Below are 91,177 nucleotides of genomic sequence, written 5' to 3'. Positions count from 1 at the left end.
CTCGACCACAAGGCCCTCCCCGCACCCGAGTTCACCGGCACCCAAGGCGGACGAGGCCCCCGTACAGCGCAGGAGGAAATCCTCTGCGGCGTCTTCGCCGAAACCCTCGGCGCGGAACACATCGGCATCGACGACAACTTCTTCGACCTCGGCGGACACTCCCTCCTCGCCATGCGTCTCGTCAGTCGCATCCGTTCCGCCTTCGGTGGGGAACTCACCGTTCGCGACCTCTTCGAGGCGCCGACGGTCGCGGGTATCGCCGAACTCCTCGGTGCCGCGGACGACGGGCGTACGGCGCTGGTGCCGATGCCGCGGCCCGAGCGCGTACCGCTGTCCTTCGCCCAGCAGCGGCTGTGGTTCCTGCACCGGCTGGAGGGGCCGAGCGCGACCTACAACGTCCCGCTCCTGCTGCGACTGACCGGGGCGCTGGACATCGACGCGCTGCGCGCTGCGATCCACGACCTCACGGCCCGCCATGAATCGCTCCGGACCGTCTTCCCTGAGGCCGACGGCGCCCCCTACCAGCACATCCTCGAAGGCGACGCCGCCCGGCCGACGATCGAGGTCGTCCGTACGAACGGCGACGGCCTGGAGGCCGCCGTCAACAAGGCCGTCACCCATGCCTTCGACCTGACCAAGGACGTGCCGCTGCGTGCCTGGGTGTTCGGCACCGAGGAGAAGGAGAACGAGCACACGCTGGTGATCCTGGCGCACCACATCGTCAGCGATGGTCTGTCCATGGGCCCCCTGGCCCACGACCTCACGACCGCCTACGCGGCCCGCTGCGACGGCGCCGCGCCGCCGTGGGCGCCGCTGCCGGTCCAGTACGCCGACTACACCCTCTGGCAGCGCGAAGTCCTCGGCGACGAGAACGACGCCGACAGCGTCATCGCCGGACAGATCGCCTACTGGAAGCAGCAGCTCGCCGCACTGCCCGAGTGCCTCGAACTGCCCACCGACCACCCCCGACCCGCCACCGCGAGCCACCACGGCGACAGCGTCCCCGTCGCCTGGGACACCGAGCTCCACGAAGGCATCGCCCGCCTGGCGCGCGAGCACCGGGCCAGCGTCTTCATGGTCGTACAGGCGGCCCTGGCGACGCTGCTGACGCGGCTCGGTGCGGGTACCGACATCCCGATCGGGTCTCCGACCGCCGGGCGGGCGGACGAGGCGCTCGATGACCTGGTCGGGTTCTTCGTGAACACCCTGGTACTGCGCACCGACACCTCCGGCAACCCGACCTTCGCCGAACTCCTGGGCCGGGTAAGGGAAACGGACCTGGCGGCCTACGCCCGTCAGGACGTGCCCTTCGACCGGCTCGTCGAACTCGTCAACCCGGTGCGGTCCCTGGCCTACAACCCGCTCTTCCAGGTGGTGCTGGGATGGGAATCGGCGTCCGACGGGGAACTCGCCATGCGGGGGCTGTCGGTCGGCGGTGCGGGTGTCGACACCGGTGTGGCCAAGGTCGATCTGGCCGTCAACCTTCAGGAAGTCTTCGGTGCGGGGGGCGAGGCGGCCGGTCTGCGGGGTGTCGTCGAGTTCGCGACCGATCTCTTCGACCGGCGGACCGCCGAGACCCTCTCCGCGCGGCTGGAGCGTCTGCTGCGGGCCGCCGTGGCGGATGCCTCGCGCCCCCTCGCGGAGCTGGACGTCCTCTCCGGTGAGGAGCGTGAGCTGCTGCTCAACGGGTGGAACGACACCGGCCGCGAGGTCGCGGTGGCCACGCTGCCGGAGCTGTTCGAGGCGCAGGTGACGCGCACCCCGGACGCCCCGGCGCTGGAGCACCAGGGCGGCCGGCTCACCTACGCCGAACTGAACGCCCGCGCCAACCGGCTGGCCCGTCTCCTCATCGGCAGGGGCATCGGGCCCGAGCAGATCGTCGCGCTCGCCCTGCCCCGCTCCGCCGATCTCGTCATCGGCATCCTCGCCGTCCTCAAGACCGGCGCGGCCTACCTGCCCGTCGACCCCCACTACCCCACCGACCGCATCACCTACATCGTCGAGGACGCGCGGCCCACCGTCGTCCTGACCCACGACGCGCACCTCGCGCATCTTCCCGTCACCGCCGCCCCCGTGCTCACCCTCGGCTCGCTCACCGGCCACCAGGCCGACGGGTCCGCCGTGGAGCCGGACGGCAACCCGGGCGCAACCAATCCGGGTGACGCCGACCGCACCACCGCGCTGCTCCCGGGCCATCCCGCCTACCTCATCTACACCTCCGGTTCCACCGGCCGCCCCAAGGGCGTCGTCGTCTCCCATCGGGGCGTGGCGAATCTGTCGGAGCATCAGCGGGTCCGGCTGGGTGCCGGTCCGGGCGGCCGGGTCTCGCAGCTGGTGTCGCCGAGCTTCGATGTGTCGGTGGCCGAGCTGTGCATGGCGCTGCTGTCCGGGGCCTGTCTGGTGCTGCCGAACGGCTCGCCGGCCGGGGAGGAGCTGGCCGCGTTCCTGGCCGAGCGGCGGATCACGCATGCGCACATTCCGGCGTCGATCCTGTCGGGCATGCCCCGCCAGGAGCTGCCGTCGCTGGCGTCGCTCATGGTGGGCGCCGAGGCGTGCCCGCCGGACGTCGCGGCGTTCTGGTCGGCGGGGCGGCGCATGGTCAACGCCTACGGTCCGACCGAGGCCACGGTGGACACCAGCTTCGCGCTCTGCGGACCCGGGCAGGGACCGGGGCCGACGCCCATCGGCCGGCCGGTGTTCAACGTCCGGATGTACGTCCTGGACCCGGCGCTTCAGCCGGTGCCGACGGGCGTGCCCGGTGAGCTCTACATCACCGGTCCGGGGCTGGCCCGGGGCTATCTCGGCCGGGCCGCGCTGACCGCCGGGCGTTTCGTCGCCGATCCGTTCGGTGCCGGTGGCGGGCGGATGTACCGCACCGGTGACCTCGTACGGCGGCGCGCCGACGGGCAGGTGGAGTTCCTCGGCCGGGTCGACCATCAGGTCAAGGTGCGCGGCCACCGCATCGAACTGGGCGAGATCGAGAATGCGGTGGCCGCCCAGCCCGCGGTCGATCAGGTCGCGGTGATCGTGCGCGAGGACCGGCCCGGCGACCAGCGCATCGTCGCCTATGTCGTGCCCGCCGGGGCGGACGGCGCGGCGCCGGACGTGGCAGAGCTGCGCGCCCGGGTGGCCGGGCTGCTGCCGGAGTACATGGTGCCGTCCGCGTTCGTCGTCCTGGAGGCGCTGCCGCTGACGCCGAACAGCAAGCTGGACCGGGCGGCGCTGCCCGTTCCGCAGCTGCCCGGTGGCGCCGGTGGCAGGGGCCCGCGGACCGCGCACGAGGAGACGCTGTGCGGGATCTTCGCGGAGGTCCTCGGTGTGGAACGGGTCGGGATCGACGACAACTTCTTCGATCTGGGCGGCCATTCGCTGCTGGCGACCCGGCTGACCAGCCGGATCCGCGCGGAGTTCGGCGTCGAGCTCGGTGTGCGCGAGGTGTTCGGGGCGCCCACCGTCGCCGGTCTGGCCGGTCGGACGGACCCGGGCGCCGGGCACCAGGGCGAGGACGACGGGCTGGGCGTGCTGCTGCCGCTGCGTACGTCCGGGTCCGGCACCCCGCTGTTCTGCGCGCATCCGTCCGTCCCGCTGAGCTGGTGCTATGCCGGTCTGCTGGGCGAACTGGACGCGGACCAGCCGGTCTACGGCCTCCAGAGCCGGGGGCTGACCGGGGAGGGCGACCTGCCGGGGACCTTCGCGGAGATGGTCGAGGACTACGCCGCGCAGATCCGGCGGGTCCAGCCGGCCGGTCCGTACCGTCTGCTCGGGTACTCCCTGGGCGGCAATATCGTGCATGCGCTCGCCACCCGGCTCCAGGAGCTGGGCGAAGAGGTGGAGCTGCTCGTCGTCCTGGACGCGTACCCCGGAGGTGACGTCGAGGCGGTCGCGCTCGATGACGCCGAGGTGCTCGCCCGGTTCCATGCGGATCTGGGCGGGGACGGCGGTGCGGTACCGGACGCGGCGCGGCAGCGGGCGACGGTGATCGACTCGCTGCGGGCGGGGCTGCCCGGGACCTTCACCGAGGAGCAGCTCTCCCGGATCGTCGATGCGATGGTCAACGGTGTCGGCAACAACAGCCGCTATATGCCGGGGGTGTTCAAGGGCGAGATGGTGCTGTTCACCACGACGGTCGGGCGGACGGACCCCGGTGCGATGCCCGAGGCATGGCAGCGGGTCGTCGCCGGCGGCGTGGAGAACCACCGCATCGCCTGCCCGCACGACGATCTGCTGGAGGGCGAGCCGCTGCGTGCGGTGGGTGCCGTTCTGGCGGAGCGGATACGGGAACTGGACGCCCGGGGGCGGCTCCTGACGGGGCGTACCCCGGCCTGAGCCGCCCGGTAGCGGCCGGGGTCCGGGTGGCGGAGCAGCGCCTGCCGCCCGGGCTCCGGCGCCTGCCACCCGCACCCCGGCGCCCGCCGTGCGTGGCCGCGAGCATGCGGTCCGCCGCGCGGCTGACGCTGCCGATAACGAAAGAGAATTACGGCCTCGTACGGTCTGGCCCGTCACTGTTCGATGTGCTTCAGAGAGCGAGACGATGGCCGGGAAACGCCTTTCCGACATACCTGAGATACACCGCCGCCGACTGCTGGGACTGGGAGCGGCGGTGGCCGCCCCCGCGATGCTGGGTCTGGGCATGCCGCGTGCGGGCGCCGTGGTGCCCGACCGGGCCGCGCCCACGATGTCGCTGCTCTCCTCGAGCAGCGGCCTGGAAGACACCAGCATCACCGATCTGCTCAAGCAGTTGGCCACCGGGAAGCTCACCTCGGTCGAGCTCACCCGGTTCTATCTGGACCGCATCGACCGGCTGAATCTCCACGGGCCCGCGCTGCACGCCGTCCTGGAGACGAACCCGGACGCGCTGAAGCTGGCCGCGCAGCGCGACGACGAGCGCCGCAGGGGCAAGCTGCGCGGTCCGCTGCACGGCATTCCGCTGCTGATCAAGGACAACATCGGCACCGCGGACAAGATGCACAGCAGCAACGGCATGCACGGGCTGATGGGCGTCCGTCCGGCGCATGACGCCACCGCGGTGGCCCGGCTGCGCGCGGCCGGTGCCATCCCGCTGGGCAAGGCGAATCTGACGTCGCTGGTCAGCTCGTCGAGCGGCTACAGCCAGCGGGGCGGCCAGACCCGTAACCCGTACAAGCTGGACCGCTCGCCCAACGGCTCCAGTGCGGGCCCGGCGGCGGCCACCGCGGCCGGGCTGTGCGCGGGTGCCATCGGGACCGAGACGATCGGGTCCATCCTGGGCCCGTCGGGCGCCAACAGCGTGGTCGGTATCCGGCCCACGACCGGACTCACCAGCCGCACCGGGATGTTCCCCGGTGCCCGCAGCTTCGACACCATCGGCCCGATCTGCCGCACGGTGGCGGACGCCGCCCTGCTGCTCGGCGTGCTGACGGGTGTGGACCCCACCGACACGGCCACCGCGGCCAGCGCGGGCAAGTTCCACCACGACTACACCCCCTTCCTCAAGCCCGGCGGGCTCAAGGGCGCCCGGATCGGCATCGTCCGGGAGGTGTTCGCCGGCTACAGCGCGCACGCGGACGCCGTCGCGGAGGAGGCCATGGAGGTGCTGCGGAAGGCCGGCGCGGTGCTCGTCGACAACGCCAACATCCCCACCGCGCAGAAGATGATGTCGGATCTGGACGCCGCCTTCACCGTCCAGATCACCGAGATGAAGCACGACATCGAGTCCTACCTCGCCCGGACGCCGGGCGACCACCCGCGCAGCGTGGCCGAGCTCATCGCGTACAACAAGCAGCACGCAAGCACCGAGCTGGAGTACTTCGACCAGAACGTGCTCCAGACCATTGCCGATTACGCGGGCACCTCGGACGCGGACTACAAGAAGGCGGTGGCCACGGTGCGCCGGGTCGCCCGGGACGAGGGGATCGACGCGGCGCTGAAGAAGCACCGGGTGGAGGCCCTGATGATGCCGACCGGCGCGCCCACCTGGAAGATCGACCTGATCAACGGCGATCCGCAGATCATGGGCAGCGCGATCCCGGTGGGCTACGCCGGTTATGCGGCCATCAGCGTGCCGGCCGGGTTCGTGCACGGCCTGCCGGTCGGTATCACCTTCACCGGCACCGCCTGGAGCGAACCGACACTGATCCGCCTCGCGCACGGTTTCGAGCAGGCGCACCCGGTGCGTCATGCGCCGACGTTCGAAGCACCGGGTGTCGGCCTCTGAGTGACGGGTTGGGGGTGTCCCGTTGCTGCACGGGGACACCTCCAACTCCTGGCGGTTTGCACCGTCTAAGCTCGTTTCGACACTCCGGAACCCCGCGCTCCTCCGTCTGCGCGGGGTCGCACAGTCCTCAGGGAGGATCTTCATGTTGGGTCGGTCTCGGCAGCCGAACTCCGGTCGGGCCGCAGGTGAGGAGAGTCCCCTGTTCCCCGGCGTACGGCCCGAGGACCGGCCGCCGGTGCCGGTGCCCGGGTTTCCCCCGGTGGAGGCCGCGGTGACGCTGCGGGAGGTGCACAAGCGCTACGGGCGCGGGAACGGCGCGGTGCATGCGCTGCGCGGGGTGAGCATCGGTCTGCCGCGCGCCAGTTTCACCGCGGTGATGGGCCCGTCCGGGTCCGGCAAGAGCACGTTTCTGCAATGCGCCGCGGGGCTCGACCGGCCGACCTCGGGCTCGGTGCTGCTCGGTGCGACCGATCTGACGAAGCTGCGCGAGAGCAGGCTCAGCGATCTGCGGCTGGCCCGGCTGGGCTTCGTCTTCCAGCACTTCAACCTGCTGCCCGCGCTGAACGTCTATCAGAACGTCCGGCTGCCGCTGAAGCTGGCGGGCCGGCCGGTCGACCGGGACCGGATCGAGCAGATGCTCGCCCGGGTCGGACTGCCCGACCGGGCGCGGCACCGGCCGGGCGAGCTCTCCGGCGGCCAGCAGCAGCGGGTGGCCATCGCCCGCGCCCTGATCACCGAACCGGACGTGATCTTCGCCGACGAGCCCACCGGGGCGCTCGACACCGCCACGGCCGCCGCGGTCCTCACCCTGCTGCGGGAGGCGGTGGACAACCTGGGCGCGACCGTCGTCATGGTCACCCATGAACCCAGCGCCGCCGCCTGGGCGGACCGGGTGGTCTTCCTCGTCGACGGAGAGGTCTCCGACGAACTGATGCTGGGCGACCCGGAGGAGATCTCGGCCCGGATGCGGGTGCTGACCTCGGCCACCGACCGTCCCCAGTCGGCGACGCCCGGGATGCGGGGCCGGGGATGACCGTTCACCTCGCCTTCGCCCAGATCCGTTCCCGCCCTTCCGCCTTCCTCGGCACCTTCGTCGCGCTGCTCTTCGGCGCCGTGGTGATCATTTCGAGCGGCACGCTGCTGCTGGCCGCGGCGAGCGCGAAACAGCAGCCGGTGCGTTACCGCTCGGCGCCGGTGATCGTCGCCGCCGACCAGTTCGTGGACGGGCAGCAACTCCCGGACCGGGCCCGCCTCGGCACCCGTCTGGCCACCCGGCTGGCGGCGCTGCCGCAGGTGTCGGGCGCGGTCGCCGATTCGGTCTTCCCGGTCACCGTCCGCGCCGCGGGCCACCCGGCGACCACCCTGGACGGCCGGCCGGCCTCCTCGGCGCGGCTGGAGGCGACCGGGTCCGGCACCGTGACGCCGCGCCCCGGGCAGACCGTGCTGGACGCCCGGACGGCCAACTCGCTGGGGGTGACCCGGGGCGACACCGTGACCCTGACCGGCCCGGCCGGGACCGCCTCGTTCCGGCTCGCCGGCGTCGTCGGCACGCGCACTACGGGCGCCTGGTTCGACGACGCCCAGGCCGGGCGGCTGTCCGGCCATCCCGGCAAGGCCGATGCGATTGCGGTGTTCCCCGAGAAGGGGGTGGGCACCGCCCAACTCGCCCAGCGGGTAGGCGCGGTGGCCGGTGCCGCGAAGGTGTTCACCGGCCCCGCCCGCGCGGAGGTGGAGAACCCGGGCTTCGGCCAGGCCCAGGAGAACACCGTCGCCATGTTCGGTGCCATGGGCGGACTGAGCATCTACGTCTCGGTGTTCGTGGTGGCCAACACCATGTCCCTGTCGATCTCGCAGCGCCAGCGGGAGACCGCGCTGCTACGGGGTATCGGGGCGCGGCCGGGCCATATCCGGCGGATGGCCGCCGTCGAGGCCACGCTGGTGGCCGTGCTGGCGGTGGCGGCCGGCAGCGCGCCAGGCTATCTGCTGGCCCGGCTGATCTTCGACGCCATGCATACCCGGCATCTGCTGCCGCCGGGCACGGAGCTGGCGTTCAGCCCGCTGCCCATCGCCGCGGCCGCCGTCACCGGTCTGCTGGCCGCCGTGCCCGGCAGCCTGATCGCCTCCTACCGTGCCGCCCGCAGCCGTCCGGCCGAGGCGCTGAGCGAGTCGGTGCTGCCCCGCCGCGGCATCGGCCCCGTCCGGCTGCTGCTGGGGCTGGGGGCGCTGGCCGGCGGGGTGACGATGGCCGTCAAGGTGCTGGCCGCGGGCGGCGCGACGGCCGACAAGGCGGCGCCGTTCGTCCTGCTGGTGTTCCTGGTCTCGGTGTCCCTGCTCGGCCCGTTGCTCGCCCGTGCCGCCACCGAGGTCCTGGGCCTGCCGATGCGGCTCCTGGGCGCCACCGGGGAGTTGGCGACGTTCAACGGCCGGGCCAGGGCGCGGCGGCTGTCCTCGGCGATCGTGCCGGTGGCGCTGGTGGTGGCCTTCGGCGTGACCAAGATCGGCCAGCAGACGACGCTGACGCATGAGACCCGGGTACAGAGCGCGGCGGCGCTCACCGCGGACCGCGTCCTGGAGGCGCCGGGCGGGCTGCCCGGCCGGGTGGCCGACGAGGTCGCCGCGCTGCCGGGTGTGCGGGCCGCGACGGGGGTGACCGAGGTGGGGCTGCTGGCCGGGCCGGGCGGCGCCGGTGCGAAGCCCGGTGACGGCACCGTCTCGGGCCGCGCCTTCTCCGGCACCGGCGCGGCGCTGGCGCAGAACCTCGATCCGCATGTCCGCGCCGGTTCGCTGGCCGACGTCCGGTCCGGGGGCCCGGGGGGCGGCACGGTGGCGGTCGACCGGCGGCTCGCCGACCGGGCCGGGACCGGGGTGGGGCGGCGGATCACGCTGTGGCTCGGTGACGGCACCGTCGTACGGCCGGTGGTGGCGGCGACGTACGACCGGGGCACCGGTGTGGGCGAGGTGCTGCTGCCGCGGGCCACCGTCAGCGGCCATCTGACTCGTCAGCTCGACGACCGCGTCCTGGTCCGCGCGGACTCGGCACACGGGCTCGCTCGGGTCGACCGTGAGCTGCGGACCGTCGCCGGTGCCTGGCCGGGTGCCGCGGTGCGTTCCGAGGCGGCGGCCGCGCAGGCCCGCGATACGGGGGGCGAACCGTTCGCCTGGCTCCAGATCATGGCGTTGAGCATGATCGCCGGCTTCGCGGGCATCACCGCCGCCAACACCCTGGCGATGGTCACCTTCGAGCAGTTGCGGGAGGTCTCGATGCTGCGGCTGATCGGCACCGGTGTCCGTACGGTGTGCCGGATCGTCCGGCTGGAGGCGCTGACGGTGGCGCTGACCGGGCTGGGCGTCGGCATGACGATCGCGCTGGTCACCCTGACCCCGCTGGTCGCGGACAGTACCGGGGCCGCACTGCCGTATCTGCCACCGCAGTTGCTGCTCGTGGTGGCGGCGGCCACGGTCGCCATGAGCCTGCTGGCCACCGGGATCCCGCTGCGGCTGCTGCTGCGGGTGCGTCCGGTGGAGGGCGTCAGCCGGCGGTCCTGAGGCGGACGCGGTACAGGGCGCAGGGAATACGGCATACGGAACATACGGCCGGCCCGGCAGTTGCTGCCGGGCCGGCCGTATGCCGTGGTACGGGTCTCTGTGCTGCGGTGTGGGTCCGTGCGCTGCGGTGCGGGTCGTTCAGGCCACCGTGGCCCGCCCGCTTCGCGCGTCGTGCTCCACGCGGCCGAAGGCCCGGCACAGCCCCACCAGCAGCAGGGCGAACACCGCCATCCACAGGAGGCGTACGGGGACCCAGGCCAGGGTGTCGGGCGCGGTGTGCAGGCCGAAGAGCGGGCCGTCGAGCCCCAGGGCGAGCGCGGTCACCGAGATCATCGCCGTCTGGTGCCAGAGGAAGACCGTGATCACGGAGGTGTTCATCAGGGCCACCGCGGCCCAGGCGAACTGGCCGGGTGTGCCACGGAGTTGACGGTCCTGCGCGGGGCGGACCGCGGACCGGGGCTGTCCGACGAGACGGCGCAGCGGGCCGCACAGCAGGAGGGCCGCACCGCACTGGGCGAGGCCGAAGGTCACGGCGGCGAGCGAGAGCGGGTTGAGGTTCGACATGGCGGCGCCGTTGACGCCGACCATGCTCGCGGGGTAGCCGCCCCACACGATCAGTGCGGCGGTGGCCGCGACCCCGCCGCCGAGCAGGAGGGCCGCGGGCCGGCGGCGGGCGAAGCCGCCGGCCGCCCACACCGCGCCCAGGCAGTACGGCACCAGCCAGCCCGCGAGGACATTGACGTTGCGGACGGTCTCTATCCAGTCGGCGCCGCCGCCGGCGAAGTGCGCCGCGTCCAGCACGGCGACGACGGCGCAGGCCACCACGGCGATCCGCCCCGGCGCCCGCCGTACGAGCGGGGTCAGCGCGGTCAGTACGAGGAAGACCAGCAGGAACCACAGGGGCGAGAGCACCAGGTTGAACAGCGTGCTGATGGTCTCGTGGGCGACACCGGCGGCGGCGAGGCCGAGCACCACCAGGATCCACAAGGACAGCAGCGTGCCCACCGGCCGCAGCAGTCGGCGCATCCGCTTGGCCAGCCAGGGGCGGTAGTGCCCGGTGGGGTAGCTCCGGGCCGCGACCCGGCCGCCGACGAAGAAGAAGATGGCCAGCGGCTGGAGCACCCAGGACAGCGGTGTCAGCGCGGGCAGATGACCCAGCGGGCTCTCGTTCATCAGATGGCCGTCGGCGCGCAGCGTCACCGCGGTCACCAGCCAGTGGCCGAGCACCACGCCGAGGGTGGACAGGGCGCGCAGCACATCGATCGCCCGGTCGCGGCCGGCCGGGGTCGCCGCGTCGATGCGGAGCACCAGGGCGTGCAGCCGGCCCGCGACCCGGGGGCCGGCGGGCACGCCGCCGGATATCGGCGCCGTACGGGGTTCGGCGGGGGGCAGGAGGCGTACATCAGCCATGGGAGACCTCCGGGGCAACGGCCGCCGGCAGCCCACGACTTTCCCGAATACGAGCGCGCATCGACAGCCGTTCCTTTCCAGTTATTCACTCAACGGAAAAGAAGGCTAGGTTTTGCCACCCGGGAAATCGTCACACCCCAGCGCCAACTGTGCATGTAGCTCTCAGGTATGACCGGCTCCCCGGTAATCGGCACCAGGTACGACGGATCAGCCGCTGCGGCCCAGTACCACCGCCGAGATCTCGCCGGCTCCGTGGTGCACATGCCGCAGCGTCAGCCCGGCGGGGCCCGCCAGTTCGGCCCATTCCTGCCGGGTCCGTTCCCGGCCGCCGGTCATCGCCATCATCCACATGTCGCCCATACGGCGCGGGTCCGGGCCGGATTCGGCCAGCACCCTTTCCAGCAGAATGAGTTCGCTGCCCGGAACCATGCCGTCCGCACAACGCCGCAGAATCTCCGCGGCCTGGTCGTCGGCCCAGTCGTGCAGCACACTGCCCAGCAGATAGGTGCCGTATCCCCGGGGAATTCCCGCCCGCATATCGCCGGGCTCGGCCGAGAACCGGTCGCCATAGCGGCGCAGCATGTCCGGCGGGACGAGGGCGATCACTTCGGGCAGGTCGGTGAGCGTGACGCGGACTGCGGCATCGCCCTCCAGGAGGAGTTCGCTGAGCCCGCCGGTACCGCCCGCCAGATCGACGACGTCCTCGGCGCAGCGCTTCAGCAGGAAGGGCAGCAGGGAGCGGTACAGCTGCTGGGCGCGCATCCGCATGTGGTCATGGAACGTGACGAGCGCGCCGGGGTCGCCGCTCATACCGGCGAAGATGCTGGTGCCGTTGGCCAGGTCGTAGCTGGGCGCCCCGCCGCGTACCGTCTCGGCGAACGGGCCCCACGCCGTGAACAGTGCGTTGTCGGAGAACTCGGCGCGCAGGCTGCCGGGCTGGTCCGAGCGCAGCAGCGTGCCGGCCGGGGTGAGCCGGACCGTGCCCGCCGCGTCGACGCGGAAGATGCCCAGTGTTTCCGCGGCCCGCACCAGGCGCCCCAGGCGCTGCGCGTCGGTGCCGACGGCGGCGGCGATCCGCTCCACGGTGCTGCCGCCGGGCGGCACGCGATCGGCGACGCCGAGTACGGAGACGGCGTACAGCACCCGGCTCGGCGCGATGTCGAACATCTCGGTGAGCCGGCGGCGTTCCTCATCAAGCGTATTCACGCACTTCCCTTTCCGCTTCGGCGCGAGCCTTCTCGTATATCTGGCCCCAGGGACCGGCGGTCCCCTCGCCGAACAGACCGTGCCACACCGTGAGATAGGAAAGCCGCTCGGCGGCCGGAATCGCGGGGAAGGTCAGAAAGAGAATGTCCGTGACCACCATGGCCCGCACGGCGAGCACCGGGTGCGGACTGACCAGCGGCCGGAAGGTGTCGCTGTGAATTCCCTGCATCGGATGGCCGGGGAAGAACTCCCCCACCATCTTCCCGGCCGCGACGGCCTCCGCCTTCAGTTCCTGCTGGACCTCCAGGACCCGTTCGCGGCGCTCCTCGGCGGAGGCGTTCACCGGGACCATGACGAAGGCGTTGTACACGCTGTCGGGCGCGCTGCGGTCGCCGAGCCGCGCCAGGGCGGAACGGGCGGTGGCCGCCAGCCGCGCGGTGCCCCGCGGCCCGCTCACATCCACGGAACTGAGCGCGGTCCGGCCCATTTTCAAGGACTGTTCCATGAAAGGGCACACCGCGCCCTTGCGCCCGAGATCGGGATGCGTCCGGGTGAGAAACGACCGGAGCCAGTGCGCTGTTTCGTTAAGGATGTGCGTGTCACCCGGCCCGTCCGACTGCACGACCACGTCCGACGGATCGTCTTGGGTGAGATGCATACATCCCCACCTCTCTCTGTGCCCGGCGAATTCGCTACACCGGCGGGAAATCCCCGGCGTATCGATCTCGCGAATGAGAAATTAGCTGCCCGGCGATGCGGCAGGGCGAGGACCGGTGGCGGCCGGCGGGCGCCGCGTACCGGCCGGACGCGTCGGACCGCAGGAATCCGTGCTGACGTCACGCTTCGCCGGGTGGACGCTAGAGGGCGGCCTTATCGGGGGACTATCGCCCCTTTAGCGGGCGGGCCGCCGCACGGACCGGGCGGCGGCGGGCCTTCGTAGGATGGGCCGGTGATACAGGAAACCGAGAGCCCGCCGCGGCGGTCGCCCCGGCAAAGCGGCGGCGGACGGCCCTTTTCCGTGGCGGCGCTGCGGGCGCTGCGTCATGAGCTGTTCGCCTTCTCCACCCGCGCCCCGCGGCTTCTGCCCCGGGTGAAGAACCGCGTACTGCGGAAGCTGCCGATGGTGTTGGCCGTGTTCTTCGCAACGGACCTGGCGGTGCCCAACGCCCTGGCCGTCTCCGACCGGCTGGATCTGGTGTGGGCCGGCGCCGCGGCCCTGGCCTGCGCCCAGTCGCTGCCGGTGGTGCTGGCTCCGGTGTGGCCCGTGGCGGCCTGGTGGCTGTCGCTGACGGCGGTGCTGCCGTACGGGATCGGGCTGGCCGCGATGGGCTCGGCCGCCCCGGCCGGTGTGCCGTGGCCGTGGACCGAGACGGGGCTGATCGCGCATCTGACCGTCACGCTGCTCGTCGCCTGGCGGGCCCGGCCGCGGGTGTACCTGACCCAGTGGGCGCTGACGGTCCTGACCGGCGGGCTGTTGACGGTGCTGGCCTCTCCGGTGGCCGATGCCAACGATCTGCTGCTGCTCGCCCTGCTCTCCGCGTTCGGGCTGGCGGTCCTCGCGGTCATCCGCGGGCGCACCGAGGCCGAGGACCGGCTGCGGGAGCAGGAGGTGCTCACAGAGTTCGAACGGACCCGCCGGGCGCTGCTGGAGGAGCGCACCCGAATAGCCCGCGAGCTCCACGATGTCGTCGCGCACCATATGTCGGTGATCGCCGTGCAGGCGGAGGCGGCACCGTACCGGGTGGCGGATCCGCCCGAGGAACTCAGCGAGAGTTTCGCCAGCATCCGGGGGAACGCCCTGGCGGCCCTGACCGAGATGCGGCACATTCTGGGCATGCTGCGGTCGGACGACCAGCCCGCGGAGGGCCGGTTCACGCCGCAGCCCACGCTGGAGAACGTCGAGGAGCTGGTGGACAACGTGCGGGCCGCCGGTCTGCACGTCGAGTCCACGGTCGAGGGCACCGCGCGGCCGCTGCCGCAGCGCGTGGAGCTGTCGGCGTTCCGGATCATCCAGGAGGCGCTGAGCAACGCCCTGCGCCATGCCCCCGGGTGCCGGGTCGACTTCCAGCTATCCTACGAACGGACCGGCATCCGCATCCGCGTGGCCAACAGCCCGGCGACCGGGGCGCGGCCGCAGGCGGGCAGGGGGCACGGTGTGCTGGGCATGCGGGAGCGGGCTTCCACACTGGGCGGCACCCTGCGGGCCGGGCCGCGCGAAGACGGCTGGTACGAAGTGACGGCGTGGCTGCCCACGAACGACGGGGAGGGGATATGACGATCCGCGTCCTGGTCGCCGACGACCAGACCATGATCCGGGAGAGCTTCGGCATCCTGCTCAACGCCCAGCCGGACATCGATGTGGTGGGCGAGGCGGTCAACGGCGAGGACGCCGTCCGTCAGGTCGGGGAGCTCGCTGTGGACATCGTGCTGATGGATGTGCGGATGCCGGTGCTCAACGGTCTGGAGGCCACCCTCCGGATCACCGAGGCCACCCCCGACGTCAAGATCATCATTCTCACGACCTTCGATTCGGACGAGTACGTCTACGAGGCGCTGCGCGTGGGCGCGAGCGGCTTCCTCCTCAAGGACTCGTCGGCCCATCAGCTCGCGGATGCGGTACGGACCGTCGCCCGGGGCGGCGCGCTGCTCGCCCCGACGGTCACCAAGCGGCTGATCGAGGAGTTCTCCCGGATGCACACGCCCCGGCTGCGCAGCGAGCGGGTCGCGGACCTCAGCGAGCGGGAGACCGAGGTGCTGCGCCTGATAGCCCAGGGCCTGTCCAACGCGGAACTGGCCGACCGGCTGGTCATCGCGGAACAGACGGTCAAGACCCATGTCAGCCGCATTCTGGTGAAGCTCGGTCTGCGCGACCGTACCCAGGCGGCCGTCTTCGCCTACGAGGCGGGCCTGGTCGTCGCGGGGCAGTGAGCCCCGCCGGCCCCGCCCGTCCCGGGAGCGGCCCGCGGAATGCAGCCGATACGCAGGCGATAAGCGCGGTTCCTAGCATCGCCGGACCGATGTTGTTGGGATCGTCCCGGGAAGGCGTCATATGCTCATTACTGGTCTTTCAACGGGGCCGGGACGCACCGGCTCCCTCCTGGCGTCCCGATGACCGCGGCGATCCACGTCGAGGACCTGGTCAAGGAGTTCGGCTCGACCCGGGCCGTCGACGGCGTGACGATGCAGGTTCCGGCCGGCAGCGTGCTCGGTCTCCTCGGCCCCAACGGGGCGGGCAAGACCACCATCGTGCGGATGCTGGCCACGCTGGCCCGCCCGGACGGCGGGCGGGCGCGGGTCGCGGGGTTCGACATCGTGACCGAGGCCCACCAGGTCCGTGGCCGTATCGGTCTGACCGGGCAGTACGCGTCGGTGGACGAGACCATCCCGGGCTGGGACAACCTCTATCTGATCGGCCGTCTTTACCGGCTGCCGCCGCGGCGGGCCAAGGCCCTGGCCGATGAGCTGCTCGAACGGTTCCGGCTGAGCAAGGCGGCCAAGAAGCTGCCGCGCGACTACTCGGGCGGTATGCGGCGCCGGCTCGATCTGGCCGCCAGCCTGGTCGGCGATCCCGAGGTGCTCTATCTGGACGAGCCCACCACGGGTCTCGACCCGCGCAGCCGGCTCGAACTGTGGGACATGGTGCGGTCGTTGGTCGCCCGGGGGACGACGGTGCTGCTCACCACGCAGTACATGGAGGAGGCCGAGGCCCTCGCCGAGAACATCGTGGTGATCGACCACGGCCGGGTGATCGCCGAGGGGACCCCCGCCGAACTGCGCGGCAGGACCGGCGGTCAGGTGCTGCGCATCAGGCCGGACCGGGGCGCCGACCTCGCCGAGATCGCGCGGCAGCTGAGCGGCACCGGCGGCCGCAGCGCCGTCACGGACCCGGACGAGGGGCTGATCACCCTGCCGGTCAGCGGCCAGGAGGAACTGACGGCCGCGCTCCACGCGCTCACCGCCTGCGGAGTGCCGGTCGACGGCATCGACACCCACACCCCCAGCCTCGACGAGGTGTTCCTCAGCCTCACCTCGGGCGACCCGGCCGACGACACACGGAGAACGGCATGACCGCCGCACTGCTCGCCCCGTCCGACCCCGAAGCCCCGCCCCGTCGGCCGTCCAGGTCCCGGGTCGGCGTACGGGACGCCGTGGGCCAGTCGCTGGCCATCGCCCGGCGCAATCTGACCCAGTTCAAGAGCGATCCCTCGCAGCTGCTCGACGCCACCGTCATGCCGATGGTGTTCACGCTGGTCTTCGTGTACGTCTTCGGCGGGGCGATCGGCAAGGGCCAGGCGGATTACCGGCAGTATCTGATCCCCGGCATCATGGTGCAGACCGTCAGCTTCGCCGCGCAGGTCACGGGCATCGCGCTCAACCTGGACTTCAGCAAGGGCGTCATGGACCGCTTCCGGTCCATGCCCATCGCGCGCTCCGCGGTGCTCTCCGGCCGGATCATGGCGGATGTGTGCCGGCTGACCCTCGGTCAGGGCGTCATCCTGGCCTTCGCCTTCCTGATCGGATTCCGGGTCCGCACCGATGTCCCGTCCGTGTTCGCCGCGGTGGGCCTGCTGGTGCTCTACGGGGTGGCCCTGTCGACGATCGCCGCGTATGTCGGTCTGGCCATCCGCAGCCCGCAGGCGGTGCAGTCGGTGGGCTTTCTCTGGATGATTCCGCTCCAGTTCGGCAGCTCGATGTTCGCGCCGCCGTCGACCATGCCGGGCTGGCTCCAGGCATTTGTGGAGGTCAATCCGACCACGCTGGTGGTCGATGCCTGTCGCGGGCTGCTGGATGGCGGTCCGGTGGCGGGAAATGTGTCCGGATCGCTGTTCTGGATCGGCGGTCTGCTGCTGGTGTTCGTTCCGCTGGCGGTACGCCAGTACGGACGCCGCACTCTGTGAGCGCAGGGTCCGGGTAATCGCGGGATACGGCCCGGGCCTCGAAAGGCCCGGGCCGTAAAAGATCCGTGGCGCTGGAGATCCGGCCGTAAAGATGGCCCGCTACCCGGCCGCGCCGTCCCTTTCCTCCTTGACCATCTGGATGGCCTTTTCGATCGCCCTCAGCTCATCGGGCTTAAGGGAGGAGAAACGGAAGGCCAGCGCCTCCAGACGGCGGTCCGTGCCGGTGACGGGCCGGGCACCGGGGGGAACGAGGCGGTCGGGCGGCACCGCGAAGAAGCATGCGAGCATCTCCCGCGTCTTGTCCGTGATATTGGGTGCTTCGCCCCGCAGAATATTGTGCACATGGCCGTGCGAGATGGTGGCACTGCCATTCGCTTCACGAATAAGCTGGGTGAGCTTTCTGACGGAGGGCACATTCCCCCGGCCGTACTTTTCTTCCAGAAGGCCCCGGACGGTACTGGCGAGCCAGACTCCGGAAGCGTCATCCGACGCCGTGTTCATGCTCGGCGACCTCCCGTCAAGCCTCTGCATGTCATGGCAGTGTACATGCCAGATAAAGAAACGCGGGACGGCCCGATACTTCTGGAAATTCATCACGGACTCGTCCCTTATCGGTACGGACCAACATATGCGGCGCCGAAAGCCCTGAGAGAGTTCCGGCGCCGCACGGCGCGAAGTACGGGATAGGGACAAGCTCAACCCGAGGCGAGATGCGGGAAGTTGAGGAGGGCGGGGAATGCGTCTAATGGGACGGCGAGGCCGTCAGCATGTCCAGTGCGGCGCTTCCGCCCGGACCGACGAGCACCTGCCCGCGCGGGCCGGCGGCGAACTCCCGACGGCGGGGCGACTCGGCGACGGACAGGCGGCCGCGGAAGGCAGGGTGGAGGGCCTCGCGCTGCTCCGCCGCGGTTCCCTCCTCGGCCGCCACCTCCCGCGCATGGAGCCGCAGCAGATCGCGGAAGCCGTAGCGCGGCTGCCCCGTGGCGTCGAAGCCCACCGACTGGAGGAGATGGGCGTCGACCAGGCACTCCAGCAGGCCCTCGGCCCGGCCGGTGTCGATGGCCAGCAGGGCCGCACCGGCCCAGCCCGTGAAGTCCGGGGCGTCCAGGAGGGCGAGTCTGCGGTACAGCAGGGCGGCGTCCGCGGGCAGCGCGCGGTAGCTCAGCGCAAAGCTCGACCGGACCTGCGATTCGCCCGAGCTGAGCTCGTCGAGCCGCAGTTCCTCGTTGGCCAGCCGGGAGACCAGATAGGCGATCGGCCAATGGGGTTTGGCGGCCAGCCGGACCGCGGCGGTCCGCACCGTCAGCGGCAGCAGGTCGCACAGCTCGACGAGCCGTTCGGCGTCCGCCCGCGCGGTGTTCACCCGGTCCGCGCCGACGAACCGCGCCAGCAGTTCCGTCGCCTCCGCGCGGTGCAGCACGTCCAGATGGACACGGACCGCACCGTGCCGGACCACCAACTGCTCCAGCAGGCTGCGGCTGGTCAGCAGCACACAGCTGCGCGAGCTGCCCGGTACGAGGTCGCGTACCTGCTCGAAGGAGCGGACGTTGTCCAGCACGATCAGCACCCGGCGGCCGGCGAGCACGCTGCGGTACAGCGCCGCGCGTTCATGCGTCCCGGCGGGGATCTCCGCCTCGGGAACGCCCAGGGAGCGCAGGAACCAGCCGAGGACGACATCGGCGGTGGCGGGCTCATGGGCTTCGTCGTAGCCCCACATATCGGCGAAGAGCAGTCCGTCGGGGAACTCCTCGGCGGCCCGGTGGGCCCAGTGGACGGCCAGGCCGGTCTTACCGACGCCGGCGCCACCGGTGATCAGGGCCATGGCCGGCTGCCGGTCCTCGTCGTGGAGCAGGGTGTCCAGGTCGGCCAGCGACTCCTCGCGGCCGACGAAGGCGGGGATGTCGGCGGGGAGTTCCAGCGGAGCGGTCCGCGGTGTCTTGGGCTGCGGCGGCGGGACGGCGGCCACCGGGGCCATCAGCGACGGGTCGTCCCGCAGGATGGCCTCGTGCAACTCCCGCATGTCCGGGCCGGGTTCGAGACCGAGACCGTCGATGAACTGCGCCCGTCCCTCCCGGAAGGTCTCCAGCGCCTCCGCCCGGCGCCCGACGCGGTACTGGGCCAGCATCAGGGCACAGCGGGAGCGTTCGCGCAGCGGATGGTCCCGGACCACGGAAAGCAGCCCGGGTATCAGGTCATTGTGGTGGCCGAGGTCCAACTGGGCGGCGACGTAACCGTCGTAGCCGGCGAGCCGGAGTTCCTCCAGGCGCTCCATCTCGTCCTCGACGAGCGTGCCGGCGACCCCGGAGAGCGCGGGCCCGCGCCAGAGCGCCAGCGCCTGTTCGTAGCGCGCCGCCGCATCGGCCGTCCGCTGTTCCTTCGCCGCCTCCTGGGCGTGCAGCATGAGGCGTTCGAACTCGACCGCGTCCACAAAGTGGTTTTCGAGGGCGAGCAGATAGCCGGGGTGCGCCGTGACGATGACATCGTCGTCGCAGCCTTCGTCCTTGAATCTTTTGCGCAGTGCGGCGATGCAGATCGCCACCTGGGTGCGCGCCGTGGCGGGCGGTCGCCCGTTCCACACCGTCTCCACCAGGGTGTCCACCGAAACAATGCGCCCCGGGTTGAGCAGCAGCAGTGCGAGAATGGTGCGCTGCCGGGCACCGCCGATGGCTATCCGCTGGTTCTCCCTGGTCACTTCCAAAGAACCAAGGATGTGAAATCTGAGCTGGTCCCCCACAATTTCCCCCTGCACTGAAAGACCGTGTCTCAACAATGAATGGGGATTCACCGGGCCGGGCGGGTGTGTGCCTGACGGTGTGACGAGCGACAGCTGAAAAAGCGGTCCCCCGACCCCCAGCCGTGTCCGCCGGTTCCCGCCGGCCGGCACGGCACTCGTGCTACGGGGTGCACGCCGCCGCCGTGCTGGGCGCACCTGGCGCCGCACCGGCAAACGGCGTTGGAGCGTGAACGTCTCACCTGGTCAGGGCGGAAGTTCACGGGATCCCTCCGGACCACCCCACGGGTCCGTCGGCCGTCGAGCCGGGTTACTCGGGCCGGATCATCCGGCAAACCCGCGGCTCACCTCACGGGAAAGCGTTCTTGGTCTTCATCGTCCATTCGAATTCAGCATGGATCGCACGGCATCTTCCGTTGGCACCGTCGTGCACTCGGCGGGTAAAAAGGGTTCCCCCCCTACCCCCCGAGTCGTTCGCGATGACGTGGGCAACGCTATGGGAACGGTTGTTTCGCGTCAAGTTTGATGGACAGTCAAGTGGACAATTCAGGGGCCCGCTCACCGGGCGCAATCCTGGCGTCACGATCCGGCGAATCGGGAATGAGAACTACCGCAACCGGGCGCTCCCGACCAGGGGTTCGGCATCTTTATCCGCTCCTTACGGAACGCCCTTACGGAACGTCCTTACGGAGGCTTTTCCCGCCCCGTTCACCGAACGGCAAGAGGGCGCCTTCTCCGCACCGTTCCGGTTCGCAGGGGTCGAACCGGACCGGCGCGCGAGGAAGGCGCCCTCCGTCGCTGCTCGCCACGCGACCGCGGGCGAACAACGGCTAGTCGAGCACGTAGCCGTCACCGTCCCGGTGTTCCCTAGAGCGGCGCAGGTCGGTCAGGACGAAGGTGCGCTGAAGCCAGCGGTCCTGCCCGTCGTAGCGGGGGCGGAAGGGCGTACGGCCGTGCACGGTCACGCGGTTGTCCACGATCGCCAGGTTGCCGGGGACCAGTCGGACGGTCTGCGCGGTCCGGTCGAACAGCTCCTGGAGTTCGGCCATGGCCTCCTTGGCCCGCACGGTGGTGGGCTCGGTGGCCGAAAGATCCACGCAGATGTCGGGGTCCTCGACGGCCCCGTAGAGCACCGCATGCGGCTCGGTCCCCACCCCGTCCAGGCCGAACGACGGCGGCGCGGCGGTGATGAACTCCTTGCTGAACAGGGCCTGTCGGGACTCCTCGGTCAGCAGCGGCAGCACCTCCCGTATGCACGCGGTGCGCAGCCCCGCCACGTTTTCGTGGTCGGCGCGCAGGCACAGCAGCATCACGAAGTCCGGGCGGTGCGGGTGGAAGGCGTTCTCGGTGTGGAAGGTCAGCAGCACCGATCCGGCGTTGCTCTGGTAGTCCTCCTGTCCGGGCACCGGCACGACGTCCTGCACGATCGCGCCGGTCTTCTCCGGGCGGTAGGCGGCGGGGTCCCCCAGACCGCTTGCGACCATGGCCAGCACGGCCGCGGACACGGTGGCGTCGCGCTGGACGGAACCGGGCTTGTCCGGGGTCGGCGGCAGCGTCGCGTGGCCGACCGGCAGGCCGCGGACCAGCATCGAGCCCGTGGGCCCGGAGTCCTTGCGGAATTCCCGCAGTCCGGCGACGAGTTCGGCCGGCAGGTCGGACCAGGCCCGGCGGGCGCGGGCCAGCCAGTCGGGGTCGTCCACCAGGGCGGCCGGTGCGGCCAGTTCGGCGGCCACCCGCTCGGTCAGCAGCGAGTCGTCGGTGCCCACCGTCAGGATCAGCGGCTGGGCGCCGGTCTGAAGTGTGCTCTCCATGCCCGTCAGCCCATCGCCTCGACGACACTGCGCGGACGCATGTCGGTCCAGTGTTCGGTGATGTAGGCGAGGCTCTCCTCGTGCCCCGCCTCCTCGTTGGCCACCCGCCAGCCGGCCGGGACCTGGCTGAAGGACGGCCACAGGGAGTACTGGTCCTCGTCGTTGACCAGGACCAGGTAGCGGCCTTCGGGGTTCTCGAACGGGTTGGTCATCGCATGTCTCTTTCTGCTGTACGTGTTGGGCCGGTGCAAAGGATGCGGAGCCGGCGGACCGTCAGGCCGTTTCGGCGACCGCGGATCCGTCCGCATCGAGTGCCGCGGATCCGTAGAGGTGACGGACCCAGTTGGACTGGTAGACCGTGTCCAGATAGCGCTCCCCCAGGTCGGGGGCGATGGCCACGGCCGTGATCCCGCCGGTGTCGGGGGCGTGCTCGGCGAACCACTGCGCGGCGCCGGCGACGACGGTCCCGGTGGAGCCGCCGAAGAGGAATCCGTGGCCGACCAGCCGGTGGCAGGTCCGTACGGTGTCGATCTCCGGGACCTGGACCACATCGTCGACGAACGACTCGTCCAGCAGCGGCGGGCGCACCCCGGCCCCCAGGCCGGGGATCATCCGGGGCACCGCCGGTCCGCCGAAGGTGACCGAACCGACGCTGTCGACCGCGACGATGCGCACCGCGGGCCGGTGCTCCTTGAACCACCGCGCGCACCCCATCAGCGTTCCGGTGGTGCCGGCCCCGATGAAGAGCACGTCCAGTTCGGGGAAGCGCCGCGCGATATGCGGTGCGGTCAGCCGGTGGTGTGCCCGCCAGTTGTTGGTGTTGAGGTACTGGTTGAGCCAGACATAGCGTTTGTCGCCCGCGCACAGGCGCTGGACGTGGGCGAGCCGTGCGCCGAGGAAGCCGCCCTCGGGGTCGGGTTCGGTGATCGTGTGGACCTCGGCGCCGAGCGCTTCCATCATCTGACGGGTGGCCAGGTTGCAGCGGTTGTCGGTGATGCAGACGAACCGGTAGCCCTTGCTCGCCGCGATCGTGGCGAGCGCGACCCCGAGGTTGCCCGACGAGGATTCCACCAGCACCGAGTCGCTGGTGAGCAGGCCCGACCGCTCGGCCGCCTCGACCATTTCCAGGGCGGCCTTCTGCTTGACGGAACCGGCGAAGTTGAACCCCTCGCACTTGAGGTAGAGGGGCATCCCGATCGAGGACCGCAGATCCACGTAGAGATCGTCCTCGTTGAATTCATGCGGAGCCGAGATGATCGGCACAGGACCTCCCGCATTCGCGCTGGTGGAGGATGCGGACCGCTCAGCCGTATCGACGCATCTCATGGAAGAAGTCCTCGACGACCGGGAGTTCCCCGGCGGCGAGCACGGTGTCGTAGACGTGCTTGCCGACCGCGAGGTCGAGCACCCCGAGGCCGAACGGCGAGAAGATCACCGGGCGGTCGGCGGCGGGGGTGAGACGTTCGGTGAGCACGTCGTCGAGGGTGCCGTCGACGAAGTCCCGGTTGCCGACCTGCTGTTCGGCCAGGTGCAGCGAGGTGTTGGCCTTCAGGCAGTGCTCGACGTCGTCGACGATGTTGGTCGCCGAGAGCACCACCTCGGGTGCGAGGTCGCGCAGGGACACATGCAGCACCAGGGGGTTGTGCGCGAACAGCCCGGGGTCGGTGACGTGCGGGGTGCCGGCGGTCGTCGCGAAGACCAGCAGATCGCTGTTGCGGATCAGGTCCTCGGCGCTGTCGTGCACGGTGATCCGCCCGGCGCCGTCCGACGCCCCCTTGAGGTAGCCGGCGAACCCGCCGGCGTACTCGGCGGACAGGTCGAACACGCCCGTCTCGTCGAAGGACCAGCCGGTGCCCGCGAGGTACTGGTGCACATAGCGGGCGATCAGCCCGACGCCGAAGAAGCCGATCCGCCGCGGGCGTTCACGGTGTGCGGAGAGCCGGTCGGCGGCCAGCGCAGCGGAGGCCGCGGTGCGGGTGGCGCTGATGATGGAGCTTTCCAGGCACGCCAGCGGGTAGCCGGTGCGGGGGTCGTTGAGGATGAGGACGGCGGAGGCCCGCGGCATGCCCTCGGTGATGTTCGACGGGAAGCTGGAGATCCACTTCAGCCCGTCCACCTGTACCTCGCCGCCGATCGACGCCGGCAGGGCGATGATGCGGGAGTCCGGGCGGTCCGGGAAACGCAGGAAGTAGGACGGCGGGTTGACGGTGTCGCCCGCGCCGTGGGTGCGGTAGGCGGCTTCGATCAGGTCGACGACCTCACGGTGCCGGCCGTCGAGGGCGCGGTGCACCTGGCCGCCGGAGATCACGGCGAACGAGGGCGCCGGGGCGGAAGGGGACATCAGGACTCCACAGGTCAAAGGTCAGGAACGGACGTGCCCGGCGAGCCGGACCGGGTTGCCGAGGATCGCCACGATGTCGCGGGCGCCCTCGTACGGCTCACGGCTGTGCGCCATGCGGAGGTTGTCGACGAGGAGGACGTCGCCGTCCTGCCACGGTTCGCCCACGGTGGCGGCGCGGTAGGCCGCGTTGAGGGTCTCGACGGTCTCCTCGGTGAGCGCGGTGCCGTCGCCGTACGCGGTGTTGAAGGGCAGGCCCTCGGGGCCGTACACGTCGACGAGGTAGTCGCGGACCATCGGGTCGAGGGTCCGCTCGTTGAGGAAGGCGACCTGGTTGAACCAGACCGGTGCGCCGGTGCGCGGGTGCTCGACGACGGCGGAGCGGCGCTGGCTGGTGCGCAGCCGGCCGTCCGGCAGCCATTCGTGCTCCAGGCCCGCCGCCGCACAGTACGCGTCGACCGCGGCCGGGTCGTCGGTGCCGAACGCCTCCGTCCAGGACACACCGATGTCGTGGTACATACGGGTCAGCAGCCAGCCGTCGCGGGCGAAGGGGGCCACCAGACCGTCGGGCAGCGCCTTGAGCACCTCCTGCGAGTCGGCCACCGCGGTGCGGCCGCCCGTGGCGGGGGCGGTCAGGCAGCCGAAGAGCAGCAGACTCGGCACCTCGGTGGCGTAACTCAGCTCGTGGTGCATGCACATGGGCTCGTCCGCGGGCCATTCGGAGGAGGAGTAGACGCCCTCCGCGTACGACCTGCGGGGGGCGAACCGCTCCCGTTCGGTCATCGGCGTCACGCCGAGCGCCCGCGCCACCGCCGCCACCTCGTCCGGCGAGCCGACGCCGAGGCCGCGCAGCAGCACCGCGCCGTGTTCGGCGATCAGGTCCGCGGCGGCGTCGCGGTGGGCCTCGGCCCGGTCGGCCGGGGTGCCTTCTCCTGGGGTGACCCGCAGGACGGGCAGGCCGGCGGGAGCGGAACCGGGGGCGTCGGCCGCGCCGTTCCCGGCCGCTACGGGGGCGGCGGGCAGGGTCTGGGAAGTCATCGTCTCTGTCTCTCTCCGTGAGGTGCTCGCGAGCGGGCGGGCGGCCGCGGTGTCAGCCGGTGTGGCCGGTTTCGCGGGCTTCCCGCTCGGGCCGCTCGGCCGCCTTCCGGTCCAGCAGCGCGGCCACGTCGGCGACGGTCGGGGTGTCGGTCAGTTCCTTGACCGTCACCGCCCGGTCCAGGGCGATGGCCAGCCGGATCGCGGTCAGTGAGGTGCCGCCGAGCTCGACGAAGCGCGAGCCGCGGCCGATGCGCTCCAGCGGCACCTTGAGCAGACCGGCCCAGAGGGCGGCGACCCGGCGTTCGGCGGCGGTCGCCGGGGGCTGGAACTCGTCGCGGCCGGCCGCCCGTTCCGCCTCGGCCGCCATCCGGACCAGGGCCTTCTTGTCGATCTTGCCGTTGGCGGTGAGGGGCAGCTCGGGGCGGCGGTGCAGATGCTGCGGCACCATGTAGCCGGGCAGCACGCCGGCCAGCGCCGCCCGCACCACCTCGGGTCCCACGTCCGCGCCGCCGGTGTAGTAGCCGACCAGATAGGGGCGTTCGGCGCTGCCCGCGGTCACCACCGCGCCGTCGCGGACGCCGGGCACCTGGAGCAGGCGGTTCTCGATCTCGCCGATCTCGATCCGGAAGCCGTTGATCTTGACCTGGGAGTCGCGGCGGCCGAGGAATTCCAGCGTCCCGCCGGGCAGCCAGCGGCCGAAGTCACCGGAGCGGTAGAGCCGCTCGCCCGGCCGGTGCGGATCGAGGCCGAACGCCGCCTTGGTGCGGGCCTCGTCGTTGATGTAGCCACGGCCGACGCAGACGCCGGAGAAGACGATCTCGCCGGGCACGCCCAGCGGCACCGGGGAGAGCCGCTCGTCGACCACGTACACCCGCACATTGCGGATCGCCTTGCCGAGCGGTACCGAGCGGTGGCCGGGAACCCGGTCCATCACCTCGTGGTTGGTGTCGTCGGACGTCTCGGTGAGCCCGTAGGCGTTGGCCAGGAGCACCCCCGGGAAGGTGCGGAACCAGCGCTCGACGAGCTCCTTCTTGAGGGCTTCGCCGGTGACGGAGACACAGCGCAGCCGGGGCAGCGCCCGCGGGCTCTCCTCCAGGGCCGACAGCACCACCTCCAGGTAGGAGGGGACCAGTTGGACGACCTGGACGCCCCCGTCGGACAGGGTGTCGAGGAATCTGCCGACGTCCAGGACGACGTCCTGCGGGACCAGGCGGGTGGTGCCGCCGACCAGCAGGGCGGAGACCAGCTGCCACAGGGAGATGTCGAAGCACTGGGGGGCCGTCTGGGCGATGACCTCGCCCTCGCCGACGCCGAGGTCCTCGATCTTGGCCAGGAGGTGGTTGAGGAAGCCGTTGTGCTCGCACATCGCCCCCTTCGGCTCGCCGGTGGAGCCGGAGGTGAAATAGATGTAGGCGAGCTGGTCGGCGGCGACCGGGAGACCGAGGTCGTCCTCGGGACCGTCCTGGGCCAGCAGGACGTCGAGGTGGGACAGTTCGACGCCGTCGCGGCCAGCGAGCGCCTGCGCCAGGTGGGGCACCCCGCGTTCGGCGAGCACCCACCGGCTGCCGCTGCGGGTCAGCACATTGGCGATCCGGTCGGCGGGGAAGTGCGGTTCGAGCGGCAGATAGCAGCCGCCCGCCTTGAACACCGCGATCACGGCGGCCAGCCACTCCAGGGTGCGCTCGGTGACCACGGCGACGACGTCCTCGTCGCGCAGCCCCCGGCGGTGCAGCGACCAGGCGATCTTGTTGGCCCGTCGGTTCAGTTCCTGATACGTCCAGGAGCGGTCCCCCAGCACGGCGGCGACCGCGTCGGGGTGGCGGCGCACCCGCTCCTCGAACAGCTCGTGGAAGCGGCGGTCCGGGAGGGGGCGGACCGGCCCGGCGAAATCCTCCAGCTGGACGGTGAGTTCCTCCGGCGACAGCAGGCTGTGCAGATGGTGCGGTGCGTCCGGGTCCTCGGTCAGCGCGCGCAGGGCCGTGAGCACATAGCCGGCGACCCGCTCGGCGCTCACCTGGTCCTGTGCGCCGACGCCCGCCCACGCCCGGAGGGCCTCGGCCCGGCCCGCCTCGGTGGCCACCTGCGCGATCACCTCGCGCCAGGTGCCCTCGCCGGCCGGCGACTCGTGGAAACCGGCGACCGTCCCCGCCACGATGACCTGTGCGGCGAGCCGGACGGTCGCGGCGTCGACCCGGCACTGTGCGGCCACCCGCTCGATGCCGTCGGCGACCTCCTGCGGCTCGGCCGGGAGGTACCCGGCCCTCGCGTCGTCGCCCTGACTTCCTGCGCTGCCCACCACGAGCGTTGCACCCCACACCGGATGTCCGTCGGATCGTGAAATCGGCGGCCGGCTTTCGGCGGCCGATTTCACCTTGTGGAAGGCAAGCTAGGCGGCCTCTATATCGATGGATTATCGAGCTTCTTTGCCCGGCCCGATACCTGGCGTCCCCTCAGGGCGCCGCGTCCCCGGTCCCGCGGAGCGGGTCGAGCAGCATCTCGGCGGCGCGGAAGGCCAGTTCCAGGGACTGACGGTGGTTCAACCGCGGATCGCAGGCGGTTTCGTAGCGCCGGTGGAGGTCGCCGACCAGGACGTCGTCGCCGCCGACGCACTCGGTGACATCGTCACCGGTGAGCTCGACATGCAGGCCCCCGGCGTGGGTGCCCAGCGCGCGGTGCACCTCGAAGAAGCCGCGGACCTCGTCCAGGATGTCGTCGAAGCGGCGGGTCTTGTGGCCGCTGGGGGCCACGAAGGTGTTGCCGTGCATCGGGTCGCAGACCCAGGCGACCACCGCGCCGTCGGCCGTGACCTTCTCGACCAGGCCGGGCAGCCGGTCGCGGATCCGCCCGGCGCCCATCCTGGTCACGAAGGTCAGCCGGCCCGGTTCGTTGCGGGGGTTGAGCCGGGCGGCATAGGCGAGCGCCTCGTCGGCGGTGGCGTCGGGGCCGAGCTTCACGGCGATCGGGTTGCGGATACGGGAGAAGTGGTCGATGTGTGCGCCGTCGAGGCCGCGGGTCCGCTCGCCGATCCACAGGAGGTGGCCGCTGCCGGCGTACGCCTGCCCGGTCCGCGCGTCGGTGCGGGTCAGCGCCCTTTCGTAGTCGAGCAGCAGGCCCTCGTGGCTGACGAAGAACTCCACGGCGTGCAGCTGCTGGGAGGTGACCCCGCAGGCTTCCATGAAGCGCAGCGAGCGGTCGATGTCGTCGGCCAGTTCCTCGTAGCGGCGGCCGGCCGGCGAGTCGGTGATGAAGGCCCGGTTCCAGTCGCGTGCGTGGTGCAGGCCCGCGTAGCCGCCGGTGGAGAAGGCGCGTACGAGGTTGAGGGTCGCCGCCGAGGCTTCGTACATGCGCAGCAGCCGCCGGGGGTCGGGGCGGCGGGCGGCCGCGGTGAAGGCCGGTGCATTGACCGCGTCGCCGCGGTAGACGGGCAGGGTGACCCCGTCGCGGGTCTCGGTCGGCCGGGAGCGCGGTTTGGCGTACTGCCCAGCCAGCCGGCCGATCTTGACGACGGGTACGGAGGCGCCGTACGTCAGCACCAGGGCCATCTGGAGCAGGGTGCGCAGCTTGCCGTTGATCGCGTCGGCGGTGACGCCGTCGAAGGTCTCGGCGCAGTCGCCGCCCTGGAGCACGAACGCCTCACCGCGGGCGACCGCGGCCAGCCGCTCGCGCAGCCGGTCGCTCTCCTCGGCGAAGACGAGTTCGGGGAGCCGTTCGAGCCTGCCGGTGGTCTCGCCCAGCAGATCCGGGTCGGGCCAGACGGGCTGTTGCGCGGCCGGAAGGGAATTGCCGTCAGCGCTGCTGCGGTATTCCGTCATCGGGAGGGGATTCATCGCGGCCTTTCGCCAGAGTCGAGTTCGGCGGCTCCATGCGTTCGGGGCACGGGGTCCGCGCAGCAAATTCCAACCGCGTCCGCCAAATGCGGTCAAGGCCCGGCGGAATGGTCTGCACGGCGCATCTCCAAGTGGTCTGGTCGCGGTCGGCCGCCCGGTGTTTTTCTTGCCGTCGCCGCCCGCCGTACTCGTGGTCGCGGCCGGAATGCATCCGAATGCCGTCCGAACCGCGGCGGACAGCGCGAAATGACCGGACAGCGCGGACAAGGAACCGAAGGAACCAGATGACACGAACGACACGGGGCCAGGACGGGACCACGGCGCGGGCGGGCGCGCCGGTGCGCGTACGTGTCACCGAATCGCCGCTGCCGTGGCACGACCCGCTCCGGCTCTACACCCGGCTGGTCGCCGGCCTCGGGCCGCAGGACGTCTTCCTCTTCGAGAGCCTGGCGGGGCCGGAGCGGGACCGCGGCGCGGCGGTGGTCGGCTGCGGACGGCTCGCCGAGGTGCGGGTGTTCGCCCGTCATATCGAGGTCGGCGGTGCGCCCACGCTGTGCGCCGCCCTGCTGGCAGCGGCCGGCGAGGCGGGGATGACGGCGGACCCGGAGGCGCCGGAGGGCGCGCCGGCCCGCCTCCGGTTCGGCGATTCCGCGCAGGTCTGGGACCTGATGCGGCGCTCCCAGCGGCTGTTCGACGTGACGACCGCCCGGCCGCAGGACTCGTTCGCCTTCGGCTTCCTGGCGGGCCTGGGCTACGAGGCGGCCTGGCACATGGACGAACTGCCGGACCGCACGGCCTCCTCCCGGGGTCCGGACATGACGTTCACGCTGTTCCGCCACACCGTCTGGTACGAGCCCGGGGCGGACGGCGCACGGCAGGTGACGGCCCATGCGGACGCGTTCCCCGCCGACCGCGTCGTGGACCTGGCCGACCTGGCGCGGGCGGCCGCCGAAGCCTCCTCGGAGGGCGACGTCCCCCCTCCCGCGGCGCCCGCGCCCCGTTCGGTACGGGACACCGTCGCCCGCGGCACGTTCCTGGACTGGGCCCGCCGGTGCCTGGAGCACATCGGGGTCGGGGACATCTACCAGATCCAGATCGGGCACCGCATCGACGTCGACACGGCGCTGACGCCCGTCGAGGTCTACCGGCGGCTGCGGTCCCGCAACCCGTCGCCGTACATGTATCTGGCGCCCCGCGCGGGCGAGATGCTCATCGGCGCCAGCCCCGAGCTGTTCTTCCGCACCGAGGGCGACGAGATCGTCATGCGGCCCATCGCCGGCACCACCCGGCAGGGGCCGACGCCGGAGGAGAACGAGCGCCGGGTCAAGGAGATGCTGGCCAGCACCAAGGAACAGGCCGAGCATGTGATGCTGATCGACCTGTGCCGCAACGACATCGGCCGGGTGTGCCGGCCGCGTTCCCTGGCGGTGCCGGACCTGATGACGGTGGAGGCGTACTCCCATGTCTTCCACATCGTCTCGACGGTCAGCGGACGGCTGGAACCAGAGGCCGATGTGTGGCAGGCGCTGTGCGCCACCTTCCCCGCGGGCACCATGACCGGCGCGCCCAAGCTGCGCGCCATGGAGATCATCGACGGCATCGAGCGGGAGCCGCGCGGGAGTTATGCGGGGGCGCTCGGTCTGATCGACGTCCGCGGCTGGAGCAGCCTCGCGCTGTGCATCCGCACGATCGTGCACGACGGCCGGACCTACTCCACCCAGAGTTCGGCGGGCATCGTCGCGGAGTCGGTGCCCGAGGCGGAGTGGGACGAGACCCTGGCGAAGATGGGCGCCGCCTACTGGGCGCTGACCGGTGAGGAACTGCTGTCATGAAGATTCTGCTGGTGGACGCGTACGACAGTTTCGTGCACATCATCGACCAGTACCTGCGCACCCTGGGCGCCACCACCGAGGTGGTGCGCTCGCACACGCGCAGTCCGCGGGAGCTGGCGGCCGGGCGGCCGGATGCGGTGGTGCTGGGGCCGGGCCCTGGGCACCCCGCCGCCTCCGGCCATGTCGAGCTGGTGCGCCGGTTCGCCGGGCGGGTGCCGGTGCTGGGGGTGTGCCTGGGCCACCAGGCCATCGCCCTGGCGTTCGGCGGCCGGGTGGAGGTCGCCGGCCATTTGATGCACGGGCGGACGAGCCCCGTACGCCACGACGGCCAGGGGCTCTTCCGCGGCCTGGGGAACAGCACGGTGGCCACGCGCTACCACTCGCTGATCGTCTCCCGGCCGCTGCCCGACGAGTTGGCGGAGACGGCGAGTGCGGAGGACGACGGCTATGTGATGGGGCTGCGGCACCGCACGCTGCCGGTGGAGGGCGTGCAGTTCCACCCGGAGAGCATCACGACCGAAGGCGGCCTGACGCTCTTCGAGAACTTCCTGTCCGCCGGGGCGCTTTCGTCCGGTGGGGCGCCTTCGTCCGGTGGGGCGCCTCAGGCGCAGCGCGCGGCGCCGGCCGCCGCGGGCCTTCGCGCATAGGCGGCGCCCAGTTCCCGGACCGCCTCCACGATGCCGGTGCGGGGCACCGCGGTGTAGCCCACCACCAGGGCGGGGGCAGCCCCTTCGGGGCGGGCGTGGTAGCGCCGGCCGCCGGGGACCAGCACCGAACGCTCCAGCGCCCGGCCGACGAGTGCGGCCTCGTCGACCCGGTGCGGCAGCCGTACGTACGCGTGCAGCCCGGCCGCCGAGCCGGTGATCCGGGCCCCGGGCAGGAAGCGGTGTACGGCCTGCTCCAGGCATTCGCGCCGTCTGCGGTAGTGGTCGCGGCGGGCGCGCAGATGACGGTCGAAGTGCCCGCTGCGCAGGAGTTCGGCGAAGGCGAGCTGGGTGAGGACGTCGGACCCCAGATCGCGGTGGGAGCGGGTCCGCTCCACCGCGGCGAGCAGCCCGGCCGGGAGGGCCAGCCAGCCGAAGCGCAGGCCGGGGGCGAGCGATTTGCTCGCCGTGCCGCCGTAGACGACGCGGTCGGGGGCGAGGCGCTGGAGGGCCAGGGGGCGGGCGCCCTGCTCCAGCCACAGGTCGCCGTCGTAGTCGTCCTCGATCACCCAGGCGCCGGTGTCGCGCGCCCAGCGGACCAGGGCCTCGCGGCGTGCCGGTGAGAGGGTGGCGCCGGTGGGGAACTGGTGGGCGGGGGTGACGAGGACGGCCCGTACCCCCGTCGCGGCGAGCGCCTCGACGTCGATGCCCTCGTCGTCCACGGGCACCGGTACGGGCCGGATGCCCACCTCCCCGACGAACTGCCGCTGGCGGTGGTGGCAGGGGTCCTCCATCGCGATCCGGTCGATACCGGCGCCGGACAGCACCGTGCACAGCAGCCCGAGCGCCTGCGCGAAGCCGGACACCACCATGACCTGTCCGGCGGTGGTCAGCACCCCGCGGGCCCGGCCGAGGTAGCGGGCCAGCTCCTCGCGCAGCCCGTCGGCGCCGGACAGCGGCGGGTAGCCGAGGTCGCCGGGGTCGACCGCCTGAAGGGCGCGCTGGTAGGAGGCGAGCCATTCGCGGTGCGGGAAGCCGGCGCCGCGGGGCAGCCCCGGGCGCAGGTCCCAGCGCGCGGGCGGCACCAGCCCGTCATCGAGCAGCGTCGGCAGGGCCGGAGCGGTCAGATGGTGCGCCACGCGGGTGCCGGAGCCCCGGACGGCCTCCAGATACCCCTCGGCGATCAGCCGGCCGTACGCCTCGACGACCACGCTGCGGGAGACCCCCACGTCCTCGGCGAGTTGCCGGCTGGACGGCAGCCGGGTGCCCGGATGCAGCACACCCGCGGAAATCTCCTCCCGTATTCGGCCCTCGATCTGCGCGGTGAGCGGTTCTTCGGATTCTCTCGACACCTCGATCAGCGCGTGCCAGGTCATTCTTCTTTTCCCCCGGGAAATTGGACTGGATTCACTGGAGACAATTGGTCTGGCCGAAGTTCCGCTGCGGCCCGCAGAATTATTGCGTGCCGCGCCCTGCAATGGGGCCGAGAAGAGGGGATGACGCGTGACCGTGACACATCGGGAAAAGTCATGGCCGGACATCTTCACGGCACTGCTGGCGGGAGACGATCTCCCGGCGGACGCCACGGCCTGGGCCATGGACCAGGTGATGCGGGGCCGGGCGACACCGGCTCAACTCGCCGGTCTGCTGGTGGCCCTGCGCGCCAAGGGCGAGACGGTGGCGGAGATCGAGGGGCTCGTACGGGCCATGTACGAGCACGCCGTGCCGCTCGACGTCCCGGGCCCGGCGCTCGACATCGTCGGCACCGGCGGCGACCGGTCCCACAGCGTCAACATCTCCACGATGTCGGCGATCGTCGCGGCGGGGGCGGGCGCCCGGGTTGTCAAGCACGGCAACCGTTCCGCGTCCTCCGCATCCGGTTCGGCCGATGTGCTCGAAGCGCTCGGGGTGGCCCTGGACCTGCCGGTGGCCGATGTCGCCGGGCTGGTCCGGGAGGTCGGCATCACCTTCTGCTTCGCCCCGCTCTTCCACCCGTCGGTACGTCATGCTGCCGCGCCCCGCAGGGAGTTGGGCATCCCGACGGTCTTCAACGCGCTCGGCCCGCTGACCAATCCGGCCCGCCCCACCGCGCAGGCGGTCGGTGTGGCGGACGCCAGGATGGCGCCGCTGCTCGCCGGTGTGCTGGCCCGGCGCGGCGTTTCGGCGCTGGTCTTCCGCGGCGACGACGGGCTGGACGAGCTGACGGTCACCACCACCTCCACGGTCTGGTCGGTGCGCGACGGACGGGTGCGTACGGAGGTGTTCGACCCGCGCGACCTCGGCATCCCGTATGCACCGCCGCAGGCGCTGCGCGGCGCCGACGCCGCCCACAACGCCGAGGTGGCGCGGGCGCTGCTGCGCGGCGAACGGGGGCCGGTGCGCGATGCGGTGCTGCTGTCCGCGGCCGCCGGGCTCGCGGCGCTCGACCTGTCGGACCGGCCGGTCACCGAGCGCCTCGCGGCCGCCATGGCGCGCGGTGCGCAGGCGATCGACACGGGAGCGGCGGCTGCGGTCCTGGAACGCTGGGCGGCCGTCTCCACCAAGCTCGCCGCGGCGGGCTGAGCCGGGCGCCGGGCGGTGCCGTTCAGCGCCGCCCCGCATTCCGCAGCGCGGTCAGCACCGTGCCGGGGCCGCCCTCTCCCGTCACCAGGGCCTCGCCCACCAGCACCGCATCGGCGCCGTGGGCGGCCAGGGCGGCCACGTCCTGCGGTCCGCGGATACCGGACTCCGCGATGCGCACCACGCCCGGCGGGATACGGGGCGCGAGCCGGGCGAAGGCGGTGCGGTCGACCTCCAGGGTCTTCAGATCGCGGGCGTTGAGGCCGATCACCGAGGCGTCGACCGCCAGGGCGCGCTCGATCTCGTCCTCGTCGTGCACCTCGGTCAGTACGGTGAGGCCCAACTCGCGGGCCAGTTCGGTCAGTTCGGCGAGCTGACGGTGACCGAGCGCGGCCACGATCAGCAGCACCAGGTCCGCGCCATGGGCACGGGCCTCCCACAGCTGATAGGGCGTCACCACGAAGTCCTTGCGCAGCACCGGAATCCGGATGGCGGCGCGTACGGCGTCGAGGTCGGCGAGCGAACCGTGAAACCGGCGCTGCTCGGTGAGCACGCTGACGGCCGCGGCCCCGGAACGCTCGTAGACGGCGGCCAGTTCCGCCGGATCGGGGATGGCGGCCAGCGGACCCTTGGACGGGCTGGCCCGCTTGACCTCGGCGATGACCTGGACGTCCGCGGCGGCACGCAGCACGGCGGCGGCGTCCAGCGCGGGCCGCGCCTCGGCGACGCGGTCGCGCAACGCGCTTTCGGGCAGGCGGCGTTGACGCTCCGCCAGGTCGTCGCGTACGCCGCCGATGATCTCGTCCAGTACGGTCATGGGGCCGGCTCCTTCGGGTGTACGAGCGGGGGAAGCGCCGCGCGCCGCAGGGGGGATGCCGCGGCGCGGGCACTTCCGGTTCGGGGGGGGTGACGGGCCGGGCGGCGGCCGTCAGACGGCGATCGGCACGACCCGGGGGTTCGCCAGTGCGCGGTAGTCCGCGGCGGCGAGGGCGACGGACAGGTCCAGGCGTGCGGCGTTGAAGTACAGCGTGGGGTGGTCGAAGAGCCCGGGGTCGGCCAGCACCGTGAGCTCGTCGTGGAACGAGAACGGAATGATGCTCCCGCTCACACAGCCCGACAGCCCCTCGGCCAGCACGCGGTCGGCGAGCCGGGCCCGTTTCCCGCCGTACTCGCCCGCGATCCGGTCCAGGTCCACCCGCCGGTCGCCGGGTATCACGGCGAGCACATGCCGGGCGCCGTCGGTGCCGCCGGTCACCGTGACGATCATGCACTTGGCCGCCGCCGCGAGGGCGTGCCCGCGCAGTGCGCTGGCCCGTACGGTCTGCCCCTCGGGTGCGTGCTCCAGCAGCTCGAAGCGGGCGCCGCCCGCCTCCAGCAGCCGCAACAGCCGCCCCGCGGCGGTATGTTCGCCTTCGGGCGCCTCCTCGGCGGGGGCCGCGCCGGCTCTGTGCGGCATGTCCGTTCTCCTTAGTCCGTTCCGAGGCGCCCGACGGATTCCGGCACGGGTCATCCCGGTCACCGTGACCTGCCGTGGTTGACGGAACTGACGCTAGGGGGCCCGTTTATCGCTGGATTATCGGGCGCTTAGAGGATCCGGCCCGCTGTCCCACCAGGTGAGACCGGGGCGGAGAGGAGTCGGCGGCGGGCCCGCGGTGCGGTCCGGACCCGTGGTGCCGCCCGAGCCCGTGCTTCCCGTCCGAGCCCGTGATTCAGTCGGCGAGGCGGTCGACGCGCAGCGCACCCGGCGCGATCAGATCCTCGGCCTGGACGCGGCGGAACAGCATGGCGACGAGAGATTCCCGGACGTTGACCACATGCAGGCGGGCGCCCGCGTCGCGGGCCTTGCGGCGCGCTCCCAGCAGGGCATTGAGCCCGCTGATGTCGCAGAAGGTGACCGCACGGAAGTCGACATCGATTCGCCGGGGCCGACGGGCCAGGCAGGTGTCCAGCGCCTCCCGCAGGCAGGGCGCGGTGACATAGTCGATCTCCCCCGAGACGACGAGGGTGGCCCGTCCGTCGGACCACCGGGGAACGGCCCGGAACCCGTCAAGCGTCACGGCCATGGGTCACCACCTCCTTGTTGATGGAGATAAACCCTGGACATAGCGGTGTCAAGGGCCACAAAGGGTGCATCTCACCCGGACGCCCCCTCCGCCCGTGTCCCGGATCCGCTCATGCCGTTGATCCCGTTCAAGAACGCGTCATCCCGAGAACGCGACATCCACTGCGGGGAGCCCCTCCATGAAGCATCGACGTGCCGCTGCCCGCCTCGTTCTGGCGGCGGGTGTCCTCGCGATCGACTGGGCCGCGGCGCCCGGCGCCTCGGCGACGTCGATCGTCGGGCTGGGCAACGCCACGTTCGACAATGTCTGCGCCAACCACGGGTCGGCCACCGCGTACGGCGTCGGCACCGGAGGGGGCGGCTTCCCCAACAGGAGGGCCTACCTCCCCGCCACCACACCCGCGAACCACTGCGGCGGCGGTCCGGGCCTCCCCCTCGCGAGCGACCCGTGCCTGCCCGAAATCCTCCACTTCCCGTCCAGCAAGGGCGAGGCGTTCGCCGTCTGCAAGGCCGTCGGGCAGAATCCGCTCGTCTAGAGCCCTGAAGGGACCCTGGGGCCTGACCGATGGGTCGGCAGGGGCCCGACGCCTAAAATGCGAAGGACAGGACTGCCCGCGCATACGGCAGTCCGAACAACGCGTGAGCAGGCGTGAGAAGGCTTGAGAAGGCGTTATGCCACCCAGCCGTACGGAGCCGAGCACACAGCCGTTCGGAACGCTGGGCGCCGACGCGGCGTCGGAGCGTGACGACGCACTGGTCAGCGCCGCCGTCAGGGCCGTCGAGGCGACCGGGGCGCATGCCGGGAGCGTGTTCCTGGTGTCGCGCGACCGCCGCTCGCTCGTGCTGAGCGCGGTCTGCGGAACGCCGCCCTCCCTGCTCGGCGGCTGGCAGCGCATCCCGGTCAGCAGCGACATCCCGGTGGCGGTGGCGTACCGGACCGGGCGCACGGTCCATCTGGCCGGGGCCGACGAGACCATGCGGCGCTTCCCGCAGCTCGCCATGGCGCTGCCGTACGCCTTCGGATCCGCATCCGTGCAGGTGAAGGCGGGAAACGTGGCCTTCGGGGCGATGGCCGTGGTGTGGGCCGCCGGTCCGGGGGAGGGCGATGGTCTGTCGAAGGCGCAGCGACGGCGGTTGCGCGCCACCGCCGACCGCCTCGGCGCCTCGCTCGCCGAGCTGGACGCACGCGGCGCCCTGGCCTTGAGCGATGCGGAGACCGTCCCGGTGGCGGTCCCCGCGCGGGCGGCTCCGGCCGTGCGGGTGGGACTGTTCGACTGGGACCTCGACACCGGGGCCCTCGTGGCGGACGACGAACTGTGCGCGATCTTCGGGATCGGCCCGGGCGAGTTCGACGGGCGGGCGGCCACCCTGGCCGCCAGGATCGACGACGCCGACCTCCCCGGCTTCCGGTCCGCCGCCCGGACCGCGGCGGCGGAGGGCCACGTCCTGGCGCTTTCGCTGCACCTGCGGGACGGCGGCGGGCACCGCGCCGTCGAGCTGTGGGGCCGCGTACCGCAGGCTCCCGACGACCGGCGGGCGCGGCCCCATCTGGTCGGCGCCGTCCTCGATTCGGGAACCGGTATGGCCGCCGTCGAGGCGATCGAGCGGCTCGCGGACGGCTTCTTCGCGCTCGCCCCGGACGGCCGGGTCACCTACGCCAACCACGGCCTGGAGAGCCTGCTGCGGGTCCGCCGGGACGACCTGCTGGGCCGGCGCCCCTGGGACGTCCTTCCCTGGCTGGCCGATCCCGCCTACGAGGACCGCTACCGGGCCGCCATGATCTCCCAGCAGCCGGTCTCCTTCCTCGCCCGCCGTCCGCCCGACCCCTGGCTGGTGTTCTCCCTCCACCCGGGCGCACAGGGCATGACGGGCTGGGTGGCGCGCCTGCGGGGACCGGTCCCGGCCGATGCCGGTCCCGGGGCGCCGGTCGCGGACGACGTGGCGGCCGGGCCGTCGCCGCCGCCCGGCGCCCCGCGCCTGGGCACGCTCTACCGCGTGCTCCAGCTCGGCAGCGCACTGACCGAGGCGGTCACCGCCCACGAGGTGTGCGAGGTCGTCGCCGAACAGCTGCTGCCCGCCGTCGGCGGCCGGCGGCTGGCCCTCTACGTGGTGACCGAAGGCCGCCTGTACCAGCTCTCCCAGCGCGGCTACCGGCAGGAGGTCCTCGACGTCCTCGACCGGTTCGAAGGCGCGCCGCTCCGCGCCGGCCTGCCCGTATCGGACGCGCTGCTCTCCGGGGCTCCGTTGTTCATCGAGTCGCGGCAGGCGTTCGCGCAGACCTACCCCGGCTTCCCGGTGAGCGAGTCCGGCTCGTGGGCGTTCCTGCCGCTCATCGCGTCCAACCGCCCGGTGGGGGCCTGCGTCCTCGGCTTCGACGAGGCCCACCGGTTCCGGGACGACGAGCGGGACCTGCTGACCGCGCTGGGCGGGCTGATCGCCCACGCACTGGAGCGCGCCAGGCTCTACGACGCCGAATTCGCCGTCGCCCACGGGCTCCAGGACGCCCTGCTGCCGCACCGGCTGCCCACCCTCCCCGACGTCCGCGTCGCGGGCCGCTATCTGCCGGGAACGCGCGGTATGGACATCGGCGGCGACTGGTACGACGTCATCCCCACCCGCGACGGTGTCGCGCTGGTCGTCGGCGACGTCGAGGGGCACAACGTCGCCGCCGCGGCCGTCATGGGCCAACTCCGCAGCGCCGTACGGGCCTTCGCCACCGCGGGCCAACAGCCCGGCGACGTGATCTCCAGCACCAACCGCCTGCTCCTGGACCTCGACCCCGGCCTCCTCGCCAGCTGCTGCTACGTCCGCCTCACTCCGGAGTCGGGCATCGCCCGCGTGGTCCTCGCGGGCCACTGCCCGCCGTTGCTGCGCCGGGCCGACGGGGACACGGCCGTCCTGGATCTGCCGCCCGGCCCCCTGCTCGGCGTGGCGGACACCGCCACCTACCCCGAATGTGATGTGCAGTTCCCGCCCGGCGCGATCCTGGCCCTGTACACGGACGGGCTGGTGGAACGGCGCGGCGCGGACATCACCACGGGCATCGACCGGCTCCGCGCCGCACTGGCCCATGTGCAGGCCGACTCCCTGGAGGAACTCGCCGACAGACTCCTCCTGGAGGCGCGCCACTCCCCCAAGCGCATGGACGACATCGCCCTGCTGCTCAGCCAGTCCGCTCCGGCGCGGACCCGTCGGAAGGCGGCTCGGCAGGAAAGAGGACGGGGCTGAGCAGATACGGCGCGCGGCCCGGCGCCGGCTCCCTGCCCAGGCGCGGTTGCAGGACCGCGACCAGTTCTCCGAGGAGTTCGGCGAGTTCGTCCGGGTTGAGCCAGAGCGTGCCCTGACGGTAGGAGACCAGGTCGGCGGTCGGGTTGGCGCCGTCGCGGTCGAGGTAGGCGTTGAACTCCGCGATGAGGACGGCCATGGCGGCGGCGAAGCCGCGGCGGTGGTCGTCCAGGGACATGGCCGCGGCGGCGTCACCGTCGATCGAGGGACGGTCCCGGCGCAGCCGGTACCGGCGCTCGACCACATTGCGTACGCGGTGCTCCGCGGCCACTTCGAGGAACCCGGCCTCCGCCAGCAGGGCGACGTGCCGGTAGACGGTCACCTTCGACGCCTCCGGCATCCGGGCGCACAGCTCGCCGGTGGTGAGCTCGCGCCCGCCGGACAGGGCGTGCACCACGCGCAGACGGACCGGATGGAGAAGCAGATCGGCGGTATCCACACCACCACTATTTCACGAGTGCTACCGTTATCGAAATTGAAATCATGAGCCACGAGGGATGGACGTCATGAGCAGCACGGGGGCGGATATGCGGCAGGCGACGGGGCGGACAGTGGCGGTGAACGGGCGCACCGTGCATGTGGAGGAGTCGGGCCGGGGCACCGACCGGGTCGTCTTCGAGGCCGGTCAGGGGCAGGGCCGGACGTGCTGGGACGCGGTGGCGCCGCTGCTGGCCGACCGGGCCCGCCTGGTGGCCTACGACCGCGCCGGATTCGGCCGCAGCGGCCGGACCGCACAGCAGGTGGGGATCGACGATATGGCCGCCGACCTGGTCGCGCTGGTCGAGGCGGTGGTTCCGGAGCCGGACGGGCTGGTGCTCGTCGCCCACAGCATGGGCGGGCTGGTCGCCCGCCGCGCGGCGGAACGGCTGGGGCCGCGGCTGCGGGGGCTGCTGCTGCTCGACCCGACGCCGGAGCGCGCGCCCGTCTACGACACGTTCGACCGGACCGCCGCGCGGGTCGACCAGGCGCTGGGGGTGACCCAGGCACTGGTGCGGTTCCGGCCGCTGGCCCGGATGGCCAGCGGGAACGTCCGTCGTGTGTTCCCGGCGGACACCTACGCCACCATGCTCGCCGAGGACTTCGTCCCGGCCGGTATCGCGCAGACGCGGAAGGAGCTCAAGGCCGTGGCCGCGGCCCTCCCCCGGCTCCGCGCCGAGCCGCCCGCCCTCCCGGCATGCCCGACGGTGCTGCTGTCGGCGTCCCGCCCCGCGAAGGGCCGGGAACAGCAGCACGCCGTCATCGCCGAGCATCAGCGGCGCTGGGTGGAGACGCTGCCGGACGGGCGGTTCGAGGAGGTCGACTCGGGTCACTTCGTCCAGGCCGAGCAGCCCGGACTCGTCGCGGACGCGATCGGGCACCTCCTCGACCGGACCGGTGGCGCCGCAGAACTCAGCGGGGAAGCGCGAAGTTCCGCTCGAAGGAGGCGGAGGCGGTTTCCTGCCGCCACTGGACGGCCGCCTTGGGGCTGGACGCGAGCAGGTGACGGCAGGCGGCACCCGGGGACCCGCTGCCGGGGAGCTGTCCGCGGCAGGCGGCGACCGGTCGGTAGCCGTCCCGTGTCGGGTTGCCCCGCCACAGGCTGCGGCCGGGGAGGAAGGCGTACTCCAGTGAGGCGCGGGCCAGGTCCTTCAGCTCGCCGTAGCCGAGGTGATACGTCCTGGAGGCGTACCGGTACTCGTGCGTGATGTCGATGCGGGAGATACCGGGGTCGTCGGTGGCCAGCACGATCGGCACGCCGTACGCGCGGTAGACCGTGAAGGGGTGCTCGGCGCCCTTGACGCCGAGTATCTGGGCGTTGCTGGTGAACGGGACCTCGACGGCCACCTCGCGGTCCGCCATGGTCCGTGCCAGCTGCCGCCAGTTGTCCTCGTGCACGAGGTCGACGCCGTGGCCGATGCGTTCGGCGTGGGCGACGTCGACGGCCTGGTTGATATGGAACTTCAGGTCTTCCGGTTTGGCCAGGCCCGGCCACAGCTCGCCGGCGTGCAGGGTGATGTGGGCCCGCGGGTAGGTGCGGTGCAGATAGGCCAGCATCCGCATCTGGAGGGTGTAGTTGCGCAGGGCGCTGTCCCCGTCCTCGGGCTGGACCAGGTTGACCGCGGTGAACCGCGGGTCCCGCTCGGCCAGGCGCATGCCCAGTTCCATCTGCGTGAAGACCCGTTCGGGGCTGCTGCCCCGGGAGACCTGGGAGTTCCAGCGCACGGTCAGGCGGCAGCCGGGGGCGGGACGGGAGGTGCCGCAGCGCGAGACCCTGCGGAACTCGGTGTCCGCCTCGTCCGCTTCCTTACGGGCCGTGGCCACCAGGCGGTCCAGCTTGCCGTCGGCCACCAGGGCCTTGTGCATACGCGCGAGGTCGCCGTCCCAACCGACCTGATCGGCAAGCTTCTTGGCTTCCTCGGAGGCGGGGGTGACCAGCGTCTCCAGGTAGAACTGGTTCTGCTCGGCCATGCCGTCGGCGACCTTCGACAACAGCGCGCCGCGGTGGCGCCAGGTCACCTCGCCGAACTTGCCGAACGTGTCGAAGAAGTGGTCGTGCCCCGACTCCCCCGGCGGGAAGTCCTGCATGGACCAGGCGCGCACCAGCGCGTCGTGGAACGCCCGGTCGGTCCGGGCGTCCGCCGCGGGCCGCTTCCCCGGCCCGCACGGCGGCGGGACCGCCGTCATGGTCTTCCGGTCGATGCACAGCCCGTCCTTCGCGGCGAGTGTGATCAGGAACTCGGTGGGGACGGCGCCGGAAAGGTGGTTGTGCAGATCACCGCCCTTCGGCAGGTGCCGGAAGAAGCCGTGCAGCCGTGCGGGGTCCTGGCGTATGGACTCCAGATAGGCGGCGGTGCGTGCTTCGGACGCGGTCAGCGAGCGTGCCGAACGCGGCTGTTGAGTCGGGGGGTCGGCCGGCTGCGCGGCGGCCGGTAGTGCGGACAACAACGACAGCGTGCTGAGGGTGGCCAGACCGGCCCGGAGAACCCGGCGACGGACGAGGGCGCGACGGCGATCATCATTCACCGTCGCATGATCGCCGCCGGGCGGGGCGCACGGGGAGTCGGTTTTCGGCACACCTTTCGCCGGACGGATGTCCGAGGCGGCTCGGGCGGCCTCACCGGCCGCTGCGGCCCTGCCGGGTTTCGGCCACCGCCCGTAGGACGTCGACCAGCGCCGCGACCGTCGGGCGGCGCTCGGCGGAGGAGCGGAACACCACGACGATGTGCCGCTCGATGGTCTCGCTCAGCCGCACCACGTCGAAGCGGGAGGCGCGCAGTCCGAGCATCAGATCCGTCACCGTGCTCACCCCGATACCCGCCTCCACCAGCGCCAGGGTGGCCGCGGTGTCCGTCACCTCGTGCTGCACATCCGGTTCGATGCCCGCCCGCCGGCAGGCGGTGCGTACGGCGCGTCCGTAGTAGCTGTCGGGCGACGGCAGGATCCATCCCAGGTCCCGGGTTTCGGCGAGGGCGACCTCGGCGCGGCCGCCCATCGACCCGGCGGGTACGGCGAGCGAGAACCGCTCCCGGTACAGCTGCATCACCCGCAGCGCCGGATCGCGCGGGATGGGCACGTCCGGATAGTCCAGGCCGAGTGCCAGGTCCACGCCGCCGGAGGCGACGGCGTCGTACACCTCGTCCACGTCCATGTCCCGGCTGTGCACCGTCAGGTCCGGATGGGCCTCGCGCACCCGGCCCAGGGCCAGCGGCAGGATCTCCGCGGCGGCCGTCGCGAACAGGCCGACCAGCAGGGCCCCGGAGACCTCGTTGCGGCTGCGTTCCAGGGCCTCGACCGCCTCGGCCTCCGTGGCCAGGATCCGCTCGGCATGACGGGCCAGCGTCAACCCGGCGTCGGTCAGCTCCACCCGACGGCCCACCCGGTCCAGCAGCTCCATGCCGGTGGCCTTCTCCAGGGCGGCGATCTGCTGGGAGACCGCACCGGGGGTGTACCCCAGGGCCCGGGCCACCGCGGTGAGCGTGCCCCGCCGGGTCAGTTCCACCAGCGAGCGCAGCTGGGCACTCGTCCAGTCCATATAGGAAGGCTAATAGATCAGAAGCAGTAACTGTTCGTGGACGTCAATGGTTGGGGTGCGTCACGATGACGCACAGACCGCTGATCGGCAGGAAGGGACCGGCCAATTGACCACCCCGTCCGCCCCATCCACCGTGTCCTCCCCATCGACCTCGTCCACCCTGACCGCCCCGTCCACCTCATCCGTCTTCCGTACCGTCCCCCGGGCCGCCGATGTCGTGATCATCGGCGGTGGCGTGATGGGGACGAGCATCGCGTTCCACCTGGCCGAGGCCGGGGTGCACAACATCGTCGTGGTCGAACGCGGCGACCTGGGCAGCGGCAGCTCGGGCAAGCCGATCGGCGGGGTGCGGGCCCAGTTCTCCGACCCGCTCAACATCGAACTGGGCCGCCGCAGTCTGCGCGCCTTCCAGGACTTCCCGCACCGTCCCGGGGCCGGTATCCGGTTCGACCGCGTCGGTTATCTGTTCCTGCTCACCAGCGAGCGGCAGGCCGCCGACTTCGAGGTCAGCGTCGGGATCCAGAACGGCCTGGACGTTCCCAGTCGCATGGTCGGCCCCCGCGAGGCCCGCCAACTGTGCCCGTACCTCAGCACCGACGGGCTGGTGGCCGCCGTCCACTCCCCCGACGACGGCCATGCCCGCCCCGCCCTGGTCGTCCAGGGGTACGCCGCCGCCGCGGCCCGGGCCGGCGTCGTCTTCGCCACCCACACCGGCGTCACCGGCATCGACACCGCCGGCGACCGGGTCACCGCCGTTCACACCGACCGGGGCCCCGTCTCCTGCTCCGCCGTCATCTGCGCGGCGGGCGCCTGGTCGGGGCGGATCGGCGACCTGGCCGGTGTGCCGCTGCCCGTACGGCCGGTGCGGCGGCAGCTCGCCTTCACCGAGCCGCTGACGCCCCCGGCGCCCCGTATCCCCTTCACCATCGACTTCTCGTCCTCGGCCTACTTCCACAACAGCGACGACGGGCTGCTGTTCGGCCTGGCCGACCCGGACCAGCCGGACGGCTTCGACACCACCTGGACCCCCGAGTGGCTCGCGCTCTTCCGGGACGTCGTACGGCACCGCGCGCCCGCCCTGGCACAGATGCGGACATCCGGCGGCTGGGCCGGGCTGTACGAGGTCACTCCGGACCACAACGCGCTGATCGGACGCTCCGGCGAGCTGACCAACTTCCTGTACGCCACCGGATTCTCCGGCCACGGCTTCCTTCAGGCCCCGGCCGTCGGCGGCATCGTGCGCGACCTGTACCTGGAGCGCGAACCGTTCGTCGACATCTCCCCGCTCGCCGCCGACCGCTTCCGGGCCGGGGCCGAGAGCCGCCCCGAAGCCCATGTGGTGTGACCCTTCGCCCGAAAGGCAGACCCGCCGATGATCAGTCAGTGGCAGCTGCGTGCCGCCTTCGCCGCGCGGCTCTCGGACATGTACGGGCGGGAGGTCCCGGCGTACACCACGCTGGTGGACGTCTCGCGCCGGGTGAACGAGGACGTCCTGCGTGCGCGGGGCGCCGACGCCGAACGGCTCGGCTCCGTCGGCCGGGTGACGGCCGAGCGGCACGGCGCCATCCGGGTCGGCACGCCCGGTGAGCTGGGCCAAGTCGCCCGTATCTTCGGGGCGTTGGGCATGTGTCCCGTCGGCTTCTACGATCTGCGCGAAGCCGCCGCCAGCGCGGTGCCCGTCGTGTCGACCGCTTTCCGCCCCGTCGAGGGTGAGGAACTGGCGCGCAATCCGTTCCGCGTCTTCACCTCGCTGCTCACCCCCGCCGACCCGCGGTTCTTCGACGCCGATCTGCGAGCCCGCCTGGAGACGTTCCTCGCCGGCCGCGAGCTGTTCCCGCCGGAGCTGCTTGCCCTGGCCGACCGGGCGGCGGCCGGGCGCGAACTGCCCGACGACGACGCGGAACGCTTCCTCCACCTCGCCGTGGCCGCCTTCGAGTTGTCCACCGAGCCCGTCGACAAGGCGTGGTACGCCACCCTGGAGCGGGTCTCCGCCGTCGCCGCGGACATCGGCGGCGTCCGCAGCACGCATATCAACCACCTCACCCCGCGCGTCCTGGACATCGACGAGCTCTACCGGCGCATGGCCGACCGCGGCATCGAGATGATCGACACCATTCAGGGACCGCCCGACTGGCAGGGTCCCGATCTGCTGCTGCGCCAGACGTCCTTCCGGGCGCTGGCCGAGCCCCGCGCGATGCGCACCCCGGACGGCACCGTCACCAGCGGCGCCCTGCGGGTGCGGTTCGGTGAGGTCGAGGCCCGCGGCATCGCCGTGACACGCAACGGCCGGGCCCTCTACGACCGGCTGCTCGACCTCGTCGACCAGCAGGCGGCCCGCCACCCCGGACTCGACCGGGCCGCCTGCGCCCGTACGGTGTGGGCCGCGCACGTCCCCGCCACCGAACGGGAACTCGCCGCACAGGGGCTGGCGTACTTCACCTACCAGGTCGCGTCCGACCGGCCGCGCGACGGCCGCCGCCCGCCCGCCGGCATCGCAGAACTGCTCCGGCAGGGCTGGGTCCGGGCGGAGCCCCTCGTCTACGAGGACTTCCTGCCCCGCTCCGCGGCCGGCATCTTCCAGTCCAACCTCAGCGGCGAGGGCTCCAGGAACGACGAGCAGGAAGGCGCCGCCTACGACAGCGGCTGGCTCTCCGGCGCCCTCGGCCGTGACGTCCTCGACCCCTATGCCCTCTACGAGCAGCAGCAGAACCGCTCCATCGCCCAGGTCGCCCGGGAACTCGGACTCGACGGCGAACTCGGCTGACCCCGGCGAACCGGCCTCCGCACACCCCAAGGGAGCATCATGACCAGCACCGCTCTGCCCACCACCGCAGACCTGCGCACCCGCGCCCGTACGAGCCTGGAGCGCATCGGCGCGACCGTCCCGGACGGCACCGACTTCCCGGCCCGCAGCCCGATCACCGGCGAGGAACTCTTCGGCCTGACGGCCGCCACCGCCGCCGGGACCGAGGACGCGCTGCGGGCCACCCGCGAGGCGTTCCTCACCTGGCGCACCACACCGGCGCCCCGGCGGGGTGAACTCGTCCGCCGCCTGGGCGAGTTGTTGCGGGACCACAAGGGCGACCTGGCCGACCTCATCACCATCGAGGCGGGCAAGATCCGCTCGGAGGCGCTCGGCGAGGTCCAGGAGATGATCGACATCTGCGATTTCGCGGTCGGCCTCTCCCGCCAGCTCTACGGCCGCACCATCGCCTCCGAGCGCCCCGGGCACCGCCTCGCCGAGACCTGGCACCCGCTCGGCGTCGTCGGCGTCATCTCGGCGTTCAACTTCCCCGCCGCCGTGTGGTCATGGAACACCGCCGTGGCCCTGGTCTGCGGCGACACCGTGATCTGGAAGCCGTCCGAGCTGACCCCGCTGATCTCGCTGGCCTGCGACCGGCTGCTGGCCCGAGCCGCAGAAGAGGTCGGCGCCCCCCGCGACGTGCACCGTCTGCTGCTGGGCGACCGCACCGTCGGCGAGACGCTCGTGGACGATCCGCGTGTCGCGCTCATCAGCGCCACCGGCTCCACCCGGATGGGCCGCGAGGTCGGGCCCCGTGTCGCGGCCCGCTTCGGACGCTGCCTGCTGGAGCTCGGCGGCAACAACGCCGCCGTCGTCGCGCCCTCCGCCGACCTCGACCTCGCCGTCCAGGGCATCGTCTTCGCCGCCGCGGGCACCGCCGGACAGCGCTGCACCACCCTGCGCCGCCTCATCGTCCACCGCGATATCGCCGACACCCTCGCCGCCCGGCTGACGGCCGCCTACGCACGGTTGCCGATCGGCGACCCGTTCGACGAGCACACCCTCGTCGGACCGCTCATCTCCCCCCAGGCCCTCGACGGCATGCAGGACGCCCTCGCCCGGGTCCAGGCGCAGGGCGGCAAGGTCCTCGCGGGCGGCGGGCGGCGCCTGGCCGACGCCGCACCGCGGGCCGCCTACGCCGAGCCGGTCCTCGTCCGCGTCGACGAACAGACCGACGTCGTCCGGGAGGAGACCTTCGCCCCGATCCTCTACGTCCTGACCTACGACACGCTCGACGAGGCCATCGCCCTGCACAACGACGTCCCACAGGGCCTGTCCTCCAGCATCTTCACGCGCGACCAGCAGGAGGCCGAACTCTTCCTCTCCGCCGAGGGCTCCGACTGCGGTATCGCCAACGTCAACATCGGCACCTCAGGCGCGGAGATCGGCGGCGCATTCGGTGGGGAGAAGGAGACCGGCGGCGGGCGCGAGTCCGGCTCCGACGCCTGGCGCGCCTATATGCGCCCGGCCACCAACACCATCAACTACTCCAGCACGCTCGCCCTGGCCCAGAACGTCAGCTTCCTCTAGGCGCTCACCGCCGGTCCGGCCGTCCGGCGGTCCGGCCGTCCGCCGGTCTCCCGTTCCCCTGGTGCGGAGTTCTTGCACCAGGGGAATCAGGTCGTCCACACCCGCACGGTCGAACTCTCCCACCCCTGTCTTCCCTTTGGCCACATCGGCCCCACCGACCGAACCGAACCAGCCGAACTGGCCGAACCGGACGACCTGGTGCGGCGCGGCGGTCCGGGCCGCCGGGAAGTTGTTCAACGCCGGGCCACCGGAAGCGGGTTGTCCAGTCCTCGCCCCGGGAACGAAAGAATTCGGACACGTCGCCGGAAGCGCCGGTACGCGTTAGTTACAAGTGTTAATTCGGGGCGCCCGCCCCGGAGATGCCCAAATGGCGTGCCGTCTCGGCGAAGAGTCGTTTCGATCTTTCCCCTTGACACGCCGCTTGGGGCATGGAAGTTTTTGGGATGCTTGTGCACGGGAAATCCGAGCGATGGACTGACCACCCTTTTCCGTCCCGTGCGCCGACCGATAGACGGGGGATAGGAGCCCAGGCTAGTGCCCACTCCGACCATTACCGCGGATCCGGGGCCATCCCGGCAGCATCCGCTTTCCAGCACGGCCGGCCACGCCCTCGGCCGCGTCCGATCTGCCACCAACTGAGCGCTTTTCACACCACCGCTCGTGCCTTTCACCATGAGGCACGGCCGCTTTCTGCGCCCAAAGCCCCGCCGTCCGCCGCTCTCCGGTGCGGGGCCCCCACACCGCACGAAAGGTAGCCAGTGACGTCGCACCTCCGGTCCCGCAGCGGGCCGCTCGGTTCAGCCCATTCCCCGCAGTCGTTCCCGTTCTCCGCGCCGACCCCGTGAAATTCCGAGTCCCGGCCGAATTCCCCGCCGGTGAAGGGGGCATTGCGTCGGGTCAGGGCGTGGCCACCGAAATCCCCGGGAGCGAAATGCCCGCGAATGCGGGCGCCCTCCGGGCATTTCACCGTGCCCACAATGCCCACGGCCGTGCTGGAGACCGGCCGTTGACGTGCCTTCCCCGGCATTGTGCCCGTGACGAACCGATGACTTACCGATACCGATGGCTTGCCGGTACCGATGACTGACCGACACCGATGACTTACCGATGGCTTACCGAAACCCTCTGTCCCGAAAGGTGCCCCGGCATGGAGACGCGTGAGTTCACCCCGTCCCTGGAACAGCTGGTGTGGACGTTCGGCGGGGCCGAACCGGTCATGCGTATCCGGCCGGGGACGGTGCTGCGACTGTGGACCGAGGACGCGTTCGGCGGGCGATTACGCAGCAGTTCGGACCGGCCGAGCGCCCTCCTCGACGACCGGTACATCAACCCGCAGACCGGCCCCTTCCACGTCGAGGGCGCCGAACCCGGCGACACCCTGGTGCTGCACCTCGTGGACCTCACCCCGGCGCGGGACTGGGGCGTCTCCACCACCTTCCCGTTCTTCGGCGGACTCACCGGCACCGACCGCACCGCCACCCTGCACCCCGCGCTCCCCGAACGGACCTGGATCTATCCGGTCGACAGTGCGGCCGGCACCGTCCAATACGCGGCGCTGGACAGCGACTTCCGCGTGGACCTGCCCCTCGCACCGATGCTCGGCACGGTGGGCGTCGCCCCGGCCGCGGGCGAAGTGCGGTCCTCCCTCGCCGCCGGGCCCTTCGGCGGCAACCTCGACACCCCGCAGATGCGGGCCGGTGCGACCTGCTATCTCGGCGTACACACCGAGGGCGCCCTCTTCTCGGTCGGCGACGGGCACTACCGGCAGGGCGAGGGCGAATCCTGCGGTACCGCGGTCGAGGGCGCGATGCGGGTGACGCTCCTCGTGGACCTGCTCAAGGGCGGCGCGCCCGGCCGGCCGCGTATCGAGGACGACGACCACTGGATCAGCGTGGGATCGGCCCGGCCCCTGGAGGACGCCTGGCGGATCTCCCAGACGGACATGGTGCGCTGGCTGGCATCGCTCTACGGCCTGACCACCATGGACGCGTATCAGCTTCTCTCCCAGACCTGCCGGGCACCGCTGGCGAACGTGGTGGACGCGGACTACACCGCGGTGACCAAGGTCCCCAAGTCGTTGCTGCCCGCCGCCGTCGCCTACGACGGCACACACCGCCGTATGCGCCTCGCGGCCGCCGGGCTGTAGCGCCCGCACAAGCTGCCACACAAGCTCCCACGGACGTCTTCGCCCGGACGCACCACACGAGTAGCACCCCACCACAACCACCCCGCAACCCGAGAATGGTGAACTCCATGGAGATGCGCAGTCTCGACCGCAGCACCCTGGGCCCGGAGAACGGTTTCTCCCAGCTCCTCAAGCCGTGGCCGGCGCTCAACTCGCCCTTCAAGGGCGCCTGGTGCGTCGTCGCGCCGGGCACCTCGACCACCCGCCATGCCCACCCCGACTACGAGATCTTCATCGCGATGACCGGCGAGGCCACGCTCTCCTCCGAGGGCAAGGAGATCACCTTCCGCCAGGGCGACATCGTCCACTTCCCCCCGCACACCGACCACCAGGTGATCAACGACGGCGCGGAGGAATTCCAGATGTACGCCGTGTGGTGGGACCAGGAGACGGCCGGTCAGTTCCTGGAGCGCCACGACGGCCAGGACGGCGGCCACGCCGGTCAAGACGGCGGCCGCGACGGCCAGGAGGGCTGACCCATGGCAGAGCGCACCACCCCCGCCCCCGGCCGCGCCCGCCCGGCCGTCATCATCGAGACCTCCCCGACCCCCAACGGCAATCTCCACATCGGCCATCTGGCCGGGCCGTTCATGGGAGCCGATGTCCACGCCAGGTACCTGCGGACCCGCGGACGCCCGGTGGTCTTCTCCACCGGCACCGACGACAGCCAGACGTATGTGATGGCCAGCGCGCGCCGCCACGGAACGACGCCGGAGCGGCTGGCGGCCGTCTCGCACGAGGAGATCGGCCGGACGCTCCGCCTGGCCGGTATCTCGGTCGACGGATACGCCCCCTACGACGAGGCGTACAAGGCGAACGTCCTGCGGTTCCTGACCGACCTGCACGACGCGGACAAGCTCGAACTGCGCACCGTGTCCTTCCCGTACAACGAGCGCACCGGGGATTTCCTGGTCGAGGGCCTGGTCGCGGGCTACTGCCCGGTGTGCGTCACGGAAAGCCGCGGCGGCGTCTGCGAGATGTGCGGGCACCCGAACAACTTCGACGAGCTGCTGTCCCCCTGGTCCACTCTGCACCCCGAGGACCCGGTCGTCCTACGGGAGGCCACCGTGCTGGTCCTTCCGATGGAGCGGTACCGCAAGGAGCTGACGGACTACTACGAGACCCACGGCGACGGGCTGCGGCCCCGCACCCTCGCCTTCCTGCGGGAGGCCCTGGCCAGGCCGCTGCCGGACTTCCCGGTCACCTACCCCATCTCGTACGGACTGCCGTCGCCGTTCCCCGGCACCGAGGGGCAGCGGCTCAACTCCTGGGTGGAGGGCATTCCCGCGGCGATGTTCTGCACCGCCCACGCCGCGGCGGAGCTGGGTGCGGAGCGGGTCGGCACCGATCTCTGGCTGCCCGAGCGGGAAGCGGAGATCATCTACTTCATCGGCTCCGACATCGTGTACTTCTGGGGCCTGACCCATATGGCGCTGCTGCTGGCGCACGACGGCCGGTACGCCCTGCCCGAGCGGATCATCTCCAACGAGTTCTACGAATTGGAGAACGAGAAGGTCTCCACGACCCGGGGGCACGTCGTCTACATGGACGAGCTGCTCGCCGACTTCTCCCGGGACGCGATCCGCTTCCACCTCACCCTGACCGGCCCGGAGCACCAGCGCACCAACTTCAGCCGGGACGCCCTGACGAAGGTCACCGAACGGTCCCTGACCGCGCCCTGGAACCGGCTCGCCAATGTGCTCAACGCCCTGGCCGCCACCGCCGGTGCCGAGCTGCCGGTCTCCGCGGGCGGCCGGCTGCGGGCCAGGGCGGTGGCGGAACGGTTCGTCGATGCCTACGAGATCGCGGCATACCGCCCGTCGAGCGCGGCCGACCTGGTGGTCAGCCAGCTGCAACGGCTGGGCAAGGACGCCGCGCGGGCCGCGGACCGGCCCGCGGCGGACCGTGCCGAGGCCCTGGGCGATCTGTTCCTCGAACTGCGGGCGGTGCTCGCGGGCGCCGCGCCCATCCTGATCGACACGGCGGAGCAGGCCCGGCAGACGGGCGGCTGGGACGGCACGCTGGACCCCGCGGCGTTCGAGGTGACCTCCGTACGGCCGTTCCGCGTGCCGCCGTTCGGCGGTGCGGGCGGCCGGCAGGGATGAGCCGGGTGGACGGGCGGCGGGCAACGGCGCCCCTGCGGACGCTGGTGGTGGGCGGCGGCATCATCGGCCTGCTCACCGCACTGGAATGCGCGCGAGCCGGCCACCGGGTCACCGTGGTCGAGCAGGGCCCGCTGCCCAACCCGGCGGCGTCCTCCTACGACCGGCACCGCGTACTGCGGGCGCTGCATCCGGGCGACGCGGGGGCGACGCGGGCCGCCCTCGCGGCCCATGACGCCTGGCGGGAGCTGGAGACCTCCCTGGGCATCCGCTGCTACCACCCGGTGGGCGCGCTCACGGTGCTGCCGGACGGGCGGGCCGAGGAGGCCGGGCGTCTGCTGGCCGCGGCCGGCGCCCCGGCACGGATCCTGGACGGCGACCAACTCGCCGCCGCATACCCGCACTTGGCCCTGCCCGAGGGGCGGGCCGGGATCCTGGAGGAGCGCGCGGGCGTGCTCCTCGCCGACCAGGTGCTCACGGCCGTGGCCGCCCGGCTGCGCGATCACCCCGGGGTCCGGCTGTGCACCGGCCGGGCCGCTACGGGGGTGGACCCGGCCGCCCGTACCGTCACGCTCCAGGACGGCGAGGTGTTACGGGCCGACCGGCTGCTGGTGGCGGCCGGGCCGTGGTCGCCCGCGCTGCTGGCTCCGTACCCGCACGGCCGGGTGACGGTGCACCGGCAGACCATGCTCTACTGCCGCGTCCCCGAGGAGGAGAGGGCGGCATGGGACGCCATGCCCGCGGTACCGGCGCTGGGCACCGACACCGGTGCCTGGCTGGTGCCCCCGGTGGCCGGTGCGCCGCTCAAGCTCTCGGCCCATGAGGTCTGCCGTACGGTGCCCGGCGTCGACGGCGGTACGGCGGATCCGGCGTACACCGGGCTGCTGAGGGAGCGGTTCTCCCGGCTGATACCGGCTTTCCGGCCGGAGTGGGTCACCGAGGCCCGCGACTGCCACTACCTGACCGACACCGACTCCGGGGACGGGCTGCTGCTCGACCTCGCGGACGGCAGGTGCTTCGCCCAAGCGGCCTGCGGGGGCGGGGCGTTCAAGTTCGCCCCGCTCATCGCACGGGCCCTGGCGCAGCGCTTCGACGGCCTCCGGCCGCCCCCGACCGGACTGAGAACCCTGGACATCCCGCGCCGCGCCGGCGCGGGCCCGACCGGAACAGCAATCCCGACAGAAGGAGGAGGAGCAGGTGATCAACTACGACGGCAAGAGGTTCCGTAACACCGAACGGGGCGCGGACGGCACCGCCCCGGTCGCCACCTACCACCAGGACGGTGACCTGGTGTGGGCCGAGGCCAGCGGTGGCGACGTACGGCGCTGCATGCTCGTCGGCGTCTGCGGCCCGGACGGCACCATCCGCATGGGCTACACGATGGTCCTCGCCAACGGGGAGACCGCCATCGGCCGCTGTGTCAGCACCCCCCGCACACTCGACGACGGCCGGATCCTGCTGCACGAGGAGTGGGAGCGCTATCAGCCGCGGCCCGGCTCCGGGGTGTCCGCCATCGAGGAAATGGAGTGACGATGACGCCTGTCGCACTGGAAACGCACGCCGCCGCCTCCCGGATGGCCCTCGACCGCCTGGCCTCGGACACCGTGGCCGGTCTCGCCGAGCGGCTGGTGCACCATCCGGCCGGGGCGGTCGACGACCCGGCCTGGGCCGCCGCGACCCGTGAGGCATGCCATGCCCTCCCGGAGGAACTGCGCGCCGCGCTCGCCCGGTTCCGTCGGCACTCCGGCCCCCAGGGTGCCCTGTTGTTACGGGGGCTTCCCGTGGGCGACGAGGCCGCTCTGCCGCCGACCCCGACCGTGCCCGACTCGGTCCAGCGCGACCCCTCGGTGTCCGCGGCCGTCCTGCTGATGACCGCCTGCGCCCTGGGCGACCCGGCCGCCTTCCGCGCGGAGAAGCTCGGCGCCCTGGTCCAGAACGTCGTACCGGTCCGGGGCAGCGAAGAGGTCCAGGGCAACACCGGATCGGTGCTGCTGACGTTCCACAACGAGAACGCCTTCCACCGGCACCGGCCCGACTTCGTCATGCTGCTGTGCCTGCGCACCGACCACGAGGGCGTGGCGGGACTGCGTACGGCCTGCATACGGCAGGCGCTCGGGCTGCTGGACCCGTCCGTACGGGAACGGCTGGCGAGCCCGGAGTTCGTCACGAACCCGCCGCCGTCCTTCGGGCCGCAGCAGGAGGGCGTCGTCCATCCGGTCCTCTCCGGCGACCCGGCCGATCCCGATGTCCGGGTGGACTTCGCGGCGACCACGGCCACGACCCGGCGGGCGGCGCAGGCGATGGACGCACTCCAGGAGGCGTTCGAAGCGGTCCAGCAGACCGTCCGGCTGCGGCCGGGCGAACTGGCGATCGTGGACAACCGGGTCACGGTGCACGGCCGGACCTCCTTCCGGCCGCGCTACGACGGAAGCGACCGCTGGCTCCAGCGCACCTTCGTGCTGTGCGATCTGCGGCGCTCCCGGGAACACCGCCCCGAGGACGGCCATGTGCTGATCAGGTAGCGGATCCGGCGGATCGGTACGGCCGGCCCGCGAAGGACGTGCGACCTCCCCGTCCATGACTTCCCGTCCATGACATCCACGACATCCCTCAGCCCGGAACAGCCTCGGTAAGTGGAGATCAGCAGCATGGAATCACTGCATTGCGCACGCCCCCCGGAGCGTGGCACGGCCGGCCCGCACTACGGCTGTGTCGGAGTCGGCGTCGGTCCGGCCAATCTGAGCCTGGCCTCGCTGCTGCACGGCGACCCGGACCTCGGCAGCCTCTTCCTTGAGCAGAGCGAGGACTTCGGCTGGCACGACGGGCAGCAGATCCCCGGCGCCTCGCTCCAGGTCTCGCTCTTCAAGGACCTGGTCACCCTCGCGGACCCGACGAACAAGTTCTCCTTCCTGTCCTATCTCCATGAACAGGGCAAGATCTACCACTACATCAACGCCCAGTTCGACGCCGTACCGCGCCAGGAGTTCCGCAACTACCTGGTGTGGGCGAGCAAGAAGAACGAGAACGTGACCTTCGGGGAAAAGGTGCTCTCCGTCGGCTTCGACGGGGTCTTCGTCGTACGGACCAGCCGGCGCACCCTCACCGCCGACCATGTGGTGCTCGGCATCGGGAACCGCCCGTGGGTGCCCCCGCTGGCCCGCCCCCTGCTGGGCGAAACCCAGTTCCACGTCAGTGACTTCATGCGGCGGGCGAAAGGCCTGGCGGGGCTGCGGGTCGCCGTGGTCGGCGGTGGCCAGTCCGGGGCGGAGGCGTTCCTGGACGTGATCTCGCGGCCGGACGGCGAGCGTCCGCGGCAGGTCTCCTGGATATCCCGCCGGGCGAACTTCTTCCCGATCGACGACACGCCCTTCACCAACGACTACTACATGCCGGGCTTCTCGGACCACTTCTTCGCGCTGGACCGCAAGTCCCGGGAGGCGTTCCTGACGGACCAGGTGCTGACCAGCGACGGTATTTCGGCCGACACCCTGCGGGCCGTCTACCAGCGCTGCTACGCGCACCGCTTCATCGACGGCAACCAGGAGCTGACCGGCCTGTATCCCGGGCGGGCCGTCACCCAGGTCGCCCGCAGCGCGGGCGGCGCGGGCTGGGACCTCACCCTCGTACCCGCCGACCGCTCGGGCCCGGCCGAGCGGATCGCCGCGGATGTGATCGTCTGGGCGACCGGCTTCCGCCCCGCGCCCCTGGACATGCTGGCCCCGCTCACGGACCGGTTGGCGTGGGAGGACGGCGAGTTGGCGATCGACCAGGACTTCGCGGTCCGCTGGGACGGCCCGCCCCGGCACCACCTCTTCGTCCAGAACGGAGCGCGGCGGCAGCGCGGGCTCGCGGATCCGAATCTGAGCCTGGTCGCCTGGCGCAGCCGGCGGATCGCGGACCGGATGCTCGGCGTGAAGACGGACGACCCGTACGCCTCGTTCGTCACCTGGCCCCCCACTGCGGACCCGGCCGTCGAAAGCTTCGCCGGGGAATTCACCGGCCCGGCCGACGAACTCCGCGACGCACTGCACGAACTGACCGATGATCAGCTGACCGAGGGAGTGTGAGCGTGGCACGGGTCCATGTCGCCATCGTCGGTGCCGGGATCATCGGCTGCCTGATCGCCCGTGAGATGGCCGCACGGCGCCCGGAAGCGTCCATCGTCGTACTGGAACGCGACCAGACGGGATGCGGGGCGAGCCGCCGGTCCGCCGGTACGCACATCCCCCGCGGCGCAACCGAACGCTTCAGACGGATGACGGAGTACAGCCACGAGTACTATGCCGGGCTCCAACGGGCCCGGCCCGCACTGCCGATCCGCGCACTGCCCATGGCGGTAGTGGCGGACGCTGCGCACGAGCGGACGATCCTGGAGCGCTATGTCCCCGCCGCCGCTCCGCTGCGTACGGACACCCTGCCCTGCCGGGTCACGGACCTCCCCGAGCGGTGCGCGGCCTGGCGGATCAGCGGTGGCCATTACGCCGATGTGCACGGCCTGACCCGGGCGCTCGCGGCCCAACTCCGGCCGCGGGTCGCCTTCCGCGAGGGCGTCGAGGTCGTCGCGGTCGACCCCTCCCCCACCGGTGTCACGCTCCGCCTGGGCACCGGCGAGACCCTGACCGCCGACCGGCTGGTCCTGGCGCCCGGCCCCTGGACCGGCCACCCGGCGTGGGCCGCGCTGACCCGGGAACTCGACGTGCGGGTGAAGAAGATCGTCGCGCTGCACCTCGACGAGCCGACCGCGCCGGACGACGGGGCGGTTGTCTTCCAGGACCATGACGCCTTTCTGCTGCCGCTGCACGCGGAAGGCCACTGGCTCTACAGCTATGTCTGCCCGCAATGGGACGTCGATCCGGACACCGTCGGCCGCGGACTGGCCCCGAGCGACCTGGTGGAGGCAGCGGAGAGTCTGCGCGCCTGCGCGCCGCGGCTGGCCGGAAGGGTCGGGTCGGCGCGCGTGTTCTGCGATGCTTACGGCCCTCAGGGGGAACCGTTGATCACCGGGGTGGCAGGCGCGGAGCGCGTCGTGTACGCCGGTGCCGGGAGCGGCTTCGGCTATCGGCTGGCGCCGGCGATCGCCGGCGAGGCGGCGGACCTTCTCTGCCAGGATTGAGGCTTCATGGATTCAGTGGCTCTGCTTGCCGTGGCCGGCGCCGGACTGCTGTCGGGTGCGGTGAATTCGATCGCCGGCGGCGGCTCGTTGTTGCTGTTCCCCGCGCTGCTCGGCGTCGGACTGCCGACCTTGACGGCGAACGTGACGAACTCCGTTGCCAACTGGCCGGGTTGGGTCGGGCAGGTCTGCGGGTTCGCCGACGACCTCAAGGCGCAGTCACGGCGCCGGCTGGTGCTGCTGTCCGTGGCCACCGGCATCGGCACCGTCGCCGGTTCCCTTCTGCTGCTGGTCACCACGAGCGCCACCTTCGATCTGGTGGTGCCCGTGCTCGTCCTCTTCGCCAGTCTGCTGCTGGCCGGGCAGAAACAGGTCAAGAAGCTGGTCCGGCCGGCCGGGCGGGCGGCGGTCCCGGCCGACGGGCGCCGCCAACTGGCGGTGCTGGCACTGGTGATGGTCGGCGCCGGTCTGTACGGGGGCTACTTCGGCGGGGCGATGGGCGTGATCATGCTGGTGGCGCTGGCGCTCGCCACCTCCGACGGCCTGCGCCGGCTCAACGCGCTCAAGGCGGCGCTGTCACTGGTCGACTCGACCATCAGTCTGCTGATCTTCGCCGTATGGGGTCCGGTCGACTGGACGGCGGTGGCGGTCGCCGCCCCGACCGCGCTGATCGGCGGCTATGCCGGAGCCCGCCTGGCCCGGCGGCTCAACGAAGAGGTGCTGCGCTGGATGGTGGTGGCCGCGGGTCTCTCCGTCTCGACGGCCCTGTTCGTGACCTGACGCGGCTGCCGGACGGCTGTCCCTGAGCGCCGGCCGGTGGGCGCGGACCGAGGGTTCGGTCCGCGCCCACCGCCTCGTCAGCTCTTCACGCCGTCAGCGCACGGTGACGTGCTCGGGGCGCAGATCGGCGATGCTGTTCACGCCGAGCAACCGCATCGTCCGCACGATCTCGGTGCGCAGGATGTCCGTCGCGCGCTGGACGCCGCGTTCCCCACCCGCCATCAGCCCGTACAGATAGGCCCTGCCGACCAGACACGCCGTGGCGCCGTGCGCCAGCGCGGCCACGATGTCCGCACCGGAGAGGATGCCGGTGTCCAGCCAGACCTCCGCCTCGCCCTGTACCGCGTCCACCGCGGCGGGCAGCAGCCGCAGCGGGGTGGGCGCCCGGTCCAGCTGGCGCCCACCGTGGTTGGAGAGAATGACCGCGTCGACGCCGTGCTTGACCATGTCGCGGGCGTCCTCGGCGCTCTGGATGCCCTTGACGACGAGCTTGCCGGGCCAGGACTCGCGCACCCAGTCCAGATCGTCCAGGTTCAGGGTCGGATCGAACATCTCGTCGATCAGCTCGGCGACCGTGCCCTGGTACGAGCTCAGCGAGGCGAAGGTCAGCGGCTCGGTGGTCAGCAGGTTGAACCACCACGCCGGATGCCGCGCACCGTCGAGGAACGTCCTCAGGGTGAGCGCCGGCGGAATCGTCAGCCCGTTGCGCATATCGCGCAGCCGCGCACCGCCCACCGGGGTGTCCACGGTCAGCATGAGGGTGTCGTAACCGGCCTGGTGGGCACGCTCGATCAGCTCACGGCCGGCGCCGCGGTCCCGCCACACATAGAGCTGAAACCACTTGCGGGCGGTCGGCGCGACCGCGGCGACCTCTTCGATCGAGGTCGTGCCCATGGTGGACAGGGCGTACGGAATACCGGCCCGCTGGGCGACCCTGACAACGGCCGGCTCGCCCTCGTGGTTCATCATGCGGGTGAACCCGGTCGGCGCGAAGGCGAAAGGAAGGGCGGAACGCTTGCCGAGGATCTGGACGCCGGTGTCCACCTCGGCCGTCCCCCGCAGCACACCGGGGTGGAATTCGATATCGCGGAAGGTCTGCCGGGCCCGGCGCAGACTGATTTCGGCCTCGGCCGCACCATCGGTGTAGTCGAACACGGCGCGGGGGCTTCGACGGCGGGCCATGTACCGTAAATCGGCGATGGTGTGGGCGGATTCGAGCCGGCGGTCGGTGGGGCTGAGGACAACGGGCTTCGGCCGCAGGATTTGTGCGAGCTCGTTCGGTCGGGGCAGGCGGCGCTTGGTCACGGAACCTCTTTCCGGGAAACGGGATACGAGATACGGGACAAGGGAAATGGGCGGGGCGGCATCGTGCGTCCGGCGGGACGGTCCGGCGGGACGGTGCCTGCTTATGTGGCGCGGGCGGGCAGCGGCTTACGGCTGGGGACCGCGAGCCGGTTGAAGGCGTTGATCACGCTGATCGACCAGACGACGGCGGTGTACTGCTCCTTCGTCAGGTGGGCGGTCGCCTCCCGGTACACCTCGTCCGGTACGTCCTGGACCTGCGAGAGCTTGCTGACCGCCTCGGTGAGCGCCAGGGCGGCACGCTCCTGGGGGGTGTAGAGGCCGGTTTCCCACCAGGCCGCGAGCAGCGACAGCCGGCGGTCGTCCTCGCCCATCCTGCGGGCATCCCTGATGTGGAGATCGAGGCAGAAGGCGCAGCCGTTGATCTGCGACGCCCGGATCTTGACCAATTCGAGCAGCTTCGGGTCGAGCCCCGCGGATTCCGCCGCGGCCTCGACCATGTCCCGTAATTCCCGTATCTGCCGATAGGCCGCGGGGAACGCGTCCGTGAGGTTGATGCGTTCGATCATGCAGCCACGCTATCCGCACGCGGCAACCTTCTTGGAGTCTGTTCTAGCCGGATATCGCTGTCCGAATCCGCGGACCGATGACACGCGCCACCTCGTCAGCGGTCCGCGGACGAGCCCTTTTCTCGGAACGCGGATGGCCGAATACCGGCCCCGCCCGTTCCCACTCCCTCCCTGACAAGTCGCTCCTCGGCCAAAAGAAGCCATCAGAAAATGGCCATCCAGCTGTCCGTCAGGCAGCACGGCGTGGCGAGCGCCGGGCTCGAAGCACCGGGTTCACAAAGCGCGCCGGATCCGCGGGATGGCGGGGAGCGCGGCCAGGAACAGCCAGGTGGTGAGGATGAAGGGCCAGGTGAGGGTGCGTCCGCCGAAGGGCGCGAAGTATGCGTTGAGGGTGGCGGTCAGCACGGTGGTGGTGGCCGCGCCCAGCAGGGTGTAGAGCGCCCGCCCCACCGTTCCGGCCAGGAAGAGGGTGCCCAGGGCAATGGCCACCAGGACCGCGTTGTAGCCGTAGACGCCTACGGCGACCGCATCCGGCGGGGCACCCAGGGCCCAGGCGACGAGTACCGCGACGGCGCTGCCCAGGACGGCGGCCAGCCCCTGGCGGAACCCGGCCACGAACAGCCCCAGCAGCATGATCATGCCGACGTACCAGTGGGCCGAGAGGGCGACCTGGGAGATGTTGGTGAAGAACCCGTGCCACAGGTCGGTCCAGGTGTAGGCGGTGCCGACGGGGGCCGAGACGGGGAGCGCGGCCGGGCTCACGCCGTGCCAGACCCGGGTGAAGGCAGGGGCCGCGCTCATCACCGCCCCGCAGACGATGCAGAACGGCGTGGTCAGCACAGGGAGTTGCCAGGGCGCCAGCAGGGTGGTCAGCGCCGAGTAGAGCAGCACGCAGACCACGGCACTGCCTGCCGTCAGCACATAGGTCGAGGGGGCGGGGCCGAGGAAGAGGACGAACGCGATGCCGGTGAGACAGCCGCCGAAGCCTTGCAGCCCGAGGTCGAGGGTGCGCTTGTCGGTGCCCAGGGCGTACGCGGTCGCGGTGGAGACCGCGGTGCCGAGCAGCGCGAAGACCCCCGTCTGCCAGCTGCCCACGAAGAGCGCGAGCAGGAAGAGGACCCCGGCCCATACGTTCGCCTGAAGGCTCAGCTGACCGAAGCCACGGACCAGCTGCATCGTGAGGCGGACCGGGCCCGGGGGCGCGGGGGTCTCGACGGTGTCCGGTGCGGCCGTATTCGCTATGTCCCGCGTGGTCATGGGTGTCTCCAAGGAGGTCCGGGAGTGCGGCTGGTGCGCCCGGCGTGCGGCGCGTTCCCCCTGCGGCGTTCGACCGCATCCGGCCTCACGGCAGGGCTTGCGTCGCCGATGCTTCGGGGTCGAGTTGCCACGACCCGTGCTCCTCGCGGACGGCGAGGACGCGGCCGCCCGACAGATGCGCCCCGGCCCCGGAGAACCAACGGGCTTCGCTCGGGTCCCACCACTGATCGCCGACCCGGATCACCTCGTGGTGCACGACCCTTGCCGCGATCCATGCGTCGCCCGCCCCGGCCTCGTTCCAGCTGGCCCGCCAGTGCGCGGGAGCCAGCGGCGCCGGGCGCAGTACGGCGCGGCCGCGGCTGTGGGGTACGGCCTCCCGCGTGAGGACCGCCGCCGCCACGTCGGCGTGGACCCCGCAGTCGCCGGTGAGCCCGTCCCCTTCCGGCAGGTCGCACCAGTGCGCCGGCCACTGCACGGGGCCCCATCGGATGAGCTCGGGGACGGCGGCGAGCGCGGCTCCCACGTTGGCGTACTGCATGAGCCTGCCGAACACGCGGTACCTGACCGCCTTGCAGCATGCCGCGCCATGGCACGCCACACGGGACAGGTCGATCCGTTCGAACCGCTTCAGCTCTGCCAGCAGGCCGGTCATGAGTGCCCCAGTTCCCGCGGCGCGGTACCGCGCCCGAAGTCGTAGGCCATCGAGGTGTCGTACGCGCCGCACATGCCGAACGCGAGGTGGTCGCCCTCCTGGACGTCGGACAGGTCGAGGCGGACGCCGAGCACGTCGTGCTCCATACAGGACCGCCCCAGGATCCGGTCCCGGCCGGGGGGCAGCGGCACCCAGCGGGATCCGTCGAACCGCGCCACCGGATGCGGGTGGTACGGCGCCTCGGGCATATCGCCCTCGGCCGCGTCGACGACGATGTCGCAGTTCTTGCGGGACTCCCGGCGCACCACGACCTGGGTCACGACGGCGACCGTCGGCTGCGTGAGGATCTTGCCCGGCTCCAGCACCAGCAGCGGATCCGCTTCGCGTGCGGCCGCGGGGCCGTGCTCCAGGACGTACCCCAGCGACGCGCGCACATAGGGCATGTCGTCGATATGCCATCCGCCGCCGACGTCCAGTACGGCCGGGGGCCCGCCCATCTGGTCCGCCAGCGGATCGGCGGCACCCAGCGCCGCCGCGCATTCACGCTGCCAGCGCGACGCGCCCAGGACGCTCTGGGCGAAGTGGAAGTGCAGCCCCCAGGTGGCCCCGAGCCGCCGGGCCAGCGAGCTGAGCAGCCCGGCCGCCTCGGCCATGACCTCGGGCTCGTGCAGGGGAATACCGAAGCGGCTGGCGACGTGGACGGGGGCGGCGCGGATCCCCACCACCTCGGCCTCCAGCTGGAACCCGTTGTCCAGCCGCGCGTGCAGGCTGCGCAGTTCGGCCACGGAGTCGGCGAAGAAGGCCCAGCAGCGTACGTGGTCGGTGGCGGGCCACCATTTCGCCGGCCCGTTGAGGATGCCCCGTTCGGCCGCCAGGCCGAACCGGTCGGCCGCTGCGAGCTCGGCCAGGCTGATCGCCTCGGCGACCATGCCGAGCCGTGCGGCCTCACGCAGCACCGCCGGCTGGGGACACGTCTTCACGCTGTGCGCGAGCAGCACGTTGCCGAGCCCTTCGACCTGCTCCTTCAGGGCCTGGAACTGTTCGGCGAACAGCGGCAGGAGGAGATGCCTGCTGGGAGTGGCCTCGGGCCCGGGAGGTGCCAGCAGTTCCTCGAATCCACCCGTCTGTGCGGTGGTCGCGGTAGGGGTCGGGACCGACTCCTCGGGCACCGCGGCGCGTTCGGCCGGGACCAGGTGCCGCTGACCCAGGCAGCTCATTCCCGAAGGATGCTTGTCCGCCGGACGGGGCAACCCGCCGGCGACCCAGCCGAACGGGGTGATGCCCAAGGCGGGGTTGACCGGGATCTCCTCGACCACACGGGTGAAGCCCGGTGCGAGGAGCCGGTCACGGCCGGCGGCCCGCCCCGCGACCAGCGCGGCGGGCAGGTTGATCCCGCACACCGACGCACCGTGGATCCAGGCGGGGAAGCGCGGGTTGAGCTCCATGAGCGTGAGCTCGCCATGCCAGCTCCGGATGAGTTCCAGCTCGCCGCCGCCGGTCCACCGGGCGTCGGCGACCAGATCCGCCAGGCCGTCCCGCAGGCTGTCGTCCAGCTCGGCGACTTCACCGGCCCATGTCTTGCCGGCGACCGTGACCAGGGCCTTCGTCACGAAAACCGCGTCGAGGAGCCGGCCGTTCAGGGCGGCGAACGCAATGCTGCACTCCTGGCCGGCCACATGCCGTTCCAGGTGCCATCCACCGCCCCAGGTGTGCTCGACGACGCTGCCCAGCGCCAGCACCTCCCCGGCGGTGTAGGCCCGGTACGCGTCGTAGACCTCACCCTTCACCCAGACGCCATGCGGGGACCGGCGGACGAACCGGTCGATGGCATGCCAGCTGGTGTCGGTCTCGGCCTCCGCCACACGGACGCCGAGCCGTTCGGCGGCTTCGACGGGAGGCTTGCGCACCATGTCCAGCGCTGCCTTCGAAGGGCCCAGGATCTTGTCGTGGAAGCCCAGCTCCGTCGCGAGCAGCCGGACCTCCAGGTCCAGGCAGGGGATCAGCAGCGCATCGTCGGGCTCCAGAAGGCGGCACATCTGCTCGACCCAGGTCTCCAGATGCGCCCGTCGCCACGTCGGCAGGCACACCAGATCATCCAGGACGTCCGAGTGCAGCCCCGAGCTCTCCGGCGAATAGTCCAGTCCGACGATCCGCAGCCCGGGCCAGGCGAGCCGCAGGGAGCGGGCCACGCTCAGACCCGGCGACGGATTGGTGTCACTGTGCATACCGCTGATGAAGACCGTGCCGGCCTTAGCCGCACGGCCGAAGGGGGCCACCACCGTTTCCGTCCCGGCCGCATAGGTGGGCTCACCCGACGACGGGTCGGCTTTCTCCACCGCCTCGGGTTTCGCGGCATTCCGGCTTACACCCACTGACTCGCGTCTGGTACGTGATTGAAGCCCCATGCCGACATCATCAGCAGATGTACCTCCCCCGCGCACCCGGTGACATCTGCCAGAGTGAGCCGACACCGCAGCTCATCACAGCCTGTGGGTCACTACACCCAGGCCCTGTCATGTACAGGAACCGCCCCACTCAGCAGATGCCCAGCCCCCCGAGCACCCGACGCTGGCGCGGCGTCGGCTCGGTCGGCCAGTAGAGGTAGCACACGCCCCCGCTGCCACTCTTGACCTTCCCCTTGTCGTCATACCGCTTCGTCCGCAGCCAGATGCTCTCGAACTGACATGCGGGGCCCTAGCAGACGCAGGATGTGGTGGCAAACATGCAGGTCAACGGCTTGGGCTCGTTTACTCCGAACGAGCCCAAGCCGGGCCGTGCTGAGTTCGTGCTGACCTCCGCTGGCGTCCGTTCCGGTGTAGTCGGGGGCGTTGCGCTGGCACGGTGCTGGTTTCCGGCGGTGGCGGGCGGAAGCACGGACAACCTAGAGCCGCAGCTTGTCCGCTCTTCACTGTGCGTCACCTCATCCCCAACGCCACCTCCGCGCGCAGGCTATGTTCGACGAACCAATGAAGGTCAATCAGCGCTGCATCGGCGCGTTTGGTGCGGCCGTGATTCGTCCCTATCGTGTCGCACTCCCGACCTCCGGAAGTGAACGGTTATGGACCAATCCATGTGGACAGTGCCGGCCCTGGCCAGCTTTCTCGGGAAGCCCGTCTCATGGGTATACGACAACCACGAGAAGCAGGCCATCCCCAGTTTTCGCGTGGGGCAACAACTGCGGTTCTGGCCCAGCGAGATCAAGACCTGGCTGGAGGACAACTGCCGCGAGCAAGAGGCTGCATGAACGAGGAGTACAAGGAGCCCCTGTACGCCGCTCCCCCGCTGCTGGCGCGGATGGTGGACGCGGGGCGGCTGGGGCGGAAGTCGGGGTCGGGGTTCTACCTGTACTAGCGCATCTGGCGACACCACCAAGTGGCGCTGTTCCAGGGCGAATTCACCCGGAACAGCGCCCGCGGCGGCGCTGCCGTCAATTGGCCCTCGCCGCCCCGCTGCCCCCATCCACGCAACTTCGCCCGGTCAACGTGGTGTGCACGGGGACATCGCCTGGTGAGCGTCGTCGACTGGTAGAGAACCTGGCCCTGACCTGGGACTTTGCGTCTTTCAGAGCCGTCAGGGCCTTTCCCGCTTACTCAGCGAAAAGTCCCTGGAAAGTCCCTGGGACAGAGCTGAAAGTCCCTGAAAAAATCCCTGGGAAGTCCTTGGTTCGGAGTGGCCCGACCAGCGTTTTGGAGCCCAGCATCGGTGGTGCGGGCGACGGGATTCGAACCCAAGATCTACGGGCTACGAGCTCAAGATCACCCATGGTGGAGGGCTGCAGTCAGTAGCGGCAGCTGACAGAACATGCGGGTCGGCGAGGCTCTCCGCCGGTTCTTGCGCCCAGAGGCCGCGGCGCACTCCGGGATCCGGTCGACCGCCTGGTTCAAGGAACCGCCGCTCGGCCACCCGCCACGATGTGGGCCGCGTCCTTGCGACCGGCGAAGCCTACAGCCGGCTGGCCCACCACAAGACGGGAACGAAACCTCGGCGCACAGGATGAGCCGCAGCCTCAGCGCGGCGGAAACTGTGCAAGGCGCTGGTCCCATTCCTCTGCTGCCCGAATCAGCTCGGTTCGGACCGTCTCGATCTCGATCACGTACTGGTAGAGGTCCAGGTCCTCATCGTGCTGCTGCCAGGGAGGCGCGGCCTCGAGCGAGAGGTGGATCCGCAGCGCTCCCGTGCCGTCATGCCACCGGACCTGGCTGAAGGCGAGGACTGGTTCGACGAAGGAAAGGTCCGGGGCGAGGTGCCCCTCCGGGTCCGGCTTGGCGTCTGGCATCCTCCCGGTCGCGACAGCACGCAGCCATGCGGACACCTCACACGCTTCGTCAATCAGCAGACACGGATCTGTGAAGGACCAGCTGCCCGCGGGAGTGGTGACTTCGGCCCCAATGACGAGCCAGTTATCGTCCCAACGGTCTCCACTGGCTACCGGAAACTGGTAACCAAGCGGCCGCAGGCCAATACCGCCTGCACGATCAGTAAGTAGCACTGCCGAAGGATGCCACGGCCCCTTAGGCCCCGCCGAACGATACATCTCAAGCTTAGAGCGTCCGGCACTCGTGGAGTTGGTCGGCGAGCGCGAGGTCGGGCCACAGCAGGGCGTCGGCCTCGGCACTGGCTCCGGTCGTGAGGCTTTCGCTTTGAGCGCCCTGGATCAGCGTCAGCCGGGCCGGCTCACCCGCGAACTGACCGTCCCCTCCAGCCCGAGCCAGGATCCCCAGGACCTGCTCGAGGACGACGATCGCTGGCGGCTCCACCAACGCTGCCTGACCGGCGATGCCCTGCCGACGGACGTCCGGGCCGGCGGCGCGATCACCCTGTTGTTCGGCCTGTCCACCGAAGGTCTTTGCCACCTGACGCCTGAACACCTCAAGTTCGGTGACAAGCACGCCCACCTGGTCCTGGGCCGCCACCCCGTCCTGCTGCCACCACGGCTCGCCGAGCTCCTTCGGCAACTTGCCGAACAGCTCCAACTGCGGCCGCAGCTCTCACGAGCCTACCCAGGCCCTCGGTGGCTCTTCCTGGGCACGGTCCCGGGCAAGTCGTTCTCGACGCACGGCATGACCCTGAAACTCAATCGGCACGGCATCCTGGTTCGCACAGCGCGCAACGGGGCGCTGGCTGCCCTCGCTGCTGATCTCCCCAGCCCGATCCTCGCCGACGTGACCGGGATGCACCGCCACACCGCGCTCCGCTGGGTCGCCTACGCCAGACGCGACTGGGCCGAGTACCTTGCCGCCCGAGCCAAGGACATGCTCTAACGATCCTGCCCAGGCAGGAGCCGCCCGACCGCGCAGGACCCGACGGTCAGCAGCCCGCCGGCGAGGAAGGTGCCACGCACCTCGGCGAGCGGCAGGACCAGTCCCCCGAGCGCGGCACCCACTGCGATGCCGGCGTTATAAGCGCCGGAGTTCGCCGCGAGCGCGATATCAGTGCGGCCCGGCGCGCAATGCAGCATCGCGTTCTGGGTGGTCATAAACACCGGCCCGAGTGCACCGCCCATCAACGCCAGGAACACCACCGCCGCCACCGGATGGGTGCCGGCCGCGTACAGGCCGAGCATGCCCACCGCCTGCGTGGCCACGGCAGTGGTCAGCGCGGACTGCGGAAAGCGGTCCAGCACCGCCCCAGTGATGCTCACCCCTGCCACACACGCAACACCGAAAACCACGAACAGGGCGCTGACCGCGCTCGGGGAGAACCCGCTCACGTCGCCCAGGAACTTCACGATGTAGGTATACCCCGCGAACGCCCCAGCGGCGGATAGCGTTCCTGCCGCCAACACGATCCCGAACCGGCGGGCGTCAGGACTGGTTCCGTAGGCGGCGGGCTCTTCTTCCGGGCGCGAGGTCGGCAGCAGAACGGCGATCGTCACGAGGGAGATGAGCCCCAGAGCCGCCAGCATGGCGACGGGCACCTCCCAGTTGCTCTGCTGGCCCAGCCAGGTCCCGGCGGGAACACCGAGCACGAGGGCGAGCGAACCGGCAACCGACAGCGCCCCAACTACACGTCCGCGGACCGCAGGCACGAACAGACCCACCGCGACCGGCCCCATCACAGCCCAGAACAGCGCCTGGGCGAGCGCGGTCAGCAGCCGCGCCACAAGGAGCAGCCAGTAAGAGGTGGCCAGCGCCGCAACGAGACTGGACACCACCAGCGCGGCCAGTAGCCCCGTGAGCACATGACGTCGGGGCACCGCCCGCATGACGTGGGCGAGCGGCAAAGACGCAACGGCCACCGTCACGCCATAACCGGTGACCAAGAGACCGACCGCCGATACGGACACCCGCAGGCTTTCGGAGATGAGCTCCAGAAGGCCGACCGGCAGATTCTCCGCAGTGTTGAAGGTGAATGCAGCCAGCATCAGCGCTACGAGCACCGCCAACCTGTGCCATGGAGCCGGTCGCGACGTGACCCTACGGTCTCGTCCTGACCTCGCCCTTTGGGCCTGCTCCGTGCCACCGTCCATGGAGGCACCCTTCTCAGCGCAGTTGCTCGGCCAGTCCGACGATGATGCCCTCCGGGCCGCGGAGGTAGCAGAGCAGATAGCTGTCCTCGAACCGGGCGATCTCGCCGACGAGTTCGGCGCCGTGAGGGCGCAGGCGGGCAACGGTGTCCTCGATGTCGTCGACGGCGAACATGACGCGGTGCGTGCCCAGAATGTTGTGCGGCCGGTTGCGCGGCCCGGCGCTGATCACCGCGGGGCTGCGGTACTTCGCCAGCTCGAGCCGGCTGTGACCGTCCGGGGTCCGGACCATCGCGATGTCACAGCGGACGCCGTCGAGTCCGGTGCACTGGTCGGCGAAGAGGCCCTCGACCTCCGCCCTGCCCTCCAGCTCCATACCGAGTTCCACGAAGAACGCGATGGCGGCATCCATGTCCTCGACGACGATGCCGACGTTGTCCATCCGCTGAATCGCCATGCTGGCTTCTCCTTCTTCCTCGTGCGGCCGGCGGTGGCCGCTGATGTCCCCGGGACGGAGCCGGTGGCACGTTCTCGACATCCGCAGACCGCCGAACTCCGATATATCTGGATCGCGCCTCAGCATCGCTACAGCAGACCCGCGGGCCAGGCGCCACCGCTGGGGGCTTCTTCCCGCCGCCCGTCGTTCGACGCGTGTCGGACACTGAGGCGGAACCACCGTTCCGTTAATCGCTGTTCCGTTGTTCCGAGGGCCGTTGAATACGCGAGCTCACCAGTCGACCCCACGTCCGGAGATCGGTGGCCGAGGTCCTGGCGCAGGAGTGCGGCGACCCGCCGCCGCCGACACCGCGGCTTGTTGCTTCGGCGTAGCTATACGAGAACAGGGCCGGGACGACGAAACTCCAGACAGAGCCCACTGCGGTCGTTCAGACTCCTGTCTGTGGACGCAGGACTGGCTGGCCTCCTCGGCGGCGTCATCGGCGTGGCGGTGGGAGCTCTCGGCGCGGCCGGCTCCGACTACATCACGGGGCGTAAGGCAGAGCAGCAGGCGCAGTGGCAGCTGTGCCTGGAGCACCTGAACCAGCGCCGCGAGCCCCGGGCCCAGGCGTACGCGGCGGTGCTGGCCCTCGCCAATGAGGTTCTAGGCGCCCTCGCTGCCGCACACAACCACCCGCCGACAAGTGTCTGGCGGGATGACACACCCGGTGATACGTCCAGAGGAGAGTGAAGCCTGTGTCTCGACAGGATCTGCGCGCACTGTTCGGTCTCGATGGGCCCCGGCTTCTGAGCTGTTATGACCCGAGGAACCGACGGACTCGCGAGTTCGCGGATGCTTTTCTGGAATTGCCGGACGGTTCGGACATCCGCCGGATACCGCTACCACTGGAAAACGTGGAGGCGCAGCGCTTCCGCCTGTACGGGGAAATGGATCTGGCGGCACTGCGACGGGAAATCGACGGCCCGTACCGGGAAGTCCATGACGAGCTGGCCGCGATTCCGCAGTATGGCTACAACGACTCCGCGTTCGACTGGAAGCACACACAGGCGGGGGCGGAGTATGCGGTACGGAACTTGTGGTCAACAGCATGGCAGTGCCACTACGCGACTGCCCTGGTGATCCACTTCTACCGGCGGATCACGCCACAGGAGTATCAGAGCCCGGCTCACATGCGTCTGGTGTACGCGGTGGGTACGGCAGTGGACTGGATCACCACGATCACCATCGTCATGGACGACTGGATGGACGGGGCACGGGTGCGCAACGGCCAGCCGACCTGGCATCTGCAACATCCTCGCTCGTTCGCGAACGACAATTTCATCCTGGCGACCCAGGCGCTCAATGTGCTCTCGGCGGTGGTGCCGGACCATCACCCGTTCAAGCGGGAAATGCACGACCGCACGGTGCGGCAGATCGCCCACGACGCGCACTACTGGGGGTATCACACGCTGCTGGACCTGCGGCGCGCCCAAGCAACGGTCGGGGGGGTTGCGCGCTCCCCGGTGCCGGTGGCCGACATCACGCTGGAGGCGCACCAACCCGTGGTGTTCAACCGTGCGACGGACTGGCTCCACTGGGCCATCAGCATGGCCCGCCTGCTGGCCTGCTACGGATCCGGGATTCCCGACGGGGGCGCCTTCCTTGACTACATCGCCGGTGCCACGACCGCCGCCTGTGTGGTGGACGACATCGTCGACGCCGTCACGGACGACGACATCCGCAACGGCGAACCAACAATCCAGCTATGCCTTGCCGCGCACAAAGCGACGGGAGGGCTGGGGCCCATCGCAGCCGAGACGGCGGCGGACATCCTCGACACGCTCCAGAATCACGCTGGTGTGGACACCGCCGCGGACATCGAGCTGGTGCGACGCATGTACGCCCGGAACGGCATTCCCGAACTGACGCTGGACTACCTGGAGGCGCTCTTGGACCGGCTCGTGCAGTTGCGGCAGGCGGCACTGCACGAGTGCAGCGCTCCAGGAGACATTGCGGCGTTCCTGCTCTACTGGCTGGCTATCGACCGGGACGCAGAGCGTGCAGGCGAGACCGGCGGCCTGCTGAAACAGGAACGCTTCGGCGATCTCATCGCACAACTGGCCCACGCCGGCGAGGACCAAGTTGCCCCTGCCCGCAGCTGAACCCTGCGCAACAAGGACCATCCGTTTCACAGGTGGTCCTTGTTGCCGCGTAGTTAGGGCTTTGGAGGAGACTGAAGGCCACGAGTGTGTGCTCACCGCCTGGGAGCAGGGGCGCGTCGTCGAGTCCGCGGCGGCGATGGTGCGAGGGTGGAGTGAGCCTCTGGCCGGGCGTGCTCTGCTCTTCTTTCATCACGCGTGGTGTTCCCTCCTGCACGGAATGAAGTGGTTTCACCAAGCTGATCGATTAACTGAAGCGGCGTCAGGGAATCGAGAGTCTGACGCAACACGCCCACACCAGACCGTAGCGCAGAGTAGTCACGCGCCCAGCGTCTCAGGGGAATACGCGACACATGAATAGGCGAGCTCACCAGTATCGATCTGGCGGCACTGCTGCCGGGGATCGGGAGTGCTGTCGGTCGTGTCGGGGAGCGGGAGGGCGTCTTGTCCCATCGGCGGCCGCGGGGACGGCACGGCGGCCGGGTCACCGTGCAGGACCTCCGTGCGGGCGGCGATGTCGTCCAGCGTTATGGGTAAGAGCGGTGCCTCAAGGGCCATCTTCCAGGCTCCGGCCGCATCGCTCGCCAGCACATCGGCCCGCCATACGCCCTCCGGGCCACGGACCTCCAGCTCCGCGTGCGCGCCGGCGTCCCGGACCGCGGCTGTCAGCTCCAGCTTCAGCAGGTGGTGCGCCAAGGTCTCCCCGGCGAGCGCGCATTCCGGGCCCCCGGGGCATGAGCGAAGAACTGCAGGCCGCCCGGGGAGCGCTTCGCGTGCATCGGGTGTCGGCACTCGTCGCAGGTCAGCGGCGCGGGCGGCCTCACCTTCCGCACCTGGTCCCACGCACGGCCGCAGCCGAGATCGGGTAAGTGTGCGAAGACGGTCCCCCACTGCGCGTGCACGGCCCGGAACGCCATCGGCCCCCTGCTTCATTGGCGAGGAGCCCAGTGTGGCGCGAGCCACTGACATCGCATCAGACCGCGATCGGTGCCCGGCGGCAGCAGCATCGGCCGGACGCATGGACGGCCGCCGGGCGGCTCCAGTGTCGCCTACACGCCGACCGGTCAGCGGTGGCGGTCGACGAAAACGCGGGCGCGCTCGTCGAGATCGGCCGCGACCCGCACCCCACGCGCCCGCCAGGGGCGGAGGCCGGAGCACAGGGAGCGGACGGCCTTGAGGGTGCGGGTCGACTTCACTCTGTCGATGGCCCGGTCCCAGCTACTCCTGCTCGATGCTGCCCTGCTCGGCCTGGGAGACCAGGTCCAAGGCGGGCCGTGGCCCGCTGACCTCCCCCGTAGCTCAGAGCGCGACCGGTCGGTACGTGAGGGCCTCGTCGACAATCTGCTCCGCAGACGCGCCCTGAAGGTGGTCCGAGGGGTGGAGGACCAGGTTACTCACCCGAGGATGCGACACGTTCGCTTCTAGGAGCCGCAGATAGTAGCCGCTCTCCGGAGCGGCTATCAGGAGTCTGCGAACGATCTCCACGAGCTCGTCCCGGGTGATGTCCGCAACCACTGGGCGAGCTGGCCTGGCCGCCTCCCTCGCGAACTCCTCCAGGCTCCTGCTTCCGTGGTATTCAGCGAAGTCGAGCGCCAGGTAGTCGTGACCGGTCATCGCGTTGAACGCCGCGATCGCCTCGCCCGCCACCTCGGGGGCGGCTTCCAGCAGGTCAGCGATCCGCTCCACCTCGGCGCACAACTCGTCCAGCCGCTGCCGGTTCACGGGCGGGGGCAGCAACTCCGGTCTCAGGTCCACAGGCGAATTATGTCCGTCCGTGCTGACACGCCCGAGTCGAGCTCTCCGGGTGCTGCCGGTTCTCATCAACATTTCTGACGGCATGATCCGCAAGACGACTTCCCCGTACCGCGGTCACCACGCGCCGCGCTACCCAGGACGCGCTGTGGCCCCGTCGGATGACGGGGCCACAGCAGATCGCATGCAGTCTGATCAGGGGGTGAGGTCCAGTACACGGACTGGCTCGCCCTCCCACCGCTTGGGAGCGGTGGTCGCGACGATCGCCCCATCGGGCCGCTCGGGAGTCGGCTGCGCAGCAAACTGGCTGTGAGCTGCGGCCCACGTCTCGTGCTGGGCGACCGCCAGCGCGGCGGGCAGGTCCAGGTCCAAGACGGTGATGCCCTGCAGTGCCGCCAGGTGCTCGGCCGTACCCGGCCGGGCCCGGTCTGCTTCCACCAGTGCGCACGAGGGCGCGTAGAGGAACCAGTCGGCTTCGGAATGGGCGCGGTGGATGAGACGGGAGGCGAGCACATTTCCCTGGCCGGCTGCGGTCATCGCCGTCTCGTCCAGCACGATGTGCATTTCACTCACCGGCCGGTCACCTCGGCCAGGCGCCGGTCCAGCTCAGTGTCCAGGTCCTGCTGCTCGGCCGAGGTCGGGGCGTACCCGTTCCACTTCTCCAGCACCATCCGCGCCTTCTCCGCGCGCTCAGCGCGCTCAGCCGGTGTAAGCAGAGTCTCAGCCAGGCGGGCCAGGTAGGCGCGCAGCGACAGGCCCTCGGCAGCAGCGATGGCGGCGAGCCGTTCCTTGGCTTCCTCGGGGAGGCGGATATTGGCATCGGACATCATCGTGCTCCTTCCCATCCCCATAGGGTACGGGTACGTACCCGTACCCGCCACTCGCCTGTCGATGCTGTCCACTACGTCGACATCGCCACCGCCATGGGCAACCTGCCCGAGCCCGCCGAGAGCGCCACACAGTGGTTGGACGATGCACACACCGTCCGGCAGCGGTGACGCGCCTTGGTCACCGCCCGCCAGGACCACCTGCGTGGCATCCAGTAGCGGCAGAGGAGATACGGCGACCGTGCCGCGCCCAACCCTCTGACCTGCACGCATTCGGCTGTGGCCCCGAACACCTGACGTGGACGCGGCGAATCCGTCTCTGGGCTAACCGGGCCGGAGTGCCGCTCCCGAGAAGGTCGACGCCGTGGGCTTCACGGGCCGCAACGGCCTCGCGGGCCGTTGCATACCTGGCGTCAACGAGGTGCAGGCTGGGCAGGTGGCCGCCGCGACATCGGCTTCCATGCCCTCAACAGGCTACGGAAAAAGGGGGTCGCAAAGACCGAGCGTGACGACGTACTGAACCTGCCCTGGCTCTTCCTGGCCTGGGTCCGGTGGTGCTCCGGCTGTCGAGTACCAGTCGGCGTATGCAGCCGGCGTGCAGGTCGTTCTGGGTGCGACGCCGACGATGGGTACGTCCAGGGTCAGCGCGTCACCGGAGCTGACCGTACCGCTGCCGGTCGGAGAGCAGAGGACTTGGGTTTGGTCGGTGAAGGTGCAAGTGCCCACCTGGGTGCCGGAGTTCCTCTTGACCAGCCGCGGCTGCGTGATGTGGTTGAACGAAGTGCCGTTAAGGCTCCCGACACGGAAGACGCCGTTTGCGTCGTAGGTGCACGTGCCTTGCTGGCAGAGCCACTGGGGTGTGTAAGCGAACGGGGCGCCTGGCACGACAGGTACGTTGCTGGTTCGAAACGACCATCCCGCAGTGTCGCCGAACGCCAGTCCTTGGCCGAGCAGCAAAGCGACAGCACTCAGGGATGCCGTTACCGCCGAGCGTAGCCCGAGTCGTCTGGTTACTCGCCGCATGTCTCCCCCTCATGTGTATGGCGGAGTGGTCAGCCACCAGGGTCCCCCACGAGACTCAAGGCCAGGTCAGTGGCCTCCGGTGGAGCCAAAGCAAGTGCACAGCAGCACCTCACCGTTGCGGTAGAGGCCGCGTAGCTGTTTCACCCCTTCGGGCAGTAGTTGTACGGGTGTTCCAAACGGTGGCCGACCCCGCTCGTGGATGCCGGAGCCACCACTGCTGAGTGAGCCCCCCGGATTCGCCAACACTGTCCACCTGACGTGTTCGGGGCCACAGCCATTCAATCGTGACAGTCCGGCCGGCGTTGGGGTCCCGGCCAGCCAGCTGGGTCAGGAGACGCTGTCGGGGTCGATGCCCTGCGCGCGGGCGAGGGCAAACAGGACACGTTCGATCGTGTCCAGACGCTGGGTGATCGACCGCTCCCTCGGCGCGCCGACGGCGTCGGCGAGGGCATCGATGTCCGCCTCCAGGTCCCGCAGCCGCTCGACGTGCATCGCCATCTCGTTCGCCATATCCACGATCTTGACACCCTCCACCCATCAGGTCACTCACCGAGCTCAGGCGCTGCGTAGCAACGGTGCGGCCCGCCTAGTGGCGAGGCGAGTGGGGCGTCAGTTCTGGTCGGGGCTCTTACCCACCAGGGCACTGAGCAGCTCGACGATCTGCGCCTGATTGCGGCCCATCGTCTCTTCAAGGGCATCAAAACGGGCATTGACCTTGGCGAAACCGTCCCGGACCTCGCGACGGAGCGCCGCTTGGCCCTCGAAAACGGCGGCGAAGTGATGGTCGATAGCCGTCGGCGACACGTTGATCAGCTCGCGTTCGGGTCCTTGCCGACCAAGGCGCTCAGCAGCTGGACGATCTGGGCCTGGTTGCGGTCGATCTCCTCGTTCAGGCCACGCACGTCTTCAGCGAGCTGGTCCACCTTCTCGTCCAGATTGCTCACCTTCTGATCGAGGTTGCCTACCTGGAGCCTCACCGCGGTGAGATCTGATTTGACGATCCCGAACTCGCGTTCCGTCGTCTCATGCCCCTGCTCGAAGCGACGGGTGAGAGCGGCGATCTCGCTCTGTGCGATGGGGTCCTCGGCCGCGCTGGGCGCTCCTGCCAGATCAAAATCAGCGGTCATCAGGCGCTCCACACTATCGCGCCAGCCGAGGCCCATGCTCCCCCATTCGGCCCAGCAGAATCCCCTCGCCTCAGGGGCGCTCCGTTCGAGTCTCCCTGGCTTTCTCGACGCTTGCCTCAAGGACGGACATGAGGTCTTGGGCATCGATGGCGGCCGGAGCCGGTGCGGCCTTGGGCGCCGTCCCGCCCGCCAGGAGTTCACGCACTCGCTCCTGGTACTGATCGTGGTGCTCTGATGGATCCCAGTCGGCGCTCAGGGCCTCCACCAGTTGGACGGCCATATCGAGGGCCTTGCCTTCGGGGGCGGCATTCGCCTCCGGAAGTTCTGGCAGCTCTTTTCGGGGGTCTCGCACTTCTTCTCCACCGTTTCGCACTCTCATGAGTGCTTCAGTCCCTGCTGCGAGCACGGCCCCGCGCTCGCAGCTGGTCAGAGTCGTGCGGGCGGGCTGAGAGTGAAGGTCGCTTCGCGTAGTTCACCCGTAGGGGTTGGAACTACTGACGAGGCTGCTCGCCTTGCCCGGAGGAGGAGGTGGTGTCGTCGCTCTTGGCGATACTCAGGAATACCCTGGCGGCAGCCCGGGAAACGGGCTCACCGCTCTCGGCGAGCTGGTGCATCGTCTCGATGAGAGCTTCGACCACTGCATCGTGATCGCCAGCTGAGACGATCAGTTCGCGGTCGAGGATTCCGCTCCCCACCATCGCCCCAATGATGATGCTGCCGGCGGTGGCGGGGTCGCCCTCTCGGAGCTTGACCCTTGCCTCCGGGATGGCGAGCCAGACCTGCTTAAGCGTCTCGGCCTGCCTTCTGGCCTCGTCGAACGACGTCATGTCCTTCTTGATCTCATCTTCGGCGCGGCTGCCGGGAGCCGCCTTCTCGATGAGCATCGTCAGCCAGTCGTCAGCGTGGCCGGGGTTGATCGCGAAGTCCATCAGGAGGTACTGGATCTCCAGGACATCGCGCATGGCATCGGACGCGACCGAGAAGTATCCGGACAGGGTCGCTTCCAGCGCCGTCATGAAGTCGGCGTGAGTGCGCTCGACTATGAAGGCGAGCTTCGAGAGCTCTGGAGTTTCAGGGGTCGAGTAGGAGCCGTGCAGGGAGTGCAGTTTGGTGTCACATGATGTGACGCTGGGGGTCCGGTAGGGGTCCAGCCAAGGTGGGGTGCCGTCCCGCACATCAACTTCCTGGGCCGCTACCTGTTCAACATCAAGCGAGCGGCCCAGGTCAGGGGCTGCGCCCGCTGCGTGACCCGGACGCCGTGCAGGAGGACGAGCCGCCCTCCATCCCGAAACTGCACGCGGGCGAGGATGTCGACGGACCGGTTGCCGAGCTCAAGGCCACGCTCGAGGTCACGGGCCTGAAGATGGGCGGTCGGAGGTTCAATCGGCCGGACGCAACTTTTTCGCATTAAGCTGGACGCATGAGTGCCCGAGCGACCACACGCCCCGGCGGGCGCAGCGCCCGCGTCCAGCAGTCCGTGCATCAGGCCGTCCGTGATCTGGAGGCGGAGGTGGGGCGGGACGCGCTGACCGTGCCGCTGATCGCCGCCCGCGCGGGGGTGACGCCGTCCACCGTCTACCGGCGCTGGGGGGACCTGCGGGAGCTGCTGTCCGATGTCGCCGTCGAGCGGCTGCGTCCCGACGGTCCGCCGGCCGACCACGGCAGCCTGCGGGCGGACCTGGAGGCGTGGGCGGTGCAGTTCTCGGAGGAGATGGCCTCGATGGCGGGTCGTACGTACATCCGCGACGCCCTGCTGGGCGACCCCGAGCAGGGCAACGCGGTTCGCTGCTCCGATTACGCCGCCGAGCAGTTGAAGGCCATCGGGGTGCGCGCGGCCGGGCGTGGGGAGGGCGTGCCCGATGTGGAGACCCTGCTGGACGTCCTCGTCGCCCCCCTCATGTACCGCATTCTGTTCCGCCCCTCGGATCTGTCGGAGGCCTACACCGACTGGCTTGTGGCGTCGGCGCTCGGCCGGGGCGCCGCTCCCTCCGGCAGTTAAAAGCTAAGGGTTTGCGTTTTGGGATGCGTGGAGCCTAATCTATCTAACGCAAAGCGTTTGCCTTTAGGCATGAGAGGTGCTCCGTGCTCAGCGTCCTGGCCCCGCCGTCCCCTTCCCGCCGCCTGCCCGTTCTGGGCCGCCGCAGCGCCTTCCCCCTCCACGCCTCCGTCCTGGTCGCCCTGCTGGCCGCCTCCAGCGCGCCGACCCCCCTCTACGCCCTCTACCAGGCCGAATGGCACTTATCGGCGCTGACCGTCACCGTCGTGTTCAGCGCCTACGCACTCACCCTGCTCGGCGCCCTGCTGACGGCGGGCACTCTCTCGGACCACCTCGGCCGGCGCCCCGTCCTGATCGGTGCGCTGCTCGCGGAGGCCGCCGCGATGGCCGTCTTCGCCACCGCCCAGGGCGTCGCGGCGCTGATCGCCGCCCGGATCCTGCAAGGCCTTGCCACTGGCGTCGCCACCAGCGCCGCCGGAGCCGCCCTGCTCGACTTCGAGGACCCCGGCCGCCCAGGACGGGCGACGCTCGCCAACAGCATCACCCCCGTGGCCGGCATGGCGGCCGGCGTCCTGGCCTCCACCGCCCTCGTGCAGTACGCCCCCGCTCCCACCCGCACCGTCTACCTCCTGCTGCTCCTGCTGTTCACCGCGCAGGCGGCTGCGGTGCTACTCACCACCGAGACCGCACACCCCCACTCCGGCGCGTGGCGCTCCCTGCGTCCCGGCATCGCCGTCGCCCCCGCCTCCCGCCCAGCCATGAGACTGCTCGCCCCCGGCGTCGTCGCCGCCTGGGCGCTGGGCGGCTTCTACTCCTCCCTCGGTCCCTCGCTCGCCCGGCTCGTCGCCCCGCACACGTCCCGCGCCACCGGCGGCCTGGTCTTCTTCACCCTGACGGCCGCAGCCGGCCTCGCCGTCCTGGCCGCGCGGCCCCTGTCCGCCCGCACGGTGAGCTCCGTCGGCGCCGCGGTCCTGGTCCCGGGGGCCCTGCTGACCCTGACCGGCCTCGTCCGCTCCGTGCGGCAGCCGACCACCGGCTGACCGGATCCTGCCGTCCCGCACCGCACCATCCGAAAGGACCCACCGATGAGCACCACCACGTCCCGCCAGGCCACTTCACCCGCACGCACGGGATGGAGCCTCGGCGACATCACCGTACGTCGTGTCGACGAGATCGAACTGCCGCGCCAGACCGGGCCCTGGCTGCTGCCGGACGCCACCAAAGAGGTGCTGGACGAGGCGTCGTGGCTGCGCCCGGACTTCGCCGACGCCGACGTCCCCCGTCTGGCGAGCCACAGTTTCGCGGTGGAGGCGGGCGGGCTGCGGATCGTCGTGGACACCGGCATCGGCAACGCCAAGCCGCGCGCCAACCCGGCCTGGAACGGACTCGACACCGACTTCCTGCAGCGCCTGGCGGCGGCCGGTTTCCCGCCCGAGTCCGTGGACCTCGTGATCACCACGCACCTGCACACCGACCACGTCGGCTGGAACACCCGCCTCTCCGGTGACGACTGGGTTCCCACCTTCCCCAACGCCCGCTACCTCACCAGCCGCACCGAATGGGACCACTGGGCCGCCACCGACCTGGACGAGGCCCGACGCCAGATGTTCCGCGACTCCGTCACCCCCGTACGCGACGCCGGACAGTACGACCTCGTGGACGTACCCGAGCAGGGGCACGAGGTCGCGCCGGGCGTCCTGCTCATCCCTGCCCCGGGACACACCCCGGGACAGATCGCCGTCGAACTGCGCGGCAGCGACCGCCACGCGCTGATCACCGGCGACAGCATCCACCACCCCGTGCAGCTCTCCCGCCCCCACGTGCACAGCTGCGTCGACATCGACCCCGCCCAGGCCATCCGCACCCGCGCCCGGCTGCTCGACACCATGGCGGACACCGACACGCTGCTCCTGGGCACCCACTTCCCACAGCCCACGGCCGGCACCGTCCGCCGGGAGAACGGCCGTTACCGGCTGCTCGCCGAGCACGCCACCGAGATCCCGGCCACCGCGGCCTGACCACGCAACCGGCCGCACCCGCACAGGCCACCGCGGCGTCCTCAGCCGCCCCACGCGAAACCTCCGCCTTCAGAGTGTCGGCCACACCGCCGCCCCAACCCCCACCGACAGGAAGAACATCCATGTCCGCCGTCGAACTCACACCGCCCGAGGCCGCCCGCTGGGCCGCCCGCGCCGGACTCGACCTGCCCGCCGAGCGCCACGCCACGGTCGCCGCGGTCGCCAACCACATCCACAGCGTCGTCTCGGTCCTGCGCGAGCTGGACTTCGCGGACGTCCCGCCCGCCGCCGCCTACCACCCCGTACAGGAGAAGCACGATGCAACCGTATGAGCTGTCCCTCACCGCCGCCGCGGACGCGATACGGAACCGGCGACTGTCCCCCGTCGAACTGGTCGACTCGGTCCTCGACCGGATCGAGAAGGCGGAGCCACACCTCGGCGCCTACGTCACGGTCACCGCGGAGCAGGCGCGCCGGACCGCACGCGAAGCCGAACACGAAGCGGCGCACGGCCGTCACCGGGGACCACTGCACGGCATCCCGATGGGCCTCAAGGACCTCATCGACGTCGACGGGATTGCCACCACGGCCAGCTCCCGGGTCCGCGCCGACCACCGCGCCACGGCGGACAGCACCGTCGCCGCGCGTCTGAGCACAGCCGGCGCGATTCTGCTCGGCAAGACCCACACCCACGAATTCGCGTTCGGCCTGACCACCCCTCAGACCCGCAACGCCTGGGACACCGGCCGGGTCGCCGGCGGCTCCAGCGGCGGCTCCGCCGTCGCCGTGGCGTCGGGCACCGCGACCTTCGCCCTGGGCACCGACACCGGCGGGTCGATCCGGGTGCCCGCCGCGCTCAACGGCGTCGTCGGCCTCAAGCCGACCTACGGTCTCGTCCCCCGTCACGGCGTCACCTCCCTGTCCTGGTCGCTGGACCACGTCGGTCCGATCACCCGCACCGTCGAGGACGCGGCCCTGGTCCTGACCACGCTGGCCGGACACGATCCGCGCGACCCCGCCTCGCTCGCTCTGCCCGCCGTGGACTACCGGCCCGGTACCGGCACAGACCTGACAGGGCTGCGCATCGGTCTGCCGCGCACCTACTACTTCGACCACGTCCACCCGCAGGTGGAAACCGCCGTCCGGCACGCCATCGGGCAGCTGGAAGCCCTGGGCGCCCAGCTCGTCGAGGTCGACATCCCGATGACCCGCTACATCCAGGCCACCCAGTGGGGCCTGATGGTGCCGGAGGCCGGCGCCTACCACGAAGGCAGCCTGCGCACGGTCCCCGGCCTGTACGAGGAGGACGTCCGCATCCTCCTGGAGGCAAGCGAGTTGATGAGCGCCGGCGACTACGTGCGCGCTCAGCGCTCCCGCACTCTCATGCGCGCCGAGTGGGCACGGATGCTGGAGGACGTCGACGTGATCGTCGCCCCGAGCGTCCCGATGCCGGCAGTCGGGGCCGGCCAGGAGACGGTGACCTGGCCCGACGGCACGGTCGAGAGCGTCTCCGACGCCTACGTACGCCTGAGTTCCCCCGCCAACATCACCGGAGTCCCCGCCCTGACCGTTCCGGTCGGCCACGACACGGCGGGCATGCCCATCGGCATGCAACTACTGGGCCGCCCCCTCGGTGAGCCCACACTCCTACGGGTCGGCCACGCCTACGAGCAGACACAGCCCGCCCGGGCCCTCGCCACGGCAGCCTGATCTGGGGAATAGTGCACGGTCGGAATAACCCCCTCCCGCCAGTAGTCCAGCACCTCGTCAAGGGCTGCTGCACACACGAGGACCGCAAGGACGGCACTGTCCGCTACAAGGTCACCGGTCGGCACTTCAAGGGCGTCACCGACGACGAGGGCAACACGATTCCCGAGGGCGAGGTCCGCCTGGACCCATGGATCGTCCTGGAGTTCGTGGCCCAGGCAATCGCGGTGGTCGAAGAGCTGGAGGCCGGCAACCTGCTTTTCTCCCGCAGCTTCTCTCGGGGGCACCGGCACGGTTCGGAAGGCGGCGATGCGGTCACGGCCCGGTTCTCGTATAGCCACGGCCAGGTGGCGTGTAGCGCTGAGTAGCCGCTTTGGCCTCATTTCCCCTCGCCGGTCTCCTCGTTGGGCTGAATGGGTGACGGCAGGTGAGGCGAAGGGCGGGTGGGCGGGTGCGGCAGGACTGGGAGCCGGAGGACCTGATCGAGGTCTGGACGCTGCTCGAAGACGACATGAAGAGGCTGCGCAACAAGTCGGGGGCGACCCGGCTCGGCTTCGCGCTGCTGCTGAAGTTCTTCGAGGTGGAGGCCCGGTTCCCGGAGTCGGCCCGGGAGGTACCGACTGCCGCGGTGGTGTACGTGGCCCAGCAGGTGAAGGTGCCGGCCGAGGCGTGGGCGGCCTATGACTGGCAGGGGGACCGGATCAAGCGGCACCGCAAGGAGATCCGGGCGGCGTACGGGTTCCGGGCGAGCACCGAGGAGGACCAGGAGCGGCTGGCCGGCTGGAGGTGGAATTCCACGATCTCGCCGGGCTGCCGCATCCCCACCGCCAGCTCCGGCAGCAGCACCGTCGACCACTCCTGCAGCCGCATCCCCGTCATCAGCGCCAGGTCGGACGCCGCCCGCCCCCGGTTCGGCGCCCGGCCGCGAAACGACCGGTCGACCTCGCCGTCGAGAGTCTGCCCGCCCAGCCCGACATCGCGGAAGAACACGTACTGGGCCAGAGTGAGATGACGGATGTCCATCTCCCGACTCATCCCGCTGGAAAGCGGGTTGGAAGTCTCGACCGACCGCAGCGGCGACGCACGACGCAGTCCCTGCCCGACCATCCAGTCCATCAGCGAGTGGATCACCGATGCCTCGCGGTCCCACGCAGAACCGCCCACAGGTTCGTCCTGCAACTCCGTACGCGAACGCCGGTAGGCCACCAGATCAGACTCGGTCGCCGTACCGAGCTGCCGGCCTCGCTCGATCAGGAAGTCCATCAGCCGCAGCACGATGTAGGCGTAGTGCCGCAGGGTGCTCTCCGGATCCCGCCCCAAGTACGCGAGGTGAAGAAACCAGCTGCAGGCCGGTTCCACCGGGCGCATATGCTCGTCCACGATCACCGGAAGACGATCCGGCAGGGCACGGAAGTCCAGTCGCCGCAAGGCTTCTTCACCCGCCTGCCCACATAGCTCAGGCCGTGCCTGCACATAGGCTCGGCTCACGAAGAACAGATCCACAACCCCTCCGGCTGAGAGAACTCGCAACCGTCAGGGGTAACGAGAAACTGCCTATCCAGTGCTGAGGGGCCGACGCCCTGATGAGAGTGTCTGCAACTGGCGGGAGAACACTTCATCCGTCCAGCGCAGGGTGTGCGCGGCGAGGACACCATCGGCGTCTGCGGTGACCGCGACGAGGTACTGGCGCTGGTGCATGACGAGCGTGCCGATGCCGGCCCGCCGTGCCTGCCGCATCGCCTGGTGGAGAAGGGCGTAGATGCCGTTGTATTCGCTGGCCTGGGGCGCGAGGTAGTACGTGCGGTCGAAGTAGACGAGCTCGATGGCGGCGACGTCGACGAACGAGGTGATCTCCAGGGCCCGGGAGCGACCTGGCGCGATGTCGTCCAGCTCTGTGGGTTCCACGACGATGTACTCGTCGCCGACCTCGAAGCCTTTGACGATCTCCTCGGTGTCGACTTCCTTGCCGGTGCGCTCGTTGACACACTTGTTGCGCACCCGGTCAGTGGTCCCGCGTTGGAGCTGCCGGAAGCGAGCTGTATGGCTCTGCGTTGCGGTGACGAGGCGGATGGGCAGGGTGACGAGGCCGATCGTCACCACGCCGTTCCAGACCGCGCTGGCCATGACGTCCTCCTTGTTCTCCTGTCGCACTCCCGCCGAGCAGTGATCGCATCCCGGTGTTGTGGCAGGTCAGGGCGTCAGGGTTGCCTCGCGGCAACGCGTGCGCCGGGGCTCACATCGTGCGGCCATGGATGGGTCAGCGTGGCGGCCCCGGTGGGGTGGCCGCCACGTATCGCCCGGCGGGGTCGCCGGACGTAGACAGGTGGCATGAGCGAAAACCAGGAGACGTACCGCCCCGGCGAGGTGGTGCCGCGAAGCGGCATCTACGAGTGCGACTGTGGCAGGGCCCACCCCCAGCACCGACGTCAAAGGCCACCGCTTCCCGCCGCTGCCGGAAGACTGCTCCGGTGGCACCTGGGTGATGAAGGACCCCGCCCACCCAGGCTGATCACCAGCCCAAAGGCGGTAGCACCCCCCTCGTCGGCCCCGACCCGGCTCCGGCCGGTGTCACGGCGGTGGTCGATGCCGCGCGCCGCGACTTCAGCGCCTGCCGCTGATGCGTAAGCATTGTCTCTTATAGCGTTGCGGCGCAACCTGTGGTTATGGCTGGACGCGCCGACGCGCGCACCGGGATCAGGGTGCCGTCCGCGACTTCATACTCAGCTCACCTCACGGTCTTGTCGGCAATCAAGCTCTTCAGATCTCGAAGAACGAGTACGTCGAGCGTGCCACCAACTCCAGATCGTGTGACCCACCAGAGCGAACGCAACAGCCACTGCGATGAATCGAACAGCATTCCAGGTACTTGTGACGACCAAACCTTGCCCGCGCGACTCCCCATCCAAGCGCATAGAGGTCTCGTAGAAGGCTACGAGCGGAATAAGCAGCCGAAAGAAGAGGCCGCCAACGCCTGGGATTCGCGCGACGTTACCCAAGAGGCCGAGAGGTGCCCCGAATGCAAACGCCAGCATTCCCCATACCGCAATTTTAGAACCTGAACCTGAGGCGCCGGCTTGCAATCCGTCCGAGGTGTCGGCAAGAATTGAATCCTTAAATAGGTAGTAAGTAACCACCCCGATGGCCAGTCCAAGGGGCGCAAGAATGACGGATTCAATTTTGGATTGACGGAAATAACCCACCAGAAATGCGTAACAGGCCCATGACCATCCGCCGGAGAAAATGACGTCCACGACTACACTGGCGGGACTGTCCCACTTTCCAGCAAGAGGGCCTAGTAGGCCAAGCAGAAAACCAACCCCGAGTGGCGCTGCCAGCGACAAAGCGCGAGCGCCCGGAAAGTTTCCGATTTCTCTTCCCCGTCCAGTCTGAGACCAAGCGGACACAGTAGAGCCCTGGGTCCACAGGGTTGCCCGTGTGGACCCAGGGTCGCACGCCAGTCGACCCCGCCTAGCAGGAATTCACCCCGCAACCAGGAATTCACCCCGCAACGCGGGGGTCGCATTTAAGCGTTATTGTAGTAGGCGTAGCAAGTGTACGCCAGGCCAATGGTTACATTGGCGTAGGAAGTCTTGTACTTCGGCACCCAGCCGCTTGAATAGTCGACGTTTTGAACTCTGACCGTGGTCAGGTGGCCCGTATCCGCGCGGTAGTTCGAATAGCACTTCTTTCCATCCACGCCCGCCGATTCCCACCCATAGCACCACGTGCCGTGAGTGACTTCTTTGCAGGTATTTCCCAACGGCTGGACAGTCGAATCGTTGATTTCGATCTTTACCACACCCCACTCAGAGGGGTTACCCAGCTCCGCGGGCGGCTTCACCCCGTCACCGCGCGTGTGGATTACGGGCTGCCCTGCCGTGAGACCGTCGGTGGCTTCAATCCCGGTATTATTGGTGACGGTGCCGCCCTGAGGGCTGTATGCAGCTGCCGGGGCGGCAAAGCTGAAGACCGCGAGCGCCATGCTCGCAAAGCCAAAAGTTATCGCTCTTCCGAATTCCCTCACGATATCCCCCTGTTTGATCCCCGTGTGAGGTTTCGGAGGGATCCCCCATGAAAGAATGGCGGCAGTCAAACAGATTGAACTACTTTGGCTGGTTCGTGGACCCGGCTTGGTGCGCACTGTCCACCTTTCGCCCGAATTTAGCGAATTGATTTCCCCCTTCCCTCCAGTAGGCGCTGTGACAGATGGCCTGATCTCTGCGCACCTCTCAAAGACGGTGGATCCCGCCAATCCGGTTAGGCGACGCCCCGAGCAACTCGTGGCTGGGGCTGTCATGAGCAGGCCGCGCGAGCGGGTGTACCGGTCGGTGGTATCAGGGCGTTGTGGTCGGCGGACCCTGCTGCCTGGCTGAGGCGGACGCCAGCCGTTCTCGACGGCTTCGGGATACGTCTCGCGCTTGGCGTGCTCGCGAGCGCCCGGTGGATGGGGCCACCGAGGGTTTTGCCCCCGCGGAGCCCACCGGTGGAAACAATTGTTTCCAGACGGCGATTGCAGGCGCTGATGACGAAGAACGCGTTCGGCATCAGCCACGCCAGGCGCCATCGCTTGCGCCTGCGCGCTACCTCGGCGATCTTCTGCCGGTGTCAGCCGGGGATCGTCTCGATGCGTTCGCGGTTGAGCAGGTACCGGGGCAGGTAGGGCTGCTCGGTCTCGAACGGGAACTCGTAGTCGTACGCCAGACACGCCATGGCCAGCGGGCCGAGCGCCACCTGGGCACGGGGCGCCGCCGAGTCGCGCCAGTACGTTTTGTGGTGGTCGAGGGCTTCGGCCAGTGCTTCGGCGAAGGCGTCGCGGTCGCGGGTGATCAGGCGGTGGAAGAGGGCGGCCGGCTGATAGTCGATCAGGTCGACGAAGTCCTTCGGGGCGTGGGTCAGAGACCGGGGCGCGGATGCCTCCATGGTGGCGATCAGCTTGTCGACGGTGTCGTTGATGGGGCGGTCGGAGCAGTAGGTCTGCAGGGTGTCGATCCAGTGCAGGACGTATGCGTCGACGGAGTCGTCGCGCTGCAGTGCCTCCAGCGGTACCTGGCACAGCCGGTTGACCCGGTCCGGCTGACGGCACACGACCGCGACGTAGAAGGCATCGAGCCATCTGCGGGCATCGGCGGGCGGCTCGGCGGGGAGGGCAGGCAGCTGCCGCACGAGGTCCTCGTCCAACCAGCACTCCTGCGGCTGCGCGCCGCAGAACAGCGCGGAGCCGAGCTGCACGGCCAGGGCCCAGGGACCCCAGGTGTCGACGTGCGCTGCGCTGGGATCGGCCGCGCAGCGGGCGTGACCGAGTGCGAGGGCGGCGGCGAAGGCGTCCGGCAGTCCGGCGGGGTCCCGGATGAGGGCCGCGATGGACGTGGCTGTGGTGTGCCTGAGTTCGGCGAGGTCCGGCGCCTTTGCGGTGGCGCCGGAGACGAGCCGCCCGGCACGGCCGCAGCAGCGGAGGCAGTATCCAGGCGAATCGCCCGGACACATCACTGAGACTTAGCGCTTCAGATGGCCCCTTAGCGGTTGAGTTGACCCGCCCGAGCGTCGGGGTTGGCCACGAAGGCCAGCCGTGGTGGCGGAGCTCCAGCATTGATCTCACGGGGCAGGCGTCTGCCTACCTGGGGCGGCAGGCACTGAGAGTGCGGAACGTGAGCTCTTGTCCGTTTCGTAGTTGAGGTTGGGGAAGGATCGCTGGTCGCGGGCGGGGGACGGCCCTCACGCGCCGGGGCGGGCGAACAAGCCGGGTTCGGGTTCGAGGAGGATGCCCCGGCTGACCAGGCGCTTCAGCTTGGACCGGATGCCTTCGGTGTTCTTCGGGAGAATCGGCAGGTCGAGGGCCTGGCAGAGGTCGCGGGCGCGCATCGGTCGGCCCGTGTCGGCCAGGGCGGTGAGGATCTGCTGGTAGGCGGGGTACTCCGGTATATCGGGGCGGTCCGGCTCGGCGGCGGGTGGGGACAGGGGGAGAGCGAGGAGGGTCTTGTGGGTGATGCGCAGGTTCTCGCTCTCCGCGTCGATCTCGCCGAGCTGCCCGGTGAGTTCCTCGATGCGGGCCCTCAACTGCTCAGCCTGGTCAGACAGTTCGCGCTCTCGGTCCTCGATGTGTACCAGAATGGCCTTGACCTGCACGTTCTCGCTCATGCGGTCCTCCAGGAGGCGATGGTGCGACCGGTGAGGCGGCGGCTCATCACGGAGGTCATCGCCCAAAGGACGCGGGAGCGGGAGGAGGCGGGCCGATGTTCGTAGTCACGCACGAGACGGCGGTAGAACATCAAGATCCCGTTCGTCTGCTCCACGATCCACCGCTTGGCCTGCGGGATGAAGCCCTTGTCGGCCGGGTTGCGCTCGACGATCTCCACGTCGATGCCCAGGTTCTTGCCGTGATCGGCGACTTTCTTCTTGAAGCCCTGGCCGACCAGGGCCTTGGTCACCGTGTCGCACTGCCCGGCGACACTGTCCAGCAGGGCGATGCCGGCGGCGTTCTCGTGGGCGCAGGCAGGCAGGACGACGCAGTCGATGACGAGGCCCAAAACGTCTACGGCCAGGCATCTCTTCCTGCCCGGCACCTTTTTCGCCGCGTCCTTGCCGGTCGTGGTGGCCGGCACCCCGACGGACGCGTGAACGCTCTGCGTGTCCAGGATTATCAGGCTCGGGTCGGCTAACCGCCGCTTCTTCTCCCGCAGTTGCCATCGCAGCAGATCATGGATGGTCTGATCGGTGCCGTCGTCGCGCCACTTGTAGAAGTAGTACTTCACCGCGCCGGCAGGCGGCAGGTCGTGGGGCAGCAGGTCCCACTGGCAGCCGCTGCGGTTCTGGTACAGGACCGCGTTCACGATCTCCCGCATCGTGTATTTGCCCCGGTGGCCACTGGCCGAGGGATGCCCGGCCTTCCACGCTGTGATCACGGGCTCGATCAGGGCCCACTGTTCGTCACAGACGTCACTCGAGTACGGCATGCGATCACTCATCCCGTCACCCAAGCGAACCCCGAACGTTTGACCGGCAACGATGCCTCAACATCACCCCATCGAGCGATGACAAGCAGGACGGAAGATCACGTACCGCACTCTTACGTTCTCAGGCGACACCTGCTACCGGGACGAAACCCCCGGAACGGATGGAACCCGTACACCACTTCCCCGGACGCAACCGTCGCCAACTCCTGGAACCGTCCGCCGAAACCGGTACCGTGGCTTCACCACGAACTCACGGGTCCATCCCCGTGACAGCGGTTGGAGCTGGACAGGGGTGCCGGCCGAGACTTCGGCAACGGCGACACCCTCGTGGTCGGTTTGTAGCATGCCAACAAGCTCCGGCCGGCGGTCCGGCGGCACCGCCGGAGGCCGTCTCGGTGGACAGCCGGTGGACGGACGCCTTCGGACGGTGCAACATGGGGTAGCAGGGGTTAACCTGCTGCACATGCTCTGATCAGGCAAGACGGCACGGGACGGCACCACGCAACACGATCCCTGCTGGTCTCGTAATGCGTAGGTCTCGGGTTCGAATCCCGAAAGCGGCTCCAAGGTAAACCCCAGGTCAGGCCTCTGACCTGGGGTTTTCTCGTTTCGTTGACCATGGGAATCGGGAAAATCGGGCACCTGGACTCTGCGCATCGCAATGCGTAGGTCGCGGGTTCGCTGGCGTCATTCATTCGCTGCGCAGCCCTGTGACCTGCGGCTTTGCCGATGATGGCGAGTCGGTTCACTCGGTCTCGGAGGGTCTCGGTGGACGACTGGTGGACAAGCGTGCATTGGTGGTGCAGATGGGAGTGCTGGGTGGCTGGGTGGCCTGCTGGCAGGGCTGTCCGTAAATGACAAGGATGGGCCCGCGGGGTGCACCCTCTGCCCGGCATCCGCATCTCACGCGTACGGCAAGTTGGTCGTGTCGATCCCCGCTTGGCCGTCCTGTACCCGACCGCAACGACGCTGACGGCGTTTGGACGCGAACCTGGTCGGCAGTGCGGTGACGTCAGTGACTGGTGTCTGGATCCGGCGACGGGTCAATACCGGAACAGATCAGCGTGTTCAGCAAGGATGTTGACGCACCATCGGGCAAATGTCGCACTTGGCGCGGGGCCGGGTCCGGACGGCAAGGGGGATCGCCCTCACGCTTCCTCGAAGGGAAGTGGCCACGATTGCAGGGGTTGCCTTGAGCGAGCGGGGCTCGTCTTTTCCGTCGGGTCGGAGAATCCCCGATGATCCCTCGGTCGGGTCCGTGGCCCGGGAGTGCAACCCGTCGGCTTCCGGCAAAGGGCAACGACGGCGGGGACTGCGGTGGTCGACCGTGCGCCCCGCTAGGGCTTGTCCGCCGGACAGGCCCTAGGACGCGACCGGCTCGGGTCGGTAGGCGTGGTCGATGTTGTCCTCGACCCACGAGCGGAGCTGGTTGAGGGGGATCGCGGCGCTCTGGCCGAGCGGGGTGAGGGAGTACTCGACGTGCAGTGGGACGGCGGGGTAGACGGTGCGGTCGAGGATGCCGAAGTCTTCCAGGCGGCGCAGAGTCTGGGTCAGCACCTTGGGGCTGACGCCCTGGAGCTTGCGCTGGAGTTCGCCGAAGCGCTGGGGGCCGTCTTCGAGGGCGCCGATGGCCAGGGCGGACCACTTGTTGGCGAGTAGGTCGAGCAGGGTGCGGCAGGGGCACTGGGCGGCGTAGACGTCGTGGTGCGAGTGCCGGCCGCTGGGGCACGTGGTCGTCATGCTCACTCTCCTCACCAGGTCACTTCCCGATGGGAAGTACTGGACCTTGAAGGTAACTATACCCACGGGGATAGCGTCGTCGACGTCGAGGGAGGGCCGCCAACGGCCCTCCACAGAGTGCTCTTTCAGGAGATGACGCATGTCCGCAGACATGATGCGCGCGGTGGTCCAGGACACCTTCGGCGGCCCGGAGGTGCTGCGGGTCGAGCAGGTGCGGCGCCCGGTGCCGCTGCCGACCGAGGTGCTGGTCCGGGTGCATGCGGCCGGAATCAACCCGGTGGACTGGAAGACCCGCGGCGGCACCGGCATGGCGGGCCTGCTGGGTGAGCCGCCGTTCACCCTGGGCTGGGACGTGTCGGGTGTGGTGGAGGAGGTCGGCTTCGGTGTGACCACGCTGAAGGCCGGTGACGAGGTGTACGGGATGCCGTGGTTCCCGCGCGTCGCGAACGGCTACTCGGAGTTCGTGACCGCGCCGGCTCGCCAGTGGGCACGCAAGCCGGCCACCCTCGACCACGTACATGCGGCTGCCGTGCCGCTGGCGGCGCTGACCGCCTGGCAGGCCGTGGTCGACACCGCCCACGTGCAGGCCGGGCAGCGCGTCCTGGTCACGGCCGCGGCCGGCGGTGTGGGCCACTTCGCGGTCCAGTTCGCCCGCCACCTGGGCGCCCACGTGATCGCCACCGCCAGCGCCGCCCGCCACCCCTGGCTCAAGGAACTCGGCGCCAACGAGAGCATCGACTACACCACCACCCGCTTCGAGGACGCCGTCGCGGACGTCGACGTCGTCATCGACCTGGTGGGCGACGCTCACGACCAGACGAGTACCCGATCGCTGAAGGTCCTGCGCCCGGGCGGCCTGCTGGTCGCGATCCCGGCCGGCGTCTCCCCGGAGCTGGCCCAGGCCGCCGAGGCGGCCGGTGCGCGGGTCACCCCGTTCCTGGTCGAGCCGGACGGCGCCGCACTGACGGCGATCGCCGGCCTGATCGACGCCGGCGAGGTCACCGTCGAGGTGGAGGAGACCTTCCCGCTGGAGCAGGCCGGTGCGGCCCACGCCCGCGGCGAGGCCGGTCGCACCCGCGGCAAGCTCGTCCTGATTGTCACCAACTGACCACCATCGCAAGAGAGTTGGACTAGCAGCATGTACTACGAGATCCGCCGCTACCAGGCGCAGCCCGGACGTCGCGAGGAGTGGGTGCGGTACATGGAGGACGTGGTCATCCCGTTCCAGGCCTCGCTGGGCATGGACGTGACCGCCTCCTTCGTCGACGCCCAGGACGAGGACGGCTACGTGTGG

The 91,177-nt window shown here is 70.4% G+C and carries 83 protein-coding genes and 2 pseudogenes (1 of these 85 cut by a window edge); 40 read left to right on the top strand and 45 right to left on the bottom strand.

What is annotated here, in order from left to right; all coding sequences use genetic code 11:
* The 4 genes from SNA_RS13875 to SNA_RS13860 all read left to right on the top strand — a co-directional run.
* On the top strand, nucleotides 1–4,326 hold a 4,326-nt coding region (locus tag SNA_RS13875; protein ID WP_044365200.1), incomplete at its 5' end, for a non-ribosomal peptide synthetase.
* Between the two features lie 274 nt (nucleotides 4,327–4,600).
* Complete coding sequence (locus SNA_RS13870) at nucleotides 4,601–6,193, top strand: amidase family protein (RefSeq protein WP_241779636.1); 1,593 nt, start codon at nucleotides 4,601–4,603, stop codon at nucleotides 6,191–6,193.
* Nucleotides 6,194–6,335: 142 nt separating this feature from the next.
* Nucleotides 6,336–7,226, top strand: a complete 891-nt coding sequence (locus tag SNA_RS13865; RefSeq protein ID WP_078969889.1) for an ABC transporter ATP-binding protein — start codon at nucleotides 6,336–6,338, stop codon at nucleotides 7,224–7,226.
* Entirely contained in the window at nucleotides 7,223–9,739 is a 2,517-nt protein-coding gene (locus SNA_RS13860) for an ABC transporter permease (RefSeq protein WP_044365197.1), read from the top strand. The genes SNA_RS13865 and SNA_RS13860 overlap by 4 nt, the downstream gene beginning before the upstream one ends.
* A gap of 138 nt (nucleotides 9,740–9,877) precedes the next feature.
* Here the strand turns inward: SNA_RS13860 and SNA_RS13855 are convergent, their stop codons facing one another.
* From SNA_RS13855 to SNA_RS13845, 3 genes are all read right to left on the bottom strand, one after another.
* On the bottom strand, nucleotides 9,878–11,149 hold the full coding sequence (locus SNA_RS13855; RefSeq protein ID WP_044365195.1) for an acyltransferase family protein: 1,272 nt from the start codon (nucleotides 11,147–11,149) through the stop codon (nucleotides 9,878–9,880).
* A 207-nt stretch (nucleotides 11,150–11,356) separates the two neighbouring features.
* Nucleotides 11,357–12,355 (bottom strand): methyltransferase, encoded by a 999-nt coding sequence (locus tag SNA_RS13850; RefSeq protein WP_157879905.1) that lies wholly within the window; start codon nucleotides 12,353–12,355, stop codon nucleotides 11,357–11,359.
* Complete coding sequence (locus tag SNA_RS13845) at nucleotides 12,342–13,013, bottom strand: DUF6875 domain-containing protein (RefSeq protein ID WP_051877384.1); 672 nt, start codon at nucleotides 13,011–13,013, stop codon at nucleotides 12,342–12,344. The genes SNA_RS13850 and SNA_RS13845 overlap by 14 nt, the downstream gene beginning before the upstream one ends.
* Before the next feature lie 291 nt (nucleotides 13,014–13,304).
* Here SNA_RS13845 and SNA_RS13840 point away from each other — a divergent pair, with 291 nt between their 5' ends.
* The 4 genes from SNA_RS13840 (at nucleotide 13,305) to SNA_RS13825 (ending at nucleotide 17,253) form a co-directional block, all read left to right on the top strand.
* Nucleotides 13,305–14,630 (top strand): sensor histidine kinase, encoded by a 1,326-nt coding sequence (locus SNA_RS13840; RefSeq protein WP_241779635.1) that lies wholly within the window; start codon nucleotides 13,305–13,307, stop codon nucleotides 14,628–14,630.
* A complete protein-coding gene (locus tag SNA_RS13835; protein WP_030067702.1) occupies nucleotides 14,627–15,283 on the top strand; it encodes a response regulator in 657 nt (218 codons plus the stop codon). Before SNA_RS13840 ends, SNA_RS13835 begins: the two co-directional genes overlap by 4 nt.
* A 180-nt stretch (nucleotides 15,284–15,463) precedes the next feature.
* A complete protein-coding gene (locus SNA_RS13830; protein WP_044365191.1) occupies nucleotides 15,464–16,423 on the top strand; it encodes a daunorubicin resistance protein DrrA family ABC transporter ATP-binding protein in 960 nt (319 codons plus the stop codon).
* Nucleotides 16,420–17,253 (top strand): ABC transporter permease, encoded by an 834-nt coding sequence (locus tag SNA_RS13825; protein WP_030067701.1) that lies wholly within the window; start codon nucleotides 16,420–16,422, stop codon nucleotides 17,251–17,253. Before SNA_RS13830 ends, SNA_RS13825 begins: the two co-directional genes overlap by 4 nt.
* 99 nt (nucleotides 17,254–17,352) lie before the next feature.
* Here the strand turns inward: SNA_RS13825 and SNA_RS13820 are convergent, their stop codons facing one another.
* The 9 genes from SNA_RS13820 to SNA_RS13780 all read right to left on the bottom strand — a co-directional run bounded on the left by SNA_RS13820 (nucleotide 17,353) and on the right by SNA_RS13780 (nucleotide 28,983).
* Nucleotides 17,353–17,754, bottom strand: a complete 402-nt coding sequence (locus SNA_RS13820; RefSeq protein WP_030067700.1) for a hypothetical protein — start codon at nucleotides 17,752–17,754, stop codon at nucleotides 17,353–17,355.
* A gap of 241 nt (nucleotides 17,755–17,995) precedes the next feature.
* Entirely contained in the window at nucleotides 17,996–19,945 is a 1,950-nt protein-coding gene (locus SNA_RS13815) for an AfsR/SARP family transcriptional regulator (RefSeq protein ID WP_051877382.1), read from the bottom strand.
* 869 nt (nucleotides 19,946–20,814) lie between these two features.
* Nucleotides 20,815–21,795, bottom strand: a complete 981-nt coding sequence (locus tag SNA_RS13810) for a TauD/TfdA family dioxygenase (protein WP_030067698.1) — start codon at nucleotides 21,793–21,795, stop codon at nucleotides 20,815–20,817.
* A gap of 5 nt (nucleotides 21,796–21,800) precedes the next feature.
* A complete protein-coding gene (locus SNA_RS13805; RefSeq protein ID WP_030067697.1) occupies nucleotides 21,801–22,007 on the bottom strand; it encodes an MbtH family protein in 207 nt (68 codons plus the stop codon).
* A 61-nt stretch (nucleotides 22,008–22,068) separates the two neighbouring features.
* Nucleotides 22,069–23,058: a 2,3-diaminopropionate biosynthesis protein SbnA gene (gene sbnA / locus SNA_RS13800; protein WP_030067695.1), complete on the bottom strand. Its 990-nt coding sequence runs from the start codon at nucleotides 23,056–23,058 to the stop codon at nucleotides 22,069–22,071.
* Nucleotides 23,059–23,098: 40 nt separating this feature from the next.
* Nucleotides 23,099–24,136: a 2,3-diaminopropionate biosynthesis protein SbnB gene (gene sbnB / locus SNA_RS13795; RefSeq protein WP_030067694.1), complete on the bottom strand. Its 1,038-nt coding sequence runs from the start codon at nucleotides 24,134–24,136 to the stop codon at nucleotides 23,099–23,101.
* A 21-nt stretch (nucleotides 24,137–24,157) separates the two neighbouring features.
* Entirely contained in the window at nucleotides 24,158–25,171 is a 1,014-nt protein-coding gene (locus tag SNA_RS13790) for a TauD/TfdA family dioxygenase (protein WP_030067693.1), read from the bottom strand.
* Nucleotides 25,172–25,223: 52 nt separating this feature from the next.
* Nucleotides 25,224–27,323, bottom strand: a complete 2,100-nt coding sequence (locus tag SNA_RS13785; protein ID WP_044365234.1) for a non-ribosomal peptide synthetase — start codon at nucleotides 27,321–27,323, stop codon at nucleotides 25,224–25,226.
* 298 nt (nucleotides 27,324–27,621) lie between these two features.
* On the bottom strand, nucleotides 27,622–28,983 hold the full coding sequence (locus tag SNA_RS13780; RefSeq protein WP_044365188.1) for a class II 3-deoxy-7-phosphoheptulonate synthase: 1,362 nt from the start codon (nucleotides 28,981–28,983) through the stop codon (nucleotides 27,622–27,624).
* A gap of 299 nt (nucleotides 28,984–29,282) precedes the next feature.
* Between SNA_RS13780 and SNA_RS13775 the strand changes: the two genes are divergently transcribed.
* The gene (locus tag SNA_RS13775; RefSeq protein ID WP_044365186.1) at nucleotides 29,283–30,830 is read left to right on the top strand and encodes an anthranilate synthase component I family protein; all 1,548 of its coding nucleotides are present in this window, start codon (nucleotides 29,283–29,285) and stop codon (nucleotides 30,828–30,830) included.
* The gene (locus tag SNA_RS13770) at nucleotides 30,827–31,477 is read left to right on the top strand and encodes an anthranilate synthase component II (RefSeq protein WP_044365184.1); all 651 of its coding nucleotides are present in this window, start codon (nucleotides 30,827–30,829) and stop codon (nucleotides 31,475–31,477) included. Before SNA_RS13775 ends, SNA_RS13770 begins: the two co-directional genes overlap by 4 nt.
* On the opposite strand, the gene pdxR is transcribed toward SNA_RS13770, so the two are convergent.
* A complete protein-coding gene (gene pdxR, locus SNA_RS13765) occupies nucleotides 31,432–32,850 on the bottom strand; it encodes a MocR-like pyridoxine biosynthesis transcription factor PdxR (protein WP_044365182.1) in 1,419 nt (472 codons plus the stop codon). The genes SNA_RS13770 and pdxR overlap by 46 nt on opposite strands.
* Nucleotides 32,851–32,977: 127 nt before the next feature.
* On the opposite strand from pdxR, the gene trpD reads away from it, so the two are divergent.
* Nucleotides 32,978–34,036 carry an anthranilate phosphoribosyltransferase gene (trpD, locus tag SNA_RS13760; RefSeq protein WP_030067686.1) on the top strand — a complete coding sequence of 353 codons (1,059 nt, stop codon included), beginning with the start codon at nucleotides 32,978–32,980 and terminating at the stop codon, nucleotides 34,034–34,036.
* Nucleotides 34,037–34,058: 22 nt separating this feature from the next.
* On the opposite strand, the gene trpC is transcribed toward trpD, so the two are convergent.
* The 3 genes from trpC to SNA_RS13745 all read right to left on the bottom strand — a co-directional run bounded on the left by trpC (nucleotide 34,059) and on the right by SNA_RS13745 (nucleotide 36,096).
* Nucleotides 34,059–34,850, bottom strand: a complete 792-nt coding sequence (gene trpC, locus SNA_RS13755) for an indole-3-glycerol phosphate synthase TrpC (protein WP_030067685.1) — start codon at nucleotides 34,848–34,850, stop codon at nucleotides 34,059–34,061.
* A gap of 111 nt (nucleotides 34,851–34,961) precedes the next feature.
* Nucleotides 34,962–35,489 carry a YbaK/EbsC family protein gene (locus SNA_RS13750; protein ID WP_078969887.1) on the bottom strand — a complete coding sequence of 176 codons (528 nt, stop codon included), beginning with the start codon at nucleotides 35,487–35,489 and terminating at the stop codon, nucleotides 34,962–34,964.
* Between the two features lie 253 nt (nucleotides 35,490–35,742).
* Entirely contained in the window at nucleotides 35,743–36,096 is a 354-nt protein-coding gene (locus SNA_RS13745) for an STAS domain-containing protein (protein ID WP_044365180.1), read from the bottom strand.
* A gap of 178 nt (nucleotides 36,097–36,274) precedes the next feature.
* Here SNA_RS13745 and SNA_RS13740 point away from each other — a divergent pair, with 178 nt between their 5' ends.
* Both SNA_RS13740 and SNA_RS13735 read left to right on the top strand, forming a co-directional pair.
* Entirely contained in the window at nucleotides 36,275–36,631 is a 357-nt protein-coding gene (locus SNA_RS13740) for a hypothetical protein (protein ID WP_030067682.1), read from the top strand.
* A 136-nt stretch (nucleotides 36,632–36,767) separates the two neighbouring features.
* Complete coding sequence (locus SNA_RS13735; RefSeq protein WP_044365178.1) at nucleotides 36,768–39,323, top strand: SpoIIE family protein phosphatase; 2,556 nt, start codon at nucleotides 36,768–36,770, stop codon at nucleotides 39,321–39,323.
* Here the strand turns inward: SNA_RS13735 and SNA_RS13730 are convergent.
* A complete protein-coding gene (locus SNA_RS13730) occupies nucleotides 39,259–39,819 on the bottom strand; it encodes a helix-turn-helix domain-containing protein (protein ID WP_030067679.1) in 561 nt (186 codons plus the stop codon). The genes SNA_RS13735 and SNA_RS13730 overlap by 65 nt on opposite strands.
* Before the next feature lie 58 nt (nucleotides 39,820–39,877).
* Here SNA_RS13730 and SNA_RS45175 point away from each other — a divergent pair.
* Nucleotides 39,878–40,669, top strand: a pseudogene (locus SNA_RS45175) (alpha/beta fold hydrolase); the annotation flags it as partial.
* 100 nt (nucleotides 40,670–40,769) lie between these two features.
* Here the strand turns inward: SNA_RS45175 and SNA_RS13720 are convergent.
* Both SNA_RS13720 and SNA_RS13715 read right to left on the bottom strand, forming a co-directional pair.
* Nucleotides 40,770–42,383 carry an adenosine deaminase family protein gene (locus SNA_RS13720; protein WP_078969898.1) on the bottom strand — a complete coding sequence of 538 codons (1,614 nt, stop codon included), beginning with the start codon at nucleotides 42,381–42,383 and terminating at the stop codon, nucleotides 40,770–40,772.
* Between the two features lie 91 nt (nucleotides 42,384–42,474).
* The gene (locus SNA_RS13715; protein WP_030067676.1) at nucleotides 42,475–43,392 is read right to left on the bottom strand and encodes a LysR family transcriptional regulator; all 918 of its coding nucleotides are present in this window, start codon (nucleotides 43,390–43,392) and stop codon (nucleotides 42,475–42,477) included.
* Between the two features lie 133 nt (nucleotides 43,393–43,525).
* On the opposite strand from SNA_RS13715, the gene SNA_RS13710 reads away from it, so the two are divergent.
* The 12 genes from SNA_RS13710 (at nucleotide 43,526) to SNA_RS13655 (ending at nucleotide 57,902) form a co-directional block, all read left to right on the top strand.
* Nucleotides 43,526–44,737 (top strand): NAD(P)/FAD-dependent oxidoreductase, encoded by a 1,212-nt coding sequence (locus SNA_RS13710; protein WP_420823477.1) that lies wholly within the window; start codon nucleotides 43,526–43,528, stop codon nucleotides 44,735–44,737.
* 27 nt (nucleotides 44,738–44,764) lie between these two features.
* Nucleotides 44,765–46,156, top strand: a complete 1,392-nt coding sequence (hglS, locus tag SNA_RS13705; RefSeq protein ID WP_030067672.1) for a 2-oxoadipate dioxygenase/decarboxylase — start codon at nucleotides 44,765–44,767, stop codon at nucleotides 46,154–46,156.
* A 39-nt stretch (nucleotides 46,157–46,195) separates the two neighbouring features.
* A complete protein-coding gene (gene amaB / locus SNA_RS13700) occupies nucleotides 46,196–47,725 on the top strand; it encodes an L-piperidine-6-carboxylate dehydrogenase (RefSeq protein WP_044365175.1) in 1,530 nt (509 codons plus the stop codon).
* A gap of 1,147 nt (nucleotides 47,726–48,872) precedes the next feature.
* Entirely contained in the window at nucleotides 48,873–49,871 is a 999-nt protein-coding gene (locus SNA_RS13695) for an acetamidase/formamidase family protein (protein WP_030067669.1), read from the top strand.
* A 107-nt stretch (nucleotides 49,872–49,978) separates the two neighbouring features.
* The gene (locus SNA_RS13690) at nucleotides 49,979–50,386 is read left to right on the top strand and encodes a cupin domain-containing protein (protein ID WP_044365229.1); all 408 of its coding nucleotides are present in this window, start codon (nucleotides 49,979–49,981) and stop codon (nucleotides 50,384–50,386) included.
* Between the two features lie 3 nt (nucleotides 50,387–50,389).
* The gene (locus SNA_RS13685; protein ID WP_044365173.1) at nucleotides 50,390–52,015 is read left to right on the top strand and encodes a class I tRNA ligase family protein; all 1,626 of its coding nucleotides are present in this window, start codon (nucleotides 50,390–50,392) and stop codon (nucleotides 52,013–52,015) included.
* A 5-nt stretch (nucleotides 52,016–52,020) separates the two neighbouring features.
* Complete coding sequence (locus SNA_RS13680) at nucleotides 52,021–53,241, top strand: NAD(P)/FAD-dependent oxidoreductase (protein WP_241779633.1); 1,221 nt, start codon at nucleotides 52,021–52,023, stop codon at nucleotides 53,239–53,241.
* Nucleotides 53,210–53,542 carry an avidin-fold protein gene (locus SNA_RS13675; RefSeq protein ID WP_030067665.1) on the top strand — a complete coding sequence of 111 codons (333 nt, stop codon included), beginning with the start codon at nucleotides 53,210–53,212 and terminating at the stop codon, nucleotides 53,540–53,542. The genes SNA_RS13680 and SNA_RS13675 overlap by 32 nt, the downstream gene beginning before the upstream one ends.
* Before the next feature lie 2 nt (nucleotides 53,543–53,544).
* Nucleotides 53,545–54,534 (top strand): TauD/TfdA family dioxygenase, encoded by a 990-nt coding sequence (locus SNA_RS13670; RefSeq protein WP_030067664.1) that lies wholly within the window; start codon nucleotides 53,545–53,547, stop codon nucleotides 54,532–54,534.
* Between the two features lie 126 nt (nucleotides 54,535–54,660).
* Nucleotides 54,661–56,079, top strand: coding sequence for a lysine N(6)-hydroxylase/L-ornithine N(5)-oxygenase family protein (locus SNA_RS13665; protein WP_044365227.1), 1,419 nt, complete (start codon nucleotides 54,661–54,663; stop codon nucleotides 56,077–56,079).
* A 2-nt stretch (nucleotides 56,080–56,081) separates the two neighbouring features.
* Nucleotides 56,082–57,125 carry an NAD(P)/FAD-dependent oxidoreductase gene (locus tag SNA_RS13660; protein WP_044365171.1) on the top strand — a complete coding sequence of 348 codons (1,044 nt, stop codon included), beginning with the start codon at nucleotides 56,082–56,084 and terminating at the stop codon, nucleotides 57,123–57,125.
* Between the two features lie 6 nt (nucleotides 57,126–57,131).
* A complete protein-coding gene (locus tag SNA_RS13655; protein ID WP_030067661.1) occupies nucleotides 57,132–57,902 on the top strand; it encodes a sulfite exporter TauE/SafE family protein in 771 nt (256 codons plus the stop codon).
* 93 nt (nucleotides 57,903–57,995) lie between these two features.
* On the opposite strand, the gene SNA_RS13650 is transcribed toward SNA_RS13655, so the two are convergent.
* The 6 genes and pseudogenes from SNA_RS13650 to SNA_RS43805 form a co-directional block, all read right to left on the bottom strand.
* Nucleotides 57,996–59,207: an alpha-hydroxy acid oxidase gene (locus tag SNA_RS13650; protein WP_030067660.1), complete on the bottom strand. Its 1,212-nt coding sequence runs from the start codon at nucleotides 59,205–59,207 to the stop codon at nucleotides 57,996–57,998.
* A 101-nt stretch (nucleotides 59,208–59,308) separates the two neighbouring features.
* Nucleotides 59,309–59,773: a carboxymuconolactone decarboxylase family protein gene (locus tag SNA_RS13645; protein WP_044365168.1), complete on the bottom strand. Its 465-nt coding sequence runs from the start codon at nucleotides 59,771–59,773 to the stop codon at nucleotides 59,309–59,311.
* 273 nt (nucleotides 59,774–60,046) lie between these two features.
* Nucleotides 60,047–61,030, bottom strand: a complete 984-nt coding sequence (locus SNA_RS13640) for an urea transporter (RefSeq protein ID WP_241779632.1) — start codon at nucleotides 61,028–61,030, stop codon at nucleotides 60,047–60,049.
* A gap of 85 nt (nucleotides 61,031–61,115) precedes the next feature.
* A complete protein-coding gene (locus SNA_RS13635; protein ID WP_030067657.1) occupies nucleotides 61,116–61,682 on the bottom strand; it encodes a hypothetical protein in 567 nt (188 codons plus the stop codon).
* Nucleotides 61,679–64,018 (bottom strand): hypothetical protein, encoded by a 2,340-nt coding sequence (locus SNA_RS13630; protein ID WP_044365166.1) that lies wholly within the window; start codon nucleotides 64,016–64,018, stop codon nucleotides 61,679–61,681. The genes SNA_RS13635 and SNA_RS13630 overlap by 4 nt, the downstream gene beginning before the upstream one ends.
* A 199-nt stretch (nucleotides 64,019–64,217) precedes the next feature.
* A pseudogene (locus SNA_RS43805) lies at nucleotides 64,218–64,364 on the bottom strand (peptidase C39 family protein); the annotation flags it as partial.
* Nucleotides 64,365–64,752: 388 nt separating this feature from the next.
* Between SNA_RS43805 and SNA_RS13625 the strand changes: the two are divergent.
* Both SNA_RS13625 and SNA_RS39490 read left to right on the top strand, forming a co-directional pair.
* Nucleotides 64,753–64,926 (top strand): helix-turn-helix domain-containing protein, encoded by a 174-nt coding sequence (locus tag SNA_RS13625; protein WP_198535032.1) that lies wholly within the window; start codon nucleotides 64,753–64,755, stop codon nucleotides 64,924–64,926.
* Nucleotides 64,923–65,033, top strand: coding sequence for a 3-hydroxyacyl-CoA dehydrogenase family protein (locus SNA_RS39490; protein ID WP_241779631.1), 111 nt, complete (start codon nucleotides 64,923–64,925; stop codon nucleotides 65,031–65,033). Before SNA_RS13625 ends, SNA_RS39490 begins: the two co-directional genes overlap by 4 nt.
* Before the next feature lie 655 nt (nucleotides 65,034–65,688).
* On the opposite strand, the gene SNA_RS45170 is transcribed toward SNA_RS39490, so the two are convergent.
* The gene (locus SNA_RS45170; protein WP_420823476.1) at nucleotides 65,689–66,216 is read right to left on the bottom strand and encodes a WapI family immunity protein; all 528 of its coding nucleotides are present in this window, start codon (nucleotides 66,214–66,216) and stop codon (nucleotides 65,689–65,691) included.
* A gap of 25 nt (nucleotides 66,217–66,241) precedes the next feature.
* Here SNA_RS45170 and SNA_RS42225 point away from each other — a divergent pair, with 25 nt between their 5' ends.
* A complete protein-coding gene (locus tag SNA_RS42225) occupies nucleotides 66,242–66,943 on the top strand; it encodes a hypothetical protein (RefSeq protein WP_157879904.1) in 702 nt (233 codons plus the stop codon).
* Here the strand turns inward: SNA_RS42225 and SNA_RS13605 are convergent.
* Complete coding sequence (locus tag SNA_RS13605; RefSeq protein ID WP_198535034.1) at nucleotides 66,940–68,046, bottom strand: MFS transporter; 1,107 nt, start codon at nucleotides 68,044–68,046, stop codon at nucleotides 66,940–66,942. The two genes, SNA_RS42225 and SNA_RS13605, sit on opposite strands and share 4 nt — an antisense overlap.
* Before the next feature lie 118 nt (nucleotides 68,047–68,164).
* A complete protein-coding gene (locus SNA_RS13600) occupies nucleotides 68,165–68,605 on the bottom strand; it encodes a VOC family protein (protein WP_037694117.1) in 441 nt (146 codons plus the stop codon).
* Nucleotides 68,606–69,046: 441 nt separating this feature from the next.
* Between SNA_RS13600 and SNA_RS13595 the strand changes: the two genes are divergently transcribed.
* Both SNA_RS13595 and SNA_RS13590 read left to right on the top strand, forming a co-directional pair.
* Nucleotides 69,047–69,334 carry a hypothetical protein gene (locus SNA_RS13595; protein WP_044365155.1) on the top strand — a complete coding sequence of 96 codons (288 nt, stop codon included), beginning with the start codon at nucleotides 69,047–69,049 and terminating at the stop codon, nucleotides 69,332–69,334.
* A gap of 5 nt (nucleotides 69,335–69,339) precedes the next feature.
* Nucleotides 69,340–70,746 carry a polyprenyl synthetase family protein gene (locus SNA_RS13590; RefSeq protein ID WP_157879903.1) on the top strand — a complete coding sequence of 469 codons (1,407 nt, stop codon included), beginning with the start codon at nucleotides 69,340–69,342 and terminating at the stop codon, nucleotides 70,744–70,746.
* Between the two features lie 315 nt (nucleotides 70,747–71,061).
* Here the strand turns inward: SNA_RS13590 and SNA_RS43795 are convergent, their stop codons facing one another.
* The 10 genes from SNA_RS43795 to SNA_RS43195 all read right to left on the bottom strand — a co-directional run bounded on the left by SNA_RS43795 (nucleotide 71,062) and on the right by SNA_RS43195 (nucleotide 76,647).
* On the bottom strand, nucleotides 71,062–71,439 hold the full coding sequence (locus tag SNA_RS43795) for a hypothetical protein (RefSeq protein ID WP_030071837.1): 378 nt from the start codon (nucleotides 71,437–71,439) through the stop codon (nucleotides 71,062–71,064).
* Between the two features lie 368 nt (nucleotides 71,440–71,807).
* Nucleotides 71,808–71,939 (bottom strand): hypothetical protein, encoded by a 132-nt coding sequence (locus tag SNA_RS44705; protein WP_275042000.1) that lies wholly within the window; start codon nucleotides 71,937–71,939, stop codon nucleotides 71,808–71,810.
* A 103-nt stretch (nucleotides 71,940–72,042) separates the two neighbouring features.
* Nucleotides 72,043–72,498, bottom strand: coding sequence for a hypothetical protein (locus SNA_RS13580; protein WP_030071835.1), 456 nt, complete (start codon nucleotides 72,496–72,498; stop codon nucleotides 72,043–72,045).
* A 192-nt stretch (nucleotides 72,499–72,690) separates the two neighbouring features.
* The gene (locus SNA_RS13575; protein WP_030071833.1) at nucleotides 72,691–73,059 is read right to left on the bottom strand and encodes a PIN domain-containing protein; all 369 of its coding nucleotides are present in this window, start codon (nucleotides 73,057–73,059) and stop codon (nucleotides 72,691–72,693) included.
* A 5-nt stretch (nucleotides 73,060–73,064) separates the two neighbouring features.
* Complete coding sequence (locus SNA_RS13570) at nucleotides 73,065–73,322, bottom strand: hypothetical protein (RefSeq protein WP_044365152.1); 258 nt, start codon at nucleotides 73,320–73,322, stop codon at nucleotides 73,065–73,067.
* 1,350 nt (nucleotides 73,323–74,672) lie between these two features.
* Nucleotides 74,673–74,855 carry a hypothetical protein gene (locus SNA_RS13565; protein WP_078969896.1) on the bottom strand — a complete coding sequence of 61 codons (183 nt, stop codon included), beginning with the start codon at nucleotides 74,853–74,855 and terminating at the stop codon, nucleotides 74,673–74,675.
* A gap of 99 nt (nucleotides 74,856–74,954) precedes the next feature.
* Nucleotides 74,955–75,149, bottom strand: coding sequence for a hypothetical protein (locus SNA_RS13560; protein ID WP_030071828.1), 195 nt, complete (start codon nucleotides 75,147–75,149; stop codon nucleotides 74,955–74,957).
* Nucleotides 75,150–75,154: 5 nt separating this feature from the next.
* Nucleotides 75,155–75,472, bottom strand: coding sequence for a hypothetical protein (locus SNA_RS13555; protein ID WP_030071826.1), 318 nt, complete (start codon nucleotides 75,470–75,472; stop codon nucleotides 75,155–75,157).
* A 70-nt stretch (nucleotides 75,473–75,542) separates the two neighbouring features.
* Nucleotides 75,543–75,824: a Ku family protein gene (locus SNA_RS38280; RefSeq protein ID WP_157879902.1), complete on the bottom strand. Its 282-nt coding sequence runs from the start codon at nucleotides 75,822–75,824 to the stop codon at nucleotides 75,543–75,545.
* A gap of 139 nt (nucleotides 75,825–75,963) precedes the next feature.
* Nucleotides 75,964–76,647 (bottom strand): hypothetical protein, encoded by a 684-nt coding sequence (locus SNA_RS43195; protein ID WP_030071823.1) that lies wholly within the window; start codon nucleotides 76,645–76,647, stop codon nucleotides 75,964–75,966.
* Nucleotides 76,648–76,892: 245 nt separating this feature from the next.
* Here SNA_RS43195 and SNA_RS13540 point away from each other — a divergent pair, with 245 nt between their 5' ends.
* From SNA_RS13540 to SNA_RS45165, 7 genes are all read left to right on the top strand, one after another.
* Nucleotides 76,893–77,471 carry a TetR/AcrR family transcriptional regulator gene (locus SNA_RS13540; RefSeq protein WP_044365149.1) on the top strand — a complete coding sequence of 193 codons (579 nt, stop codon included), beginning with the start codon at nucleotides 76,893–76,895 and terminating at the stop codon, nucleotides 77,469–77,471.
* An 83-nt stretch (nucleotides 77,472–77,554) separates the two neighbouring features.
* Complete coding sequence (locus tag SNA_RS13535; RefSeq protein WP_051877516.1) at nucleotides 77,555–78,508, top strand: MFS transporter; 954 nt, start codon at nucleotides 77,555–77,557, stop codon at nucleotides 78,506–78,508.
* A gap of 45 nt (nucleotides 78,509–78,553) precedes the next feature.
* Complete coding sequence (locus tag SNA_RS13530; RefSeq protein WP_044365146.1) at nucleotides 78,554–79,486, top strand: MBL fold metallo-hydrolase; 933 nt, start codon at nucleotides 78,554–78,556, stop codon at nucleotides 79,484–79,486.
* Between the two features lie 122 nt (nucleotides 79,487–79,608).
* Nucleotides 79,609–79,818, top strand: coding sequence for a hypothetical protein (locus tag SNA_RS13525; protein ID WP_030071817.1), 210 nt, complete (start codon nucleotides 79,609–79,611; stop codon nucleotides 79,816–79,818).
* A complete protein-coding gene (locus SNA_RS13520; protein ID WP_030071816.1) occupies nucleotides 79,805–81,196 on the top strand; it encodes an Asp-tRNA(Asn)/Glu-tRNA(Gln) amidotransferase GatCAB subunit A in 1,392 nt (463 codons plus the stop codon). The genes SNA_RS13525 and SNA_RS13520 overlap by 14 nt, the downstream gene beginning before the upstream one ends.
* A gap of 11 nt (nucleotides 81,197–81,207) precedes the next feature.
* Nucleotides 81,208–81,561, top strand: coding sequence for a hypothetical protein (locus tag SNA_RS13515; protein ID WP_030071815.1), 354 nt, complete (start codon nucleotides 81,208–81,210; stop codon nucleotides 81,559–81,561).
* A gap of 59 nt (nucleotides 81,562–81,620) precedes the next feature.
* Entirely contained in the window at nucleotides 81,621–82,205 is a 585-nt protein-coding gene (locus SNA_RS45165; protein WP_078969882.1) for a DUF4158 domain-containing protein, read from the top strand.
* Nucleotides 82,206–82,747: 542 nt separating this feature from the next.
* Here the strand turns inward: SNA_RS45165 and ku are convergent.
* From ku to SNA_RS13485, 7 genes are all read right to left on the bottom strand, one after another.
* Nucleotides 82,748–83,317, bottom strand: coding sequence for a non-homologous end joining protein Ku (ku, locus tag SNA_RS13505; RefSeq protein ID WP_051877514.1), 570 nt, complete (start codon nucleotides 83,315–83,317; stop codon nucleotides 82,748–82,750).
* Nucleotides 83,318–83,913: 596 nt separating this feature from the next.
* A complete protein-coding gene (locus SNA_RS39465; RefSeq protein ID WP_241779628.1) occupies nucleotides 83,914–84,444 on the bottom strand; it encodes a hypothetical protein in 531 nt (176 codons plus the stop codon).
* Between the two features lie 272 nt (nucleotides 84,445–84,716).
* Nucleotides 84,717–85,175 (bottom strand): hypothetical protein, encoded by a 459-nt coding sequence (locus SNA_RS42220; RefSeq protein WP_157879900.1) that lies wholly within the window; start codon nucleotides 85,173–85,175, stop codon nucleotides 84,717–84,719.
* A gap of 623 nt (nucleotides 85,176–85,798) precedes the next feature.
* Nucleotides 85,799–86,677, bottom strand: coding sequence for an immunity 49 family protein (locus SNA_RS13500; protein WP_051877513.1), 879 nt, complete (start codon nucleotides 86,675–86,677; stop codon nucleotides 85,799–85,801).
* Between the two features lie 228 nt (nucleotides 86,678–86,905).
* Nucleotides 86,906–87,328, bottom strand: a complete 423-nt coding sequence (locus SNA_RS13495; RefSeq protein ID WP_052808905.1) for a hypothetical protein — start codon at nucleotides 87,326–87,328, stop codon at nucleotides 86,906–86,908.
* Nucleotides 87,325–88,155, bottom strand: coding sequence for an IS5 family transposase (locus SNA_RS13490; RefSeq protein WP_030063099.1), 831 nt, complete (start codon nucleotides 88,153–88,155; stop codon nucleotides 87,325–87,327). Before SNA_RS13490 ends, SNA_RS13495 begins: the two co-directional genes overlap by 4 nt.
* A gap of 1,350 nt (nucleotides 88,156–89,505) precedes the next feature.
* Nucleotides 89,506–89,883, bottom strand: coding sequence for a winged helix-turn-helix transcriptional regulator (locus SNA_RS13485; RefSeq protein ID WP_030063100.1), 378 nt, complete (start codon nucleotides 89,881–89,883; stop codon nucleotides 89,506–89,508).
* Between the two features lie 139 nt (nucleotides 89,884–90,022).
* Between SNA_RS13485 and SNA_RS13480 the strand changes: the two genes are divergently transcribed.
* Nucleotides 90,023–90,991: an NADP-dependent oxidoreductase gene (locus tag SNA_RS13480; RefSeq protein ID WP_044365142.1), complete on the top strand. Its 969-nt coding sequence runs from the start codon at nucleotides 90,023–90,025 to the stop codon at nucleotides 90,989–90,991.
* 30 nt (nucleotides 90,992–91,021) lie between these two features.
* On the top strand, nucleotides 91,022–91,177 hold the 5' end (the start) of the coding sequence (locus tag SNA_RS13475; protein ID WP_030063103.1) for an NIPSNAP family protein. It continues 165 nt past the right edge of the window; the window shows 156 of its 321 coding nt (coding positions 1–156); the start codon lies at nucleotides 91,022–91,024; the stop codon falls past the right edge of the window.

It is taken from the genome of Streptomyces natalensis ATCC 27448 (assembly GCF_000935125.1).
Classification (GTDB): Bacteria; Actinomycetota; Actinomycetes; order Streptomycetales; family Streptomycetaceae; genus Streptomyces; species Streptomyces natalensis.
This window is presented reverse-complemented; position numbering and strand designations above follow the sequence as displayed.

Coding starts and splice junctions, on each gene's coding strand:
- SNA_RS13855 (WP_044365195.1), bottom strand. CDS start 11,149: ATGGCTGATGTACGCCTCCTGCCCCCCGCCGAACCCCGTACGGCGCCG.
- ku (WP_051877514.1), bottom strand. CDS start 83,317: ATGGCCAGCGCGGTCTGGAACGGCGTGGTGACGATCGGCCTCGTCACC.
- SNA_RS13745 (WP_044365180.1), bottom strand. CDS start 36,096: ATGGCCGTGACGCTTGACGGGTTCCGGGCCGTTCCCCGGTGGTCCGAC.
- SNA_RS13490 (WP_030063099.1), bottom strand. CDS start 88,155: ATGAGTGATCGCATGCCGTACTCGAGTGACGTCTGTGACGAACAGTGG.
- SNA_RS13690 (WP_044365229.1), top strand. CDS start 49,979: ATGGAGATGCGCAGTCTCGACCGCAGCACCCTGGGCCCGGAGAACGGT.
- SNA_RS13525 (WP_030071817.1), top strand. CDS start 79,609: ATGTCCGCCGTCGAACTCACACCGCCCGAGGCCGCCCGCTGGGCCGCC.
- SNA_RS13625 (WP_198535032.1), top strand. CDS start 64,753: ATGTGGACAGTGCCGGCCCTGGCCAGCTTTCTCGGGAAGCCCGTCTCA.
- SNA_RS13780 (WP_044365188.1), bottom strand. CDS start 28,983: ATGACGGAATACCGCAGCAGCGCTGACGGCAATTCCCTTCCGGCCGCG.
- SNA_RS13530 (WP_044365146.1), top strand. CDS start 78,554: ATGAGCACCACCACGTCCCGCCAGGCCACTTCACCCGCACGCACGGGA.
- SNA_RS13740 (WP_030067682.1), top strand. CDS start 36,275: ATGAAGCATCGACGTGCCGCTGCCCGCCTCGTTCTGGCGGCGGGTGTC.
- SNA_RS13735 (WP_044365178.1), top strand. CDS start 36,768: ATGCCACCCAGCCGTACGGAGCCGAGCACACAGCCGTTCGGAACGCTG.
- SNA_RS13635 (WP_030067657.1), bottom strand. CDS start 61,682: ATGACCGGCCTGCTGGCAGAGCTGAAGCGGTTCGAACGGATCGACCTG.
- hglS (WP_030067672.1), top strand. CDS start 44,765: ATGATCAGTCAGTGGCAGCTGCGTGCCGCCTTCGCCGCGCGGCTCTCG.
- SNA_RS13645 (WP_044365168.1), bottom strand. CDS start 59,773: ATGATCGAACGCATCAACCTCACGGACGCGTTCCCCGCGGCCTATCGG.
- SNA_RS13605 (WP_198535034.1), bottom strand. CDS start 68,046: ATGCTGGCTGCATTCACCTTCAACACTGCGGAGAATCTGCCGGTCGGC.
- SNA_RS13570 (WP_044365152.1), bottom strand. CDS start 73,322: ATGTCCGATGCCAATATCCGCCTCCCCGAGGAAGCCAAGGAACGGCTC.
- SNA_RS13670 (WP_030067664.1), top strand. CDS start 53,545: ATGACGCCTGTCGCACTGGAAACGCACGCCGCCGCCTCCCGGATGGCC.
- SNA_RS13495 (WP_052808905.1), bottom strand. CDS start 87,328: ATGAGCGAGAACGTGCAGGTCAAGGCCATTCTGGTACACATCGAGGAC.
- SNA_RS13865 (WP_078969889.1), top strand. CDS start 6,336: ATGTTGGGTCGGTCTCGGCAGCCGAACTCCGGTCGGGCCGCAGGTGAG.
- SNA_RS13655 (WP_030067661.1), top strand. CDS start 57,132: ATGGATTCAGTGGCTCTGCTTGCCGTGGCCGGCGCCGGACTGCTGTCG.
- SNA_RS13790 (WP_030067693.1), bottom strand. CDS start 25,171: ATGACTTCCCAGACCCTGCCCGCCGCCCCCGTAGCGGCCGGGAACGGC.
- SNA_RS13555 (WP_030071826.1), bottom strand. CDS start 75,472: ATGACCGCTGATTTTGATCTGGCAGGAGCGCCCAGCGCGGCCGAGGAC.
- SNA_RS13805 (WP_030067697.1), bottom strand. CDS start 22,007: ATGACCAACCCGTTCGAGAACCCCGAAGGCCGCTACCTGGTCCTGGTC.
- SNA_RS13480 (WP_044365142.1), top strand. CDS start 90,023: ATGTCCGCAGACATGATGCGCGCGGTGGTCCAGGACACCTTCGGCGGC.
- SNA_RS13565 (WP_078969896.1), bottom strand. CDS start 74,855: ATGGCGAACGAGATGGCGATGCACGTCGAGCGGCTGCGGGACCTGGAG.
- SNA_RS13640 (WP_241779632.1), bottom strand. CDS start 61,030: ATGACCACGCGGGACATAGCGAATACGGCCGCACCGGACACCGTCGAG.
- trpC (WP_030067685.1), bottom strand. CDS start 34,850: ATGACCGTACTGGACGAGATCATCGGCGGCGTACGCGACGACCTGGCG.
- SNA_RS13825 (WP_030067701.1), top strand. CDS start 16,420: ATGACCGCCGCACTGCTCGCCCCGTCCGACCCCGAAGCCCCGCCCCGT.
- SNA_RS13860 (WP_044365197.1), top strand. CDS start 7,223: ATGACCGTTCACCTCGCCTTCGCCCAGATCCGTTCCCGCCCTTCCGCC.
- SNA_RS13520 (WP_030071816.1), top strand. CDS start 79,805: ATGCAACCGTATGAGCTGTCCCTCACCGCCGCCGCGGACGCGATACGG.
- SNA_RS13715 (WP_030067676.1), bottom strand. CDS start 43,392: ATGGACTGGACGAGTGCCCAGCTGCGCTCGCTGGTGGAACTGACCCGG.
- SNA_RS13485 (WP_030063100.1), bottom strand. CDS start 89,883: ATGACGACCACGTGCCCCAGCGGCCGGCACTCGCACCACGACGTCTAC.
- pdxR (WP_044365182.1), bottom strand. CDS start 32,850: ATGACCTGGCACGCGCTGATCGAGGTGTCGAGAGAATCCGAAGAACCG.
- SNA_RS13845 (WP_051877384.1), bottom strand. CDS start 13,013: ATGCATCTCACCCAAGACGATCCGTCGGACGTGGTCGTGCAGTCGGAC.
- SNA_RS45170 (WP_420823476.1), bottom strand. CDS start 66,216: ATGTATCGTTCGGCGGGGCCTAAGGGGCCGTGGCATCCTTCGGCAGTG.
- SNA_RS39490 (WP_241779631.1), top strand. CDS start 64,923: ATGAACGAGGAGTACAAGGAGCCCCTGTACGCCGCTCCCCCGCTGCTG.
- SNA_RS13500 (WP_051877513.1), bottom strand. CDS start 86,677: ATGTGTCCGGGCGATTCGCCTGGATACTGCCTCCGCTGCTGCGGCCGT.
- SNA_RS13575 (WP_030071833.1), bottom strand. CDS start 73,059: ATGCACATCGTGCTGGACGAGACGGCGATGACCGCAGCCGGCCAGGGA.
- SNA_RS13820 (WP_030067700.1), bottom strand. CDS start 17,754: ATGAACACGGCGTCGGATGACGCTTCCGGAGTCTGGCTCGCCAGTACC.
- SNA_RS13685 (WP_044365173.1), top strand. CDS start 50,390: ATGGCAGAGCGCACCACCCCCGCCCCCGGCCGCGCCCGCCCGGCCGTC.
- SNA_RS13810 (WP_030067698.1), bottom strand. CDS start 21,795: ATGGAGAGCACACTTCAGACCGGCGCCCAGCCGCTGATCCTGACGGTG.
- amaB (WP_044365175.1), top strand. CDS start 46,196: ATGACCAGCACCGCTCTGCCCACCACCGCAGACCTGCGCACCCGCGCC.
- SNA_RS13600 (WP_037694117.1), bottom strand. CDS start 68,605: ATGGCGATTCAGCGGATGGACAACGTCGGCATCGTCGTCGAGGACATG.
- sbnB (WP_030067694.1), bottom strand. CDS start 24,136: ATGTCCCCTTCCGCCCCGGCGCCCTCGTTCGCCGTGATCTCCGGCGGC.
- SNA_RS42220 (WP_157879900.1), bottom strand. CDS start 85,175: ATGGCGCTCGCGGTCTTCAGCTTTGCCGCCCCGGCAGCTGCATACAGC.
- SNA_RS13830 (WP_044365191.1), top strand. CDS start 15,464: ATGACCGCGGCGATCCACGTCGAGGACCTGGTCAAGGAGTTCGGCTCG.
- SNA_RS13665 (WP_044365227.1), top strand. CDS start 54,661: ATGGAATCACTGCATTGCGCACGCCCCCCGGAGCGTGGCACGGCCGGC.
- SNA_RS13695 (WP_030067669.1), top strand. CDS start 48,873: ATGGAGACGCGTGAGTTCACCCCGTCCCTGGAACAGCTGGTGTGGACG.
- SNA_RS13775 (WP_044365186.1), top strand. CDS start 29,283: ATGACACGAACGACACGGGGCCAGGACGGGACCACGGCGCGGGCGGGC.
- SNA_RS13540 (WP_044365149.1), top strand. CDS start 76,893: ATGAGTGCCCGAGCGACCACACGCCCCGGCGGGCGCAGCGCCCGCGTC.
- SNA_RS13750 (WP_078969887.1), bottom strand. CDS start 35,489: ATGCCGCACAGAGCCGGCGCGGCCCCCGCCGAGGAGGCGCCCGAAGGC.
- SNA_RS13770 (WP_044365184.1), top strand. CDS start 30,827: ATGAAGATTCTGCTGGTGGACGCGTACGACAGTTTCGTGCACATCATC.
- SNA_RS13835 (WP_030067702.1), top strand. CDS start 14,627: ATGACGATCCGCGTCCTGGTCGCCGACGACCAGACCATGATCCGGGAG.